The 110,820-nt window shown below is 66.8% G+C and carries 106 protein-coding genes, 2 tRNA genes and 6 pseudogenes (1 of these 114 only partly in view); 42 read left to right on the top strand and 72 right to left on the bottom strand.

What is annotated here, in order from left to right:
* The 5 genes from IMZ29_RS04585 to IMZ29_RS04565 all read left to right on the top strand — a co-directional run.
* A protein-coding gene (locus tag IMZ29_RS04585; protein ID WP_216181115.1) for a TRAP transporter small permease subunit crosses the window boundary here: on the top strand, positions 1–611 show its 3' portion. It extends 10 nt beyond the left edge of the window; 611 of the gene's 621 nt are visible here — the last part of the coding sequence; its start codon lies beyond the left edge, outside the window; it ends in the stop codon at positions 609–611.
* The gene (locus IMZ29_RS04580) at positions 608–1,891 is read left to right on the top strand and encodes a TRAP transporter large permease (protein ID WP_216181112.1); all 1,284 of its coding nucleotides are present in this window, start codon (positions 608–610) and stop codon (positions 1,889–1,891) included. The genes IMZ29_RS04585 and IMZ29_RS04580 overlap by 4 nt, the downstream gene beginning before the upstream one ends.
* A 55-nt stretch (positions 1,892–1,946) precedes the next feature.
* Positions 1,947–2,633: a DUF2848 domain-containing protein gene (locus IMZ29_RS04575; RefSeq protein ID WP_216181109.1), complete on the top strand. Its 687-nt coding sequence runs from the start codon at positions 1,947–1,949 to the stop codon at positions 2,631–2,633.
* 53 nt (positions 2,634–2,686) lie between these two features.
* A complete protein-coding gene (locus IMZ29_RS04570) occupies positions 2,687–4,033 on the top strand; it encodes an amidase (protein WP_216181106.1) in 1,347 nt (448 codons plus the stop codon).
* Positions 4,034–4,133: 100 nt separating this feature from the next.
* Positions 4,134–4,931, top strand: coding sequence for a putative hydro-lyase (locus IMZ29_RS04565; RefSeq protein WP_216181104.1), 798 nt, complete (start codon positions 4,134–4,136; stop codon positions 4,929–4,931).
* 19 nt (positions 4,932–4,950) lie between these two features.
* Here IMZ29_RS04565 and IMZ29_RS04560 read toward each other — a convergent pair whose 3' ends face one another.
* The 12 genes from IMZ29_RS04560 to IMZ29_RS04505 form a co-directional block, all read right to left on the bottom strand.
* Entirely contained in the window at positions 4,951–6,663 is a 1,713-nt protein-coding gene (locus IMZ29_RS04560) for a complex I subunit 5 family protein (RefSeq protein ID WP_216181102.1), read from the bottom strand.
* Positions 6,664–6,666: 3 nt separating this feature from the next.
* Positions 6,667–9,690, bottom strand: a complete 3,024-nt coding sequence (locus tag IMZ29_RS04555; protein WP_216181100.1) for a complex I subunit 5 family protein — start codon at positions 9,688–9,690, stop codon at positions 6,667–6,669.
* A 4-nt stretch (positions 9,691–9,694) separates the two neighbouring features.
* Positions 9,695–10,003: a sodium:proton antiporter gene (locus tag IMZ29_RS04550; RefSeq protein ID WP_216181098.1), complete on the bottom strand. Its 309-nt coding sequence runs from the start codon at positions 10,001–10,003 to the stop codon at positions 9,695–9,697.
* Positions 10,000–10,971 (bottom strand): hydrogenase subunit MbhD domain-containing protein, encoded by a 972-nt coding sequence (locus tag IMZ29_RS04545; protein WP_216181096.1) that lies wholly within the window; start codon positions 10,969–10,971, stop codon positions 10,000–10,002. The genes IMZ29_RS04550 and IMZ29_RS04545 overlap by 4 nt, the downstream gene beginning before the upstream one ends.
* A 2-nt stretch (positions 10,972–10,973) precedes the next feature.
* The gene (locus tag IMZ29_RS04540; RefSeq protein WP_216181094.1) at positions 10,974–11,270 is read right to left on the bottom strand and encodes a cation:proton antiporter; all 297 of its coding nucleotides are present in this window, start codon (positions 11,268–11,270) and stop codon (positions 10,974–10,976) included.
* Positions 11,267–11,560: an MrpF/PhaF family protein gene (locus IMZ29_RS04535; protein ID WP_216181092.1), complete on the bottom strand. Its 294-nt coding sequence runs from the start codon at positions 11,558–11,560 to the stop codon at positions 11,267–11,269. Before IMZ29_RS04535 ends, IMZ29_RS04540 begins: the two co-directional genes overlap by 4 nt.
* The gene (locus IMZ29_RS04530; RefSeq protein ID WP_216181089.1) at positions 11,557–12,084 is read right to left on the bottom strand and encodes a Na+/H+ antiporter subunit E; all 528 of its coding nucleotides are present in this window, start codon (positions 12,082–12,084) and stop codon (positions 11,557–11,559) included. The genes IMZ29_RS04535 and IMZ29_RS04530 overlap by 4 nt, the downstream gene beginning before the upstream one ends.
* A gap of 137 nt (positions 12,085–12,221) precedes the next feature.
* Positions 12,222–13,517: a TRAP transporter large permease gene (locus IMZ29_RS04525; RefSeq protein WP_216181086.1), complete on the bottom strand. Its 1,296-nt coding sequence runs from the start codon at positions 13,515–13,517 to the stop codon at positions 12,222–12,224.
* The gene (locus IMZ29_RS04520; protein WP_216181083.1) at positions 13,510–14,004 is read right to left on the bottom strand and encodes a TRAP transporter small permease; all 495 of its coding nucleotides are present in this window, start codon (positions 14,002–14,004) and stop codon (positions 13,510–13,512) included. Before IMZ29_RS04520 ends, IMZ29_RS04525 begins: the two co-directional genes overlap by 8 nt.
* Positions 14,005–14,024: 20 nt before the next feature.
* Positions 14,025–14,990 carry a TRAP transporter substrate-binding protein gene (locus IMZ29_RS04515; protein WP_216181080.1) on the bottom strand — a complete coding sequence of 322 codons (966 nt, stop codon included), beginning with the start codon at positions 14,988–14,990 and terminating at the stop codon, positions 14,025–14,027.
* A 31-nt stretch (positions 14,991–15,021) separates the two neighbouring features.
* Positions 15,022–15,702, bottom strand: a complete 681-nt coding sequence (locus IMZ29_RS04510; protein ID WP_216181077.1) for a DUF4286 family protein — start codon at positions 15,700–15,702, stop codon at positions 15,022–15,024.
* Between the two features lie 158 nt (positions 15,703–15,860).
* Complete coding sequence (locus IMZ29_RS04505; protein WP_253206821.1) at positions 15,861–16,835, bottom strand: LysR family transcriptional regulator; 975 nt, start codon at positions 16,833–16,835, stop codon at positions 15,861–15,863.
* 131 nt (positions 16,836–16,966) lie between these two features.
* Between IMZ29_RS04505 and IMZ29_RS04500 the strand changes: the two genes are divergently transcribed.
* The 3 genes from IMZ29_RS04500 to IMZ29_RS04490 all read left to right on the top strand — a co-directional run bounded on the left by IMZ29_RS04500 (position 16,967) and on the right by IMZ29_RS04490 (position 22,200).
* Positions 16,967–17,476: a winged helix DNA-binding protein gene (locus IMZ29_RS04500; RefSeq protein WP_216181074.1), complete on the top strand. Its 510-nt coding sequence runs from the start codon at positions 16,967–16,969 to the stop codon at positions 17,474–17,476.
* 118 nt (positions 17,477–17,594) lie between these two features.
* Positions 17,595–21,221 (top strand): hydantoinase B/oxoprolinase family protein, encoded by a 3,627-nt coding sequence (locus IMZ29_RS04495; RefSeq protein ID WP_216181071.1) that lies wholly within the window; start codon positions 17,595–17,597, stop codon positions 21,219–21,221.
* Between the two features lie 208 nt (positions 21,222–21,429).
* Positions 21,430–22,200 (top strand): SDR family NAD(P)-dependent oxidoreductase, encoded by a 771-nt coding sequence (locus IMZ29_RS04490; RefSeq protein WP_216181068.1) that lies wholly within the window; start codon positions 21,430–21,432, stop codon positions 22,198–22,200.
* A 70-nt stretch (positions 22,201–22,270) separates the two neighbouring features.
* Here the strand turns inward: IMZ29_RS04490 and IMZ29_RS04485 are convergent, their stop codons facing one another.
* The 8 genes from IMZ29_RS04485 to IMZ29_RS04450 all read right to left on the bottom strand — a co-directional run bounded on the left by IMZ29_RS04485 (position 22,271) and on the right by IMZ29_RS04450 (position 31,166).
* Complete coding sequence (locus tag IMZ29_RS04485; protein ID WP_253206819.1) at positions 22,271–23,719, bottom strand: alpha/beta hydrolase family protein; 1,449 nt, start codon at positions 23,717–23,719, stop codon at positions 22,271–22,273.
* Positions 23,720–23,916: 197 nt separating this feature from the next.
* Positions 23,917–24,456 carry an RNA 2',3'-cyclic phosphodiesterase gene (gene thpR / locus IMZ29_RS04480; RefSeq protein ID WP_216181065.1) on the bottom strand — a complete coding sequence of 180 codons (540 nt, stop codon included), beginning with the start codon at positions 24,454–24,456 and terminating at the stop codon, positions 23,917–23,919.
* Positions 24,457–24,528: 72 nt separating this feature from the next.
* Positions 24,529–24,603 (bottom strand) — tRNA-Val (locus IMZ29_RS04475).
* A gap of 65 nt (positions 24,604–24,668) precedes the next feature.
* Positions 24,669–25,376 carry a DNA polymerase III subunit epsilon gene (gene dnaQ / locus IMZ29_RS04470; RefSeq protein WP_216181062.1) on the bottom strand — a complete coding sequence of 236 codons (708 nt, stop codon included), beginning with the start codon at positions 25,374–25,376 and terminating at the stop codon, positions 24,669–24,671.
* A 149-nt stretch (positions 25,377–25,525) separates the two neighbouring features.
* The gene (locus IMZ29_RS04465; protein ID WP_216181059.1) at positions 25,526–28,645 is read right to left on the bottom strand and encodes an efflux RND transporter permease subunit; all 3,120 of its coding nucleotides are present in this window, start codon (positions 28,643–28,645) and stop codon (positions 25,526–25,528) included.
* Positions 28,646–28,658: 13 nt separating this feature from the next.
* Positions 28,659–29,756, bottom strand: coding sequence for an efflux RND transporter periplasmic adaptor subunit (locus tag IMZ29_RS04460; RefSeq protein WP_216181056.1), 1,098 nt, complete (start codon positions 29,754–29,756; stop codon positions 28,659–28,661).
* A 162-nt stretch (positions 29,757–29,918) separates the two neighbouring features.
* The gene (gene rnhA, locus IMZ29_RS04455) at positions 29,919–30,362 is read right to left on the bottom strand and encodes a ribonuclease HI (protein WP_216181053.1); all 444 of its coding nucleotides are present in this window, start codon (positions 30,360–30,362) and stop codon (positions 29,919–29,921) included.
* Between the two features lie 15 nt (positions 30,363–30,377).
* Positions 30,378–31,166, bottom strand: coding sequence for a class I SAM-dependent methyltransferase (locus IMZ29_RS04450; protein ID WP_216181050.1), 789 nt, complete (start codon positions 31,164–31,166; stop codon positions 30,378–30,380).
* A 3-nt stretch (positions 31,167–31,169) separates the two neighbouring features.
* On the opposite strand from IMZ29_RS04450, the gene gloB reads away from it, so the two are divergent.
* From gloB to fabI, 3 genes are read left to right on the top strand one after another with little or no spacing between them, the layout of a single operon-like run.
* Positions 31,170–32,003 (top strand): hydroxyacylglutathione hydrolase, encoded by an 834-nt coding sequence (gene gloB, locus IMZ29_RS04445; protein WP_216181047.1) that lies wholly within the window; start codon positions 31,170–31,172, stop codon positions 32,001–32,003.
* Positions 32,000–33,259, top strand: coding sequence for a transglycosylase SLT domain-containing protein (locus IMZ29_RS04440; RefSeq protein ID WP_253206817.1), 1,260 nt, complete (start codon positions 32,000–32,002; stop codon positions 33,257–33,259). Before gloB ends, IMZ29_RS04440 begins: the two co-directional genes overlap by 4 nt.
* A 45-nt stretch (positions 33,260–33,304) precedes the next feature.
* Complete coding sequence (gene fabI, locus IMZ29_RS04435; RefSeq protein WP_216181044.1) at positions 33,305–34,090, top strand: enoyl-ACP reductase FabI; 786 nt, start codon at positions 33,305–33,307, stop codon at positions 34,088–34,090.
* A gap of 107 nt (positions 34,091–34,197) precedes the next feature.
* Here the strand turns inward: fabI and IMZ29_RS04430 are convergent, their stop codons facing one another.
* Together IMZ29_RS04430 and IMZ29_RS23050 are read right to left on the bottom strand one after the other, a co-directional pair.
* Positions 34,198–35,379, bottom strand: a complete 1,182-nt coding sequence (locus tag IMZ29_RS04430; RefSeq protein WP_216181041.1) for a glycosyltransferase family 9 protein — start codon at positions 35,377–35,379, stop codon at positions 34,198–34,200.
* A 221-nt stretch (positions 35,380–35,600) separates the two neighbouring features.
* Positions 35,601–35,729 (bottom strand): hypothetical protein, encoded by a 129-nt coding sequence (locus tag IMZ29_RS23050; protein WP_256445151.1) that lies wholly within the window; start codon positions 35,727–35,729, stop codon positions 35,601–35,603.
* 74 nt (positions 35,730–35,803) lie between these two features.
* Between IMZ29_RS23050 and IMZ29_RS04425 the strand changes: the two genes are divergently transcribed.
* The 6 genes from IMZ29_RS04425 (at position 35,804) to IMZ29_RS04400 (ending at position 40,546) form a co-directional block, all read left to right on the top strand.
* The gene (locus tag IMZ29_RS04425; protein ID WP_216181038.1) at positions 35,804–36,715 is read left to right on the top strand and encodes an alpha/beta fold hydrolase; all 912 of its coding nucleotides are present in this window, start codon (positions 35,804–35,806) and stop codon (positions 36,713–36,715) included.
* 114 nt (positions 36,716–36,829) lie between these two features.
* Entirely contained in the window at positions 36,830–37,465 is a 636-nt protein-coding gene (locus IMZ29_RS04420) for a DUF2889 domain-containing protein (RefSeq protein WP_216181036.1), read from the top strand.
* Positions 37,466–37,473: 8 nt separating this feature from the next.
* The gene (gene sucC / locus IMZ29_RS04415; RefSeq protein WP_216181033.1) at positions 37,474–38,634 is read left to right on the top strand and encodes an ADP-forming succinate--CoA ligase subunit beta; all 1,161 of its coding nucleotides are present in this window, start codon (positions 37,474–37,476) and stop codon (positions 38,632–38,634) included.
* Between the two features lie 24 nt (positions 38,635–38,658).
* Positions 38,659–39,543: a succinate--CoA ligase subunit alpha gene (sucD, locus tag IMZ29_RS04410; RefSeq protein ID WP_216181030.1), complete on the top strand. Its 885-nt coding sequence runs from the start codon at positions 38,659–38,661 to the stop codon at positions 39,541–39,543.
* 149 nt (positions 39,544–39,692) lie between these two features.
* On the top strand, positions 39,693–40,400 hold the full coding sequence (locus tag IMZ29_RS04405; protein ID WP_216181027.1) for a TerC family protein: 708 nt from the start codon (positions 39,693–39,695) through the stop codon (positions 40,398–40,400).
* Positions 40,397–40,546, top strand: a complete 150-nt coding sequence (locus IMZ29_RS04400; protein WP_216181024.1) for a hypothetical protein — start codon at positions 40,397–40,399, stop codon at positions 40,544–40,546. The genes IMZ29_RS04405 and IMZ29_RS04400 overlap by 4 nt, the downstream gene beginning before the upstream one ends.
* Before the next feature lie 188 nt (positions 40,547–40,734).
* Here IMZ29_RS04400 and rpsT read toward each other — a convergent pair whose 3' ends face one another.
* From rpsT to IMZ29_RS04370, 6 genes are all read right to left on the bottom strand, one after another.
* Positions 40,735–41,007, bottom strand: a complete 273-nt coding sequence (gene rpsT, locus IMZ29_RS04395) for a 30S ribosomal protein S20 (protein ID WP_216181021.1) — start codon at positions 41,005–41,007, stop codon at positions 40,735–40,737.
* A 145-nt stretch (positions 41,008–41,152) separates the two neighbouring features.
* Positions 41,153–41,935 carry an ABC transporter ATP-binding protein gene (locus IMZ29_RS04390; protein WP_216181018.1) on the bottom strand — a complete coding sequence of 261 codons (783 nt, stop codon included), beginning with the start codon at positions 41,933–41,935 and terminating at the stop codon, positions 41,153–41,155.
* 6 nt (positions 41,936–41,941) lie between these two features.
* Positions 41,942–42,682, bottom strand: coding sequence for a molybdate ABC transporter substrate-binding protein (modA, locus tag IMZ29_RS04385; RefSeq protein ID WP_216181015.1), 741 nt, complete (start codon positions 42,680–42,682; stop codon positions 41,942–41,944).
* Positions 42,683–42,701: 19 nt separating this feature from the next.
* Positions 42,702–43,379 (bottom strand): molybdate ABC transporter permease subunit, encoded by a 678-nt coding sequence (gene modB / locus IMZ29_RS04380; protein WP_216181012.1) that lies wholly within the window; start codon positions 43,377–43,379, stop codon positions 42,702–42,704.
* Positions 43,380–43,436: 57 nt separating this feature from the next.
* Positions 43,437–45,332 carry an ABC transporter ATP-binding protein gene (locus tag IMZ29_RS04375; RefSeq protein ID WP_216181009.1) on the bottom strand — a complete coding sequence of 632 codons (1,896 nt, stop codon included), beginning with the start codon at positions 45,330–45,332 and terminating at the stop codon, positions 43,437–43,439.
* Between the two features lie 60 nt (positions 45,333–45,392).
* A complete protein-coding gene (locus tag IMZ29_RS04370; protein ID WP_253206814.1) occupies positions 45,393–48,074 on the bottom strand; it encodes an ATP-binding protein in 2,682 nt (893 codons plus the stop codon).
* Positions 48,075–48,242: 168 nt separating this feature from the next.
* Between IMZ29_RS04370 and IMZ29_RS04365 the strand changes: the two genes are divergently transcribed.
* A complete protein-coding gene (locus IMZ29_RS04365; RefSeq protein WP_371820111.1) occupies positions 48,243–49,865 on the top strand; it encodes a histidine kinase famiy protein in 1,623 nt (540 codons plus the stop codon).
* A 21-nt stretch (positions 49,866–49,886) separates the two neighbouring features.
* On the opposite strand, the gene IMZ29_RS04360 is transcribed toward IMZ29_RS04365, so the two are convergent.
* Positions 49,887–51,053 carry an HPP family protein gene (locus IMZ29_RS04360; RefSeq protein ID WP_216181005.1) on the bottom strand — a complete coding sequence of 389 codons (1,167 nt, stop codon included), beginning with the start codon at positions 51,051–51,053 and terminating at the stop codon, positions 49,887–49,889.
* A gap of 151 nt (positions 51,054–51,204) precedes the next feature.
* On the opposite strand from IMZ29_RS04360, the gene IMZ29_RS04355 reads away from it, so the two are divergent.
* Entirely contained in the window at positions 51,205–51,759 is a 555-nt protein-coding gene (locus IMZ29_RS04355) for a hypothetical protein (RefSeq protein ID WP_216181002.1), read from the top strand.
* A gap of 91 nt (positions 51,760–51,850) precedes the next feature.
* Here IMZ29_RS04355 and ggt read toward each other — a convergent pair whose 3' ends face one another.
* The 7 genes and pseudogenes from ggt to IMZ29_RS04320 form a co-directional block, all read right to left on the bottom strand.
* Positions 51,851–53,458 (bottom strand): gamma-glutamyltransferase, encoded by a 1,608-nt coding sequence (gene ggt / locus IMZ29_RS04350; protein ID WP_253206812.1) that lies wholly within the window; start codon positions 53,456–53,458, stop codon positions 51,851–51,853.
* 76 nt (positions 53,459–53,534) lie between these two features.
* Complete coding sequence (locus IMZ29_RS04345) at positions 53,535–54,671, bottom strand: C45 family autoproteolytic acyltransferase/hydrolase (protein WP_253206809.1); 1,137 nt, start codon at positions 54,669–54,671, stop codon at positions 53,535–53,537.
* A gap of 63 nt (positions 54,672–54,734) precedes the next feature.
* Positions 54,735–55,766 carry a CapA family protein gene (locus tag IMZ29_RS04340; protein WP_216180999.1) on the bottom strand — a complete coding sequence of 344 codons (1,032 nt, stop codon included), beginning with the start codon at positions 55,764–55,766 and terminating at the stop codon, positions 54,735–54,737.
* A complete protein-coding gene (locus tag IMZ29_RS04335) occupies positions 55,763–57,325 on the bottom strand; it encodes an ABC transporter substrate-binding protein (RefSeq protein ID WP_216180996.1) in 1,563 nt (520 codons plus the stop codon). The genes IMZ29_RS04340 and IMZ29_RS04335 overlap by 4 nt, the downstream gene beginning before the upstream one ends.
* Positions 57,322–59,045: pseudogene (locus tag IMZ29_RS04330) on the bottom strand (ABC transporter ATP-binding protein). Before IMZ29_RS04330 ends, IMZ29_RS04335 begins: the two are co-directional and overlap by 4 nt.
* Position 59,046: 1 nt before the next feature.
* On the bottom strand, positions 59,047–59,790 hold the full coding sequence (locus tag IMZ29_RS04325) for an ABC transporter permease (protein WP_371820114.1): 744 nt from the start codon (positions 59,788–59,790) through the stop codon (positions 59,047–59,049).
* A 119-nt stretch (positions 59,791–59,909) separates the two neighbouring features.
* On the bottom strand, positions 59,910–60,854 hold the full coding sequence (locus IMZ29_RS04320; RefSeq protein ID WP_216180990.1) for an ABC transporter permease: 945 nt from the start codon (positions 60,852–60,854) through the stop codon (positions 59,910–59,912).
* Positions 60,855–61,061: 207 nt separating this feature from the next.
* Between IMZ29_RS04320 and IMZ29_RS04315 the strand changes: the two genes are divergently transcribed.
* The gene (locus tag IMZ29_RS04315; RefSeq protein WP_216180988.1) at positions 61,062–61,943 is read left to right on the top strand and encodes a LysR substrate-binding domain-containing protein; all 882 of its coding nucleotides are present in this window, start codon (positions 61,062–61,064) and stop codon (positions 61,941–61,943) included.
* Positions 61,944–62,018: 75 nt separating this feature from the next.
* A complete protein-coding gene (locus tag IMZ29_RS04310; RefSeq protein WP_253206806.1) occupies positions 62,019–62,387 on the top strand; it encodes a NirD/YgiW/YdeI family stress tolerance protein in 369 nt (122 codons plus the stop codon).
* Between the two features lie 76 nt (positions 62,388–62,463).
* On the opposite strand, the gene IMZ29_RS04305 is transcribed toward IMZ29_RS04310, so the two are convergent.
* The 5 genes from IMZ29_RS04305 to IMZ29_RS04285 form a co-directional block, all read right to left on the bottom strand.
* Positions 62,464–63,537, bottom strand: coding sequence for a serine hydrolase (locus IMZ29_RS04305; protein WP_216180985.1), 1,074 nt, complete (start codon positions 63,535–63,537; stop codon positions 62,464–62,466).
* Entirely contained in the window at positions 63,534–64,937 is a 1,404-nt protein-coding gene (locus IMZ29_RS04300; RefSeq protein ID WP_216180983.1) for a serine hydrolase, read from the bottom strand. Before IMZ29_RS04300 ends, IMZ29_RS04305 begins: the two co-directional genes overlap by 4 nt.
* A gap of 182 nt (positions 64,938–65,119) precedes the next feature.
* Complete coding sequence (locus IMZ29_RS04295) at positions 65,120–66,337, bottom strand: multidrug effflux MFS transporter (protein ID WP_216180981.1); 1,218 nt, start codon at positions 66,335–66,337, stop codon at positions 65,120–65,122.
* A gap of 81 nt (positions 66,338–66,418) precedes the next feature.
* On the bottom strand, positions 66,419–66,865 hold the full coding sequence (locus IMZ29_RS04290; protein WP_216180979.1) for a hypothetical protein: 447 nt from the start codon (positions 66,863–66,865) through the stop codon (positions 66,419–66,421).
* A gap of 61 nt (positions 66,866–66,926) precedes the next feature.
* Positions 66,927–67,157 carry a hypothetical protein gene (locus tag IMZ29_RS04285; protein WP_216180977.1) on the bottom strand — a complete coding sequence of 77 codons (231 nt, stop codon included), beginning with the start codon at positions 67,155–67,157 and terminating at the stop codon, positions 66,927–66,929.
* Between the two features lie 131 nt (positions 67,158–67,288).
* On the opposite strand from IMZ29_RS04285, the pseudogene IMZ29_RS23205 reads away from it, so the two are divergent.
* The 4 genes and pseudogenes from IMZ29_RS23205 to IMZ29_RS04270 all read left to right on the top strand — a co-directional run.
* Positions 67,289–67,429 (top strand): annotated as a pseudogene (locus IMZ29_RS23205) (helix-turn-helix domain-containing protein); the annotation flags it as partial.
* A 242-nt stretch (positions 67,430–67,671) separates the two neighbouring features.
* On the top strand, positions 67,672–68,202 hold the full coding sequence (locus IMZ29_RS23200) for a LysR substrate-binding domain-containing protein (protein ID WP_371820110.1): 531 nt from the start codon (positions 67,672–67,674) through the stop codon (positions 68,200–68,202).
* Positions 68,203–68,334: 132 nt separating this feature from the next.
* Positions 68,335–69,314 (top strand): annotated as a pseudogene (locus IMZ29_RS04275) (Bug family tripartite tricarboxylate transporter substrate binding protein).
* Positions 69,315–69,321: 7 nt separating this feature from the next.
* On the top strand, positions 69,322–70,923 hold the full coding sequence (locus IMZ29_RS04270; RefSeq protein WP_216180975.1) for a gamma-glutamyltransferase family protein: 1,602 nt from the start codon (positions 69,322–69,324) through the stop codon (positions 70,921–70,923).
* 92 nt (positions 70,924–71,015) lie between these two features.
* Here the strand turns inward: IMZ29_RS04270 and IMZ29_RS04265 are convergent, their stop codons facing one another.
* From IMZ29_RS04265 to IMZ29_RS04255, 3 genes are all read right to left on the bottom strand, one after another.
* Positions 71,016–71,348 (bottom strand): hypothetical protein, encoded by a 333-nt coding sequence (locus tag IMZ29_RS04265; protein ID WP_216180973.1) that lies wholly within the window; start codon positions 71,346–71,348, stop codon positions 71,016–71,018.
* 150 nt (positions 71,349–71,498) lie between these two features.
* A complete protein-coding gene (locus tag IMZ29_RS22575; RefSeq protein ID WP_253206803.1) occupies positions 71,499–71,855 on the bottom strand; it encodes a DUF2589 domain-containing protein in 357 nt (118 codons plus the stop codon).
* Positions 71,856–71,906: 51 nt separating this feature from the next.
* On the bottom strand, positions 71,907–72,248 hold the full coding sequence (locus tag IMZ29_RS04255) for a hypothetical protein (protein ID WP_216180971.1): 342 nt from the start codon (positions 72,246–72,248) through the stop codon (positions 71,907–71,909).
* Between the two features lie 184 nt (positions 72,249–72,432).
* On the opposite strand from IMZ29_RS04255, the gene IMZ29_RS04250 reads away from it, so the two are divergent.
* The gene (locus IMZ29_RS04250) at positions 72,433–72,660 is read left to right on the top strand and encodes a hypothetical protein (RefSeq protein WP_216180969.1); all 228 of its coding nucleotides are present in this window, start codon (positions 72,433–72,435) and stop codon (positions 72,658–72,660) included.
* An 85-nt stretch (positions 72,661–72,745) separates the two neighbouring features.
* On the opposite strand, the gene IMZ29_RS04245 is transcribed toward IMZ29_RS04250, so the two are convergent.
* The 4 genes from IMZ29_RS04245 to IMZ29_RS04230 form a co-directional block, all read right to left on the bottom strand.
* Entirely contained in the window at positions 72,746–72,919 is a 174-nt protein-coding gene (locus IMZ29_RS04245; RefSeq protein ID WP_216180967.1) for a hypothetical protein, read from the bottom strand.
* A 34-nt stretch (positions 72,920–72,953) separates the two neighbouring features.
* Positions 72,954–73,130 carry a hypothetical protein gene (locus IMZ29_RS04240; RefSeq protein WP_216180965.1) on the bottom strand — a complete coding sequence of 59 codons (177 nt, stop codon included), beginning with the start codon at positions 73,128–73,130 and terminating at the stop codon, positions 72,954–72,956.
* 232 nt (positions 73,131–73,362) lie between these two features.
* The gene (locus IMZ29_RS04235) at positions 73,363–74,043 is read right to left on the bottom strand and encodes an SOS response-associated peptidase (RefSeq protein WP_216180963.1); all 681 of its coding nucleotides are present in this window, start codon (positions 74,041–74,043) and stop codon (positions 73,363–73,365) included.
* 155 nt (positions 74,044–74,198) lie between these two features.
* A tRNA-Leu gene (locus IMZ29_RS04230) sits at positions 74,199–74,283 on the bottom strand.
* A 269-nt stretch (positions 74,284–74,552) separates the two neighbouring features.
* Here IMZ29_RS04230 and IMZ29_RS04225 point away from each other — a divergent pair.
* Positions 74,553–75,233, top strand: coding sequence for a DJ-1/PfpI family protein (locus IMZ29_RS04225; protein WP_216180960.1), 681 nt, complete (start codon positions 74,553–74,555; stop codon positions 75,231–75,233).
* Positions 75,234–75,246: 13 nt separating this feature from the next.
* Positions 75,247–75,660 carry an SRPBCC family protein gene (locus IMZ29_RS04220; RefSeq protein WP_216180955.1) on the top strand — a complete coding sequence of 138 codons (414 nt, stop codon included), beginning with the start codon at positions 75,247–75,249 and terminating at the stop codon, positions 75,658–75,660.
* A gap of 21 nt (positions 75,661–75,681) precedes the next feature.
* Here IMZ29_RS04220 and IMZ29_RS04215 read toward each other — a convergent pair whose 3' ends face one another.
* From IMZ29_RS04215 to IMZ29_RS04200, 4 genes are all read right to left on the bottom strand, one after another.
* Positions 75,682–75,834, bottom strand: coding sequence for a hypothetical protein (locus IMZ29_RS04215; protein ID WP_216180950.1), 153 nt, complete (start codon positions 75,832–75,834; stop codon positions 75,682–75,684).
* Positions 75,835–75,960: 126 nt separating this feature from the next.
* The gene (locus IMZ29_RS23195; protein WP_216180945.1) at positions 75,961–77,016 is read right to left on the bottom strand and encodes a DUF3592 domain-containing protein; all 1,056 of its coding nucleotides are present in this window, start codon (positions 77,014–77,016) and stop codon (positions 75,961–75,963) included.
* A gap of 126 nt (positions 77,017–77,142) precedes the next feature.
* The gene (locus tag IMZ29_RS04205; RefSeq protein WP_216180940.1) at positions 77,143–77,436 is read right to left on the bottom strand and encodes a YciI family protein; all 294 of its coding nucleotides are present in this window, start codon (positions 77,434–77,436) and stop codon (positions 77,143–77,145) included.
* Between the two features lie 141 nt (positions 77,437–77,577).
* Positions 77,578–77,730 (bottom strand): hypothetical protein, encoded by a 153-nt coding sequence (locus tag IMZ29_RS04200; protein WP_216180938.1) that lies wholly within the window; start codon positions 77,728–77,730, stop codon positions 77,578–77,580.
* A gap of 162 nt (positions 77,731–77,892) precedes the next feature.
* Here IMZ29_RS04200 and IMZ29_RS04195 point away from each other — a divergent pair, with 162 nt between their 5' ends.
* From IMZ29_RS04195 to IMZ29_RS04180, 6 genes are all read left to right on the top strand, one after another.
* A complete protein-coding gene (locus IMZ29_RS04195; RefSeq protein WP_216180935.1) occupies positions 77,893–78,234 on the top strand; it encodes a hypothetical protein in 342 nt (113 codons plus the stop codon).
* Positions 78,235–78,331: 97 nt separating this feature from the next.
* The gene (locus tag IMZ29_RS04190) at positions 78,332–78,568 is read left to right on the top strand and encodes a hypothetical protein (RefSeq protein WP_216180932.1); all 237 of its coding nucleotides are present in this window, start codon (positions 78,332–78,334) and stop codon (positions 78,566–78,568) included.
* Complete coding sequence (locus tag IMZ29_RS23045; RefSeq protein ID WP_256445150.1) at positions 78,565–78,690, top strand: hypothetical protein; 126 nt, start codon at positions 78,565–78,567, stop codon at positions 78,688–78,690. Before IMZ29_RS04190 ends, IMZ29_RS23045 begins: the two co-directional genes overlap by 4 nt.
* 29 nt (positions 78,691–78,719) lie before the next feature.
* The gene (locus tag IMZ29_RS04185) at positions 78,720–79,061 is read left to right on the top strand and encodes a DHCW motif cupin fold protein (RefSeq protein ID WP_216180928.1); all 342 of its coding nucleotides are present in this window, start codon (positions 78,720–78,722) and stop codon (positions 79,059–79,061) included.
* An 85-nt stretch (positions 79,062–79,146) separates the two neighbouring features.
* The gene (locus tag IMZ29_RS23190) at positions 79,147–79,479 is read left to right on the top strand and encodes a hypothetical protein (protein ID WP_371820108.1); all 333 of its coding nucleotides are present in this window, start codon (positions 79,147–79,149) and stop codon (positions 79,477–79,479) included.
* On the top strand, positions 79,454–80,065 hold the full coding sequence (locus IMZ29_RS04180; protein WP_371820107.1) for a DNA/RNA non-specific endonuclease: 612 nt from the start codon (positions 79,454–79,456) through the stop codon (positions 80,063–80,065). Before IMZ29_RS23190 ends, IMZ29_RS04180 begins: the two co-directional genes overlap by 26 nt.
* Positions 80,066–80,080: 15 nt before the next feature.
* On the opposite strand, the gene IMZ29_RS04175 is transcribed toward IMZ29_RS04180, so the two are convergent.
* The 4 genes from IMZ29_RS04175 to IMZ29_RS04160 all read right to left on the bottom strand — a co-directional run bounded on the left by IMZ29_RS04175 (position 80,081) and on the right by IMZ29_RS04160 (position 83,075).
* Entirely contained in the window at positions 80,081–81,091 is a 1,011-nt protein-coding gene (locus IMZ29_RS04175; RefSeq protein ID WP_216180926.1) for a hypothetical protein, read from the bottom strand.
* Between the two features lie 80 nt (positions 81,092–81,171).
* A complete protein-coding gene (locus IMZ29_RS04170; protein ID WP_216180923.1) occupies positions 81,172–81,393 on the bottom strand; it encodes a hypothetical protein in 222 nt (73 codons plus the stop codon).
* A 102-nt stretch (positions 81,394–81,495) separates the two neighbouring features.
* The gene (locus tag IMZ29_RS04165; RefSeq protein ID WP_216180919.1) at positions 81,496–82,458 is read right to left on the bottom strand and encodes a GGDEF domain-containing protein; all 963 of its coding nucleotides are present in this window, start codon (positions 82,456–82,458) and stop codon (positions 81,496–81,498) included.
* A gap of 149 nt (positions 82,459–82,607) precedes the next feature.
* Positions 82,608–83,075, bottom strand: coding sequence for a hypothetical protein (locus IMZ29_RS04160; protein ID WP_216180918.1), 468 nt, complete (start codon positions 83,073–83,075; stop codon positions 82,608–82,610).
* Positions 83,076–83,383: 308 nt separating this feature from the next.
* Here IMZ29_RS04160 and IMZ29_RS04155 point away from each other — a divergent pair, with 308 nt between their 5' ends.
* Positions 83,384–83,935, top strand: a complete 552-nt coding sequence (locus IMZ29_RS04155; RefSeq protein WP_216180915.1) for a DUF6891 domain-containing protein — start codon at positions 83,384–83,386, stop codon at positions 83,933–83,935.
* 106 nt (positions 83,936–84,041) lie between these two features.
* Here the strand turns inward: IMZ29_RS04155 and IMZ29_RS04150 are convergent, their stop codons facing one another.
* The gene (locus IMZ29_RS04150) at positions 84,042–84,665 is read right to left on the bottom strand and encodes a hypothetical protein (protein ID WP_216180911.1); all 624 of its coding nucleotides are present in this window, start codon (positions 84,663–84,665) and stop codon (positions 84,042–84,044) included.
* A gap of 139 nt (positions 84,666–84,804) precedes the next feature.
* On the opposite strand from IMZ29_RS04150, the gene IMZ29_RS04145 reads away from it, so the two are divergent.
* The gene (locus tag IMZ29_RS04145; RefSeq protein ID WP_216180909.1) at positions 84,805–85,740 is read left to right on the top strand and encodes a DMT family transporter; all 936 of its coding nucleotides are present in this window, start codon (positions 84,805–84,807) and stop codon (positions 85,738–85,740) included.
* Between the two features lie 12 nt (positions 85,741–85,752).
* On the opposite strand, the gene IMZ29_RS04140 is transcribed toward IMZ29_RS04145, so the two are convergent.
* Together IMZ29_RS04140 and IMZ29_RS04135 are read right to left on the bottom strand one after the other, a co-directional pair.
* A complete protein-coding gene (locus IMZ29_RS04140) occupies positions 85,753–87,039 on the bottom strand; it encodes a saccharopine dehydrogenase family protein (RefSeq protein ID WP_216180906.1) in 1,287 nt (428 codons plus the stop codon).
* A gap of 41 nt (positions 87,040–87,080) precedes the next feature.
* Positions 87,081–88,177, bottom strand: a pseudogene (locus IMZ29_RS04135) (carboxynorspermidine decarboxylase).
* 114 nt (positions 88,178–88,291) lie between these two features.
* Between IMZ29_RS04135 and IMZ29_RS04130 the strand changes: the two are divergent.
* Positions 88,292–88,453 carry a hypothetical protein gene (locus IMZ29_RS04130; RefSeq protein WP_216180903.1) on the top strand — a complete coding sequence of 54 codons (162 nt, stop codon included), beginning with the start codon at positions 88,292–88,294 and terminating at the stop codon, positions 88,451–88,453.
* Positions 88,454–88,800: 347 nt separating this feature from the next.
* Positions 88,801–89,685: a DMT family transporter gene (locus tag IMZ29_RS04125; protein ID WP_216180900.1), complete on the top strand. Its 885-nt coding sequence runs from the start codon at positions 88,801–88,803 to the stop codon at positions 89,683–89,685.
* Here the strand turns inward: IMZ29_RS04125 and IMZ29_RS04120 are convergent.
* Entirely contained in the window at positions 89,682–90,470 is a 789-nt protein-coding gene (locus IMZ29_RS04120) for a phytanoyl-CoA dioxygenase family protein (RefSeq protein ID WP_253206847.1), read from the bottom strand. The two genes, IMZ29_RS04125 and IMZ29_RS04120, sit on opposite strands and share 4 nt — an antisense overlap.
* Before the next feature lie 101 nt (positions 90,471–90,571).
* Here IMZ29_RS04120 and IMZ29_RS04115 point away from each other — a divergent pair, with 101 nt between their 5' ends.
* Positions 90,572–90,829, top strand: a complete 258-nt coding sequence (locus tag IMZ29_RS04115) for a FitA-like ribbon-helix-helix domain-containing protein (RefSeq protein ID WP_216180896.1) — start codon at positions 90,572–90,574, stop codon at positions 90,827–90,829.
* Entirely contained in the window at positions 90,826–91,248 is a 423-nt protein-coding gene (locus tag IMZ29_RS04110; RefSeq protein WP_216180894.1) for a type II toxin-antitoxin system VapC family toxin, read from the top strand. Before IMZ29_RS04115 ends, IMZ29_RS04110 begins: the two co-directional genes overlap by 4 nt.
* 124 nt (positions 91,249–91,372) lie before the next feature.
* Here IMZ29_RS04110 and IMZ29_RS04105 read toward each other — a convergent pair whose 3' ends face one another.
* A complete protein-coding gene (locus tag IMZ29_RS04105) occupies positions 91,373–92,731 on the bottom strand; it encodes a mechanosensitive ion channel (RefSeq protein ID WP_216180891.1) in 1,359 nt (452 codons plus the stop codon).
* 207 nt (positions 92,732–92,938) lie between these two features.
* Between IMZ29_RS04105 and htpG the strand changes: the two genes are divergently transcribed.
* A complete protein-coding gene (htpG, locus tag IMZ29_RS04100; protein ID WP_216180888.1) occupies positions 92,939–94,849 on the top strand; it encodes a molecular chaperone HtpG in 1,911 nt (636 codons plus the stop codon).
* A pseudogene (locus IMZ29_RS04095) lies at positions 94,849–95,630 on the top strand (class I SAM-dependent methyltransferase). The gene htpG and the pseudogene IMZ29_RS04095 overlap by 1 nt, the downstream one beginning before the upstream one ends.
* Positions 95,631–95,747: 117 nt before the next feature.
* Here the strand turns inward: IMZ29_RS04095 and IMZ29_RS04090 are convergent.
* The 11 genes and pseudogenes from IMZ29_RS04090 to IMZ29_RS04045 form a co-directional block, all read right to left on the bottom strand.
* The gene (locus tag IMZ29_RS04090) at positions 95,748–96,911 is read right to left on the bottom strand and encodes an alginate O-acetyltransferase AlgX-related protein (RefSeq protein WP_216180885.1); all 1,164 of its coding nucleotides are present in this window, start codon (positions 96,909–96,911) and stop codon (positions 95,748–95,750) included.
* Between the two features lie 12 nt (positions 96,912–96,923).
* Positions 96,924–98,336 (bottom strand): MBOAT family O-acyltransferase, encoded by a 1,413-nt coding sequence (locus IMZ29_RS04085; RefSeq protein ID WP_216180884.1) that lies wholly within the window; start codon positions 98,334–98,336, stop codon positions 96,924–96,926.
* A gap of 30 nt (positions 98,337–98,366) precedes the next feature.
* Entirely contained in the window at positions 98,367–99,047 is a 681-nt protein-coding gene (locus IMZ29_RS04080) for an alginate O-acetyltransferase AlgF (RefSeq protein ID WP_216180879.1), read from the bottom strand.
* Entirely contained in the window at positions 99,044–99,700 is a 657-nt protein-coding gene (locus tag IMZ29_RS04075; protein ID WP_216180877.1) for an SGNH/GDSL hydrolase family protein, read from the bottom strand. The genes IMZ29_RS04080 and IMZ29_RS04075 overlap by 4 nt, the downstream gene beginning before the upstream one ends.
* A gap of 148 nt (positions 99,701–99,848) precedes the next feature.
* Entirely contained in the window at positions 99,849–103,409 is a 3,561-nt protein-coding gene (locus IMZ29_RS04070) for a cellulose biosynthesis protein BcsC (protein ID WP_253206845.1), read from the bottom strand.
* A complete protein-coding gene (locus IMZ29_RS22565) occupies positions 103,409–104,086 on the bottom strand; it encodes a tetratricopeptide repeat protein (protein WP_253206800.1) in 678 nt (225 codons plus the stop codon). Before IMZ29_RS22565 ends, IMZ29_RS04070 begins: the two co-directional genes overlap by 1 nt.
* Entirely contained in the window at positions 104,062–105,201 is a 1,140-nt protein-coding gene (gene bcsZ / locus IMZ29_RS04065) for a cellulose synthase complex periplasmic endoglucanase BcsZ (protein ID WP_253206797.1), read from the bottom strand. Before bcsZ ends, IMZ29_RS22565 begins: the two co-directional genes overlap by 25 nt.
* A 73-nt stretch (positions 105,202–105,274) precedes the next feature.
* Positions 105,275–107,611, bottom strand: coding sequence for a cellulose biosynthesis cyclic di-GMP-binding regulatory protein BcsB (bcsB, locus tag IMZ29_RS04060; protein ID WP_216180871.1), 2,337 nt, complete (start codon positions 107,609–107,611; stop codon positions 105,275–105,277).
* Positions 107,612–107,614: 3 nt separating this feature from the next.
* Entirely contained in the window at positions 107,615–109,834 is a 2,220-nt protein-coding gene (bcsA, locus tag IMZ29_RS04055) for a UDP-forming cellulose synthase catalytic subunit (RefSeq protein WP_216180868.1), read from the bottom strand.
* Complete coding sequence (gene bcsQ, locus IMZ29_RS04050) at positions 109,831–110,604, bottom strand: cellulose biosynthesis protein BcsQ (RefSeq protein ID WP_216180865.1); 774 nt, start codon at positions 110,602–110,604, stop codon at positions 109,831–109,833. The genes bcsA and bcsQ overlap by 4 nt, the downstream gene beginning before the upstream one ends.
* Positions 110,601–110,820: pseudogene (locus IMZ29_RS04045) on the bottom strand (dihydrolipoamide acetyltransferase); the annotation flags it as partial. The gene bcsQ and the pseudogene IMZ29_RS04045, both read right to left, overlap by 4 nt.

Below are 110,820 nucleotides of genomic sequence, written 5' to 3'. Positions count from 1 at the left end.
CTCCCCCGAGCGCTCGGCTGGGTGGCCTATGGCGTTGCGCCGAGACGCTCTCGCGCGTGGCCGTCTGGGCCGGCGGTGCGCTTACGCTCGCGAGCGTGCTCCTCATCTCATTCGATGTCCTCGCCCGGCGCTTCTTCGGTTTCAACACGGGCGGTGCTGACGAACTGTCGAGCTACGCCTTTGCCATCAGTACGTCCTGGGCGCTCGCCTTCGCGGTTCTGCAACGGGCGAATGTTCGTGTCGACGTGGTTTACCAGTACTTGCCCGTGCGCGTGTCGGCCATTTTCGATTGGCTTGCCATCGTGTCGCTGGGCGTGTTCCTGGGCTTCATGACTTTCTACGCGTTCGATGTGGTGCACACGTCCTGGACGAGCCAGGCCGCCGCCAACACGCCGCTCGGCACGCCGCTCTGGATCCCGCAGGGCCTGTGGTTTCTCGGTCTGGTCTGGATGTGCGTCGTTCTCGCCCTGATGCTCGTGCGTTCAAGCACGGCGCTCATCACGGGCGACATCGCGCTCGTGAAGGCGATCTGCGGCGTGCGCTCTGCCCAGGAAGAGGCCGAGGAGGAGGCCGCCTCGGGTGAACGGCTTGTCGCGGAGGCCCGCCGATGATCTCCACTGCTCTCATTTTGCTGCTCGTGCTCATCGGCGCCAGCATTCCCGTTGCCGCCGCACTCGGCGTGTTGGGCCTGATCCTCGATCCGCTCTTCAGCTTCCTCCCGCTGTCGCGGGCCATGGGCGAACTCTCCTGGGGCACCAACAACGAATTCCTCCTGGTCGCGATTCCGCTCTTCATCCTGCTAGGTGAGATCCTGCTGCGCTCCGGGATCGCCGAGCGTATGTATGCGGCGATGAGCCTTTGGCTCTCGTGGTTGCCGGGCGGCCTCATGCACGCCAACATCGGCGCCTCCACGCTGTTCTCGGCCACTTCTGGCTCCAGCGTGGCCACGGCCGCGACGGTGGGCACGGTGGCACTGCCGCAATTGAAGCGTTACGGATACAACGAGCCGCTGTTTCTCGGCAGCCTCGCGGCGGGTGGCACGCTCGGCATCTTGATCCCGCCTTCGATCAATTTGGTGCTCTACGGCGTGCTCACGAATTCGTCGGTCCCGCAACTGTATCTGGCCGGCTTGCTGCCGGGATTGCTGCTGGCCGTGCTTTTCATGGTGACGGTGATCGTGGCGTGCGTGGCGCGGCCACGCTGGGGTGGTCAACGCGTACGGGCAACGTGGGGCGAGCGCCTGCGCGCCCTCTGGCATCTGGTGCCCCCCGCCTTGATCTTCCTGCTCGTCGTGGGCTCGATCTACGCCGGTATCGCGACACCTACCGAAGCTGCCGCCCTCGGCGTGCTGGGTGCATTGATACTCGCGGCATTCATGCGTCGGCTTACGGTCTCGATGCTGCGCGATGCGGTCGAGGGCACCATGCGCTCGACGGCCATGATCATGCTGATCGTAATCGCCGCAGCGTTCCTGAACTTCGTGCTTGCCGCCACGGGGGTCACCGACGCCATCGTGAGTTCGATCCAGGGCCTGGGGCTGTCACCCGGCTGGATGCTGCTCATCATCGTGATCTTCTACCTGATCCTGGGCTGCTTCATGGAGACGCTGTCCATGATGATCACGACGATCCCCATCGTCGCGCCCATCATGATCGCGCTGGGTTTCGACCCGATCTGGCTCGGCATCGTCATCATCATCCTCGTGGAGGCCGCGCTCATCACGCCGCCGGTCGGGCTGAACCTCTTCGTCGTGCAAAGCCTTCGCAAGAGCGGTTCGATGACGCCGGTGATCATCGGCAGCATCCCGTTCGTGCTGGCGATGTTCGTCATGATCGGCCTGCTGGTGCTGTTCCCCGGCCTGGCCCTGTGGCTGCCTGAAGTCTTCCGCTGATCTTTCTCATCGCGGTCACAGCAATCCGTCTGTGACCGCTCATCGCATATCCATCATGACAGTTGAATTCGACATCATCGGCGCAAGCGCCAGCCAGGCCCTTCGGGTGGACTTTACCGACCTCGTGATCGCTGGCTGGGCCGGTCGTGACCAGGCCGCCATCGAGCATCACATCGAAGAGCTCGCCGCCATCGGCGTGCCGCGTCCGAGCGCGACGCCGCTCTTCTATCGCGTGGCGGCGAATCAGCTCACGCAGGCCGACCGGGTGCAGATGGTCGGTGAGCAGACGTCTGGCGAAGTGGAAGCCTTCGTCTTCAGCGCTGGCGGCGTGGCCTATGTCAGCATCGCCTCAGACCATACCGACCGCGAGCTCGAGGCCCACAGCGTGGCGCTCTCCAAGCAGGTGTGTGCCAAGCCCGTGGCCCGTCAGGCCTGGCGCCTGGACGAGGTCGTCGGCCACTGGGATGACCTCGTCATCCGATCCTGGATCGAAGAGGACGGCAAGACCGTGTCGTACCAGGAAGGTCCGCTCGCCAGCCTGCGCACGCCGGCCGATCTCATCGCGGGTTACGCCAATGGCGCATCGCAATTGCCCGATGGCGTCGGCATGACCTGCGGCACCGTGCCTGTCATCGGCGGCATCCGTCCGGCGTCGACCTTCACGATGGAGCTCTATGATCCCAAGCGCGACCGCGCGCTGCGCCATACCTATGCCATCGACGTGCTGCCTGTGGTCGCCTGACCGAAACGCTTGTCTGCCGGCCCCGTGAGGGCCGGTTTCTCCTTGGAGTTTGCATGTACCCCACACTGCGTCAACTGCGGGCCGACCTGGACGCCGGCCGCACCACGTCTGTCGCGCTGACCGAGGCCGCACTGGCGCGCGCGAGCGATGCCGCAGGCGAGGGCGCACGCGTGTTCACGCGGCGCTTCGACGAACGCGCCCTGGCGCAGGCGAAGGCTGCCGACATCCTGCGGGCAGCCGGCCAAGTGCGCTCGGTGCTCGATGGCATTCCCGTGTCGGTGAAGGATCTGTTCGATACGGCGGGAGAGCCGACCACGGCAGGCTCCGTCGTACTGAACGATGCCGCGCCGGCCGATCAGGACGCCCTCGTGGTGCAACGCCTCATCGCCGCGGGCGCGGTGATCGTCGGCAAGACGAACATGACCGAGTTCGCCTATTCGGGCCTGGGCATCAACCCCCACTACGGCACGCCGCGCAACGCCTGGGATCGTGAGACGGGTCGCATTCCCGGGGGCTCGTCCTCGGGTGCCGCCGTCTCCGTGACGGACGGCATGGCCGCCCTGGCCATCGGCTCGGATACTGGCGGTTCGGTGCGCATCCCTTCCGCGCTGTGCGGCCTGACGGGCTTCAAGCCCACGGCAAGCCGCGTCAGCATGGACGGCGTGCTGCCGCTGTCTGCCCACCTGGATTCGATCGGCCCGCTGGGTGCGAGCGTGGCCTGCGTGGCAGCAGCCGATGCCATCCTGGCGGGTGAGGCGCCCCAGCCGCTCGTGCCGGCCCGCCTGCAAGGCCTGCGCGTGGCCGTGCCCACGACGCTGGTCTTCGATGGCATGGATGACACCGTGGCCAAGGCGTTCGACGCCGCGATCGCCAAGCTCGAGGCCGCCGGTGCGCGCGTCGAGCGTATCGAGGTGCCGGAGTTCACGCAGCTCGCGGGCATCAACGCCAAGGGGGGCTTCACGGCGGCCGAAGCCTGGGCCTGGCATCGCGCGCTGATCGAGCGGGCGGGCAACGGCTATGATCCGCGCGTCGTCTCGCGCATCCGCCGGGGTGCTGACATCTCTGCGGCCGATTTCATCGATCTCTTGGCGGCCCGCCAGTCGTGGATCGCTGCGGTCGAGGCGCGCATCGCCGGCTATGACGTGCTCGCGCTGCCGACCGTACCGGTCATCGCGCCGACGATCGAAGCCCTGACCGCTTCGGACGAGGCGTACTACGCGGCCAACGGCCTGATCCTGCGCAACGCCACCTTCATCAATTTCCTCGACGGCTGCGGCCTGTCGCTGCCGTGCCACGCGCCAGGGACGGCGCCCGTGGGCCTGATGTTGGCGGCACCCGCCGGCCATGACGCCCGCGTGCTGGCCATCGGCGCCGCCGTCGAAGCCCGGCTGCAAGCGTGATGCGCCCGGGCGGTCTGGCCTCTGCCGTGTCGGGTCGTGACCAGACCGAGTGCCTTTCGACGGGACGGCCGTGTCGTCCGTCATCTCAAGGATCTTCGTAATGTCGACTTCTTCCTTCGTGCCGGGCAATCCCGGCCATGAGGCGCGTCTGCGCATTCGCGCGGGCGGCCATCTTGGTCAGACCGCGGGCATGGCCCCCGGCCACGTGCAAGGCAATCTGGCCATCCTGCCGGCAGACCTCGCCTCCGACTTCCTGCGCTTTTGCCAGCGCAACCCCAAGCCGTGCCCCTTGATCGGGGTGTCCGAGCCGGGTGACCCCTTCCTGCCCACGTTGGGGGTGGACGTGGACATCCGTACGGATCTGCCGCGCTATCGCGTCTGGCGCGATGGCGTGATGACGGACGAGCCGACGGACATCCGCGCGCTCTGGCGCGACGATCTGGTGTCCTTTCTCATCGGCTGCTCGTTCTCGTTCGAGGAGGCCATGCTGCTCAATGGCCTGCCGGTACGGCACATCGAACAGGGCTCGAACCCGCCGATGTACCGGACCAACCTCATGACGCAGCCCGCGGGCCCGTTCCATGGCCCGGTGGTGGTGTCCATGCGGCCGATGAAGACGGCCGAGGCCATCCGTGCGATCGAGGTCACCTCGCGCTTTCCGTCGGTGCATGGATCCCCCGTGCACTTTGGCAACCCGGCCGAGATCGGGATCGCCGATCTGTACTCGCCCGATTACGGCGACATGGTCGAGATCCGCGACGGCGAGATTCCCGTGTTCTGGGCCTGTGGCGTCACGCCCCAGGCGGTGGTCGCTGCGGCCAAGCCAGTGTTCTGCATCACGCACTCCCCGGGCCACATGCTGATCACGGACCTCATCAACGCCCGTCTGGCGGTGTGAGTGTCGTGCGTGCAGGCCGTCAGGCCCGCACGAGCAGCCAGGCGGCAGCCAGCGTGGCGAGCAATGTCGCCGTGAGCAGCGGCCAGCGGGTGAGCGCGGTTTCTCCATGGTCGCCCATGCGCGTGAGCCAGTGCGCCACCCATTGCCGCGTGGCGTCGAGGGTAAGGTCCAAGGCATCGATGGCGCGGCGCAAGGCCTGACCGGGCCAGCGCCACACGGGGGTACGCCCGATGGCGACGAGGAGCCAGAGCACGTCGCCCTCAGGCAACCACGTCGGCGTCCGGCGCCGTGTGAGGACTGCGATCGCGCCCAGGGTCAGCCCGGCCAGCACGGGCCATGTTGCTGCCCACCACGTTGACGGCGCCACGGCGGCTAGGATGTCGTCCGTGGACAGCGCCACTGGCACGAACCCGACGACGGCCACCGCGGCACACAATGCTGCCCAGGGCGCGAACAGGCCCGGCTTGGCGTCTTGCGCCTGCAGTCGTGCCGCCAGCCACAGAAACCGCGCCATGAGCAGCGTCGTGCCGATGGCGGCCAGCGGGAGTGCGATCTCCAGCCCCGCATACAGGCCTTCTGGCAGGCTCGGCAAGGTTTCCTTCATGGCCCCCTTGGCAATGGCGCCGCTGGTGAGCGGCGCGCCCGCCAGCGCCAGCGCGGGCAAGAAGAGCACGCCCAGCACCGCCCGACGCGCGCGCGGCGAGCCGGCGCCTTCCACGCAGCCCACGCCCAGGAAGAGCGCACCCTTGGCAAATCCGTGATGCACGGCATAGACGACCAGTGCAGCCAGGGCCGGCACGGCGGCCTCGGGCGAGTACCAGGCCATGCCGAACACCGCGATCATGAGCCCCATCTGGCTGACAGTGGAGTAGGCGAGCACCGCCTTGGGCCGCGACTGCACACAGCCGTACAGCGCAGCGCCGAGGGCGCCCGCCAGGCCCAGGACGATGAGTGCGATGCCCACGTCAGGTCGGGTGACGTCGCCGGCGGGCAGCAGCGTGAGCCAACCCAGCAGACCCGCCTTGACCATGGCGCCCGACAGCACCGCGCTGGCCGGCGTGGGTGCCTCCGGGTGGGCCAGGGGCAACCACACGTGCAGCGGAATGAGGGCGGCCTTCACGCCCAGGCCCGCCAGCAGCAGGGCGATGGCGAGATCGCTATCCTGGATGGCAGCGCGCAGGTCTGCCGGGGCGAGGGACTCGGCGCCGGCCACGGCCAGCCACAGCGCGGGCAGGATCAGCGCCTCGCCCAGTACCACGAGCACCAGATACACCGCGCCGGCCCGCCGGGCCGCGTCCGTGCTGGTGTGCACGATCAGGCCATAGGCCGCCAGGCTCATCGTGAGAAAGCCGAGGTAGAACGTGACGGCATCCGCGGCCACCACCAGCAGCAGATTGCCGGCCTGGGTGACGAGGAAGGCCGCGAGGTGCCGCAGGCGATGTGGGTCCTTCACGTGATAGGCCGACGCGTAGTGGCCGGCAGCCAGCCACAGGCCGGCCGTCAGCACGAGGAACACGCGGCTCGTTTCATCCAGGCCGAGCCGCGTGCCGACGAGCAGCCAGGGCAGCGACACGGTGTCGGCAGGCCAGCCTGCGAGTGCCACCACGAGCGCGGGTAGCGCGGCCCAGGGCGCGCACCGCCAGACGGTGTCGCGCCACGCCGGTACGGCGAGCGCCACGGCCAGGAGCAATGGCACCAGGGGCACGCCGAGTAGGACGAGAGTATTCATCATGGCTCAGGGCTCCGGGGCGACGCCGTAGTAGGTCCGTTCGGCGATGACTTGTGCCCAATCCAGCGGGCTCAGCGGCAGACCGGCGAAGAGCCCGGCGCCGATCGAGGCGGCCGCCGTGAGGACGGGCGGCACCGTCATCCACCAGCCCAGGGGCTGGGTGGGCTTGGCGTCCTGCGCCTGCGCCGGCGCGAGGAACCATCCGGCCACCAGCATGGGCAGGAAATACGCGGCGTTGAGCACGGTGGAGCCCACCAGCACCGCGAGCACCCAGGGCTGCCCGGCATCAAGCGCACCGCCGGCCAGATACCACTTGCTCACGAATCCGGCCACGGGCGGCAGCCCAATCATGCCCAGCGCGCCGACGGTAAAGGCCGCCATGGTCCAGGGCATGCGCCGCCCGAGCCCGCGCATCTCGTCGACAGTGTGCACGCCACGCGCCGTCATCATGTTGCCGGCGCAGAAGAAGAGGGTGATCTTCATGAGCCCCTGATGCACGATGTGCACAAGCGCACCGATGGTGGCGATCGGGCTGGCGAGGCAGGCGCCCAGGATGATGTAGGAGAGCTGGCTGACCGTGGAGTAGGCAAGCCGTTTCTTGATCTCGCGCTGGAAGATCGCCCGGATCGAGCCATATAGAATCGTGAACGCCGCGACGACGGCCAGCACGGCCGTGCCGGCATAGACCTGCGAGAAGCTCAACCCCACGATGTCGTAGAGCACCCGCACGATGCCGAACGCACCTGCCTTGACGACGGCGACCGCATGCAGCAAGGCACTGACCGGGGCTGGCGCGACCATGGCGCTGGGCAACCAGCCATGGAAGGGTGCGAGCGCGGCTTTCACGCCCATGCCCGCGATAAGCAGCGCGAAAATCACCGCGAGCATCACCGGCGCTTCGGTGTTCAGCGCCGCCCAGGAGTTGCCGGCGTGAAAGGCGAGATCGCCGCCCAGCACATGCAGGCCCAGCGTGCCGAGCAGCACCGCCACCCCGCCCGTCAGCGTATAGGCGAGATAGCGTCTACCTGCGGCCAGGGCTTGGGGCGTGCCTGTGTGCACCACCAGCGGGTAGGTGGCAATGGTCAGGAATTCGTAGAAGTAGAGAAAGGTGATGAGGTTGCCCGACAGCGCGATCCCGGTGGATGCCGTCACGGACAGGCTGAAGAAACCGAAGAAGCGCGAGCGATCCTGGTGGCGTTTCAGGTAGCCGATCGCATAGATCGTCGTGACGAGCCATAGCCCGGCCGACAGAGTGACGAACTGCAGGGTGAGGGGATCCGCCCGCAACACCAGGTCGAGCCCGGGAAGAAAGGCGATCCGGGCTTCGAACGTCTGTCCCGCCAGTACGCCATCGAGCAAGAGCAGTACGAGGACGACCTTGGCGAGGGCACCCGCCAGGTTGAGCGAAATGCGCCAGCGGGTCTGGGTCTCGCCCAGGAAGAAGATCACGAGACCCGGGAAGAAGGACGTGAGGAGAATGGCCACGAGCAGCCAGCCGCCGCTCGTCTCGGCACGTGGGGAGGCGGCCTCGGCCAACGCCACCCCGACGTCGAGCAGATTCAGGGGCAGGGCAGCCGCCACACCCAGTACCACCGCCAGCACAGCCAGCGCCATGGCAAGCCACTCCAGGGGGCGTGGCACGGGCTTGGGCATGATCGGCTCGGCGCCCTCGGGCGGCTTGGCCAGCGCCGCCTGCAGGACTTTGACGATGTAGGCTCCCGTGAGCAGCCCGCCCACGGCGAGCACGGCCACCCAGCCCCAGGCCGCCTGCTGCCAGGCCGCCTCGAGCAGCAGCCATTTGCCGACGAAGCCGCCGGCCGGGGGCAAGCCCATCAGGCTCACGCCGGCCAGCCCCATGGCCAGCAGGCTCATGCGGCATGCGGCGGGGCGTGGGGCCGATCGCGAGCCCGCGGGCAGCGGCGGCCCGCCAGCGAGCCAGGGCAGGCGAGCGAGCGCATCCGTGCCAATGGCGATCATCACGTTGCCCGCGGCCAGGAACAACGCAGCCTTCGCCAGGCCGTGCGCGATGGCCTGGAAGAAGCCGCCGCTCCAGGCGAGCGACGGTGTCTCGGGAAAGAGCGGGAAGAGCAGAAAGAGATAGCCGATCTGCGCGACCGTGGAATACGCGATGAGCGGCTTGAGCCGATCCTGACGCAAGGCCTGCAGCGAGCCCCAGAGGATGGCACCCGCGCCCGCCAGGCCCATCAACGTCGCCACGCCATCGAGCTCGAGCGCGTCGAACGGCCCCAGCCAGAGCCGCACCAGGAGATAGAACCAGGCCTTGATGACGAGCGCTGAGAGCACGGCGCTCACCGGCGCCGCCGCAGAGCCGTGGGCGGCGGGCAGCCAGGTATGGAAGGGAAAGAGGGCGGTCTTGGCGACGAGCCCGGCCACGATGAGCGCGAAGGCCGTCCACGCCGTGGGGCCTGCCGGCAGACGCTCCGTGACGAGCCCCAGGTCCAGCGTGCCCGTCGCGCCGTAGATCAGGCCGACGCCGGCCAGATACAGCAGCGAGCCGAAAAGCGCGACGAGCAGGTAGCGCATGGCAGCCGACAACGCCTCGCGCTTGCCGGAATCGGCCACGAGCATGACGGCGGCGAGCGTGATGAGCTCCATCGCCACGTACAGATTGAAGAGATCGACCGAAACGAAAAGTGCGTTCAGACCGGCCCAGAGAAAGTAATAGAGCGGCCAGAAGCGGCGCGCCACGGCGCGTTCCTGGGCGTTGGCGGCGACCCAACCGTGCCAGGCCGCGGCGCTGGCCACCACCGCGGTGAGCAGCACGAGCGCGGCTGACACGCCATCGGCGGCCAGGCCGATCCCCACCGGGGCGGCCCAGCCTCCCAGCGCGTGACGCACCGGCTCGCCTGCCATCACGGCATGCGCGAGCATGCCCGCGACCACCAGGACAAGCACGGGCCCCGCAACGTGAAGGATGCGGGCCGCCGCACCTCGGGCGAACAGGGCAAGGAGGGCGAGACACAGCGGGACGAGCGGGACGGCGAGCAGCAGCGCGGCGTCATGGGTCATGACGTCATTCACCGGGCGAGTCCTCCTCGCGGCGAAGGTCGTGCTGGCGCTTGAGCAGCACCAGCGCGAAGGCGCTCGCACTCACGGCCACCACGATGCCGGTGAGCACCATGGCGTGAGGGATCGGGTCCGGCGGCCCGCCCGGCACGCGCCGGGCGATGGCGACGAACATCAGGAAGACGGCAGAACTCATCACGTTCAACGCCAGGATGCGCCGCAGGACGTTGCCGCTGCGCGCGAGCGCGTGGAATGCAAGGGCCAGCAGCATCGCCGCGGCGCCGCCATAGACGAGGAGCTCGGGCGAATGGGTCATGGCGTCAGGTGTTGAGAAGGTTCGCGGGGCGGCTGTGCGTCGGCGGTGTAGAGCGCGAGCAGCATGCCGCCGATGGCCAGCGTGAGAGCGCCTTCCAGGATCAGGATGCCGACGTAGGTCCAGCCTGCGGGCCAGCCCAGAAAGCCCGCGCCGCCGAGGGCGCCTGCGCCACCGGCGATCAGGAATGCGGCGAGACCCAGACTGAGCACGGCACGCCAGCGCCCGTCGTCGCGCGCGGCGAGCCGGTCGCTGCCGGCGAGAAAGAGCAGCACCCCGGCGGCGGCGAGTATGGCGCCCGCGGGGAAGGCCCCGCCCGAGCGGCCCGTGCCGGCCCAGTACAGGTAGACAGCCACCAGCATCATGAACGGGACGAGCACGCCGGCCACCCCCGGCAGCAGGCGGCTCGTGCGGGCGGGCGGCAACGTCTGGCGCGGTGCGGGGCCGGTCGCCCGCAGCATCAGGGCGCCCAGCGCGGCAAGGGCGAGCACGCCCATCTCCAGGAAGGTGTCGTAGGCCCGCAGATCCAGCAGGACTGCCGTGACTGCATTGCTCACCGGGTGCGCGTCGAGCGCCGCCGCATACGGTGCCTGGATGGCCGGCGAGGGCGTCGGCAGGAACCAGAGGCCGGCCGCGACCGCGGCGCCACCGCCCACGCTCAGGATGGCGATCAGCGTGCGTTGCCCCGGACCGGCAGCCGGTGGGTCGTCGTCCTGAGGAGCGTCGTTGAGGCGGCCGCCCGTCGTGTGTCCCAGGGCATCGAGCAGCAATGCGCCGGTCAGGCCCGCGCCGATAGCGGCCTCGGCCAGTGCGATGTCCGGCGCATCCAGACGCACCCAGCACAAGGCCATGAGCAGCCCGAAAGCGATGAAGAGCACGACCGCCGTGAATGCGTCGCGCACGCCCAGGGCCCGCCAGGCCACGTAGACCAGGCCCGCGGCGAGCAGGACGTCGAAGGCAAGCGCGGCCATGGTCACTCCTTGTCGGTCGGCGCGTTCGCCACGCCGCGGGCATGGCGGGCAATGAGGTAGGCGCCCGCCGAGCCCACACCCATGGCGAGCAGCCAGATGAGCCCGAGCTTCACGGCGACGGCCACGCTCTCGCTTTGCAGGATCAAGGCGCTGACCAGGAACCCGAGCCCGAGGTTGTCGGCCTTGGTGAGCGCATGCAGCCGGGTCAGGGTGTCGCCAAACCGCAGCAGGCCCAGGGTCCCGCCAGTGAAGAACACGGCCGAGGCCAGAAGCAGGACGATGGTGACGGCATCGATCATGCTTCGTCCTCCGAAGGGGGGGCGCTGGCTTGTCCCGGCCTGGGCCAGACGCGCGCGACGAAGGCCACGGCGGCCAGCGCGCCCAGCAGAGCGAAGACCAGGGCGGTGTCGCGCAGGGCGGCAACGCCCGTGGCCTGCGCGAGCAGCAGCAGCACCGCCACACCCATCGTGCCAAAGAGCTGGGCGCAGGCCATGCGGTCTGGCGGCGTGGGGCCACGCAACACCCGCGCGAGCCCCACCAGCAGCTGAATCAGCAGCAGGCCAGCCATCGCGTAATAGAGCGTCGTCATGTGGCCTCCCGGGACGTACGACCAAAGAGGGCGCCCACGCGGGCGTCCAGCGTGGCCAGCGATGCCGCCACGGGTAGCGCACGATCGATGGCGTGCAGCGTGAGGTGTTCGTCTTCCAGCCGCGTGGACAGTGTGCCGGGGATGAGGTTGACGATGAGGGTGAAGACGATGCGTTCGGCCTTGCCCATGTGCCCCACCGCGTGCGTCACCAGGACCGGATCGGCCGGAACGGCGGGTGAGAAGGCGCGCCGCACGACGTCCAGGCCACCGGCCACGGACTGCACGAGGAAATAGGGCACGAACGCGATCAGGGCCGTCAGGCGGACCCGCGGCCAGGGCGGTGGCAGCAGGGCAACGCTCGCGAGTGCCGCCGCCACGCTGGCGATCACGCCGAACACGAGCGAGCCGATTGCGCCTTCCGTCACTGCCCACCATGCAACCCCGAAGGCCAGGCTGCGCAACAGGAGCGCGCTGGCAAGTTCGAGCGTCGTGGCGGCGTGGCGACTCAAGGGGGTCGATGGCATGGCTCCTCCGGCTACGGTGTCTGGGCGGGCACCCTACAGAGGGAGCGTCGGTACACGCCATTGGTTCCAGAAGAAAAAAACGTGCCGGACCCTGGCGGGACCGGCACGTTCGGCGCGCGATCGGCGGCAGCGCGAGGCTACATGGCGCTAGGCAGCCAAGTGACGATCTTCGGGAACACTGTGATGATGGCCACAGCCAGCACCAGCAGCAGGAAGAACGGAAACGCCATGCGCACCACTTTCCAGAGATCCAGGCCGGTGATGCCCTGGATCACGAAGAGGTTGAAGCCCACCGGCGGGGTGATCTGGGCCATTTCGACGACGAGGATCAGGTAGATGCCGAACCAGATCGGGTCGATGCCGGCGGCCAGCACCGCGGGCATCAGCACGGCCGTCGTCAGCACGACGATCGAGATGCCGTCCAGGAACGCCCCGAGCAGGATGAAGAAAATTGTCAGCACGAAGATCAGGCCGTAGGTCGACAGACCCATGGCCGAAATCCACGCAGCGACGTTCGCCGGCAGGCCGGTGAAGCTCATCGCGCTCGTGAGATAGGCCGCCCCCATCAGAATGAAGCTGATCATGCAGGATGTGCGCGTGGCCCCCATCAGGCTGGCGAAGAACGACGACCAGGTGAGCGATCGGCCGACGGCGGCGATCACCAGGGCGCCGATCACGCCGATCGTGGCCGCCTCGGTGGCGGTGGCGATGCCGGCATAGATCGAGCCGATCACGCCGGCCACCAGCAAGACCACTGGCAGCAGCAGCCGCAGACGCGCGATGCGCTCGCGCAGCGGGATGGTGGGCTCGGGCGGCGGCACTTTATCCGGATTGTGCAGCGACCAGAGGATGATGAAGCCCGAGAAGAGCACCAGCATCATGAGGCCGGGAATCACGCCCGCGATGAACATCTTGATGATCGACGTTTGTGCCGCGACCCCGTAGACGATCATGACGATCGACGGGGGGATGAGCAGGCCCAGCGTGCCGGCGCCCGCGAGCGAGCCGATGGCCAGGCCGTCCGGATAGCCGCGCTGCTTGAGCGTGGGCAGCGAGATCTTGCCGATCGTGGCGGTGGTGGCCGCCGAGGAGCCCGATACGGCCGCAAAGATGCCGCAGCCGATCACGTTCACGTGCGTGAGACGACCCGGCAGGCGGTTGACCCAAGGCGCAAGCCCGCTGAACATGTCTTCGGCCAGGCGGGTGCGATACAGGATTTCCCCCATCCAGATGAAGAGGGGCAAGGCCGTCAGTGCCCAGCTGGCCGAGGCATCCCAGCTCTTGGTGGCGAAGATGATGCCGGCCGGCGAGCCGGTGAAGAACACGAGGCCGATGAGCCCGCAGCCGATGAGGGCGAACGCCACCCAGACGCCAGCGCCCAGCAGAAGCAGCAGGGCGCCGATCAGGACGATGGCTTGTGTGATGTCACTCATGTTGACCCTCCATGGCCGGCAGCGTGCCGCGCAGGGCCAGCACCAGGTGGCGGACCAGCATGAGTGTGAGCAGGATCAGACCGATCGGCATGGTGATCTGCGGCATCCACAGCGGGATGCGCAGCATGCCTTGAGCGATCTCGTTGTAGGCATACGATTCATACACGAAGTACGTCGCATGCCAGGCGCACCAGGCCGACAGGCCCAGGGCGATCAGCGTGGCGCACACTTCGTACGGGCGCTTGGCGCGTTCCGGCAGGAACTGCAGCAGCAGGGTGACGCGGATGTGATCGCCGCGGACCATGGCATACGGCAGTGCAAGAAAAATGGAACCCGCGAGCGTCCACGCGGCAAAATCATCGGCTGACGGAATTTGGTAACCGAAGAGTCGCGCGACGATCTGCGCGGCAATGAGGGCTCCGATGCCTGCTAAGCAGGCGGCGGCAAGCGCCCCGCTTGCCACGGCAATTCGTTCGAGTGTGGCCATCGCTATCCTTACCTTGTGACTTAGTTGGCGCGGTAGGCGTCGAGCAGCTTCTGACCTTCGTCGCCGCTGCGCTTGAGCCACTCGGCCGTCATCGTTTCGCCGATCTTCTTCAGATCGGCCGTGATCTCAGCCGGCAGCGGGCGCACCGTGATGCCGTTCTTGGTGAGGGTGTCGGTCAGCGACGCGGTGCGCTCGCGAGCCATCTGCCAGCCGCGGGCCTCGGCCTTGGCGGCAGCGTCGAGCACGGCCTGCTTCTGGTCGTCGGGCAGACGGTTGAACGCGCGCTTGTTGACGATCACGTAGCTTTGCGGGATGAAGACCTGGGCGTCGTAGTAGTTCTTCACGTAATCCCAGGCTTGCGTGTCCACGCCCGTGGCGGGCGACGTCAGCATCGAGTCGATCACGCCCGTCGAGAAGGCTTGCGGCACTTCCGGCGTCTGCACGGTGGTGGGCACGGCGCCCATCAGGGTGCCCAGGCGGCTCGTGGAGGCGCTGTAGGCGCGGAAACGCGAGCCGTTCATGTCGGAGAGCTTGCTGATCGGCTGCTTGGTGTAGATGCCTTGCGGGGGCCAGGGCGAGCCGTACAGCAGTACGATGCCTTGGGCGTCGAGCTTTTGTGCGAGTACGGGACGGGTGGCCTTCCAGAGCTTCTCGGACTCGTCGAACGACGGCGCGAGGAACGGGACGCTGTCGACTTCGAAGATCGGATCTTCGTTGCCGCTCGCGGACACGAGCGCTTCGCCGATCTGCACGACGCCTTGCTGCACGCCGCGTTTGACTTCCGGGCGCTTCAACAGCGTGCTATTGGACTGTACGTTGATGTCCAGTTCACCCTTGGTGGCTTCCTTGACATCGGCGGCGAACTGGCGCGCGTTCTGCGTCAGATAGTTCGCATCGGGTTGCTCGGCCGTCATGGTCCAGGTCGTGGCGGCCTGGGCGGCGCCGGTCAGCGCCAGGGCGGCGGCCAGGCTCAGCAGTGCTTTCATGGCAATACCTCTTCTTCAGGGGGAAAAAGGATCACGGCTGGGTCTGCAGGTCTTGCGAGCGCAGGTCCCAGAGCAGTTCGAAGGTGTGAACATTCGCCAAGGCGACGTCCAGTTCGCTCGCCACGAGTCGGCCAGCGGCAGCTGCCGCGGGCTCGGTCGTGGCGTCGATCACCAACACGGGTTCCAGCACGCGGCCTTCCGGGTTTTCCGAGGGCAGCGGGGTGGACAGTTCAGGGTCGGGGGTGAGCACGCGAATCGTGAGCACGCCATCGATCTGCATGGCGGCTTGGACGGCGGCGCCCACACGCTGGGCGACGTCCAGGCTGCCCAGACGGACCATGGCGAGCGCGCCGCCCGTGCCCACACCGGCCAGCGGCGAGACAATCATCACGCGGCGGTTCGTGTTGCGCATGCGCGTGAAGTTCAGGTTCGACCAGGCCGTCTGTTGCTCGAAGGCCTTGCGGTACGGCGCGCTCTGGAAGACGTGCATCGTCTCCGTGCGATACAGCGCGAGGTAGCGGCGCTCGCCTTGCGACGTGCGATAGCGCCGGGCCCAGCGAAAGCCGGCGATGCCGGCGCGCTCGGCCATGTGTTCGCGGTCATACCACTGGTTGAAATCGTCCTCGTGGGCGGGATCGATGTCCGTCCAGATGAAAAGCTCGCCCATGGCGTCGCGGTCTTGGCGGATGTGGGGTTCCACGTATTTCTCCATCGTCGACGTGCCGGTGTGACGTCGTAACAAAAATTATGCGTAGTCGGCAATCGTCGAAGCAAACGGGATATTCAGATACGTCCCGATAAGAAAAACCGATCACAGAGCTCGCGCTCAGGGAGAACCGGCGTTTCGTGCTGGTTCCGTAGAGCAGCGTACTAGGGTAATTCCGGGGGTTCCGGTGCCGGTTCGGCAACGGGGTCCGCGGGCGGCGGTGCCGTTGCATCCTCGGTGCCGGCCGCATACCGACGCACTTCCTCCAGCGCCAGCCCGACGACGGCTTCGGCAAGATTGGCGGTCGGGTCCGGTCGCCAGCTGGCGACCAGCCGCAGGTCAGGCAACGCGCGTTCGCCATGGATCTGGCGGTAGCGTCCGCTGGCAAGCCCTTCGCGCACTGCCGCGACGGGCAGGGCAGCTACTCCCAACCCCGCTTCCACGAATTGCGTACAGGCGGCGATCGAGGAGACGAAGTGTAAGCGAAGATCACGAATGCCCACGCCGTCGAAGAGATCAAGCAGTTGCAGGTGCGGCTGCGAGTAGCGCGGAAAGGTGACAAGCGGGAGCTCGGCCAGCTTGGCCAGGGGCAGTGTCTCAGGCAGCGGGGCGTCGCCGCTGGCGATCCAGCCCATGCGCAGCGTCCCCAGGTCCCGATTGCGCACGCCTTGTCCCACCATCGGGTCCGTCTGCAGGGCGACGTCCACGCCACCTTGCTTGAGCAAATCCTGCAGGCGACGCGTGGATTCGGCCGTGAGCTCGATTTCGAGCTCGGGGTGGCGCTGGTGCAGGCGCCGCACGAACGGGGTGAACCACGTGTGCACGATCGACTCGACGATGCCCAGGCGCACCGTACCGCGCAGGGCGTAGGGACCGACCAACGCACGCCGCATCGCCGCATCGGTATCGAGCATGCGCCGGGCATAGACCATCAACGTGCGCCCCGCGGGCGTGAGCCGTGTATCCCGGCTCCCGCGCTCGAAGAGCTGCTGGTTCAGGTCGTTCTCCAGCGCGGCGATACGCCCGGAAATTGCCGCCTGCGTCAGGTTGAGCTTGCCGGCGGCTGCCTTGAAGCTGCGCAGACGGGCAACCCAGACGAACGTTTCGAGGAAGCGGAGGTTCACGGTGAGGGGCGGCATGCTTGGGCACAGACGCCTCGCCCTCGGCATCAGGCGGGGCGTCTGCGTGGGCAAACCGCACTTTTAAAAAACGTTGACGAATTATCAACAAATTATTATCTTTGCGCCATCGATTCTTTTACGACGTCGTCATGAGCACTGCGTTGATCGCTTCGTCGGAGCATTTGGCCAAGGGCCGTGCGCCCGATCTGTCGGAAGTGGAGTTCGGTCTGATGATCGCCGGGCATGCCTTCGATCGGTGGATCGTGCGGTGCATGGCAGCCGCCGGTCTGCCGGATCTCACGTCCAACGACGTGATGGTGCTGCACCACGTCTACCATCGTCGCCGCGCGAAGAAGCTCGCAGACATCTGCTTCACGCTGAACGTGGAGGACACGCACATCGTGAACTACTCCCTGAAGAAGCTGGAGCGCCTGGGCATGGTCACGGGCGAACGTCAGGGCAAGGAAGTCTTCTACGCCGCCACGGACGAAGCCGAGCGCATCATCCAGCGCTACGTGCAGATCCGCGAGGAATGCCTCATCGAAGGCCTGCAGGCGGCGGCAGGCACCGGGCTGGAAGTCACGCGCCAGCTCGCCAATACCCTGCGGGCGCTGTCCGGCCTGTACGACCAGGCCGCGCGCGCGGCCACGTCGCTGTAATCGGGGCCTGTCGGGTGGCACGCCGTGCTGCCGCCCAAGGCCGTCTGTCCTTTTCTCTTGTCGTCGTGACGCGCCTGCCGGGCTCGCGCGGCGGTTTTCCTGATCAAGGAATCTCATCATGAAGTGGCAATTCTGGGTGGATCGTGGGGGTACGTTCACGGACATCGTGGGCCGACGGCCCGACGGCTCGTTCACCACGGCCAAGATGCTCTCGGAGAACCCAGAGCAGTATCGCGATGCCGCCGTGGCAGGCATCCGCAAGATCCTGGGCCTCGCCCCGGGCGAGCCGGTGCCGGCCGATCAAGTCGAGTGCGTGAAGATGGGCACCACCGTGGCCACCAATGCGCTGCTCGAGCGCAAGGGCGAACGCACGGCGCTGGTCACCACGCGCGGCTTTGCCGATGGCCTGCGCATTGCCTATCAGAACCGTCCGCGTCTCTTTGATCGCCACGTCGTGCTGCCGGATCTGCTGTACGAGACCGTGCTCGAAGCCGACGAGCGTCTGGACGCCGATGGCCAGGTCATCCAGGCCCTGGACGAAGCCGCCTTGCGCCAAAGCCTGCAAGCCTGCTTCGACAGCGGCGTGAAGGCTGTCGCCATCGTCTTCATGCACGCGTGGCGCGAGCCGCGCCACGAAGTCGCTGCCGCTGCCATCGCGCGCGACATCGGTTTCGACCAGGTGTCGGTCTCGCATGAAGTGAGCCCCCTCATCAAGTACGTGGCGCGTGGCGACACCACGGTGGTCGACGCCTACCTGTCGCCCATCCTGAAGCGCTACGTGGACCAGGTCGCCGGCGAGCTGCCCGGCATACGCTTGATGTTCATGCAATCCAGCGGCGGCCTGACCGACGCACACCGCTTCCGCGGCAAGGACGCCATCCTGTCCGGCCCGGCCGGCGGCATCGTTGGCATGGTGCGCACCAGCGAACTCGCCGGGTTCGACCACATCATCGGCTTCGACATGGGTGGCACGTCCACCGACGTGTCGCACTACGCCGGTGAGTTCGAGCGCGAATTCGAGACCCAGGTGGCTGGCGTGCGCATGCGCGCGCCCATGATGAGCATCCATACGGTGGCAGCCGGCGGCGGCTCGATCCTGCACTTCGACGGCGCGCGCCTGCGCGTGGGCCCGGATTCGGCCGGTGCCAACCCCGGTCCGGCGTGCTATCGCCGTGGCGGCCCGCTGGCCGTGACGGACTGCAACGTCCTCCTGGGCAAGATCCAGCCGGAGTTCTTCCCCGCGGTGTTCGGCCCCAACGCCGACCAGCCGCTGGACGTGGCCGTGGTGCGCGAGCGCTTCACCGCCATGGCCGCCGAGGTGCGCGAGGCCCTCGGCCGCGAGATGACGCCGGAGCAGCTGGCCGAAGGCTTCCTCGAGATCGCCGTGGGCAACATGGCCGAAGCCATCAAGCGCATCTCGGTGCAACGTGGCCACGACGTGACCAACTACGTGCTCACCACGTTCGGTGGCGCCGGTGGCCAGCACGCCTGCCTGGTGGCCGATGCCCTGGGCATGTCCAAGGTCTACGCCCACCCGCTGGGTGGCGTGCTCTCGGCCTATGGCATGGGCCTCGCCGACCAGACCGACATGCGTCAACGCACGGTCGAGAAGGTGCTCAACGATGAGCTGATGGCCGAACTCGCCACGGGCCTGGACGAGCTTGCCGCCGAAGCCGGTGGCGAACTGCGCCGCCAGCACGTGCCGGATGCCGACATCAGCCTGCGTCGCAGCGTGCACCTGAAGTACCGCGGCTCGGACACCTCGCTGGACGTCGAATTCGGCGACCAGGCGACGATGCGCGCCGCGTTCGAGGCCGCGTATCGCCAGCGCTTCTCCTTCCTGATGCCCGGTCGTGACCTGATCGTCGAGACGCTGGTCGTGGAAGCGAGCGGGGGCGGCCAGGTTGCGAGCGAGAACGCGGCGACGCGCGAACGCACGAGCGCCTTCGGTGCCCGCGAGCAGGTGCGCATGGTCAGCGGCGGCGAGTGGCGTGACACGCCGCTCTACGTGCGCGAAGACCTCGTGCCCGGCGACGCCGTCGACGGCCCGGCCATCATCTCCGAGCCCAACGGCACCACCGTGGTCGAAGATGGCTGGCGTGCCACTATCACGGATCTCGATCACATCGTGATCGAGCGTGTGGTGCCGCGTGCCGAGCGCCGTGCCATCGGCACCGATGCCGACCCGATCATGCTGGAGGTGTTCAACAACCTCTTCATGTCGATCGCCGAGCAGATGGGCTATCGCCTGCAGAACACCGCGCACTCCGTGAACATCAAGGAGCGCCTGGACTTCTCGTGCGCGATCTTCGACGGCGAGGGCAACCTCATCGCCAACGCCCCGCACATGCCGGTCCACCTGGGCTCCATGGGCGAGACGATCAAGACGGTGATGAACGAGAACGCCGGCAAGATGCAGCCGGGCGACGTGTTCGTGGTGAACGACCCGTACCACGGTGGCACCCACCTGCCGGACGTGACGATCGTGACGCCCGTGTTCGATCGTGCCGGCAAGGACATCCTCTTCTATGTCGGCTCGCGCGGCCACCACGCGGACATCGGCGGCAAGACGCCGGGCTCCATGCCGCCGGATTCGCGCACCATCGACGACGAAGGCGTGCTCTTCACCAACTTCCAGCTGGTGACGCAGGGTCGCCTCAACGACGAGGGCGTGCGCGCGATCCTGGCATCGGGCAAGTACCCCGCGCGCAATGCCGAGCAGAACATCGCCGACATGCAGGCCCAGATTGCCGCCAACGAAAAGGGCGTGCAGGAACTGCTGCGCATGTGCGATCACTTCGGTCTGGACGTGGTCAAGGCCTACATGGGCCACGTGCAGGACAACGCCGAAGAGGCCGTGCGCCGCGTGATCCTCGCGCTGCAGGACGGCAAGTTCAGCCTGCCGCTGGACAATGGCGCGAAGATCGAAGTGTCCATCCAGGTGGACAAGCAGAACCGCAGCGCCGTGGTGGATTTCACCGGCACCTCGCCGCAGCTCACGAACAACTTCAATGCGCCCAAGGCCATCACGGTGGCTGCCGTGCTGTACGTGTTCCGCACGCTCGTCGAAGACGAGATCCCGCTGAACGCCGGGTGCCTGAAGCCCATCGAGATCATCGTGCCCGAAGGCTCGATGCTGCGTCCGCTGCCGCCCGCGTCGGTGGTGGCCGGCAACGTCGAGACCTCGATGTGCGTGGTCAACGCGCTGTACGGCGCGCTGGGTGTCATGTCCTCCAGCCAGAGCACGATGAACAACCTCACGTTCGGCGATGCCCGCTACCAGTACTACGAGACCATCTCGGGCGGTACCGGTGCCGGCGTGGCCACGCTGGGGGTGCCGTGGCAGGAGGCCGAAGGCTTCGATGGCACGTCGGTGGTGCAGTCGCACATGACCAACTCGCGCATGACCGATCCGGAAGTGCTCGAGCTGCGCTACCCGGTGCGTCTGGAGTCCTATGAGATCCGTCGTGGCTCGGGGGGCGCCGGCCGCTGGCGTGGTGGCGATGGTGGCACGCGCCGCCTGCGCTTCCTCTCGCCGATGACGGTGTCCATCCTGTCGAACAGCCGCGTGCACGCGCCGTTCGGCCTGCACGGCGGCGAGCCGGGTGAGTGCGGCCTGAATCGGGTCATCCGCACGGATGGCACGCAGGAAGAGCTGGGTGCGCAGTCGGGTGTCACGGTCAATGCCGGTGACATTATCGAGATCCGCACGCCCGCGGGCGGGGGCTACGGCACGGCGGCGTAAGCCTCGCCGCCAGCCTGGTCTCTGAGAGCGCCGCCACCTTCACGGGTGGCGGCGTTTTTTTGGCTCGTCCGCGCGGCAGCCCGGATCGCGGATGCCGAAAGTCCTGATACAGCCTGAAGCGTTGGCAGGCGTGGCCGGCAGAGCGCATCGCGTAGACTGCCGCGATAGGTCGGCCACGTCGCTGCCGATCGCAGACAAGGAAATCGTGATGTCGTCTCTCCCGCCTGAGCAGAAGCCCGTCGGCAAATCCCGCATCTTCATCACCGGCTCGGCCGACGGGCTGGGCCTGGCCGCGGCCAAGGCCCTGCTGGACGAAGGCCACGGCGTGGTGGTGCACGTGCGCTCGCAGGCGCGCCTGTCGGCCGTGGCGCCTTTGTTGGCACAAGGTGCCGTGGCGGTCGTGGGCGATCTGGCCAACCTGGACGAGGTGCGGGACATCGCCCGCCAGGTGAACGCCATCGGCCCCATGGACGCGATCATCCATAACGCAGGCGTGCTGTCGGGCGACGCCGTGCTGGTCGTCAATGTCGTCGCGCCTTATCTGCTCACGGCTTTGCTGCCCAAGCCGAAGCGGCTGGTCTACCTCAGCAGCAGCATGCACCGCAGCGGCACGGCAGATCTGGCCACCATGGACTGGTCCGGCCAGACGTCCACCGGCAGCTACTCGGACAGCAAGCTCTTCGTGACGGCCCTGACGGTGGCGGTCGCGCGCCTGTGGCCCGGTGTCTGGGTCAATGCCGTCGACCCGGGCTGGGTGCCGACGAAGATGGGCGGCGCGAGTGCGCCGGACGACTTGCGGCTCGGGCACGTGACGCAGGCGTGGCTTGCCACCACCGACGAGCCCCGCGCGCTGACGAGCGGGGGCTACTGGCACCACCAGGAGCGCGAGGAACCGCACCCGGCGGTCTACGAGATCCCGTTCCAGAACGAACTCGTGACCACCTTGGCGCGCGTCACAGGCACAGTGCTGCCGGAATGACGGTGGGATGATTGCAGCTTCACGCGGGCCAACGAGCGGTGTCGCCTGATGACCCGCGCCGCTGACGCCGTCAGTTCGTCGGGCAGGCCGGCAGGCTCGCGCGCAGCACGCCCAGCGCCGGGCTGTCGTCCACCCCGATCTGGTTGTCGGTGAAGCGGCAGCCATAGTCCGGTGCGGCCACCACGGCGGGGTCGAGCACCTCGTCGCCCTCGGGCTTCACCCCGTTCTGCTCCCAGCGCAGCATGGCCTCCAGGGCAGAAGCCTGCTCGGCCACCGTGAAGTCGCAGTGGCCCGTGCTACGGATCGCGCGCTGCACCAGCCAGGCGTCGGTGCCCTTGTCGATGGCGCGCTGGCGATAGATCTGCTCCATGCTGAAGGGCACGTACATGTCGCCCAGGGTATGCAGGGTCACCACCGGAATGTCGATCTCGGCATTGGCCTGGGGCACCCAGCGCAGGCCGTCGCGGCGTAACCGGTTCGCATCGGCATCAGGCGTCACGCGAAAGACCTGGGCATTGAAGGCGCGCTCTTCTGCACTGATGGCCGGATCGTCATCGAGCTGGTAGACGATGTTCCGGGTGTCGACGACCTCCTCGGTCAGAATGCCCTGCACCGTGCCGTCACGCCCGAACGTGCCCCAGACCAGACTCTGCAGGTTCGTGCCGGCAAAGCCTTGATCGAACATGGGCCGTGCGCCACCGGTCAGGTTCTGCACGATCGTCTTCAGGGTCTCGCCCTGAGGCTGCGTCACCTGGCTCGGGAACTGGGTGAAGAGGGCGCTGCGCACGGTGGGCGCGATCTGCTCCCAGTTGGACACCGGCCACTGGCCCACGGGCTCGTTGGCGAGTTGCTGCGCGGCCACCTGGTAGGCGGCGAAGTAGTTGTAGAGCTCGGTGTCGCCCAGCACGCCGCACAGGGGGACGGCGCCGTCGTAGCTCACGCGATTCACGGCCGTGCGTGCGGCCTCGGCGTCGATGGCGGCCGCCGTCACGTGCCCGCCCAACGAGTTGCCCGTGATGTAGGTCTTGGAGGGCCGGGCGAGCGGGCGCCCATGCTTCTCGGCCAGTCGATTGAAGGCGAGCGCCAGGGCATTGGTGTCTTCGACGCCCGCGCGCACGTCGTAGTAGTTGGCCGAATAGCTCGATGCGGCCCAGGCGTAGCCTTGCTCGAGCAGGAAGCGGCGCGAGGGCGGGTTGCTCACGCGCAGCTCGGGGCCGGTGCCCGCGTATCCATGCGCGTAAAGGAACAACATGCCATTCCAGTTTTTCGGAACCTCGATCCGGTAGCCGGAATCGTCCAGCGTGCCCCACCAGCGATCCGCGTCAGGGGCGCCTGCGAGCGCGGTGAAGGGGAGAGACGGCTCGTCCACGAAGAAGGGCCGAGTGTCCTGGGGGCGTTCGGGCTCGGGCGCGACGACGACGGGGTCGTCGCCACCGCCGCCGCAGGCGGCCAGCAGCGCGCAGGCTGCGGCCAAGGCGGCCAGGTGGAGCGTCGGGATGCGAAGCGTGGACGAGGGCATGGCGTGTCTCCGATGCGCGCGGCGGCGCCATCCCCGCGCCGCGCGATGATCTGGATGGGGGCTGCCTTGACTTATAGGGCCTGCACCCAGAACGTGGAGCATGCCGTCATGGCCTTTTAATTTTTGAAACCAAAATCCGTTTCGCCTGGCAAATGGCTCATCGCGGTACGTTGCTCGCAGCGCGTGACTTCAGACTGCTAGGCAGCCGTCCATTCCGCGATGCTGTGGTAACGGGGTTCGCCGGGTGCTGAATCCGTGCCGTGGCAAAGCGCAAATCGAACGAACCGGGAGGACGGCGGAAGACCGTGAACAGCCAAAGTGGATGCACGGGTAAGGCGCGCCAGTGTCACATGCGGACGGTAGGGGCGTGACTCGACGGGCACGCCCACCGCGCGCAGCGCGGCGCTGACCGTGGCGTGCAAGCGTGTGAGCGCCTCGGCCTCGGCATAGCACAACACCTGTACGCGCGGCCGGTGTTCATCCGGCCAGCGCTCGGTATGCAGTGTGTCCAGAGTCATCGCGGGAGGTGCGGCGCCGCTGAGATGCGCGGTGAGCGCGCTTGCCGTGGCTGCGTCAAGGTCGCCCAGGAACGCCAGGGTGAGATGCAGATCTGCGGGGTGGAGCGGGCGCACGCCAGGGGCGGCTGGCGGGCGGCTGCAGGCAAGCGCATGGCGGCTGGGGGCGTCAGGCCATAGGGCGATGAATGCCCGTCGCCATTCGGGGGAGGCAGCGGTCATGGCCGAATCTCCTGGATTCGCAAGCCACAAAAAGCAATGGCGCCCGCGAAGGGGCGCCATTGGGAATCGGGTTGGTGGGCGGTACAAGGTTCGAACTTGTGACTTCCACCGTGTGAAGGTGGCACTCTACCACTGAGTTAACCGCCCGATCCGTCGTTGTCGCGTTGCTGTTTGCGCCACGCCAATCGAGAAAAGAACTATAGCACGTTTTTTTACGCTGTGTAAAGCTGGCGCCACAGACTTTGGCCCTTGACCTGTTTGTCGAGCCCGTCGAGATACGCCGCGTGCGCCGCGAGCTCGTCGGGCGAGGCCACGATCACCGGCAAGTCGATGGCCACGATCTCGGCCGGACCTGTGCCCACGTCGTGCTGCGTGGTCTCGGGCTCGTCGATCACCAGGCTGTTCTGGCCGCGCGTCATGGCCAGCCAGACTTCCGCGAGCAACTCCGAATCCAGCAAGGCGCCGTGCAGCTCGCGGTGCGCGTTGGAGATGCCATAGCGATCGCACAGCGCATCCAGCGAATTGCGTTTGCCCGGGTGCAGTTCGCGCGCCTGCATGAGCGTATCGATCACGCCAGCGCAGTAGGTGGTGAGCGGCGGACGCTGCAGGCGTTCGAGCTCGGCGTTGAGGAACTTCACGTCGAACGCGGCGTTGTGGATGATGAGCGTGCCGCCCGCGATGAAGTCGAGGAAGTCGTCCGCCATCTGTGCGAACACGGGATGTTCCGCGAGGAATTCGCGGGACAGGCCGTGGACGTTCTGCGCGCCCGGATCGATGTCGCGCTCCGGGTTGAGATAGGTGTGGAAGTGCCGGCCCGTCAGTTGGCGGTTGGCGATTTCCACGCAACCGATTTCCACGACGCGGTGGCCCAGTTCAGGTTCCAGGCCGGTGGTTTCGGTATCGAAGACGATGTAGCGCATGGGCGGGGCAGGGCAAGGCGGAGCGGCCGGAACGGATGCCGGCCAAGCAGGGATGATAACAAGCCCGGCTGGCCGCGCCCATGCCGTGGGCGCGGCTCAGCGCGAGGGCGACGGCGGGAGGTGTCCTCCGCCTCGCGCGTGGCAGGCCGTCAGGTGGTGGGCTCTTCGCGCAGAGTGCCGGTTGGGCCACCGTCCGGCGCAGGCGTGCCGTGCGTGCCATGTGCCTCGGCCTCGCGATGGCTGCGCAGGCGGCGCGGCGCGATGAGGCTGTACACCACCGGTACTACGAAGAGCGTGAGCACGGTGCCCACCGTGAGCCCGCCCACGATCACCCAGCCGATCTGCTGGCGGGATTCCGCACCCGCGCCATGCGCCAGCGCCAGCGGGATGGCCCCCAGCACCATGGCGCCAGTCGTCATGAGAATGGGGCGCAGCCGCAGGATGCTGGCCTCTACCACGGCCTCCAGCATCTCCTTGCCTTCCTCGCGCAACTGGTTGGCGAACTCCACGATCAGGATGCCGTGCTTGGTGATGAGCCCGAGCAGGGTGATCAGCCCGATCTGACTGTAGATCGACAAGGTGCCACCCGACAGCCACAGCGCCAGCATGCCCCCTGCCAGCGACAGCGGCACGGACATCAGGATCACGAAGGGATTGCGCCAGCTCTCGAACTGCGCGGCGAGCACCAGATAGATGAAGGCGAGCGCCATCCCGAAGACCAGGTAGATGCTGCCGGACGAGTCGCGGAACTCGCGCGATTGGCCGTTCAAGTCCGTCTGCACGGTGGCGGGCAGGGTGCGCCCGGCGATCTCCTGCATCGCGGCAAGCGCCTCGCCCAACGAATACCCTGGCGCGAGATCGGCCGAGATCTGCGCGGCACGCAGACGGTTGAAGTGGTTGAGCGACTGCGCCGATGCGCCTTCGCGCACGTCCACGAGGTTGGCCAGCGGCACCATGCTGCCGTCGCGCACCCTCACGTAGATACCCGCGATGTCAGCCGGATCGGCGCGCTCATCCGGGGCCACACGCACGCGCACGTCGTACTGCTCGCCATCGCTCGCAAAGCGCGTCACCTGGCGCCCGCCCAGCATCGTCTCGAGTGTGCGGCCCACCACGGCCACGTCGGCGCCCATGTCGGCCGTGCGTTCGCGATTGACGGTCACGCGCAGCTCGGGTGTGTTCAGGCGCAGGTCCGAATCGAGGTTGCGCAGGCCGGGATAGCTTTCGAGTTCGGCCATGAAGCCCTGCACCACCTTGGCCAGCTCCGCGTACGGCATCTGGCTCATGATGACGAATTCCACCGGCGAGGAACGCGAGGATTGCCCGAGCGAGGGCGGGTTGCTCACGATGGCGCGCACCCCGGGCAGCGTGGCGAACTGCGGACGCAGCTCGGCGGCGATCTCCTGCTGCGTGCGATCGCGTTCGCCCCAGGGCTTGAGCCGCAGGATGGCGGTGCCATCGGTCACCGTCGGAAAGCCGGCAGAGGCTTGATAAGACACGCGCTCCGGGATCTTCTCCATGAAGGCTTCGGCTCGCGCGAGGTAATCGATGGTGTAGTCCACCGTGGCGCCTTCGGGTGCGAAGACGCGCGAGAAAACGGCACCGCGGTCTTCCGTCGGGGCGAGTTCGCTCGGCAGCACCTTGAAGAGCGGCACCAGGCTCGCCGCCGTGAGAAGCCCCAGCACCACCACGATCGCCCGATGCCGCAAGGCCAGGCCGAGCACGCGGCGATAGCCGTTGGTCATGCCGACGAGCACGCGTTCGATGGCGTTGTAGAAGCGCCCATGGCCGGTGTCGTGCCGCAGGAGGATCGAACACATCATCGGCGTGAGCGTGAGCGCGACGAAGCCCGAGATCAGCACCGCCGAGGCGAGCGTCAATGCGAATTCGATGAACAGCCGTCCGGTGCGGCCCGTGGCAAAGGCCAGCGGCGCATACACGGTGATGAGCGTGAGCGTCATCGCGATGACCGCGAAGGCGATCTCGCGGGTACCGCGCATGGCGGCCTGCATGCGCGGCACGCCGTTCTCGATGTGCCGAAAGACGTTCTCCAGCACGACGATGGCGTCATCCACCACCAGGCCGATGGCCAGCACCATCGCGAGCAGCGTGAGCGTATTGATGGAGAACCCCATCGCATACATGATCGCGCACGCCCCGATCAGCGACACGGGAATCGTGACGATGGGAATCAGGCTCGCGCGCAGGTTACGCAGGAAGAAGAGGATCACCAGCACCACGAGCACCACGGCTTCGAGGATGGTGGCGTAGACCGACTTGATGGATTCCTCGATGAAGACAGACGAGTCGTAGGACAGGTTCAGCCGCATGCCCGCGGGCAGGTCAGTGTTGATGGCCTCGATCTCGGTGCGGGCGGCCTGCGAGAGCTCCAGCGGGTTGGCCGTGGACTGGCGCACCAGGCCGATGTTCACCGCGGGCTGGCCGTTAAATCGCGATTGCACGCGCTCGTCGACGGGGCCAAGTGCCACCGAGGCCACGTCGCCCAGACGCACGGGATAGCCGTTGACGTTGGCGAGCACGATGCCGCGGAACTGATCTGGCGTGCGCAGGCCGGTATCGGCCACCACCGAGAATTCGCGGGCGCGCGACTCGATGCGGCCCGCGGGGATCTCGACGTTCTGCGTGCGCAGCGCGGTCTCGACATCCTGCACCGTGAGCCGGTAGGCCGCGAGCTTGGCGCGATCCAGGTCGATCCGCATGGACGGCAGGCGCTCGCCGAAGATCCGGACCTCGGCCGCGCCGGGCAGCACCGACAGGCGCGGCCGCACATAGCGGTTCAGGTAATCCGAGGTCTCGATCTGGCTCATGCTGCCGGATTCGACCGCGATGTAGATGATGGGCTGCGAATCCGCCTCCACCTTCGCGATCACCGGCTCGTCCACCTCGTCGGGCAGGCTGCGGCGGGCACGCGAGACGCGGTCACGCACTTCTGCGGCGGCGGCGTCCGGATCGCGCGAGAGCCGGAAGCGCACGTTGATGTTGCTGCGCTCGGCGCGGCTCGTGGACGTCATGAGCTCGACGCCTTCGATGCCGGAGATCGAATCCTCGAGCGGCTTGGTCACCTGCGACTCGATCACGTCCGCGGCGGCGCCAGGGTAGGTGGTGCTCACCGAGACCACCGGCTCGTCGATCTGGGGGTACTCGCGCACTGTCAGGCGCTGGTAGGAAATCAGACCAATCAGCACGACGACGAGCGAGAGCACCGTCGCGAAGACGGGGCGCTTGATGCAGGTATCGGAGAGAATCACGGGCGGCGCCGCCTCAGGTGGAGGGCACGAGGGTCACGGCCACGCGCGCGCCGTTCTGGATCTTCTGCAGGCCGGCGGTCACGACCTGGTCGCCGTCGGCCAGGCCTTCAAGCACCTCGACCTGGCCGCCGCGGCGTTGGCCGATGCGCACGGCCACTTCCTCGACCGTCTCGCCGCGGACACGGTAGACGTAATGACGATTGTCCCGCGGCGCCAGCGCCGTCTCGGGCACGAGCAGGGCGGGCGTCTCGGCCAGCAGCAGATTGACGCGCGCGAACATGCCGGGGCGCAGCACGCCATCCGCATTGTCCACCACCGCGCGCATGACAAGTGCGCGGCCGCTCACATCCACGAGCGGGCTGATGGCAGTGACCTGCGCTGTCCACGTGCGGTCGGGCAGGGCATCGACGGCCACGTCCAGACGCTGGCCTGGGGTGATCTGCGAGAGATAGAGCTCGGGGATGCGGAAATCCACCTTGAGCTGTCGCAACGCCTGCAGGGTGACGAGATCCTGGCCTGCGGTCACGTAGTCGCCCACGGACACCGTGCGCAAGCCGATCTCGCCGTCGAAGGGCGCGCGGATCACCGTCTTGTCGAGACGGGCGCGGGCGAGCGCCACGTTGGCCCGCTCGACCTGCAAGGTGTTGTTCGCCTCGTCGCGGCCCTGGCGGCTGATGAAGCCCTCGCGCTGGAGCTCATCGGCCCGGCGGAACTTGCTGTTGGCCAGGCCGAAGTTGGCTTCGGCCTGCTGCAGTTCGGCGCGTGCAATGTTGTCGTCCAGTCGGAGCAGCACGTCGCCGCGCTTGACGCTCTGGCCTTCGACGAAGGGGATGTCGCGGATGCGCCCGGCGATCTCGGGGCGCAGCATGACGGACTCGTCAGAGACGAGGCTGCCCACGGCGTTGAGCCGCTGCTCCAGGGTGGACGTCGTCACGGCAACGGCTTCGACGGCCACCGCGGCTCGCGCCCGTGCGGGCTGTGCGGCAGGTGCGGCGGGCGTCGTCTGCGCGGCCGCAGGCGCCGGCGCGGTCTGACGCGACACGACATAACCCGCGGCCGCACCCGCGCCGACGGCCGCGAGAAGGAGGAGAACCAGGAGGCTCTTGCGCATGGAGAGTACTGCCCTGAACGGAACGGCGCCGAGCGGCGTGCGGAAAAACGAAACCCGGGCCCAGAGAGCGCCGGGGCGTTACGGAATGTACCACCGGCATGGCGCCGACGTCATATCCAACGGTACGACTCTCGCCAGGGCAGAAGGTTCGCGCGGTGGACGTCAGCTGCGGCGCAGCTCGGCGACGCCCTGGTTGGCGAGCTGGTCTGCACGCTCATTGCCTGGGTCGCCGTCGTGCCCGCGGACCCACCGCCATTCCACCTCGTGGCGGGCGCACTCGGCGTCGAGCTGCTGCCAGAGGTCAGCATTCTTCACCGGCTTCTTGTCGGCCGTGATCCAGCCGCGCCGCTTCCAGTTGATGATCCAGCCCGTGATGCCTTTCTGCACGTATTGCGAATCGGTGTGCAGCACGACCCGGCAGGTGCGCTTCAATGCGCGCAGGGCCTCGATCACCGCCAGCAACTCCATGCGGTTGTTGGTGGTGTGCGGCTCGCCGCCATGCAGGGTCTTCTCGTGGTCGCCGGCGCGCATCAGGGCGCCCCAGCCGCCAGGGCCGGGGTTACCCTTGCAGGCGCCATCGGTCCAGATTTCAACAAAGTCGGTCATGCGTTCAGAATCAGGCTAGGAATGGGGCGCGCTCGTGTCGCGCACCCGCTGGTTGACCGCGACGGCACCGGTCGCACGGGCCCGGCGGCGCTTCTTCCAGGACGGACCGATGAAACGCATGCCTTGCACCCGCTTGACCGCGGAGACCACGTACACGGCGCCGCACACGGGCCACCAGCGGTCTCCGGCCTTCTCCATGAACGCGTAGCGGCTCAACCATTTGGCGCTGGCGACGGGCGGGACATAGCAGCCGAAGTGGCCGCGGTCGAGCTCGAACGATAGCAGCTTCAGCCAATCCTTGAGCCGCGGGATGGAGAGCATGCGGTCGCACTCGGGCAGCCAGTCCTTGCTGGCCAGGCGATGGCGCAGGCTCCACAGGCTCCACGGGTTGAACCCCGTGATCACGAGCCGGCCCTCCGGGCGCAGCACACGCTCGGCCTCGCGCAATACCGCATGCGGATTGCGCGCGTACTCGAGCCCGTGGGGCAGGGTGAGCAGATCGAGCGACTGGGTCTCCAGGGGCAGGGCCTCGAGCGTGGCGAGCGCCTGTCCGCTCCAGTGGGCGGCGAAGGGCTCGCGCGGCTGGGTCGGCCCCACGTACGCATGGAACGGCATGCGGTTGGCCCGCAGCGTGTCGAAATCCGGCAAGCCGGCCTGCACCGCGTGAAAGCCGAAGGCGTCCTCCACGGCCGCGTCCACGCGTGCCTGTTCCCAGGCCTGGACGTACTGACCGGCCGGCGTCGTGAACCAGTCGGTCAGTTTTACAATGGCGGCGGTTTCTTCGCGGGACGTATGGGAGGACATGACATGCAAGGCAAGACGTTGAGCCGCGGTGCTCTGCAGCCCGAAGGGGCGGCGCCGGCTGGCGTATTCGGGCTGCGGGCGTTCGATGACAACTATATCTGGGTGGTGCGCCGTGGCGACGACGTGGCCGTGGTCGACCCGGGCGATGCCACGCCGGTCCTCGAGGCACTAGAGATGCACGGTCTCAGAATGGTCGCCATTCTACTCACCCATCACCACGGCGATCACGTCGGCGGCGTGATGCGCCTCCTGGAGCACGCGGCCGTTCCCGTCTATGGGCCCGCCACCGAGCGGCTGCCCCATTGCGATTTTCCCCTGCGCGAAGGCGACCGCGTCCAGTTCCGGGAGCTGGATCTGGACCTGGCCGTTCTCGACGTGCCTGGCCACACCGCCGGCCATATCGCTTATCATGGGCGCGCCGCGCTTGCCGAGCCGGTCCTCTTTTGCGGCGATACCTTGTTCGCCAGCGGATGTGGCCGGCTGTTCGAAGGCACCCCCGCCCAGATGTACGCTTCGCTCGCCAAGCTGATGGCGCTGCCGGGCGAGACGAGGGTATATTGCGCGCACGAATACACCGCCGCCAATGTGCGGTTCGCCTGTGCCGTGGAGCCTGCCAACGCCGATCTGGCCACCTGGCGCGACACGGTGGCGCTGCTGCGCGCCGAAGGCGAGCCCACCGTGCCAACGACGCTCACGCACGAGTTGGCGGTCAATCCGTTTCTGCGCACCGCGCAGGCCGCCGTCCAGGCGGCAGTGTCCAACCAAGCCGGCCGCCCGCTGCGAGGGGAGGTCGACGTTTTCGGCGCCCTGCGCGCCTGGAAGGATGAGTTCCGTTGAATCGTGACCCCGCTCAACCCCCGCAAGCCGCCCGCGCTGGGGCGCTTCGCACCACCCGCCTCGCGCTGGCCTGCGCCGGGCTTGCCGCCTTCCTGGCGGGCTGTGCCACACAGCAAGGCACAGACCTGAACGCCGCCTCGGTCAGCACCGCCCAGTCGCTGTCGCTGCGCTATCCGGCACCCAAGACCATCCCCACCATCGACGTGGCAGCACCCGCGGCCGACGTCTGGAAGCGCATCCGGCGCGGCTTTGCCATGCCGGATCTCGTCGCCCCGGAAGTCGCCGTCTGGACGGACTACTACGCGGCGCGCCCCGAGGCGGTGCAACGGATCATGACACGCTCGTCGCCGTATCTGTATTACGTGCTCGAGGAGATCAACCGCCGCGGCCTGCCCACGGAGCTCGCGTTGCTGCCGTTCGTCGAGAGCGCGTGGGATCCCACCGCGCTGTCGCGCTCGCAAGCCTCCGGGCTCTGGCAGTTCATCCCCAGTACCGGCCGGCACTTCAAGCTGCGCCAGGACGAATGGCTGGACGAGCGACGGGATCTCGTGGCCTCCACGCAGGCCGCTCTCGACTACCTCGAATACCTTTTCAACTTCCAGGGCGACTGGCACCTGGCGCTCGCCTCCTACAACTGGGGCGAGGGTGCCGTGATGCGCGCCATGCAGAAGAATGACGCCGACGGCATGCGCACGGACTACGTCTCGCTCAAAATGCCGGACGAGACGCGCAACTACGTCCCCAAGCTGCAGGCGATCAAGAACATCGTGGCCGATCCGGAGCGCTATGGCGTGCGGCTGCCCGTGGTCGAGAACCAGCCGTACTTCGTCACGGTGGCGCGCACGGACGACATCGACGTGCCGCTCGCGGCGCGTCTGGCCGGCATGTCGGTGGAGGAATTCACGGCGCTGAATCCGGCCTTCAAGCGCGGCGTGATCTCGGCCGCGGCCCAGCGCCCGATCCTGCTGCCCGTGGGCCAGGTCGACACCTTCCTCGCCAATCTGGATGCCCACCAAGGCCCACTCGTCACCCCGCAGGCCCCCGTGGCGGCCAGTGCGCCCACGCGCACGGCGCGGGCTCAGGCGCCGTCCCGCAGCGCCCGCGCTAGCCATCGCACGCACCGCGTGCGCTCGGGCGATACGCTGCACAAGCTGGCGGCCCAGTACCGCACCACCGTCCAGAATCTCCAGTCGCTCAACCGCCTGAATCACTCGCGTCTGCAGGTCGGCCAGACCTTGCGCGTGCCGGCCGGTTGAACGTCGTCTTTCCCTTCACTCTGAAGCCATCTACAGGAGTCATCCATGGGTTTTCTCGCCGATAAGCGCATCCTCGTCACGGGCGTGCTGTCCAACCGCTCGATCGCCTACGGCATTGCGCGCGCCTGCCATGCGCAGGGGGCGCAGCTCGCTTTCACCTACGTGGGCGAGCGCTTCAAGGAGCGCGTGGCCGAATACGCCGCCGAATTCGGCAGCGACATCGTGCTGCCTTGCGACGTGGCCGAGGACGACCAGATCGAAGGCGTCTTCACGTCGCTCGCCGAGCGTTGGGATGGGCTGGACGGCTTGGTGCACGCCATTAGTTTCGCCCCGCGCGAGGCGATTGCCGGCACCTTCCTCGATGGACTCTCGCGTGAGGCCTTTCGCATCGCTCACGACATCTCGGCCTACAGCTTTCCGGCACTGGCCAAGGCCGCGCTGCCGATGATGCAGGGCCGTGACGCGAGCGTGCTGACGCTGTCGTACCTCGGCGCCGAGCGCGTCGTGCCGAACTACAACACGATGGGTCTGGCCAAGGCCGCGCTGGAAGCCAGCGTGCGCTATCTCGCGAACGATCTCGGCCCCAAGGGCATCCGGGTCAACGGCATCTCCGCCGGCCCCATCAAGACGCTCGCGGCCAGCGGCATCAAGGATTTCTCCAAGATCCTGCGTTACGTGGAAGCCCACGCGCCGATGCGCCGCAACGTGAGCATCGATGACGTCGGCAACGCCGCCGCGTTTCTGCTCTCCAGCCTTGCCGGTGGCATCACGGGCGAGATCACGCACGTCGACTCGGGTTTCTCGACGGTCGTGCCGGGCATGGATGAGTAAGCGGCGCGCAGGGGCGCTGCCCCGGCCGTTGTGATGAACAGGGAGCCCAGGCTCCCTGTTTTCTTTGCGACGCGAGACTGGTGTCGGTCTCGGCGTTGATCGCATTGTCAGGCGCAATGTGACAGGACGTCCTCGCGAGGCCCAGCGTCGTGATTTGCTGTGGCTGCTTTATGACGGCCAGCGCGCGTCGTGAGCAATCCCATGGCCTCGTCCACCACGCGCTGCGTCGGCATCTGATCCATGCAGTCGCTGTGGCTGCCGCGATGCCGCTCGCAGCCTTCGAGCTGGCACGGCACGCAGGCGCGCAACGGCTGCTGCAGCATGATGACGTTGCCGCGACGCTGGGTGGGGGCGATCGCCGCCCAGCCCTGATCGAGTCCACTGGCGGGGCTCGGCCCCCACTGGCGGGGATCGGTCGGGCCGAACAAGGCCAGCGTGGGTGTGCCGCACGCCGCGGCCAGGTGGGTAGTGGCGGTGTCGGGGCCCACGTACAGGTGCGCGTGCTTCAGCAGGTCCGCCATCTCGGCCAGACTCAGCTTGCCCTGGATGCGGATGAGGGCCGCCCGGACGTCGGCGGGCAACGGCGCCAGAATGCGATCCAGGTATTGAGATTCAGCCTCGCCGGGCCCGCCGCTCACGAGCACCTGCACACCGGCTTCATGCAGTCGCGCCGTCAGGGCGCACCAACCGGCGTCATGCCATTGCTTGTAGCGCCACCGCGGTGAGGGGTGCAGCACCGCGAAGGGGCGTGCGACGTCGAACGCCAGGTCGAGGCGTACTGCCCAGTCTTCTCGCCTGAGCCCGGCCGTGGGCGGCACCACCGTGCGCGCGGGCAGAGCGTCCACGAGCGCCGCCACACGCTCGTTCTCATGGATGCGGTGCGTGTGCGCGAGCGTGGGCAGCGGCTGGCGCAGCGACATCCGTTTCCACCAGGCATGGCCGAGCTTCGGGGGGACCAGGCCCACGCGAACGCGGGCGGCGACCAGGCCGAAGAGGTGCGGCCGATCGCCGGGCTGGGGGATGAGTGCGAGATCGTACTGGCGGCGCAGTGTATTGAGCAGGGCGGGGAGCTCGCCTTTGGCGGGACGCTCGGCGATGGTGTGCACGTGCCGCACGTCCGGATTGTTCTCGAGCATGCCCTGCGTGCCTTGGAACACCAGCATGTCGACGGCGCAATCGGGGTAGCGCTCGCGCACGGCGCGGGCCAGCGGCGTGGTGAGCAACACGTCACCGAGGTAACGCAAGGCGACGATCAGGACGTGACGGGGGGCTCGGTTCAACACGGGCATGCCCAGCATTGAACCGCAAATCACGCGTCCGAATATGTCTCAATGGCAACCAGAGTGTGTGGAGATTTTGCAGAGATAGGGCGGCGACGCGCACAGCAAAAACCCCGCGTGGCTTGCGCCAGGCGGGGTCGGTGCAGCTAAGATCGAAGGGTATGGCCCTCGAGGATCGAAGGCCGTGGCCTCCGGGGATCGACGATGGCGTCCCTCGACGATCGAACGCGTCAGACGCGCTTGATCTTCTCGAGCATCTTGAAGACGCTCTTGGGCGAGTCCTTGAAAAGACGCTTGAAGGTCTTGCCAAGGCAGCGACGCTCCAGGGTGTTGCGACGCACGCGCTTGCGTTCGGCCATGTTGATTCTCCAGGTGGGCTTGCAAACCCGCCATTCTAGCGGGTTTTGACGATAACGACACAGGAGATGATTCCATGCAGCACACCGTCACGGAAGGCCACTTCGCCGATGTCGCACCCGGCATCCAATTGCACTATCTGGCCTGCGGCCATCCGCAGGCGCCGCTGCTGCTCTTCGTGCATGGCTTTCCGGAAGCGGGCTTCGCCTGGGCGCATCTCATGCCCGCCTTCGCCGACGACTGGTATGTGGTCGCGCCCGATCTGCGCGGCTACAACCGGTCGAGCAAGCCCGCCGGTGTGGAGCGCTACGCGCCGCGCGAGCTTGTGGGCGACGTGCTCGGACTGATCCGTGCGCTGGGGCGCGAGCGGGCCACGATCATCGCCCACGACTGGGGTGGCGCGGTGTGCTGGAACGTGGCGATTCGGGCCCCGCAGGTCGTGGACAAACTTGTCATCCTGAATTCGCCGCACCCCTATCTCTTTGCCCAGGCGCTCGCGTGCGACCCCGAGCAGCAGACGGCGAGTCAGTACATGAACTGGTTGCGCGCGCCCGGCTCCGAAGCGCGCCTGGCGGCCGATGCGCATGCCCGCATGGATGGGTTCTTCACTGCCTACGGGCAGTCGAGTGACTGGTACACCCCGGCGCTGCGCGAGCGTTATCACGCCATGTGGCGCACCCCCGGCTCGGCTGGCGAGCATCCGCTTTCAGGCGCCGTCAATTACTACCGGGCCTCGCCGCTGCATCCACCCGAACCGGGGGCGGCGTCGACCGTTCCCGACCTGGACCCTGCGCAGTGGCGCACCGCCGTGCCGGTGCGTGTCGTCTGGGCGGAGGAGGATCGGGCGCTGCCGCCCGCGTTGCTGGAAGGGTTGTCCGACCTGTGCAGCGATCTGTGCGTCGAGCGCATCGTGGGGGCAGGGCACTGGGTGGCGCACGAGAAGCCCGAGGCCGTGCGTGAGGCGTTGCAGCGTGCGCTGGCGGGATGATCGTGGCGGGGGCGTCAGACCGGCGGCCGGCGTCGAGGTTCCCGAAAGAGGCGCGCTGTCGTCACGCCCCTGCGCTATACTCCACAGGTTTATCCGACCGCAGCATTTCTGCGCATGTCATTGCCTTTTCCCACCGTGCCTCGCGAGCCCTTGCACACCCGGTCCATTCAGGTCCGGACGTTTGCCAGGGAAGACGGCTTGTACGACCTCGAGGCCGAGCTCATCGACCTCAAGGCGTATGACTTTCCCACGCGCACGGGCATCAAGCGGGCGGGGGATGCGGTGCATCACATGCATGTTCGCGTCACTATCAACGACGGGTTCGACATCGTCGATGCCATGGCTGCCTACGGTGCCGCGCCTTACGACGAGCATTGCTCGGCGATCGCGCCGGGCTATGGCGACCTGGTCGGAATGAACCTGCTGCGCGGTTTCCGTGGCAGCGTGAAGGCCCGCTTCGGCCGCACGGCGGGCTGCATCCACATGAGCGAGCTTGCCGCGGTCCTCCCGACCGTGGCAGTGCAGACTCTGGGTGGACGGCACCGCGATCTGCCGGTTGATGCGGAGTCGACCACGCGCCCCTTTCAGCTCGATGGCTGCCACGCCTTGCGCGTGGATGGCACTGTGGTCAAACGCGATTATCCGCGCTGGTACGCCGCGCCGGCCGAGGGCGCTGCGCGCTCCGACGCCGAGCCGGCATCGGCGCTGACCAGCGCGTCTTCTCCTTCTTCCTCTTCAAGCGACTCATAAGGTTACGCATGAAAATCCATGAATATCAGGGCAAGGAGCTCCTGAAGAAGTTTGGCGTCGCGGTCCCGCGCGGCATTCCGGCGTTCTCGGTGGACGAAGCCGTCAAGGCTGCCGAGACGCTGGGCGGCCCGGTCTGGGTCGTCAAGGCCCAGATCCACGCCGGTGGCCGTGGCAAGGGCGGTGGCGTCAAGCTCGCCCGCTCGCTCGAAGAGGTCCGTACGATCGCTGGCCAGATCCTGGGCATGCAGCTCGTCACGCACCAGACCAGCGCCGACGGCCAGAAGGTCAACCGTCTCTACATCGAAGACGGCGCGGACATCCAGAAGGAATACTACGTGTCGGTCGTGACCGATCGTGGCACCCAGAAGGTGGCCTTCATCGCCTCGAGCGAAGGCGGCATGGACATCGAGGAAGTCGCTCACTCGACGCCCGAGAAGATCATCACCGAGTACATCGACCCGATCGCCGGCCTGACCGACGAGCAGGCCAAGAAGATCAGCGATGCCATCGGCATGCCGGCTGATTCCACCGCCCAGGCCGTGGACATCTTCAAGAAGCTGTATCAGTGCTACATGGAAACGGATGCCTCGCTCGTCGAGATCAACCCGCTGAACCGTGACAGCAAGGGCAACGTCGTCGCCCTGGACGCCAAGTTCAACTTCGATCCGAACGCGCTGTTCCGTCACCCGGACATCGTCGCCTACCGCGACCTGGACGAAGAAGATCCGGCCGAAATCGAAGCCAGCAAGTTCGACCTCGCCTACATCCAGCTCGATGGCAACATCGGCTGCCTGGTGAATGGCGCCGGTCTGGCCATGGCCACGATGGACACCATCAAGCTCTTCGGCGGCGAGCCGGCGAACTTCCTGGACGTGGGCGGTGGCGCCACGGCCGAGAAGGTCACCGAAGCCTTCAAGATCATGCTGAAGAACCCGGACGTCAAGGCGATCCTGGTCAACATCTTCGGCGGCATCATGCGCTGCGACGTCATCGCCGAAGGCGTGATCACCGCGTGCAAGGCCGTCAACCTGTCCGTGCCGCTCGTCGTGCGCATGAAGGGTACCAACGAGGACCTCGGCAAGAAGATGCTCGCCGAATCGGGCCTGCCCATCATCAGCGCCGACACGATGGCTGAAGCCGCGACGAAGGTCGTCGCCGCTACCAAATAACCGACAGTCAAGGATTTCGCCAACATGTCGATTCTGATCAACAAAGATACCAAAGTCATCACGCAGGGCATCACCGGCAAGACGGGCCAGTTCCACACCCGCATGTGCCGTGAATACGCGAACGGCAAGGCCGCTTTCGTGGCCGGCGTCAACCCCAAGCGTGCCGGCGAAGATTTCGAAGGCGTGCCGATCTACGCCAACGTGACCGAAGCCAAGGCCGCCACCGGCGCCACCGTGTCGGTGATTTACGTGCCGCCCGCGGGCGCTGCTGCCGCCATCTGGGAAGCCGTCGAAGCTGACCTGGACTTGGCCATCTGCATCACCGAAGGCATCCCCGTTCGCGACATGCTCGAGCTGCGCAACCGCATGAAAGCGCGCAACAGCAAGACGCTGATCCTCGGCCCGAACTGCCCCGGTCTCATCACGCCCGATGAGATCAAGATCGGCATCATGCCCGGCCACATCCACCGCAAGGGCCGCATCGGCATCGTCAGCCGCTCCGGCACCCTGACGTACGAAGCCGTGGCGCAAGTCACCGAACTCGGCATGGGCCAATCCAGCGCCGTCGGTATCGGTGGTGACCCCATCAACGGCCTGAAGCACGTCGACGTCATGAAGCTCTTCAATGACGATCCCGACACCGACGCCGTCATCATGATCGGCGAAATCGGCGGCCCGGATGAAGTCGAAGCCGCGCGTTGGGTGAAGGACAACATGAAGAAGCCGGTGGTTGGCTTCATTGCGGGCGTGACCGCCCCTCCCGGAAAGCGCATGGGCCACGCCGGCGCGCTGATCTCCGGCGGTGCCGACACGGCCGACGCCAAGCTCGAAGTGATGGAAGCGTGCGGCATCAAGACCACGCGCAACCCGTCCGAGATGGGCAAGCTGCTCAAGTCCATTCTGGGCTGATCAGACAGGCGAGATGTCGGTAGACGGCCATGAGCGGACACCCAATAGAATCCGCCCGCGCCGTTTGCCGCACGATGCTTCCGGCATCGCGTCTCGCCGAGATGGCGCCGCGTGCTACGCGGCGCTTTTTACGTTGAGGGGATGCATTCATGCTTGAGTTTTTCCAGACACTGGCCTGGGGCGCTGTTCTTCAGATCATTCTGATCGACATTCTGTTGGGCGGCGACAATGCCGTGGTGATCGCACTCGCGTGCCGTAATCTGCCGAAGAATCTGCGTCTGCAGGGGATTTTGTGGGGCACGGCGGGCGCCATCATCCTGCGCGTGATCCTGATCTTCTTTGCCGTGACCCTGTTGGCGATTCCGTTCGTCAAGGTCGTGGGCGGCGTCCTGCTGTTCTGGATCGGCATCAAACTGCTGATCCCAGAGGACGAGGACCATGGCAATATCGACGGTGGCACCACGCTCATGTCGGCGATCAAGACCATCATCGTGGCGGACTTCGTCATGAGCTTGGACAACGTCATCGCCATCGCCGGGTCCGCGCAGAATGCCCATCCGGATCATCAGCTGGGCCTCGTCATCTTCGGCCTTCTGGTCAGTGTGCCCATCATCATCTGGGGCAGCACGCTGGTGCTCAAGCTCATCGATCGTTTCCCGCTCGTGGTCACCTTTGGTGCCGCGTTGCTAGGGTGGATCGCTGGCGGCATGTTGGTGACTGACGTTTTCGTCGTCAATCAGCTGGGTGGCGCTGTCGATCCGATGATCAAAATCGCGGCCGAAGTCGTCGGCGCGCTGTTCGTGGTGGCCATGGGCAAGTGGATTGCCAGCCGTCGCCTGAAAGGAGATCCTGCATGACATCGAAGCCGACACTCACCGAGACGAAGCTCAAGGGGGGCTACCCCGGCAGGCGCATGCTCGGTATCAGTCTGCTTCAGCTGCTCAGCCTGCTGGGCGGGCTGGGCATCGTCGCCTGGATCGTGCTGACCTTCCTGGTCGCCTGAATCCCGCTGCTGTGCAAAGGCGCCGCCTGCCTTCGGGGAGGCGGCGTTTTTGCGTGGATCGGCGAGGGGAGGGTGCGATGCGCAGCTTCGGTACGCGCGACATGCGCCTGCCCAAAACCGAAAGCCCGCACGAGGCGGGCTAGTCGGTCAAGGCAATGCTGTCACCCGGCCAGGGCCGGGGCGCGGTATCAAGCGGCGGCTTGCAGGCCCTTGATCGCGGCGGACAGACGGCTCTTGTGGCGAGCAGCCTTGTTCTTGTGGATGATGTTCTTGTCAGCCACGCGATCGATCACGCTGGTGGCCTTCTTGAACACGTCGTTCGCAGCGGCTTGGTCGCCGGCTTCGATGGCCTGGCGAACGCGCTTGATCGAGGTGCGCAGCATGGAGCGCAGGCTGGAGTTGTGCTTGTTGGTAGCAACGGCCTGGCGGGCACGCTTGCGGGCTTGGGCGGAATTGGCCATGAGTGTCCGAAGTTAGGTGCCCTAGAAGCAGTGCCCGCGAAATCGGGCGCCATAAAGGGCAATAATTAAAGCTGACGATGCAAAGCCCACGATTTTATCGGGAAGGCCAACATCTTGCAAGGGGTGACGGGAAAATTCGATCGTGTCAGCCGTCTGACGTATGCAACAAGGCGCGCACGCGACGCTGGGTGGGCGAATCGGCGGGGCGGTCCACCCCCAATGCTTCCCGGGTCCGTTCCCGACTCCGGGCATCGTGCACGTCGATCTCCCGCACAATACTGCCTTGCGCATACACGAAGGCCACGTCGGCCAGTGCCAGCACGTCGTCGGCGTCGTGGGTGATCATGAGCGCGGGAATTCCCCATTGTCGCCGAACGGTGGCGAGTTCGGCGCGCAATTCGTCGCGCAGCATGGGATTGAGCGCCGCGAACGGCTCGTCCAGCAGCAACACCTGCGGCTCGCAGGCCAGCGCACGGGCCAGCGCGACGCGCTGCTGCTGGCCGCCAGACAGCGTGCGAGGCCGGCTGTCGGCCAGCGCCGCGAGACCGAAGCCTTCCAGCAGGCTTTGCACGCGCGCGCGCTGAGCGGGCGCCGGCTGGCGCCGCGGCCAGGTGGTGAGCCCGAAGGCAACGTTTTCGCGCACGGTGAGGTGCGGAAAGAGCGCGTAGTCCTGAAAGAGGTAGCCCACGCCCCGGGCAGGCGGCGCGATGTCCACGCCCGCTGCCGCATCGAAGAGCGTGCGCCCGTTCAACCGGATGTGTCCCGCCTGCGGGCGCAGCAACCCGGCGATCGCCTGCAGCGTGAGCGATTTGCCCGATCCAGACGGCCCGTACAGCGCGGCGAACCCCGCCTCGGTGGCGAAGCTCGCCGCCAGCGCAAACTGGCGCTGGCCATCCTGGACCTGCAGGCGGATGTCGACGTCGATCATATCGGGTCAGGGCGCCCCGAAACCGTACTTGTCCAGGATCTGGCGGGCCTGCGGCGTGACGAGAAAATCGATGAAGGCCTGGGCGAGTGGCTGCTGTCGGCTTGCTGCCACCACGGCGACAGGGTAGCGAATCGGCTCGTGCCCCTGGGTCGTGAGCGCCACGCGCACCCTATCCTTCATGAGCGCGGCATCCGTGCGGTAGACGAAGCCCGCATCGGCCTCGCCACGGCTCACGTAATCCAGCACCTGGCGCACGTTGTCGGCCTGGACGAACTTCGGTTGCAGGGTGCTCCAGAGTCCGGCGTGTTCGAGCACGGCCTGCGTATAGCGACCGGCCGGCACCGTGGCCGTCTTGCCCACGGCGATGCGCTGCACGCCGGGCTGCTGCAGATCGGCGAGCGCGGCCAGGCCCTTGCCGCCCTGGGCGGGCTCGACCATCACGAGGCGGTTGGAGACGAAATCGCGGCGCGAGGCCGGATCGATCAGTGTCTGTTGCGCTGCGCGGTCCATCGTTGGCTGATCGGCGCTTGCAAACACGTCCGCGGGCGCGCCCTGGTCGATCTGTTGCAGCAGCGTGCCCGACGCCGCGAAGTTCAGCCGCACGGTATCGCCGGGATGCGCCGCTTCGAAGCGGGGGGCGATCTCCTTGAAGGCGTTGGTGAGGCTGGCGGCAGCCGACACGGTGAGTTCAGCCGCCGTCGCGGTCAATGGGAGAGCGGCGAGAATGGCAAGCCAAAGCGGGCGCATGCGGTTTTCCTGAGACATGTCAGCGAGGGGAGAAGAGCCGGTTGGACAGCACGAGGATGGCGATCGAGAGGACAGAGGTGACGACGACCAGCACGAGCGCGACGTCGTCTTCGCCTGCCTGGGCTGCGTCGTAGATGGCCATGGAGAGCGTCTGCGTGCGCTGGGGAATGGAGCCGGCCACCATCAACGAGGCGCCGAACTCGCCCATGGCCCGTGCGAAGGCGAGCAAGGTGCCCGCGAGGATGCCGGGCCAGGCGAGGGGCAGGGTGATGCGCAGGAACACCGACCAGCGTGGCTGGCGCAGCGTGCTGGCCGCGGCCTCGAGCGAGCGATCGACCTGATTGAAGGCCGCGCCCGCAGATTTGAGCACCAGAGGCAGGGCGACCACGGCCGATGCGATGACCGCGCCGTGCCAATGGAAGATGATGCTGTAGTCAAGGTGCTCGCGCAGCCAGTTGCCGAGCGGACTGCGGCGGCCCGCGGCGACCAGGATGGCATAGCCAATCACGGTGGGCGGCAAAACCAGGGGCAGCATGAAGGCCGCCTCGAGCACCGAACGGCCGGGGAACCGGAAGCGGCTGAACACCCAGCCGAGCGCGACGCCGGCCACCAGCGCGATGAGTGTAGCCACACCCGCGACCTTGAGCGAGAGACCCAGCGGAAACCAGTCGATGCCGCCCAGGAGACCGGGCGTCATGCAGCAACCGCTTGCGGGTGTGCGCGAGAGAGGGACACGGCAAGATGACCAGCTTCGTTATGTTCCCAGGAATATAACGGTCGGTCGTGGTGCTGCCAAGCCCGATGCGGAAGATGCCTCGGCATCCTGATCTGCCAACAAGGCGGCTTCATCCGCCTCGCCCAGCTGCATCCCCTCGGCCTGGTGCTGAAGCAGCCGGCGATAGACGCCGTCCGGGCGGGCGATGAGCTCGGCATGCGTGCCGCTTTCGATCACCTGCCCCTTCTCGAAGACGAGCAGACGATCGAGCTCGCGCACGGTGGACAGGCGGTGTGCGATCACGAGCGTGGTGCGTCCTTGCATGAGGCGCTGCATCGCCGCCTGGATGAGGGTCTCGCTCTCGCTGTCCAGGCTGGAGGTGGCCTCGTCCAGGATGAGGATGGGGGCGTCCGCCAGGAAGGCGCGGGCGATGGCCACGCGTTGACGCTCGCCACCGGAGAGCTTCACGCCGCGCTCGCCCACCAATGTCTCGTAGCCGCCTGGCAGGCGTGCGATGAAGTCATGGGCGCTCGCGAGGCGGGCAGCCGCTTCGACCTCTTCGCGGGTCGCACCCGGACGGCCATAGGCGATGTTCTCTGCCAGGCTGCGATGAAAGAGCACGGGCTCCTGCGGCACGATGGCGATCTGGCGCCGCATCGCGGCCTGCTGCAGTTCACGCACGTCTTCGCCATCGAGGGTGACGCTGCCGCCCGTCACGTCGTAGAGCCGCTGGATCAGCTTCACGAACGTGGTCTTGCCCGAGCCGGAGGGACCGACCAGCCCTACGCGTTCGCCGGGTGCGATGCGCACGTTCAACCGCGAGAAGAGCGCGACGGGATGCTGACCATAACGGAAGGTCACGTCGTTGAAGCGGATCTCGCCACGGGCTAGCTGGGGCGCGCGTGCCGTGACGGCATCGGCAATGCCTGGCGGCAGGTGCTCGAGCGCGACGAGTTCTTCCATGTCGTTGACCGAACGCTGCAGGTTGCGGATGTGCATGCCGATGTCGCGCAGGTAGCTCTGCAGGATGAAGAACATGCTGAGTGCCAGCGTGATGTCGCCGGCATTGGCCTGGCCCGTCTGCCAGAGGTACAGCGATACCCCGAGCAGGCCGGCCTGCATGCCGATCAGCATGGCCGCCTGCACGCCGCCGTTGATGGTGCCGCGCACCCAGGTGCGCCGGGTACGCGATTGCCACTTGTCGATCACGCGGGAGAGTCGGGCCTCTTCGCGCTTTTCCGCGCCAAAGGCCTTCACCACCGCATTGCAGCTGATCGCATCCGACAATGCCCCGCCCAGGCGCGTATCCCACGCGTTGGCGAGGCGAGCGGCGGGCGCCACGTAGGCGAGCGACATCACGACGGTAACGCCTAGGTAGAGAACGGCCCCCACGCCCACGACGACCCCCATGATGGGCCAAGACATGCCCAGCATCACGGTGGCGCCCACGAGCATGACGGCCGCAGGCAGCAGGGCAATGAGCAGGGTGTCGTTGAGCAGATCCAGCGCCCAGACGCCGCGCGTGATCTTGCGCACGGTCGAACCGGCGAAGCTGTTGGCGTGCCAGTCAGTTGACAGGCGCTGCACGCGGCCGAAGGCATCCTGGGCGATGCGTCCCATCATGCGCAGCGTGAGCGTGATGATGTTGTGAAAGACGAACTGACGCAGCACGGCGCGGGTGAGGCCCAGCGCGAGCACGATCGCAAAGGCCGTCCAGGCGGCCTCGCGGGCGATGGCGTCCCCAGGCGCGCTCGAAGCGACGGCCTCGACCAGGCGTCCCGCATAGAGCGGTACGAGCACATCGGCACCCGCCGAGAGCAACACGAGCAGGACGATGCCCGCGATGCGCCCGGGCTGTCCGCCCCAGTGGCGCAGGGTATAGCCCAGGACGTCGCGAAAGACCTGGCTGCGAAGCTCGATACGGTGACCGGACATGAAGAAGCGTCGGTAATAGGGCAAAGCCTGCGGCCCGGCGGGCGAGCGGCGCGCGCGGGCTCAGGGCTGGGAGGAGGGCTGGGGCACGGCGCTGCGCGTGAGATCACGCACGCGCTGCGTGAGGGACGCCAGTGTAAAGGGCTTGGTAAGAACGCGCATGCCCGGCTGTAGAAGCCCATGCTGACCGAGCACCGCGTTCTCGGCGTAGCCCGTGATGAAAAGCACTTTGAGATCCGGGCGCAATGCCAGCGCAGCATCGGCGAGTTGTCGGCCGTTCATGCCGCCTGGCAAACCTACGTCGGTGATCAGCAGATCGATCCGCTCTCTTGACTGCAGCCATGACAGGCCGGTGGCGCCGTCGTGGGCGAGCAGCACCTTGTAGCCCAGATCGGCCAGGGATTCGCTCGCGAGCGCCCGCACCGAGGATTCGTCATCCACGAGCAGTACCTGCAGATCGCCCTCTGCCCAGGCCGCCTCGTCGGCAGGGGCCACCTCGAGCTGGGGCGTGGGCGTGCCGTAATCCCGGGGCAGGTAGATGCTGAGCGTGCTGCCCATGCCCACCTCGGAATACACCCGGACTTGCCCACCGGATTGCTGTGCGAAGCCATACACCATGGACAGCCCGAGACCCGTGCCGGTGCCCAGGGGCTTGGTCGTGAAGAAGGGCTCGAAGATCCGGTTCATCACGGTCGAGGGCATGCCCGTGCCAGTGTCCGTCACGCTGAGCGAGATGTACTGGCCCGGCGCCAGCATGCGCTCGCGGGCCGTGCGCTCGTCCATCCAGCGGTTGGCGGTCTCGATCGTGAGCCGTCCGCCCTGGGGCATGGCGTCGCTCGCGTTGATGCACAGATTGAGCAGCGCGTTCTCGAGTTGGTTCGGATCGACCAGCGTGCTCCAGAGGCCGACGGCACCCACCACCTCCAGCGTGATGTGCGGGCCGATGCTGCGCCGGACCAGATCCTCCATGCCGCTCACCAGACGATTGACGTCAGTGGGGCGCGGCTCGAGCGTCTGCCGGCGCGAGAAAGCGAGCAGCCGATGGGTGAGCGCCGCGGCGCGCTTGGCGGCGGATTGGCTGATGCCGATGTAGTGGCCGATCTCGCTGTGGCGGCCCTGTTGCAGGCGGCGCTGCATCAGTTCCAGGCTGCCCGTGAGCGCGGCCAGCAGATTGTTGAAGTCGTGCGCGATGCCACCCGTGAGCTGGCCCACCGCTTCCATCTTCTGGGATTGGCGCAGCGTGGCCTCGATGGCTTCGCGTTCGGCGACTTCGGCACGCAGGCGTTCCAGCGCCGCTTCCAGATCCTGCGTGCGCTCCGCGATCCGGGTTTCGAGACCTTCGTTGGCCTGGCGCAAGGCCCGTTCGGCCAGCACCTTGTCCGTGACGTCGTAGCCATCGACGAAGACCCCGGTCACGGCGCCCGCGTCGTCATGGATCGGCTGGAAGATGAAATCGAGGTAGCGGCTCACCGGCTGGCTGCGCTCCGGGCGGCGCAGCATCACCTGCACGCTTTCGCCCACGAACGGTTCGCCGCTGCGATAGGCGTTCGCCAGTGAGGCGAGCAGCGCCTCGTTGCCATGCGACGGCACCACGTCGATCACGCTCAAGCCTTCGATCCCGCTACGGCCCACGAGTTCTTCGTAGGCGTTGTTCACGAGTTCATAGACGTGATTGGGCCCGCGCAACACGCACATGAAGCCCGGCGCCTGGTGAAACAGGTTGCGCAGCCGGTCGCGCTCTGCCCGGCTGGCTTCCAGCGCCTGGATGCGGTCCAAAGCGCCACCGACTTGGCCCGAGAGCAGGCGGATGAAGCCCAGGTAATCGTCGTCGGGCAGGCGGTGCGGGTTCATGCCCACCACCAGGAAACCGATCGGCCGGGCGGCCGATGGCGCAGACAAGGGGGCTACGGCGACGTGACGCACCACGTCTCGCCAAGGCCCGCGTGGCGCCGGCACGCTCGCATCCAGCAACTGGGGTTGCAGGAGCGTGGTGGCGGTGTCCGCCAGAGACCAGGGCGTGGCCTGCCCATAAACGACCCGGGGTGGGGCGAGCGGATGGCCGGCCTCGATCCCGCTTGCGAAGACGAGCTGAGCCACCCCCATCTCATCGTTCAGGTATAACAGGGAGAAGGGCAGGTCGCGGTCGGCTTCGTGCAGTGTCGTGCTCACGTGACCCAGCAGGGCTTCCCGGGTGTCGGCCGTTGCAATGCGCACGGCCAGCTCACGCACCGTGCGCAAGCGCCGCTCGCTGATGACGCGGTTGGTCTCCTCGGACACGGCGCAGAAGAGCCCGTTCACCCGGTCTTCATCGTCGACCAGCGGGCTGTACGAGAACGTGTGATACGTCTCTTCGGCGTAACCGTGGCGCTGGAGCATCAGGAGCAGTGCATCGTCCCACGTCGATTCGCCCAGGCGGTAGACGCGGTCGATGTGGCCCGAGACGTCGTCCCAGATCTCGGCCCAGAGTTCCTGCGTGGGCATGCCCAGCGCGCGCGGATGCTTGTTGCCCAGCGTTGGCCGATAGGCGTCGTTGTAGAAGAAGTGAACGCCATCGCCCCAGCCCAGCCACATCTGAAACCGTGAGGTGAGCAGCACGCGCAAGGCGGCCTTGAGCGAGCTCGGCCACGTGTCCGGCAGGCCAAGAGGGGTGGACGCCCAGTCGTGCGTGCGCATGAGCCGAGACATTTCGCCATCTCCCACGAAGATGTCGGCATAGCGTTCGGCAGGCACAACGGAGACGGGCATGGCGCAGGACAAGGCATGGGATGAACGGGCGGCTGAGCGCGCGACCGGCCATAGTAGCGAATTGCACGCAGGCGACGGCCTCCATAGCAATTGGCGTGCCGCCTGGGAACGCCGGTTGCTGTCGGGCTAGCGGGCCCTGTCGGCCCACTCTCCAGAGGCCCGTCACGCGTGACCGATTCTCCCAAATCCAGCTCCCATCCCATGCGGGTGGAAAACTCCGCCACCGGCGATCTGTCGCAGGCGGGCCGCAACATCTTCTTCGCGGCCGTCGAGACGACGCGCATGCCGATGATCGTGACCGACCCGAACCGGCCGGACAACCCGATCATCTTCGCCAATCACGCCTTCCTGGAGATGACCGGCTACACCTCGGAGGACGTCGTCGACCGCAACTGCCGCTTCCTGCAGGGGCCGGAGACCAACCGCGCCGTGGTGGCGGAGATCCGCGAAGCCATCGAGAAACGCAAGGAATATTCGACCGAGATCCTGAACTACAAGAAGGACGGATCTTCGTTCTGGAACGCGTTGTTCGTTGCGCCGATCTACAATGAAGAAGGCCGGCTGATCTACTTCTTCGCCTCGCAGCTGGACGTGAGCCGTCGGCGCGATGCGGAAGACGCGTTGCGTCAGGCCCAGAAGATGGAGGCGCTCGGGCAGCTCACCGGTGGCATCGCCCATGATTTCAACAACCTGCTCCAGGTGATGACGGGCTATATCGACGTGATCCGCCGCACGGCCGCCCGGCCCATGCCGGACCAGGATCGTCTGTTGCACAGCGCCGAGCAGGCGCGTCTGGCCTGCGAGCGTGCCGCCACGCTCACGCAGCAGCTGCTCGCCTTCTCGCGCAAGCAGAAGCTCGAGGGCCGCGTCGTCAATCTGAACAACCTCGTGCGTTCGAGTGCCCCTATGGCAGAACGCACCTTTGGCGCCGGTGTCGACGTGCACACGAGCCTGGAGCCGGACCTCTGGAATTGCCGGATCGACGTGACGCAGGCCGAAGTCGCCATGCTTAACGTCTTTCTGAACGCACGCGATGCCTTGCAAGGCAATGGCTCGCCGCGCGTCACGTTGGAGACCCGCAACATCGCGGTGGGTGATCTCGCCACCACGTCGTATGACGGCCTGATGCCAGGACGCTACGTGAGCTTGTCGATCACTGATAACGGCAGCGGCATGGCCGCGAGCGTGCGCGAGCGCGTACTGGAGCCGTTCTTCACGACCAAGGACGTCGGACGCGGCTCCGGGCTAGGCCTGTCCATGGTGTATGGGTTCACCAAGCAATCCGGCGGCACCACGCGCATCTATTCCGAAGAAGGCGTGGGTACCACCGTGCGCCTGTACTTCCCCGCCCACGATGGCGGCGCGGCCACGGATCGCGTCAGCGAACAACGCAAGGAAGAGGAGCAACGCGGCGCGGAGAGCATCCTCGTGGTGGAGGACCGCGAGGACGTGGCCGAACTGGCCAAGCTCATTCTCGAGGACTACGGCTATTGCGTGGACGTGACCTACAACGCCCGCGAAGCACTCGCCCGAATGGAGCGCATTGCCTACGATCTGCTCTTCACGGATCTCATCATGCCAGGCGGCATGAATGGCGTCATGCTGGCCCGCGAAGCCCGGCGCCGACGTCCGGGCACCCGCGTGCTGCTCACCACCGGTTATGCGGAGAGCTCGATCGAGCGCACCGATGCGGGCGGCGAAGAATTCGAGGTCATCTCCAAGCCGTACCTGCCACAGGATCTGGCCAAGAAAGTACGCCGCATCCTGGACGGCCCCAACGGCGTGGCGTGAGGCCCTCGCGTCTGGGCGGCGTCAGCCGCCCGGCTGCAGCGCCCGGTACAGGGCACGCATCAGATCCGATTCCGTCATCATCCCGACGATCCGCCGACGCGCGTCGATGATGGGGATATGGTGATGGCCGCCCTCCGAGAACACCTCCACCAGTTCCTGCAGCGGCCTGTCCTCGCTCGCCACGCGCACGTGCCGGGTCATGATCTCGCCCACGGTGTCGGGCGTGTGCAGGCTGCGGCCGCGGCGTGCGACGACGCCGCGCAGGCGGCGGGCGAGGCCCTCGTGTTCCTGCGGGCGGGCGTAGCGCATGAAATCCGCAGTGGTGATGATGCCCACGAGCGTGTGGTGGGCATCGGCCACGGGTAGGGCCTTGATGCGATGGCGCCGCATGAGCGACCAGGCGTCCGCCAGAGAATCGCGCGGCGCGATGGTGATCGGAGGCTGAGACATGATGTCGCGCGCCTGGAGGGCGCCGAAGCTGCGGCGAAAGGCGGCCGCTTCGGTCAGGTGCAACAGGCGCTTCAGATCCTGCCGGCTGACGTCGAGCACTTGGTTAAAGCTGTCCAGGGCCTGGTCCAGATCCGCGTCGGTGAACCGGGTGGGCGTGCGCGAGGGTGCGGTTGTCTGCGCATGGGGATAGCGCCGTCCGGTCAGCGGGTTGTAGGCCATGCCGGCGAGCACCAGCAGCACGGAGCCCGTCAGCATCGGAAAGAGCGCGAACTTGGCGCTTGCCAGACTGAGCGTGCTCAGCAAGGCCGTGGCCCCGCCCGGCGGATGCAGACAACGCAGGAGGAACATGACCGCGATCGCGAGCGCCACGGACAGGGCGCCCGCGCCAGCGGGATCTGCGATCAAATGGCCGCAGGCCACGCCGACCAAGGCGGACAGCGTGTTGCCGCCGATCACCGACCAGGGTTGCGCGAGCGGACTCGCTGGCGTGGCAAAGATCAGAACGGCGCTGGCACCTAGCGGGGCCGCGATCCAGATGTCGGCGCTATCGGCGCCCACCCACCATCGGCACAGCAGGGCAACGACGAAGAGCCCCAGGCCTGCGCCTGTGATCGCGCGTGCGCGCTCGCGGGCATCCACGGCAAGACGGGCCGGGATCAGGCGGGACCACCATCGAGGCGGCGCGGCGGCAGGTTCGCCTTGCGGCGGGGGAAGGGGCGGCGATGGCGGCTGGCTCATCGCGGCAACGAGCGGACAGCGTGGGGCATGAGGGTAGGGTAGGCAGGCCAGCATGCCTGCCGCAAATCAAATTGTACTGCCATGCCAAGATGACTCCCTGTCATGCTCGGTAACACGCTATGCTGACAAGTCACTTCTTTCAGGATTTGGCATGCCTCTGCTGCCCATTCGTCTGTCCCGGTGCCTGGCGTCGGTCACTCTTGGCATCGCGTTGCCCATCCAAGCGCATGCGGTGGCCGCGCCCGAGCCCGATCTGGCGCGCATGACGCCAGAGCAGATCAAGGCGCGCGCGACCGAACTGCACCCGGCCGCCCTGTACGTGCTGGCTTCGCGCCTCATGCGCCGCGAAGCGTACGACGAGGCGGTGCGTTGGTTCTATGTCGGGCAGTTGCGCTATCGCTTTCATCTGGCCGTGACGCCGGAGTCTGAGCGACAGAATGATGCCGTCCTCTTTTCGGCGCTGTCCGAGAACGTGGGCCGGCCGATCAACGAGTACGCCTTCGGCGACGTCGACGCGGCCGTGCGGCAGATCGATGCGGCGTTGGCCTGGGACGAGCGCGAACCCAACGACTTCACGGACAAGACGAAGCACGCGGATGCCTGGCGCGAGGTGCGGTCTGGTCTGGTCGGGCTGCGCGACAACATGGTGGCCAACAAGGCACAGATCCGCGAGCAGCGGGCCGCTAACGGGCTGCCCAATCGGTGATGACGCCTCCATGCCCGTGCAGGCCCGAAGTCTCGGCGTGCAGCGAGAACGCCAAGAGCCAAACACCTTGCCTCTGTGGCCTTCTGACTGCTCAGGGCACGAGAATCGCCGCGCCGTCGCGCTGCGGGTCAGCCGCGCCGGTGAGCCTGCCGTCATCGATGCGAATGCCGTGAAGGGCCGCGAAGGCGTAGCTCTGGTAGGAGCGGCGCACGGTGTATCCGTCCGCCTGCAATGCCTGGGTCACCGAGCGTCGGATGCGGTTGCTGACCTCGATGGTGTTGCTGACGGCCATCACACGCGGCGCGGCGATGGCGTCCATCACCGGCATGTCGTAATCGATGACGTTCATGATGCCCTGCGCCACCGAAGGGGCGATGTAGCTGCCCCCCGGGGCGCCGATCACCAGATGCGGACGTCCGTCCTTGAAGACGATGGTCGGCGCCTGCGAGCTGGCGCGGCGCTTGCCCGGCTCCAGCGAGCCGGGCCGGCCCGGGCGCGGATCGAACCGACTCATGCAGCCGTTGAACATGAACCCCAGTCCGGTCGGGATCACTCCGGACGGACTGCCGTTGGTGTGGGTGAGCGACACGCAGTTGCCCTGCTTGTCCACGACCACGACGTGCGTGGTGTCGCGCGACTCCGTGTCGCCGAAGCGCTGGATGGTGGCGCGCTCGCCCTGGCGGATGGCGGCGGCCTGTTCGGCGGCGTAGGCCGGCGAGAGCAGCATGTCCAACGGCATCGGTGCGAAATCCGGATCCGCGTGGTAGCGCTCCTTGTCGGTCGTCATGCGCTTCATGGCCTCGGCCAGCAGCGCGACATGTTCGGCGCTGCTGTGGGCGATGCCGCGCAGATCGAATTGTTCCATCAGCTTGAGCATCTGCAGCAGCGCGGCACCGCTCGCCGGGGGCGGGTTGGTGGCGATCTGGTAGCCGCGATAGTCGATCTGGATGGGGTCGGCCCATGTGGCGGCGTAGCTCGCCAGGTCCTCGTGGCGGATCAAGCCGCCGTGGGCCTGCATGTCCTGCACGATCGTGTCGGCGATCTGGCCGTGGTAGAAGTCCTCCGCACCGGCTTGGGCCAGGCGCGCCAGGGTGTCGGCAAGATCCGGGTTGTGCACGATGTCCCCGGGTCGCTTGACGCTGCCGTCCTTGCGAAAGTAGATGCGTTGCCCGGTCTCGCTGAAGGCAAGCTTGCGGGCGGTGGTGACCTGGCCTTCGCCGTTGTCCTCCTGCGACCAGTACCAGTGCACGTGCGGGCGCACCATGAAGCCCTCGCGCGCCTGGGCGATGGCGGGCGCCATCACCTCGGCCCAAGGCATTGAGCCACACTGCTCCAGCGCGGCGGCATACCCCTTGACGTTGCCGGGCACGCCCACGGCCAGATGGCCGATTTCGTTGGCGTGATCATCCAGCAGGAAGGCAAACCCGTCGCTGGACTGGCGCCGGGCACCCGAGAACCACATCTCGGGCGTCACGCCCAGGGGCGCCCGGGCGTAGAACTCCAGCGTCTTGTGCAGCCCGCGCTCGGGCATGTAGATCTGCATCGAGCCGAATCCGCCGATGCCGGCCATCTGGGGGTCGACCACCCCCTGCATGAACGCGGCGGCGATAGCCGCATCGATGGCGTTGCCACCGGCTTCAAGGATCTGCGCGCCGGCTTCGGCCGCCTCGGGTTGGGCGGCGACGATCATTCCCGTCATGGGGGGCTCCTGGTGAAAGCGAGGATGGGGCCGGGGCACGGAGGCGGCGTGCACGCCACCACCCGCGCGTGAAGGCTCAGGCGGCGGTGGGCTCGCCCTGGGCGGCATACCGTGTGAAGTGCGCCCCGAACGTGGGCATGGCGGCAATGTCCATGAGGCAATGCGCCGTATCCAGGACAATGGTGGCCACCGTGGCGGTGCGCCCGCCGGTCAGCGAGCCGCGCGGCGGCCGGTTGATCGAGTAGGGGGTCTGCCAGTCGTCCGCCAACACCTGCTTGACCTGATCCACCGAGATCGACGTGCCGAAGCCTTCGAGCAACTGGCGCGCGCGGCGGTCGCGGTAGTAGGTGTCCAGCGCGTTCTTCAGATTCTTCTCCTTGACCTTGGCAAGCGCCACCGGGCCGACGAAGTGATTCGCATGCGTGAGCAGATCCCCCTGCGGAAAGTGCGGGAATGTTTCGTCGGGCGTGCATTCCAGGTCGATGATGAAATCGTCCTGCGTGACGATCATGTTGCTGGAGCACGCCTTGGGCGTGGCGGCGATGCGCTGCATGGCAACGGCGATGTGCTGTTCTTCCAGCGCTGCCCGGCGAATGCTGCTCAGCGGCACGCCTGTCTGCGTGTAGTCACGATCGCAGGTCATGTAGTTGCCCGTCAGGCCAATGCCCGCGCTGTTCACGCCGTGACGGGCCAGCCCGCCCGCTTCGACCAGCGTGAGCAGCGTGTGCCCGGAGTCAAGGGTCACGCGCAGCACGATCGTGCTGTCGCGCGCATCCGGGTCCCAGTCCCAGTTGTGCGCCTGGATCACCCGGCCGGTGGCGCTGCGCGCGGCGCCCACCACGGCCGCCGTGCATTCCCCTTCGGCCGGATCGATCGGCGCCAATGCCTTCAACTTGCGCGCCTTGGCGATGATCTCCGTGCGCGCGTTGATGAGCACGATGTCGTCGAAGGACACCTGCGAGCCTTGCGCGATGCCCTGCATCTCGGCGGTGTGATCCGCCCGGAACTGCGCGATCTGCTCGGCGAACTCGTCGATCAGCGCCTTCTGCTGCACCTCGGGCAGGCCGATCTTCTTGAGTTCGTTGCGGTAGTAGCCGGCGCTGTGGGCAATGCGTTCAGGCACCGCCTCGCCATACTGGATGCCCCGCGTCATCGGGTCTCCCGCGATGGACACCAGCGGGAAGGGCTTGCACATATCGGTATCAGTACTCATGCTCGAAGATTGGTCAGAATGGGTCGTCCAGGGGACGGATGCGGGCGCGGGCGCGCCCGTCGCTCAGGCGAAGGCGAGGTCGCAGGCCATGCCGTCACTGTGAGGGCGCAGCGTGGCGCCCATGCGTTCGGCCTGCACCTGCAGCCGCGCGTACTCCTCGGGGTGGCGATCCATGCGCACCACCCCGGTGCGGTTCTCGGCGTCGCGCTCGACGTAGCGCAGCGTCCAGGCCGCGAGCCGCCCAGCCTCGACGCGGGCCTGTACGATCATGCCCACCCACTCGTGGTGCACGTCGGCGGTGTGCGCCATGTGGAACGAGAAGTTGCCCAGGCCATAGAAGATCGGCCGGCCCAAGTAGGTCTCGATGGGCAGCATCGTGTGAGGGCCATGGCCGAACACCACGTCTGCGCCCGCATCGATGGCGGCGTGCGCGAACTCGCGCTGGTAGTCCAGCACGTCGCGCCGATAGCCCCAGTGCACGGAGGCGACCACGATGTCGGCCTGCGCGCGCAGCGCTGACACGTCGCGCGCGAATTGCGTCAGGGAATCGCGGTCGGCCCAGGTCACCACCTCGGGCGGCACGCCCGGACGCGTGCGCGCGGCCTGTTGCTGCAGCGCGGGCCGATAGGCCGTATGGCCCTTGATGACCGCCACGCCCGGCAGGCCGGGGCCTGCCTCGTGGTTGTCTGGCCAGTACACCGCCGTGCGCTGCAAAAAGCCGTAGCGCACGCCGTCGCGGTGGATGACCACGGGTGCATGCGCACGCTCGGCATCGGCGCCTGCGCCCACGTGCGCGATGCCCAGCGCGTCCAGCACCCGGTTGGTCTCCAGGATCGCCGCGCGTCCGATGTTCACGTTGTTGGCATTGCCCACCACGTGCAGATGCGCGTCGCGCAGCGCCCCGGCCAGGGCCGGGTCGACGTAGAAGCCACGCCGCTCCTCGGCCTGGGGCGGTGGCGTATGAAAGCAGCACTCCAGGTTGGCGAACACCACGTCCGCCGACGCGAGCAGGGGCTCGACGCTGACGAAGTTGCGCGAGGTGTCGGCCATCCCCTTGAAGTTGATGTCGCCCAGAAGAAACAGATGCTGGCTCATTTCGCGGCAGCGTCCTTCTCGACTTCCCAGTAGATCGCGTTGCTGAACAGCGTCGAGCTGTAGCCCTTGACGCTGGTGCGGTAGGCACCCGCGCTCAGGGTGTTGAACAGCGCCAGCACGGGCACGTCCTTGAGCATCATCACGTGCAGCTCGTCAAAGAGCTTCTGGCGCTCGGCCACGTCGTCGGTGGACATGGACTTCTCCAGGAGTGCCTGCGCCTCGGGGTTGTCCCACAGCTTGCGCGGCTGGGTGTCCTTGGGGCCCATGATCGCCTCGTAGCTCAACGAGGCGTCCGTGCGAGCCGAGTACGAGAATGACATCAGCTGGTAGTTGCCCTTTTGCCAGCGATCCTGTTGGGTGCCCCATTCCACCACTTCGATGTCGGTGTTGATGCCGGCCTGCTGAAGCATGGCCTGGGCGATCAGCGCGCCGTCGAAGTGCACCGGATTGCGCTTGTTGGTCGTGATGACGATGCGCTCACCCTTGTAGCCGGCCTCGGCCAGGAGCTTCTTGGCCAGCGCGAGGTCATGGGTGTAACCCTGCTTGTGGACGTCGGAATAGAAGGGCGAGGACACCGGCACGATGGACGGGTTCGGCTTGGCCTGGCCGTAGGTCACGCCTTCGACGAGTTGGTCGTAATCCAGCGCGGCGGCAATCGCCTGGCGCATCTTGACGTTGCTGAGCAGCTTGTCCTGGGTCTGGATCGGGAATGTCGTGGGCGCGAGCTGCGGGGCGACCGTCACGGCGATCTGCTTGTTGTCCTTGAATTCGGAGATTTCCGAGTACGGGAACTTGGAGATCACGTCGATGGCGCCGCTGGCCAGCGCGGCCTTGGCGGTGGACGGATCGGTGATGACGATGTAGCGCAGTTCGTCAACGAGCGGGCGCTTGGAGCCCACGTAGCCATCCGGCGTGTCGCTGCGGCTCACGTAGTCCGCGTTCTTCTCCAGGCTCACGAATTCGCGATGGCGCCATTCCTTGAACTTGAAAGGGCCGGTGCCGATAGGCCGGTTCCAGCTGCCGTCGGCATTGAGCGAATCGCGGTGCACGATGCCCGTGCCGCCGCAGTCGCCGCGCGCGAGCGAATCCAGGAACAGCGGGTCTGCCTGCTCCAGCGTGTAGACGACTGTGCGCTCGTCCGTGGCCTTGACCTCCAGCACCTTCGTGCGGATGCGGCCATCGAAGTCCGACAGGCAGCGCCAGCCCGTCTTTGGGTCGGTGAATCGACGCCAGCTCCAGAGCACGTCATCGGCCGTGAGCGTCTGACCATTGTGGAACTTGATGCCGTCGCGCAGCGTGAAGGTGTATTCGCGGCCATCCTCGGACACGGCGATCGACTCGGCCAGCAGAGGCTTGGCGCGGCCCTTGGCATCGTTGCCCACCAGCCCCTCGACGATGTGCAACATCACCGCATCGGTGCCGCCGTCGCGGTTCACGCCGGGATCCGTGCTGCGGATGTCGGCGTCGATATGGGCGCGCAGGACCGTGGGCTGGGCGGCCCACGCGCTGGCCGTGGCCAGGCTCAACAGCGAATAACTCAGCAAGGATGCAATTTTCACGGGGACACCTCGGCGTGGGGTTGGGTGGAGAGGGAAGAAGAGGGGGCGGGCGCGTCGTCAAAGCGCCAGCGCAGCGTCACGCCGCCTTCTGGGTTGGCGTCGAGCACAGGGATGGCAGAGAGCAGCTTGCGCGTGTAGGCGTGCTGGGGATGGTCGAACACGGTGTCGCGGGTGCCTTGCTCGACGATGGCGCCGTCCTGCATGACGACCACCCGGTCGGCGATCTGCTCGACCACGCTCAGGTCGTGCTGATGAACAGGCACGAGAACCCGTGGCGCTGCTGCAGCTCGGCAAAAAGCTCCAGCACCTGGGCGCGCACCGTCACGTCCAGGGCCGACACGGGCTCGTCGGCGATGACAAAGCGTGGCCTGCGCACGACTGCGCGAGCGATGGCCACGCGCTGGCGCTGCCCGCCCGACAACTGATGCGGATAGCGCTCGCCGAAACTGTCGTCCAGCCCGACTTCGGTCAGGATCTCGCGGGTGCGGGCGGCCTTCTGTGTGGCGGACATGCCGGGCACGAGGCGCAGGCCTTCGCCCACCAGTTCGCGCACCGTCAAGCGTGGGTTCAGCGACGAGTACGGGTCCTGGAACACCATCTGGCAGTTGAGCCGGTAATCGCGCCAGCTGGCCTCGCTGCGGTCGATCGGTTTGCCCTGGAACGTGATCTGTCCCGCCGTGGCGCCGAGCAGCCCCGCAATCGTGCGCCCGAGCGTGGTCTTGCCCGAACCCGAGCCGCCCACGACGGCCACGACCTCGCCGGGGTGTACCCGCAGATCGATGCCGTTCAACGCGCGCTTGCCAGCGGTCTTGCGAAACAGGCGGCGCCGACCGGGGTACTCCACCACCAGTTGGCGCACGTCCACCAGCGGCTCGGCCTGCACGACCGGGCGCGCCGGGCCGCGCCGAGGCATGGCCGCCAGGAGCTTGCGGGTATACGGCTCGCGCGGGTGCGTGAGGATGGTCTGGGTGGCGCCGGTCTCGACGACCTCGCCGTGACGCATCACGATCACGCGTTCGGTATAGCGCGCCACCATCGCCAGATCGTGGCTGATCAGCAGCACGGCGGTGTTGTGCTCGCGGGTGAGCGCCACCATGAGTTCCAGCACGTCGCGCTGCACGACGGCGTCCAGTGCCGTGGTGGGCTCGTCGGCCAGCAGCAGGGCAGGTTCGAGCAGCATCACGGCGGCGAGCATGATGCGCTGGCGCATGCCGCCCGAGAACTCGTGCGGCCACGCGTCCAGGGCGCCTTGCGGATCACGCAGGCCCACGCGTTCGAGCATGGCGAGGATCGCCTGACGACGCTCTGGCACGCGCAGGTTGGGCCGATGCAGCGCCAGGCCTTCGTCGAGCTGGCGTCCGATCTTCATCGACGGGTTCAGCGAGGTCATCGGCTCCTGAAAGACCATGCCGATGCGCGCGCCACGCAGCTTGCGCAATTCGGCGGGCGTGGCCTGGACAATGGACTTGCCTTCGAAACGGATGTCGCCTTGGCTGCGGACCAGCCCGGGGGGCGTCAGGCCCAGCAGGGCGCGCGCGGCCTGGGTCTTGCCGCTGCCGGATTCGCCCACGATGCCGACGATCTCGCCGGGGGCGACCGAGAACGACACGGACTTGACGATTTCACGGCCGCCGTCGCCCACGGTGAGGGTCAGGCCGTCGACCTCGACCAGGGCGTCGCCGCGCGGCACGCGCGGGAGAGTGCTAGAGGATGCGGTCATGTCAGTGGCTGCCTCGCATGCGGGGGTCGAGTCGATCACGGATCGCATCGCCAAAGAGGTTGATGCCCAAGAGCGTCAGCGAGATGCAGACACCCGGGAAGATGCTGAGATAGGCGGCCTGTTCCAGGAACGGACGCGAGGCGGCCAGCATGTTGCCCCAGGTGGGCGCCGGGGGCGGCACGCCCAGGCCTAGAAAGGACAGCGCGCTCTCGGACAGGATCACCCAGCCGAACATCGAGGTGGCGAGCACCGTCAGGGGCGCGATGCAGTTGGGCAGCACGTGACGCCACATGGTGTACAGCTCGGTGTTGCCGAGCACCCGGGACGATTCGATGAACTCGCGCTCGCGCAGGGACAGCACGGTGCCGCGCACGATGCGCGTGACCGACGGCGTGTAGGCCAGGCCCAGCGCGAGGATGATCCCGTACTTGTTGGCGCCCACGACTGCGAGCAGGCCCAGGGCGAGCAACAGCCCGGGAAACGCCAGCAAGGCATTGTTGAACGCCATGATGATGCGGTCCGTCCAGCCGCGCAGAAAGCCGGTGAGCACGCCCAGCACGGTGCCCGCCACCACGGCCAGGAACACCGTGAGCGTGCTGATCCACACGCTGCTGAGCGTGCCCGCCATGAGACGGCTCAGGACGTCGCGGCCGAATTCATCCGTGCCTAGGAGATAGGTGGCGCTGGGTGGCTTCAGGCGCGCGGCGAAGTTGATGCGCAGCGGATCGTGCGGGGTCCAGAACATGGCCGTCACGGCCACGATCAGGATGAACGCAATGATCAACCCGCCGATGATGGCGTTCAGAGGCAGACGCTGGCGTCTGCGCACGGGAGGGGCCGCTGGTGCGGGAACAGTCGTGGTGCTCATTCTGCAGTCACCCGAGGATCGAAGATGGGATAGAGAAGGTCGACGACGAGGTTGACCAGGACATAGATGACCGCCACGAAGAGCAGGCAGCCCTGGATGACCGGGTAGTCGCGTGCAAAGATGGAATCCACTAGCAGGCGTCCCAGGCCGGGGATGGTGAACACGGTTTCCACCACGGCGATGCCGCCGAGCAAGTTGCCCAGCACCAGTCCTATCAGCGTCCAGGTCGGGCCAAAGGAATTCTTGAAGACGTGGTGCATCAGCACGGCACGCTCGGTCAGACCCTTGGCACGGGCATGCGTCACGTAGTCCAGGCGCAGCACTTCCAGGGCACTGGCGCGCGCCATGCGCATCAGCACACCGATCTCGTGCAGGAACAGCGTCAGGATCGGCATGACCAGGTACAGCAGACCAAGCGTGGCGTCCTGCGAGATCGGCACGTAGCCCACCACGGGCAGCCACGCGAGCTTCACGCCAAAGAGCAGCAGCAGGAGCAGGCCGAGCCAGAACGTGGGGATGGACACGAGGAGCGTGGCAGTACCTACCAGCACCAGGTCCGTGGCGCGGTTCTGGCGCCAGGCCGCGATGATGCCGGCCGGAATGGCGACGAGACTGGCGAAGATCACCGCCGCGATCACCACCTGGCCGCTGACCAGGAAGCGTTCCCAGACCAGCGCCAGCACGCTTTGCCCGGTCGTGATCGAGCGGCCCATGTCGCCCTGGAGCAGGTTGCCGCCCCACAGCAGGAACTGCTCAAGCCACCCGCGATCCAGGCCCATGGTGCGACGCAGGTCTTCCAGCGCGGCGGGATCGGCCAGGTCGCCAAGCAACAGCTGCGCCGGATCGCCCGGGATCATGCGGATGAGCACGAACACGGTGATCGCGACGATGAGCAGCGTCGGTATGGCCATACCGATTCTTGTCAGTGCAAACCGAAACATGGAAAGAACAGCTCCTGCGGTGGACGCGGTGAGAGGTTGAGGCACGACAGCGCTTGCACTGTCAGCCAGATCCCACGGAAAGTAAAATTAAAAGAATTTGCGATAGCATCAAGGAAAACTTAATCTCCCCGCGTTTTGGGTGAATTGCCGTTGCTTGGATATAGGGAAAATACTGATGCGTCACACGGTCTATCGGGATGTCCAGCCATGAGCTCCATTCGCGTCTTTCGCACGTTCCTGGAGGTGGCTCGCACCGGCTCGTTTGCCGCCGCATCCGAGCGCGCCGCGCTCACGCCCGCTGCCGTCAGCCTGCAGATGAAGACCCTGGAGCAAGACCTGGGATACACGGTGTTCGACCGCGCCGGCAATGTCATCGCGCTGAATGCCCGGGGCCACGACCTGCTCGACAAGGCTCGCCAACTGGTGGCTTGCTACGAGAGCATGGTCAACAACCCTGCCAATGAAGGCGAGCCGGTGGGCTCCATCACTGTGGGCGCGATCGCCTCGTGCATGCCATTCTTGGCGGGCGCAGTGCTGGAGTTGCGCAAGGTGCACCCATGCCTGAAGATCAACCCGTCGATCAGCTACGCGGGCGATCTGTCCGAGCGGGTGCGGCAAGGCGAACTCGACGCGGCGGTGTCCGTGAAAAACGCGCACAAGTGTCCCGCCGGCGTGCAGTGGACGCCTTTGTTTCGCGAGCCACTTGTCTTGATCACGAGTGTGAGCGCGCGCAGTAATGACCTGCACAAGCTGATCCGCGAGAACCTGTTCTTTCGCATCACCCGGAGCACCCACACCGGGTCACTCGTTGAACGCTGCATGAAGCGCAATGGGCTGCAGATTGCGGAGTACCTCGAGCTCAACACGTTGCGAACCATCGTCGATATGGTCCAGCAGGACATTGGCGTGTCCGTCCTGCCGCTGTCGCGCAATGCCACGTGGCAGACCGATCGACGCGTACGTGTGATTCCACTGGAGGATTCGGAGGCTTTTCGCAGCATCGGGCTTTTTGAACGGGAGGACCGCAGCCATCTGACAAGTCACGTCAGGCGCAATCTGCTGCGACGGGTGAAACTTGGCGAAGGCTAGAAGACAAAGCTCCTCTGCTGAGCACGATACTTGCTCCGGTGGGATTCCCTCATCGATCCCCCGAAGGAGATCTCTATGCTGCTGTCTTCCAAAGTCAAGTCCCTGACCATCGCTGCCGCCCTCGTGGGCGTGTTCTCCGGTGCGGCGCATGCGCAATACGCCGGCCCCTCGAGCGGCGCCATGGCGCAGAGCGTGAAAGCCATCCTGGACAATCCGGTCGATGATCAGGCCGTGCGTCTGGAAGGCCATATCCTGCGCATGATCGGCAACGAGAAGTACACGTTCTCCGACGGCACGGGCGAGATCACGGCCGAGATCGACGACAGCGACATGCCCAAGGAGAAGATCGACGAGAAGACTCGCGTGGAAATCGTGGGCGAGGTCGACACGGGCCGCAATCGCGCCCCCGAGATCGATGTGGATACCGTGCGCATCGTGCGCTGATCGCGACGCGCGCTTCGACGCGCTGGCGAATGAATACGGCGGCCCGTGGGCCGCCGTATTCATGGCGCGGCGGGTTTCAGCTAGCCGACGGCAGCAGGGTTTCCGCTACCTGCTTGCCGACGCTCTCCAGGAGCGTGCCGGCTTCCTTGGCTTCGTCCAATCCCTCGGCGCAGGCCGCCACGATGATGGCCTGTGCGCCGCCGTCTTCGGGGCGGATCACCCCGGCATGACAGGCTTGTTCGTACTGCGTGCCGGTCTTGTGAATGAAGGGCGTGCCTTTGGGCAGGCCGGCCTGGACGCGGTAGTTGGTTTCCACACCCAGCTTCATGTACTCGAAGAGCTTGGCCTGGCTCTCGTCCGAGAGCAGATCGCCTTCGACGAGCTTCTCGAGCATGTCGCCGTAGGCCTGCAACTTGGCCATGTTCAAACCCTTCGCGTAATAGCGGGCGTAGGCTTCGTCCATCGTCTTCGCCTGCAAGGCGTCGCTGTCGATCTCGGCAATGCGGGAGAATGCCTGCACGCGGGCCGGACCGATGTTGGCACCGGCCACTTCCACGAGCTGCTCGTTCGTGAGGCGTGCGGCGTCGGGGTGCAGCTCACCGTAGATGTCGCGCCGGATTTGAGTGAAGGTGGTGAGCTCGTTCACGCCACGGCGGCCCATGTAATCGCGCGCGCGCCGATTGAGCGTGTCCTCGCCCAGCGTGCGGATCAGCACGTTGGCCGCGGTGTTGTCGCTCTGCATGAGCATGGCTTCGAGCATGTCGTCGATCGTGTGGGTCGAGCCGACTTCCTGCCAGACGACGTCGCCCGCGCCGTCGATCTTGTCGTTCGCTTCGAGCGTGATCTCCTGGTCCAGCGTAAGCTTGCCGTCGTCCACGGCCTCGAGCACGGCAATGGCGATCGGCACCTTTACGGTGGAGGAGAGATACCAGGGACGATCCGCGGCGTAGAGCATTTCCCTGCCATCGGCCAGATGCTTCACATAGACGCCAAGCGTGCCAGGTGACTTGGCGTCGAGCGCTTCGAGGCGCTCGACGAGCGTCTGTGGCCAGTCCGCCGCCGGGGCGTCGGAGGCATCGGCCGCGAGTGCCGCCGTGGGCGCGGCAAGACCCAGGCAGAGTGTGTAGAGCAGCGGGGAGAGTACTTTCATGATCGGCCTTGTTCCGTGAAATAACCCGATTCGCGCAGGGCTTCGCCCACGCCGCGCAGCGTGCGCTCGGCGCGGCCGAGCGACGCATCGCCGCGTGTGCAGGCCACGACCACGAGCGGTTGGCCCTGCGCCTGTTGCGAGAAGACGATGCCGCCGTCGCAGAAGCGGGCGCGTTGTGTGCCGGTCTTGTGCGCGAAGCGGGCGTTGGTCGGCAGCCCGGCCTTGATGCGGCGATCGCCCGTTCGCACGGTCTGCATGATGTCCAGGAGCACGGCGGTGCGTGTCGCATCCAGCACCTCGCCCTGAGCCACGTGAGCGAGGAGAGTGCCGAAGGCGTCGAGCCGCCCGGCGTTGGCGAGCGTGGCGTAGTAGCGGTCGTAGGCGTCATTGAGCGTCGTTGCCGCCTCTGGCGCCGGTTGCGCCCCGGTGATGCGCAGCAATTCGCGCACGCGATCGCCATCGGCGGGCTGCCGGCGGATGCGCAGAAAGTCGCTCCCTGCGAGCTCGCTGGCCGCGGGCGTGATCTCGCCATAGAGGCGGCGACGCACGTCCGCCAGCGTGGTGATCGGCTCAAGGCCGGAAGGCGCGTGCGCCTGGGCAAGCGCGTTGATCGTATCGAGCCCCACGCGCCGGATCAGCATGTCCGTTGCCGTGTTGTCGCTGTAGACGATCATTTGTTCCAACAAAAACCGCACGGTCACAGTCTGCCCCGGGCCACGCCGGTTTGTCTGGCCGGCGCCATCGACATAGTCGGTCGCGCGCACCGTCATCGGGTCGTCCAGCGTGAGTTCGCCGCGCTGCACGGCCTGAAGCACAGCCAGCGCGACCGGCACCTTCACCATCGAGGCGAGATACCAGTGCTCGTTGGCGCGGTGCGAGACCTGTTGACCGGTGGCAAGGTCCAGCACATAGACGCCGACCTCGCCCTGGGTGCGAGCATCCAGGGCTTCGAGCTCGGCCTGCAGGCGGGCGGGCCAGGCAGGCACGCTCGCCGCCGCGGGTGCCATCGATTCAGCAGGCGCGACCGTGGACGGCGGGGCCGAGCGCGGCGCGGGGGCGACGGTGCCGCGCAAGGTGGAGGTAGGCGCCTCGGCGGGAGCCGAGGGTACGGGGATAGGGGGAATGCTGTCGGCGGTGGGGGTGCTGGCTGCCACGCGGGGCGCCGTGCCGCTGGTAAGGGCAGTTTGCGCGGCCGTGACGGCCGGGAAGGCATCGGCACGCTGCTGGAGGGCGACGAGTGCTGGGTCTGTCGCGTCCATGCCGTCGGGCACGGCCCAGATCTCGATCGTGCCCAATTGAGGATGCGACACGCGCATCGGCACAGGCGCGGCGTCTGTCAGGGCGGGCTCATGGGCCTCCCAGCTCGACACCGGCACCGCCAGTGCCATCGACGTGCTCAAGGCACAGGCCAGGACAAGCGCACCCCGGCAAAACAAGGGAGGCGGCGCGAGCCGGCGTGGACGGTGGATGGGGGGCGGGGCGGCGTACGGCACAGAGAGGCCTCCAGCGGTTGAGCAACGGGCTGGCTAAAGCAAGTGCCGTTCCCTGGATGCCTCGCCGGCCCCGTGCGGGCCGCTGGCCGTCAGCGCACGAGCAGGCGCAAGGTCAAAAAGGAGAACACCGTGCAGGCCACCAGCGCGGTAATCAGTGGCCAGGCCGAGCCCTGCAGTTGCAGGCCCACGAGGGTGGCCACGACCGCCCCCACGCCCATCTGCAGACTGCCGGAAAGCCCGGCGGCGGCGCCTGCGATATCGGGCCGCACGCTCACGGCACCCGCGATGCAGCTGGGTAGCGTGAGCCCGTTGCCGATCGCCAGCAGGAGCATGGGCAGGAAGATGGCGAGCGGATGCAGGACGCCGGCCGCATACAGACCGGCCATCACGCAGGCCGCCGAGACCGCCACGATCAGGCCCAGGTGCATCATGCGCCTCGGCCCCAGGCGGGTGGCCAGGCGCCCGGAACCGTAATTGCCGAGCATGTACCCCAGCGTGACGAGCGCGAAGTACATGCCGTATTCGACCGGCGTCTTGCCCATGAGGTCGATCACCACGTAGGCGCCACCGCCCACGAACGCGAAGAAGGCCGCTGCCGTGCCGCTTGCGGTCAGCGCATAGCCCCAGAAGAGGCGGCTGCGCAACAGCGTGCCGTAGTCCTTCATGAGCGCCGTGGCGCTGGTCGTCTCGCCGATGCGAGGCGCGGTCTCGTGCAGATGGCGGTAGGTGGCCCACCAGGCGCCCACGCCAAAGAGCGTCAGGAAGACGAAGCCTGCACGCCAGTCGAAGGCCGCCTCCAGGACGCCGCCGATTGTGGGCGCCATCATGGGCGCCACGGCCGTGCCCATCGTGACGTAGCCGATCATGCTCGCGGCGCGGTCCCGATCATAGAGATCCCGGACGATGGCGCGACTCAACGCGATGCCCGCACAGCCGCCCAGGGCCTGGACGATGCGCCCGGCCACGAGCACGTCGATGTTCGAGGCAAGCATGCACAACAGCGAGCCCAGCACGAAGAGCGTGAGTCCGCCCAGCAGCACCGGCCGGCGACCGTAACGATCCGAGAGCGGCCCGATCACGAGCTGGCCCACAGCCACGGCGGCGATGTAGACCGACAGCGTGAACTGGATGGCGGCGTAGTCCACCTCGAAAGCGCGGGCCATGCCCGGCATCGATGGCAGGTACAGGTTGATGCCCAGCGGGCTCACCGCCGCCACAGTGATCAGCAGCAGTATGAAACTGCGCCGAGGGGACGTGGTGCCCGAGCCAGACGGCGGGGGAAAGGGCTCGGACGGACGGCGCGGCATGGAATGACCCGGCAAAGGGTCGATTCTAGGCCATGTGCGCCGGGCAGGTCAGTGGATGCATGGAGGCCGTCCAGGCCACGCTCATCGTGACGGCGCCCGCAGCTCCTTGCCGTCGGTGCGCCACTTCAGCCGCCGTACTTCCGGTTCCTTGCGCAGCAGCACCAGCAAACGTTGCAGACGCCGATGCCGGTCATCGCGCTCCGCGGCGAGCATCAACTCCATGGCATTGCATGTCCAGAACAGCAGATGGTGCAAGCGGCTGATCTCCATGACCAGCGCGCGCACCTCAGGGTGGCGATGACGCTCGTACGCCTGCCGAATGGCAGTTGCGAGCAGCGGCGCCGGCCAGGCATCGGTGCGCTGGTCCGTGAAGCCGGGCACCGGCGTGCCATGCAGCGCCACATACTGCTCCGACGTGGTCACGGCGAGATCCGCGCCGGGAGCCTGACGCCATTGCGTGCAGCCCCGCCACGGCCGGGGCTGCAGCCGTGGCGCCATGGTGGTCTGATAGCAGATTGCATGCGTCATGTCATACAGCCCCTGGAAGTGTGCGCAGGAGAAGCAGGGGGGCGTGGGCCGCCGGCCGGCATCATGGGACATCGCGATCCACCCGTGATGCACTGACGGCCCGCCAGACCATGCTGACTGGGGACCCGAGCGGCGTGCGCGCAAAGCGCAGACAGACGCGACCGGACTCGCCCGCGTCGACCTCAACCACATACTCGTCGTGCTGTGCCGTGGCGGCTTCTGGCAAGAGGCTTTCGGCCTCGCGCAGTGTCCCGGAAGGAATGCGAGGCAGCAGGTGGGCGTCTGACGTCATCACGCTAAATACTGTATAAACATACAGTATGATAACGCAGCTGGCGCGCGTTGCCTGTCAGGTTGGTAACGACAGGCCTGAACGGTGCGATACGATCACCCCGACAGGCTGCCCCGCCACATCCACACGCCATGAAAGCCACGTATTTCCAGGACACTGCCCTTCGTTACTTCTACGAGGTTGCGCGCACCGGCTCGCTCGCCAGCGCCTCGGCACGGCTGCACGTGGCGCCTTCGGCGATCAGCCGGCAGATCTCCGCGCTGGAGAAGGTGCTGGGCGTGCCGCTCTTCGAGCGCAGCGTCAAGGGCATGACGCTCAACGCCGCTGGCGAGGTGCTGGCCACGCACGCCAAGCGCGTGCAGATGGATGCCGAGCGGGCGGTGCAGGAAATCCAGTCTCTCCTGGGGGTGCGCACCGGGCGGGTCGCGATCGCGGCATCCGCGGGTGTGGCAAACGAATTCCTGCCGCCCTTGATTGTCGAATTCCGGCGCAGCTTCCCGGGGTCAGCTTTCGCGTGGACGTGCAGGACCCGGCCCAGATCTCCGAGAGCCTGCGCGGCGTGGACGTCGACATCGGCATTCAGTTTGCCCGCCTGCCCGAACGCGACATCAAGATCCAGTACCGCCGGCCCTCCACGGTGCTCGCGCTCATGAACCCCACGCACCCGCTCGCGCAGGCCAGGACGCTCACGCTGGCACAGCTGCAGGCCTTTCCTCTGGCGCTGCCCACCGAATCCACCACCATCCGCCAGGCCATCGATGTGGCCTGCGCTCGGCAGGAGCTGCTGCTCGACCCGGTGCTAGTGAGCAACAACATGCCCACGCTGCACAGCTTTGTGGTGCATGAGGGCGGCATTTCCGTGTCGAGCGAAATCTCGGTGCGTCATCTGGTCGATGCGGGCCTCATCGTCGCCATTCCGGTCCGGGATCACGGCCTGAATCTGCGCGATGTGGAAGTGCAGACGCTGGTGGGGCGATCGCTGCCGCCGGCCGTGCAGCGGTTTCTCGATCATCTGATCCGGGCGCTGACCGAACAGCTGCCTTGATCCGCCGCGCCAGGCATCGCGGCTAGCCTGCGCGTTCTCCTTGCCGTTTCGGCAAGGCTTTCTTGACGAATTTCCAATGGCGACGCGGTGGCGAGCGTCATACCATCTTGCCGTCCAATCCAGGGGAAGGTCATGCCCGTTCACACATCCCGGCTTCGTGCCATCGCATTTGGTGTCGCGCTGGCGGCCACGAGCCTCGGTGCCAGCGCGCAGACCTGGCCCGCCAAGCCCGTCACGCTCGTCCTGCCGTTCCCGGCGGGCGGCGCCACCGACGCCGTCGCTCGCACGCTCGCGTCCACCCTCTCGCAGAAGATCGGGCAGTCCGTCCTGGTTGACAACAAGCCCGGCGCCGGCGGCGCCATCGGTTCGCGCGACGTGCAACGCGCCGCGCCCGACGGTCACACGCTGCTGCTTGCCACCAGCAGCACGCACGCGGTGTCGCCCAATCTGATCGATCTGCCCTACAACGTCGCCACGGATTTCACGCCGATTGCGCAGATCGCGACGGCAGCGAGCGTGGTGCTCGTGACGCCCTCGCTGCCCGTGCAGAACATCGAGGAGCTGATCGACTATGCCAAGGCGCATCCACGCGAGCTCAATTTCGCCAGCAGTGGGCTGGGTACCGTGGTGCACCTGTCCACCGAGGCGTTCAACGCCCAGGCGGGCGTGCAGATGACTCACTGCCCTACAAGGGCACGGGTCAGGCGATCGCCGATCTCGTCTCGGGCAGCGTCCAGGTGTTGTTCGACGCGATCCCCACCGGCATGCCGCAGGTGCAGGGCGGCCGACTGCGCGCCTTGGCCGTGACCGGCACCGAGCGCTCGCCGCTCGCGCCCGAGGTTCCCACGGTGGCGGAATCCGGCCTGCCGGGCTATTCGTCCGTGACCTGGTTCGGCATCTATGGTCCCAAGGACATGCCCGAATCGCTCGTGAGCCAGATCCACGACGCCTTCGACGAGGTGCTGCGCGCGCCTGCGGTCATCTCCAGCTTCGACAAGCTCGGCGTGGATCCCACGCCGGGCGTCACCACGACCGAATTCGCCGACATGGCCGCCAAGGACCGCGATCGCTGGGGCCAGCTGATCCGCGAGCGCAACATCACTGTGAACTGAGGCCGCCATGCAACGATCTGACGTGAACTGGACGCAACCGTACGCGTCCCAACGCTCGCCCGTGCTGGGCCAGAATGTGGTGAGCACCTCCCAGCCGCTGGCCGCCCAGGCCGGGCTGCGCATGCTGCTGGCCGGCGGCAATGCCGTGGATGCCGCCATTGCTGCTGCCATGACGCTCACCGTTGTCGAGCCCACGGGCTGCGGCATCGGCAGCGATGCCTTTGCCATCGTGTGGGATGGCGCCGAGCTGCACGGGCTGAACGCCTCCGGCCGGTCGCCAGCGGCTTGGTCCGCAGACCGCTTCCAGGGCCGCGAGGCCATGCCCGACAAGGGATGGGAGGCCGTTACCGTGCCAGGTGCGGTGTCTGCCTGGGCGGAGCTCTCGCGCAAGTTTGGGAAGCTGCCGTTCGAGACGGTGGCGGCCCCGGCGATCCACTATGCGCGTCACGGCTTTGCCGTGTCGCCCGTGATCGCGACGCTGTGGCACCTGGGCGGCCAGCGCCTGGGCGATCAGCCGGGCTTTGCCGAGTGTTTCCTGCGCGAGGGCAGGGCGCCTGCGGCGGGCGAGATCTTCCGCAGCGAAGCGCATGCGCGCACGCTCGAGGACATCGCTGCCACGCATGGCGAATCCTTCTACCGCGGCGCGCTGGCCGAGAAGATCGTGGCCTTCGCCAGGCAGCATGACGCGGCGCTGTCCCTGTCGGACATGGGCGAGCATCGGGCCGACTGGTGCAAAACGCTATCCCAGCCATTTGCAGACGCCGTCGTTCACGAACTCCCGCCCAACGGACAGGGCATCGCCTGCCTGATGGCGCTAGGCATACTCAAGGCCCTGGGCGTGGGCAAGGCGCCCATCGACCATCCCGACACGGTGCATTTGTCCATCGAAGCCATGAAGCTCGCGTTGGCGGATCTGGAGCGCTACAACGCCGATCCGCAGTGCATGACGCTGGCCCCCGAAGCCTTGCTCGACCCGGCCTACCTGGCCGAGCGCGCGGCCTTGATCGACCTTGAGCGTGCCGGCGACCCCGGCGCGGGCAAACCCAAGGCTGGTGGCACCGTCTATGTATCCGCCGCTGATGCCTCCGGCATGATGGTGTCCTTCATCCAGTCCAACTACATGGGCTTCGGCTCAGGCGTGGTCGTGCCGGACACCGGTATCAGCCTGCAGAACCGGGGCCACGGGTTCACGCTGGATGCCGCGCACCCCAACGGCGTCGCCGGCGGCAAGCGGCCCTCGCACACCATCATCCCGGCGTTCGCGATGAATGCCGACGGCACGCCGCGCATGTCCTTCGGTGTCATGGGCGGGCCCATGCAATCTCAGGGCCATACCCAGATGGCGTTGCGGGTGTTGCTGTATGGCCAGAACCCGCAGGCGGCCGCCGATGCGCCGCGCTGGCGGGTGACGGGTGGGCGCGGCGTGGCGGTGGAGCCGAGCTTCGACAGCGCGGTCGTCGAGGCGCTGCGCACTCGGGGGCACGAGGTGGTCGTCGAACCCGGCGCAGGGGTATTCGCTTTCGGGGGCGCCCAACTGATTCTGCGCAATGGCGACACGTATGTCGCTGGTTCCGATCCGCGCAAGGATGGACAGGCAGTGGGCTACTGAGTGAAGACCCCCGCCAGGTGGCGGGCGTCTCGAGCGTCAACGTGGCTTGCGTGCGCCGTGGGCGCTAGCGGCTGACGCAAAGGTCTTTCGCATCACATCCAAGGTTTGTTCGGGTTCGGATCATGGCACATGAACGACATCATGGTGAAGGTTTGCCGGCACGTTTCGAGACGCTCGTAATAGGCCCGGCGCTCCCACTCCATGATGTCGGCGTCGCTCATGCCCCCACTCACCTCGTCGAGGTGATCGTCCGGCAGGGCGCGATAGAGCGGCTCTTCCCGCCATACCACGCCGCGCTCGGCAGCAAGCCGACGCATCCGCTCGCGCGCCTCGTCCTCATCCTGAATCGCAGCGATCTGTTTGGCCAGGTCGGGTTCTGCCGAAAGAATGTCGGCCAGGGCGTTCATCGTGTCATTGGAGAGCATGGCATGTTCTCGGTGGGGGCGTTTGTCGGGTAGGTGTCCCGAGGTCGAGACACATGTCATGGGCGGAGCCCGGCGCAACCTTTTTTCTGTTGCTTGCCTAGACGATCTCTGCGCTAGGAAGCGCTGACAGCACCTCGTGCCGGTGACATGTCAGAAGTTGAAGTTGAAGTTGCACTGATCGATGAAGGCCTTGGTTGCCGCGGCCAACCGCGTTTGCGCGTCAATGGCGCTGTTCAGCGGGCCGCCGATCAGATCACCCATGGGCAGCCCGCGAAATTGGTCCGGCATCGAGATGAAGCCGCCCGAGATCGCATCCAGCTGTGATTCGTCCAAGGGCGAGGTGCCATCAGAGGCTGCGGCCTGCCACTCTGCGCTCGTGCGGATAGCATCTGCGAGTCGCGCCGCGGCCTGCTCCGGTGAGCTGGCGCTGGCAAGGTGGGCACGAAGGGCCGGGTTGCTGTCGATCACGGCTTGCAGGGCGGTGACGGTGTCGGAAGAAAGCTGCATGGTTCGTCGATCTCAGTGAGGAAGGTCAAGGGAGCATTCAGCGACGAATCGTCAGCCGCGCCAGCCCAGCCTGTTGATCGCCTCCTCCCCCACGGTGCAAATGCCCGGGAAAAGGTAGAACACCTTCTGGCACTCGGCGATCTGCGTCGCCCTCATCTGACGCTTGGCTTCCCTTTCCGCCTCGCTCGAGGCGCCGCTCACACCCTGCAGCTGCTCATCCGACAACGCGTGGCGCAGTGGCTCCTCCGCCCACGTGATGCCTAGTACGGCGGCCATGCGCATCAGCAGCTCGCGCGCTTCATATTGATCCTTGATGGCCGCGACCTGTTTGGCCAGGTCCGGTTCTGCCGCGACCATATCGGCCAAGGCGTTCATCGTGTCATTGGAGAGCATGCGGTGTCTCGGTGGGGTGAGGGCAGATCGCAATGTATCCGTAAGCGATGGGGTTGGCTATAGCTCGGATGTGCCGTCGACGCCTATCCTGCGCCCGCCTTGCCTCGTGATGCCGGGGGCGGCAGTGCCGCGCACTCAGCGTACACGGCGTGGGTAGAATGGCCCCTCTTCGAGGAGATCCGTGTTGACCAAGAATCTCAACAAAGCCCCGCCGAAAGTGCCGCCGATCTGGGCGATGCTTGCCTTCCTGGCCGGCGCCCTTTGCTCGTTCGTCGCCGCAGTCCTGGTATTCGCGTTCAATGGTGACGTGGCCGTCGTGTTTGCAGTGATCGCATTCGTTTTGTATGTTGCGGGCGCGATTGGGTATGCACGTGCGCCGCGCCGCGCGCCTGCCGCTCGAGAGCAAGAGTGAGGTCGCTCGTTGATCGCATGACGGTCGGGTGGAATGACACAGACACGACCGGATGCCGACTCAGGCCTTGCGCTCAGCCCGTCGATCAACGCAGAGCATGGCGCTGCTGGATCAACGCGTTGAGCTCACTCGTCAATATCGAGATCCGCTCCTCGAGATTCGCAAATCGCTGGGCGTTTGCTTCCTGAGTGCCCGACATCCCGCCAGCGACATCAAGCTGGTCATCATCGAGCATTCCGTTGATGGCATCGGCTGGCATGATGGGCTCCTGGACGAATGGCTCTTGCCGCAACTCAGATGATGGACTGCAGCGCCGGGAGGGCGTTCTTTGCGATGTTGGCCGAGATCTCGACCGTGTTGTGCAAAAAATCGCTGAACGAGCCGCCGGCCATTGAGTCCAGTTGCGCATCGGACAGCGTTTCGGCAGCGGTGGTGACGACTTGCTTGGCATCGTTGATCATGGCGGTCATTTGTTGCTCCTTCGTTGTGTGGCTCGTTGTCTGAGCCGATGGGTGCACTGGATGCCTGCTCGTTGGAGCTGCCTATGGCTCTGGTGTGCCACGCCAAATCACCGCAAACGTCGCAGCGACCATGACCGCTCGATTGTCTGCATCTGAGCGTTTCTTCGCGCCTTGTCCTCGACCCAGCACGGTTCGGCGCGCATCCCGCGGACGCCGCCCACGGGGTTGGTAACGCTCGCCGTCAGTCCGGCGCGTCTTCCTTGGGAGCAGACTCCGCCACCAGCCGATCGGCCGGGTAGGGCAGCAGGAACTCCCGAGTCCGCTCCACCGGCGCCGTCAGCCAGTCCTCGTAGGCGCCATCCGGCAGGATCACGACCATGCGCTTTTCCTTGTCGGCTTGGTGGTAGTGCTTGAACAGCGGATGCTCGTCGGCGTTGATCGTGAGCATGGTGTAGCTCTCGACGATCTCGCCGGCGGCGTTGCGGTACCGATCCCAGAGCCCAGCCACGCCCAGGGGCGCGCCATCCTCGCGAGTGAACCGCGTTGGAATGGCCGTCCCGGTGCGCCAGTCCGGCTCGTAGATCGCCTCGGCGGGGATGATGCACCGCTGGCCGCGCGACCACGCGCCGCGGTAGGTGTAGGAGCTGGCGGCCGTCTCGCTGCGTGCGTTGAATGTGCTCAGCTTCTCCGCCTTGGCGATACCGTCGCCTTTGGCCGTCCATGGCACCAGGCCCCAGCGGCCCGCTACTGCCTCGCGCTCTGGCACCGCCTCATCGCCCGACTCGTGCTCGGGCGGGCGACGCACGAACAGCCCCACACGTCGCGGCCATAGATCGGACGGGCCGTAGCTCGGCATCCCGAGCGCGCCGAAGTACTTGGCGACCCGGGCGGCTTCTTTTGCGGCTTGGTAGTGGCTGCACATGGCTTTCTCGGGCTCAAGGTGAGACCGATAGATTCTCACGCATACCGCTCGAAAAGTCCTGTGCGAACAGTTGCCGGAAATGCCAATGGGGAACGCCGTGGGGAGTGCCTGGAGATCACGATATGTCAATCGTGATTAAGCCATTGATTTCATGATGGTGCCCGGGGCCGGAATCGAACCGGCACGCCTTGCGGCGGGGGATTTTGAGTCCCCTGCGTCTACCAATTTCACCACCCGGGCATGGGCGCGGCACTGTGAGGTGCGCAGTGGGCTGCGAGAGGTGCAGCCCTGGAAAGGTCAATGAGTATACCCGGTTTCTGGCAGCCTGGGGCTAATCCCGCTTATGCAACACCGGCGGGATCGGGAACCAGGAGAAGCCGCCTGCCACGTTCTTGAGTTCGTTCTCGTCAACGGCGGGTGCCGGCTGGGGCGCCTTGGGCGTATTGCATTACCATGCGTCAGAAGGTGCCCTCGGCGGCACCGTCACACTCTCTCCTGACGGAGCGTCCATGCGCATCGGCCTTGTGCTGTTCCCTCAACTCACGCAGCTGGACTTGACCGGCCCGGCGGAGGTCTTTGCCCGGACGCCGGGTGCGCAGGTGGATTTTCTCTGGAAGGACCTGGATCCGGTCGCGTCCGATCGTGGGCTCAAGCTCGTGCCGACGATGACGTTCGATCAGTGTCCGCAGCTCGACCTGGTGTGCGTGCCGGGTGGGCCGGGGCAGGTGGCCTTGATGGATGACGACGAGGTCTTGCGGTTCCTGGTGGACCAGGCGCCGGGCTGTCAGCTCGTCACCTCGGTGTGCACGGGCTCGCTCGTGCTGGGCGCGGCAGGTCTTCTGACGGGCTATCGCGCCACGAGTCACTGGGCGTCCGTCGATCAGCTGGCATTGCTCGGTGCCATCCCGGTCAACGAACGTGTGGTGCAGGATCGGAATCGGATCACGGGCGCGGGCATCACCTCCGGCATCGACTTTGCCCTGACGGTGGTGGCCGAGCTGGCGGGCGCTGCCACCGCGCAGGCGATCCAATTGCAGATGGAGTACGACCCCGCGCCGCCGTATGACGCGGGCTCGCCCAAGTCCGCACCGGCCGACGTGGTCGATGCGGTGCGCGGCAGCATGCAGGCATTCATTGATCGGCGGCGTGAAGCCACGTTGCGCGCCGCGGCCCGGCTGTCTTCTCTCTGAAGGGGTTCCCGTCATGACGCAAGATCGCATCACCGTAGAGACGCGTGTGCACGCGCCCATCGCCACAGTATGGCGGGCCTACACGTCCCCGGACGACATTCGCCAGTGGAACTTCGCCTCGCCGGACTGGCATTGTCCGGCGGCCCAGGTGGATCTGCGCGAGGGCGGTGCATTTTCCTCGCGCATGGAAGCCAAGGACGGCAGCATGGGGTTCGACTTCGCGGGCACGTATACGAAGGTGGTGCAGAACGAGCGGCTGGAGTATGCCTTCGGAGATCGTCAGGCCGTCGTCGAGTTTCACGAGGACGGCGATGCCGTGCGGGTCCGGGTCACGTTCGATCCGGACGGCGAGTATCCGCGCGACATGCAGGCGTCGGGTTGGCAAGCCATCCTCGAGAACTTCGCGCGGCACGCCGAAGACCAGTAGGCGAGGGCAAGGCGCGCTGGCTCAGTAGGGGTGGTATTTGATGCGCAGCCCCTTGGGCTTGATGGCGTCGACGAAGTCATCGAGCCAGCCTGCGCCACACACCGCGTCGAGCTGGGCGTCGGTCAACGCCTCGTCCTGGGCTGGGGCTTCGAGGGTGAGGGTAGATCCAGTCATGGTGGACTCCGGAGGTAGTGGCTCGGGCTTGTCTGAGCCGGTGACTGCACTGTAGGCCTCTGGCAGACACGGCGCCATGGCTCTGACGTGCCATGTCGTCTGCCAGACGTCGCGCTGGCGTGCGGCTCATTCGGGTGCAGCGTCTCGTCGAAGGTGTTGCACGCCACACACCACCATCCACGGAAAGGCCACCAGCAGGCATAGCCACTGCATCAGCGTGAAAAGGCCCCAGGTCCACGGCACGAGCCAGTCCTGGCTGGCGAAGGCGCGTGCATAGCTCGGGTGCATGGGATGCACGTAGGCGGTGACCGCCGTGCCCTCGAGCGTGGCGAGCAGAGTCTCGCGGCGTTCCCGGGTGGGAAACCAGCGAAAGTCCATCGCGTCGGTGTGGCCGCGATACGGCACGCCGTCCACCGTGTACCGGACTACGCACTCGATCTGGTGCGTGCCTTTGCGCTGGCCGACGTAGCGTGACTGACAGTCTGTCAGCGTGGCGGGCGTCGGTTGCATGCCGCCCATGCCGATCATGATGGCGGCATTGCCGACGCGGTTGGAAATGCCGTAGGCACAAGCGTACAGCGTGACGCCGGCAAAGACGCAGAGCAGGATGCCCCTGGCGTGTGGGCGTGGCCGTCGCCGACCAGGGATCGGCACCAGCCTGTCCGTGGCGGGGTCCAGTACGTAGTCGCTGCGCCGGTGCATGGGCCGGTCAGCGCTGGACCAGACAACCACCGCGAGCAGGGCAAGCCAGGCGAGGCTCAGGCTTAGCCACAACGGTGGCACGCTCACCCATCGGGTGTCCGGCCATGTGGGGCGATCCGCAAAGCGCGGGTTGACGCGCAGCGTGTGTGTGCCGATGACCGACTCGCGTGCGAGGGTGCGCTCGAGCCCTGCGAGCGTCGCCCACGGGTTGTCGCTGTACCAGACGACGACGTCGGCCTCACGCGCCTTCCCTTCCCACGCATAGGCAAACCGGCAAGACACGGCATCGCGCCGACGCTGGCCTTCGCGCACCAGCGAGCATCCCAGGCTTTGCGCAGCGACCGCGTGGGTTTCTCCATCCAGTTTGGCAACGACCTGCAGGAACCGTGGAGACACGAAGATCGCAATGAGCAGCGCGACCCCAAGAATCGGGATGACCACGGCAAAGAGCACGCCGAAGAACCGCCTGATGAGACGCACGTTGTGCTCTATGTCGCTGCCACTAGCCCATTGGCGAGCACAGCTCGACCAAGGTGCCATCCGGGCATCGCACGTAGACGATGGTGTAGCCGAATCGCATGGCGGATCTTCCTGCAGGCAGGCCGCTCAGGCGGCCGGGTTGAAGAGGCGGGCCTCGTGGATCGTCACGGTCTCCCAGACGCGGTTGACGATGTACGGGTCGTCCTTGAGCCAGGCGTCGAAGCTTTCCCGCGTGGGAAAGTCGAAATGCGCGTTCGAGCCGATCATCTTGCCCTTGGCATCCAGGATGGCGCCGCCGCCCAGAAAGCCACCGGTGGCAGCGAGATCACGCACGCGGGCAAGATGGGCCTCGCGGCTGGCGAGGCGTCGCTCCAGGGCGCCGTCGTCGGTGAAATCGGTGGCCGAAAGGACGAACTGCATGGGTTTCTCCTTAAAGAGATCGCCCGCGCGCGGGGCGGGCCTGGCGCAAGCATAGCAGCGGGCCCTGCAGGGCAGGTGTGTCCAATGCCGCTCAGGCCACGACTATCCCCTGCGAATTCCTGGTGTCACGCGAGCGGCAGCTCACTGGGTGTGGGTCTCGTGCGGGATGCCGCGCGTGGGGTGCAGGAGCTTGTCGAGGAAGTCGTCGAGGCAGCTGCCGCCCGCGACGGCGTCCAGTTGCTCGTCGTCGAGCGTGTCGAGGGATTCGACGGTCGGGGTCTGAGGGTTGTTCATGCTGCGCTCCTGGGTGGGTGATTCGCCGTTGGCGAATTCATGGGTGCACTGTAGGCCTGGCCGTGACGCGCGACTATGGCTCACACGAGCTAGGCGGCCTGCCTGGGCGGCGGCGGCCTTCGCCCAAACCGCGTACTATCCCAAGCTCACGGGGAGAAAGTGATGCGGTTGCGGGTGTCGTTGGTGGCGGCCTGTCTGTTGAGCCCACAGTTGGCGTGGGCACAGGCGTGGATGCTGGTGACCGAGTGCGATCTGTTGTCGCGCATGGCGCCAGTCACGATGCAGATGCGTCAGGAAGGCTATCCGATGCAGAGCATGCTCGACGAGCTGTATGCGCGGGCCAACGACATGGGGGCGGACGCCGTCATCGCCCTGGACGGCCTGGTGCGCGAGGCCTATCGGGTGCCGCGGCACACGGATCCCGAGCAGATGATGCACGCGATCAGCCACTTTTCGGCCACGATCGCAGTTCAATGCGAACGCCTGCGCGCCGAACGGTCCTGATCTTGCTGCGTCGCCACCTCCTCTGGCTGCCTCAAGGCGGCCTGCCGATGCCGACGCCATCCTGGCGGCATCATCAACTCCGCAGGGCTTTCGTAGTATGAATGTCAGATCATTTCGGGTTGGCAGCGTGCTGCTCATGGCTGTCCTGGCGGCCGCGTGTTCTTCGTCCAAGCCCGACCCTGCCGAATCTCCTGTTGCTGCGACGCCCGATTGCCGCACGGTCTCGCGCTGCATGTACGAAGGCGCCTACGAGCCGGGCGAGCGCGAGTTTGCCGAGCGCGAGGCCGAGCGGCTGAACCAGGACGCCACGCGCAAACTGCGCCGCTGGCGGTGAGCGGGGACGATCTCGCGCTGCCCTACGATCAGCGCAAGGTGAACGTGTCGCAGATGCTGCAGGACGAAGCGCAAAAGGTCTGGCAGGAGTATCGTGCGTTGCCTCAGCGCACGCGATACTGATCCACGCGCCTTCGATCCAGGAGTTGTCCATGAAGATGTCCCCGTTCGCCTTCGGTACCACCGATTGGCAGGCGATCGAGCCCACCGAGCATGCCGGCGAGACCGGCGTCGCCTATTGGCGCACCCGCACCTTTGGCGACGCACAGAACCCGATCCGCGTGCGGATGGTGGAGTACAGCGCGGGCTATCTCGCAGACCACTGGTGCCACAAGGGTCACATCCTCTTCTGCCTCGAAGGCGAGCTTCACACCACGCTCGAAGACGGCCGCAGCTTCACGCTCACGCCGGGCATGAGCTACCAGGTGGGGGACGATGCCGAGGCGCATCAATCCCACACCACCACGGGCGCGCGGCTCTTCGTGGTGGATTGAGCGGGCAGGGCGCGACTCGCCTACAATCGGGCGGCCCGTCGCGCCTGCATCACGCGGCGGGCCTGTGTGTCTCGATGTCCCGCGCATGACCCGTCCGAAGAAACCCGCCAGCCGTCCCGCTCGTTCCTCCTCCAAGCGCAAGTCCCGCAAGGCGCCAGCCGGCGGCAAGGTGCGCACGTTCAAGGCCTTCCTCGCTGCCGCCGTCACTGCGTTCGGTGCGGCCAGCTGCGCGCTCAATCCGCAGTGGCGTGACGAGTTCTCGCTCGAGCCGTTGCTCGCGCAGTTGGGCCTGTCAGGCGAAGCCGCACCGCCCACGGCGGTGGTCTCGCAGGGCTATGCGCATACGCAGTTCTCCGAGTGCCGCAGTTCTTCCCGCGCGGCGGCTGCCGGCGGTGCCTGCCTCGCCCACACTGCGTGAGCTGTGCTTCAGCGCATTTGCGATCCTGCACAACGGGCAGACGCGCACGCCTGTGTTCGTGGCTGAGCGCCTGAACCGGCAGTGGCTGGAACGGGCCAAGGGCGTGCAGCGCACGGATCGCTTCTACGCAGAAGCGCGGCTGCCCAGCGCGGAGCGTGCTGATCTGGATGACTACCGCGGCTCGGGCTACTCGCGGGGCCACATGGCGCCGGCGGGGAACATGGGCTCGGTCGACGCCATGGCGCAAAGCTTCTCGCTGGCGAACATGGTGCCGCAGGACCAGCGTCAGAACGCGGGCCCATGGAGCCGAATCGAGGAAGACACGCGCCGGTACGTCATGCGCGCTGCGGGTGACGTCTTTGTCTTCACCGGCCCGGTGTACCAGGGCGGCGCGCCCGCGGTCATCGGCAAGAGCCGTGTGGCTGTACCCACGCACCTCTACAAGGTGGTCTACGATCCCAACGCCGGTCGCGCGTGGGTGCACTGGCAGGCCAACGATCCGAAGGCCCAGGTGGGCGCGCCCATCGCCTACGAAGAATTCGTGCGGCGCACCGGTCTTCACCTGTTGCCGCCCAACGTCTCCTAGCCCCGACCTCGTCGTCTACAGCAGACCGAGATCGTCCGGGGCGGGGCAGGGATTCTTGCCCTTTGCCTCGTACGTGATCTGCACGATGCCCAGGTTAATGGCCTGGGTCCAGCGGGCGTGCGTGGTATCGTCAATGGCCCAGGCCGCTTGGTCATGGCGAGCGCAAGCGGGCGCGGGGTCGCCATGGCGCGTCACAAACAGCTTGCGCAGCGCAGGGGCGGCGAACATGTCGGCACTGCCCACCACGAGGTGCAGAACCGGGGACGCATTCGCATCTGCATCACTGCACGACGGTATTTCCAGCGCCAGATGATCGACCCCGGGCAAGCCCTTCGGGCGCTCCACTTCCAGGGCCTCGGGGCAGGACGCGTCGCCGTGGCGGTGCACCTCGCCAAACCGGGCTAACCACGCGGTGAGGGCCGGCGTGTCCGACCATGGCAGCGGATGGCTCTGCAGCGTATCCAGCAAGGCCACTACGGGCGCAGGGTCGAAGGGCTCGCCCAGGCCTTCGACATGCACCGCGCAGTTCACGTCGGGGGCATCGGCGTCCAGCAGGGTCAGCGACACGGGGCTGTCTGCCACGACCGATTCGTGCCAGATGAGGGTCTGGCCGGGCGCCAAGGCCCAGTGGGCTTGTAGCGCATCGCTGCACGCGGGATCGGGCGCGCCTACCGCAGCTTGCAGGTGCGCGCGAAACTGCACTGCCGCATCGGCATTGGCGAACTGCACGGCGATCTGGGCGTTGGCGACATTTCCGGCGGCATTGTTACGAGGCTGCACTTGCAGGTCGACGATACCTGGCAAGCTGCCATCTCTCACGGGCCGCCAATGACGTGAGCGGGCTTGCGGGTTGGTGTCGAGAGCGGCATCCACGTTGCGCACGAGATCGATGAGTCGTGACGATTCGCTGAGCTCGAAGGCCGGGAACTGAGACAGTGACAGGGTCTGCGCGGTGGCGCTGGTGGCAAATGCCAGGCCGAGGGCAAAAATGCCGCGCCGAGCATAACGACGTAACGGGGTACTCATACGGACAGACCTCGTGAAACGGGGCCGCATTGTCCGTGGAATGCGGCGGGACGGCAAGTGAGCCGTCCCGCCGTCCGACATCACTCAGAGACGGGAACGGTGCTGACCGACTCCGGCTGCACGCCGCCTGCGCGCAGGCGCGCATCCACTTCTGTGACGTTTCCGGTGTTGTTCACGTCTTCCGGCAGGTTCAACGCGGCCGCCAGCTCGCGCTTGGCTTCGAGCGGATCGTCGACCGCGCCGTCGACGAGGGCGACGCCCGTGCCGCCATCGGTCTTGGTGTAGCTGATCTGGGTCTTCATGGCAGTCTCCGATAAAGGTGTCAGGCATGTGCCTGTCGTACCCCTAGCAGGATCGATGCCGTCGAGTCGCAGATGACGGGATGCCGACGTCATAAGCCCGCGTCAGCGCACGGCGCGCGGCTTGGCGGCCAGCATGGCGTGATCCGCCTCGGCGAGCACCGCAGCGAAGTCTGCGTGGCGGGCGGGGTCGTACGCGGCAAACCCTGCACTGGCCACGAGCGGGTAGGGCAGGTGCTCTCGCTGCACGGCATCGGCCAGGGCACCGGCAAGACGCTCGCGGATGTGATCACCCTGGCTGGCATCGGCCAATGGCAGCACGGCCACGAACTCGTCGCCTGCGAGACGGGCGACGATGTCGTCCTCTCGAAACGACCGGCGCAGTGCCGTCGCAAAGAGGCGCAGCGCGCGATCACCCTCGGCGTGGCCATGCTCATCGTTGATGCGCTTGAAGCGATCGAGATCGAAGTACATGAGCCCCACGGGCTGGCCGCCGCGCTGGCATGCCTGGAGCACGCGAGGCGCAAGCTGCTCGAATCCGCGCCGGTTCATGAGGCCCGTCAGCGGATCCTCGGCGGCGATCTGTGCCGACACCAGATCCTGCGACACCATCTGGGCGAGGTCGCGCAGCAACGCGCGTTCGTCCTGGTCCAGTCGCCGTGCCTGCCTGTCGAGAATGCACAAGGTGCCAAGCTTCACATGGTCGGGCGTCTGCAGGGGGCAGCCTGCATAGAAGCGGATGTGCGGCTCGCCCGTGACGAGCGGATTGTCATGAAAGCGCCGATCCTGGCTCGCATCGGGCACCACCATGACTTCATCCTGCAGGATGGCGTGCGCGCAGAAGGAAACGTCGCGCGGTGTCTGCGTCACCGGCAGGCCAACCCGGGACTTGAACCATTGCCGTTCGCGGTCCACCAGCGTGATGAGCGCGATCGGGACATCGAAGACCCGGCGTGCAAGTCGCGTCACATGGTCGAAGCGGGCTTGGGGCGGGGTGTCGAGCACGTCGAGCGCGTGCAGGACGGCGAGGCGTTCCGGGTCGTTCTGAGGAATCGGGGCAGCGATCACAGGCGAGAGGCGGCGTGGCGGATGTTGTCCTGCGGCAGGAACGCCGGCAGGAACCGTGGGCACGATCAAGCGAATGGTGTTCCTTGATCGTAACGACATTCACCCGGCGGCGGGTGTCGATTTGCTTCTGGACTGCCCGCCGCATGCGCTTACGGACGCGTCAGGGTGTAGCTGAAGGTGAGGCGTGTGCCCGCAGGCGCGCCGCCCTGTTCCGTGACGAGCAAGATCTCCTTGTTAAGCTGCAGTCGGGTGGCCGATCCCGTCCCTGAAAACAGGAACTGCTTGTCATCGTCATCCCCCGTGCCCCGGATCTGTCCGTTTGGCTGCACCTGCACGTCGATCACGTCGTCGAGCGTGTGCCAGCCGCCGTCCTCATACGTGCCGAAGAGGATGAGCTCGCTGCTCGCCCCGGCATCGCTCTCGTCGGCCCGCATCACCATCTGGACGACGTCGGTCTGGTTCGGCTCCGGGGTGAATGCAATGCTGCCGTGAGTGGTCTTGGTGTGGGTGCGTCCATCGGGCAGCACGACGCCCAGGGTCACATCGCCTTGATAAGGCGCGCCGGCCATGAATGGCTGGGTCGCGGCCAGCGTGTTCAGGGGCAGGCAGAGGGCCACGGCGGCGAGGTGAGAAGCGACGGCAACGCGACGTGAGCGAAGAGACGGGAGGAGCAGGCGCATCGGGGCGTAGGCAAGAGTCGGGAGGCGGCCAGCGTAGCGGAGCAGGCTTCGCGAGCCCGCAGCACTGTGTAACGGCCGTTGACGGGCGTTCTCGATACACGGGGCTGAACGCCATGGCGTCTCGCCTGCAGGCACCGTGGCGCAGCGCGTCGTTGTTTCAATGGCTTACCTCTCGCCGTTGCAGAGCGCGCGAGGTCCGCGGAATCATGGATCCCTGTCCCCACCCAATCCACCGAGGTAGCACCATGCTCGACAGCGAAGAGCGCGACGTCATCTGGCACGCCGTCTGGTCCGGGTTCCATGACGATGAGGACATCGCCGATCTGATCGATGACCTGCTGATCGATGAGCCCACGCTGGACGCTGAGGCCCTGTGGGCCTTCGCCCGATCTGAGCAGCAGCGCAAGATCGCGGCCGCCGCTTCCTGGCCGGCGCATACCGACTGCGACCGGCTGGACGCCGCGTTCGATGCGCTGAGAGGTGCGCGCGTGCTCGGGCTGCACAATGCGGGCTACACGCGTTCTGATGGCCATGTGGAGGCCGCCGAGGCGCTGGCCGCATTGCCCGAGGGCGCCGTCGATGGCTACTGCTTCTATCATGGCCAGGATGTGGAGCGTGTCCTGGCCGACAGGGTGCTGCTGATCGCGTTCGACCATGTCGAGGGTGATGATGCAGATCGCACGGGCGTCGCCCAGCGCGTCATCACAGCACTGCAGGACGCGGGTCTGAAGCCTGAATGGACGGGCGACGTGAACCGCTGCATCGAGATTCCCGACTTCGACTGGAAGCGGCGCTGACCGTGCAGGGCGGCCCGGTGTGCCAATCGCGGGCCCTGCCTGGCGCAGCGCCTGCCGGCACTGCGGCGGCCGTGCACGGTCGCCAGATTGGTCGTTGCGAACAGCGTCAGGGACAGGTGCCACGCGGCGGCAGGCCGGTGCTTCGGCTCGGCACCACGTTCATGCCTTGTCGACGGCAATCCTCGCCGGCAGACGACAGCGACGACGCCGGGCGTGTCAACGCGTACTCGGCGGTGATCTCAGTACCCACCGGCAGGCCACCCTCGGCTCGGGCCAGTGCGGTGTGAGTCTGCAGATGCAGCGTCGTCTCATGCACCACACCGGCGAACGCCAGCGTGCGCTGCAACGCCGGATCCGTTCCGCCGCCTGTGATCCGTCCGTCAGGGTTGACGGCCAGCGTGACGGGGCCCGCGGCACTGCGCCAGCCCGATCCGGTGATGTTGCCCTCGAAGACCAGGTGCACACGGGTGTTGGTGCGGGGCTCGTCTGCCTGCAGCACGAAGCGGGCGCTGCCCGCATCGGCGAGCCAGCGCGCGGAGCCCGTGCCATGCACCGTGCGTGCTGTCCTGCCCGGCGCGGTGAAGTGCAGCGTCACCGGGCCTTCGAAGGAGCGCCCATCTGCCCAGGCAGGCGCCTGTGCGTGAGCGGCAACTGCCGACAGCATCAGGCACAGCACGGCCGCACCTCGGATGGCGGCATGGCTTGGAAGAGACGTTCGCGGGCTGGGCATGGCGCGACGATCGGGAAAGGAACGATAGCTTACAATTTTCCGACCTCCGTGTTGTCGTCACCTGTCCGGATCCGGCGGCACGCGCCCGGAGCATTGCTCCCTTTACCGTCGCAGCACGCTGCGAATCTTGCTGCCGTCGATGTCCTCCCCCCGCTCCCAGCCCTCATACACCTCAACCCCAGCCGGGGCGATCCGCCGCGAGCCGCTCTGGCTCTACATGATGCTTGCGCCGCTCTTCTGGGCGGGCAATTCCGTGCTCGGGCGCGCCGTGGTGGGCGACGGGGCGGTGCCACCCATCGGGCTGGCGTTCTGGCGCTGGGTGCTGGGGGCGCTGGTGCTGTTGCCGCTCGCGTGGCCGCATCTGCGCCGCGATTGGCGCGCACTGGCGGCGCGGCCCTGGGACATGCTGGTGCTCTCCGGGCTAGGCATCGCGGCCTTCAACACCTTGCTGTACTTGGGCTTGCAGACCACGACGGCGCTCAATGGCGTGATGATCCAGTCTGCCATCCCGGTGATGGTGGCGGGGCTGGGCGTGGCGGTGTTCGGCGACCGCATCCGTGCGGCGCAGTGGGTGGGCATCGGGATCTCGCTTGCGGGCGCTGCGGTGCTCATCGGGCGCGGAGATGTCCAGACATTTTCCCGGCTCGCGTTCAATGCCGGCGATCTGTACGTGCTGGCTGCAGCGGTGGCCTATGCAGGCTACACATTGATGCTGCGGCGCCGGCCCGACGCGCATCCCCTGAGCTTCGTCTTCGCCACCTTCGTGATCGGGGCCACGATGCTGTTGCCGTTCTATCTGGCCGAGACGTTCGGCGGGCGGCCGATGCCGTTGTCCGGGGCGGCGCTGGGCGCGGTGGGCTACGCCGCGGTCTGCGCCTCGGTGCTGGCGTATCTGTGCTTCAACCGGGCCGTGGCGCTGGCGGGATCGAGTGTGGCGGGTCTGTGCATCCACCTGGTGCCGGTGTTCGGCAGCCTGCTCGCGATCGGATTGCTGGGCGAACGCGCCCAGCTCTATCACGCGGTGGGCATCGGCCTCATCGCGGTGGGCATCGTGCTGGCCTCGCGGCGCGCCTGATGCCCGCGGCGATCATTCCAGCACTTCCTCCACGGAATCGGTCCCTTCGGCCGCATCTGCCGGGACGCTGATGCGTTCGTCCCAGCCGTTCTCGCGCACGTGCGTGGACAGACCCATGCCGTCCATCAGGTCCAGCCAGGGCCGCGGGGGCAGTTGCTCCACGTTGGCCATGCGCTGCACATCCCAGGTGCCCTCGGCGATCAGGATCGCCGCTGCGGCCGCCGGCACGCCAGCCGTATACGAGATCGCCTGGCTGCCGATCTCGCGGTAGCTCTCTTCGTGATCGGCCACGTTGTAGACGAAGATCTCGCGTGGCTGGCCATCCTTCTCGCCGCGCACCAGATTGCCGATGCAGGTCTTGCCGGTGTACGTGGGCGCGAGTGAGGCGGGGTCCGGCAGCAGGGCCTTGACCACCTTCAGCGGCACCACCTCCTGGCCTTCGGCCGTGCGCACCGGCTGCTCCGAGAGCAGGCCCAGGTTCTTCAGCACGGTGAAGACGTTGATGTAGTGCTCGCCAAAGCCCATCCAGAAGCGGATGTTCGGCACGTCCAGGTGCTGCGACAGCGAGTGCAGTTCGTCGTGGCCCGTGAGATAGGCCGTCTGGCGGCCTACGACGGGCAGATCCCATTCCTTGCGGTACTCGAACATCTGCGAGGACGTCCACTGACCGCCTTGCCAGGACCAGACCTGGCCGGTGAACTCGCGAAAGTTCACTTCCGGATCGAAGTTCGTGGCGAACCAGCGGCCGTGGCTGCCTGCATTGATGTCGACGATGTCGATGGAATCCACGCGGTCGAAGTAGTCGTCGCAGGCCAGGCGTGCATAGGCGTTGACCACGCCCGGATCGAAGCCAGCGCCCAGTACCGCCGTCACCCCTGCCGCGGCGCACACCTCGCGGCGCTTCCACTCGTGGTTCGCATACCAGGGCGGCGCTTCGCAGATCTTGTCAGCGTCTTCGTGGATGGCCGTGTCGATGTAGGCCGCGCCCGTGCGCAGGCAGGCTTCAAGCACCGACATGTTGACGAAGGCAGAGCCCACGTTGATCACGATCTGGCTGCCCGTGCGCCGGATCAGCGCCTCCGTGGCGTCGATGTCCATGGCGTCCAGCGTGTGTGCCTTCAGCACGCCGGGCGCCTGCAAGCTCGCCCGCGTATGGATGGACTCGATGATGGCGTGACACTTGCCGAGGGTGCGCGAGGCGATGTGGATGTCGCCCAGGCGCGCATTGTTCTGCGCGCACTTGTGCGCGACGACATGCGCCACGCCGCCCGCACCGATGATGAGAACATTCCGCTTCATGGCTGTGAGGCCTCCATGCACAGGTTTCGTCGGGGATGCGATCAGGACAGGCTGTCGCGGTAATCCTGGTAGGAGAACTGGCGCACCAGGCGTTCGGTGCCGTCCAGCTCGCGGATCACGATGGACGGCATGTTCACGCCGTTGAACCAGTTCTTCTTGACCATCGTGTAGCCCGCAGCGTCTCGTATGGACAGACGGCTGCCGATCGTCAAAGGTTCCGGAAAGTCGAACTCGCCGAAGATGTCGCCTGCCAGGCAGACTTGCCATAGACCAGATAGCGGTGGGGGCCGGTGTTCGGCTCCACGCGGGCGGACAGGCGATAGATCAGCAGATCCAGCATGTGCGCCTCGATGGAACTGTCCACCACCGCCAGATCCTTGCCGTTGTGCAGGGTGTCCAGCACCGTCACCTCCAGGCTCGCGCTGTTCGTGATGGCCGCTTCGCCCGGCTCCAGGTAGACCTGCACGCCATGGCGCTCGGCAAAGGCACGCAGCCGTGCAGCGAAGGCCTGGCGCGGGTAGTCCTCGCCCGTGAAGTGGATGCCGCCGCCCAGGCTCACCCAGTTCACCTGGCCGAGCAGCGCGCCGAAGCGGGCTTCGATGCCGGTCAGCAACTCGTCGAACCGCGCGAAGTCGTGGTTCTCGCAGTTGTTGTGGATCATGAAGCCATCGATGCGGTCGATGACCGCAGCCACCTTGGCCGGATCCGATTCGCCCAGACGGCTGAAGGGGCGGGTCGGGTCTGCCAGATCGAAGCCCGAGGCGCTGGCGCCCGGGTTCAGCCTCAGGCCGATGGGCTTGCCGTGAGCTCGGTCGGCGAAGCGCCCGAATTGGCCGAGGCTATTGAAGATGATCTTGTCGGCATGCGAGATCACCTCGTCCATCTCGTGATCGGCATAGGCCACGCTGTAGGCGTGCGTCTCGCCACCAAAGGTCTCGCGGCCAAGCCGCACTTCGTACAGGGACGAGGAGGTGGTGCCGTCCATGTGCTCGCGCATCAGGTCGAACACAGACCAGGTGGCAAAGCATTTCAGGGCAAGCAGGACTTTCGCACCCGAGGCCTGGCGGACCTCATCGATGCGTTCGAGATTGACGAGCAGGCGGCGTTTGTCGATGCAGTAGTAGGGCGTGGCGATCAACGGCAGGACTCCAGGGGTCCGCAGGGCGCCGAGACGGCGCGCGGACAGGCTACGTGGCGCGCATGGCGTGTTACCCAAGACGGGGCATGACGCCAAGCGCGAGACGGATTGGGTATGGAGTTGTCAGCCCGGCATTCGGCCGGATTGCTGATCAGCGCGCGGATACGGCAGGCCGGCGCACGCGTGCAGCGTGGCGGCAGGGCACATGCGCGTGCGAACGGCACGGGCATGCGGGAATCGGTGTTCTTCCGTTTGGGTGGTGTTCAGGAAAACTGAGACGATCCCCAATTGGAAGAGGGCGTCTAACGACATGGCGTCCTCCCCAACCAGCAGATGATGCCCGGCGAAGTGCCAAGGCAACCTCGCATTCTAGAGGAGGCAGGGGAGGGATTCAAGCCTTGGCGGGGGACGCCAGGGCCACGGGCCGCAGCTCGCGGTCTGACTCGCGGCATGACCGCCATGGCCGACGCGCTCTGTCAGCGCGTGGGACGCCGCGCGCGATGCGGCAGCGGGCTCTCGCTGCCGGTGCGCTGCGCGGTTCGTCGGATCTGCTAGGCTCTCGGCCATCGTCTCCGGTCCTGATGGACGGAGTGTCTGTTCTTCGTTGTCGGTGTGCCTCGTCCATGTCCCCACCTTTCGCTGCCCCTGGCAGCTCTCACTTGCCCGGGATCGCCTGCGTCACCGGCGGCATCGTCTGTCTCACGCTGAGTGACAGCCTGGCGAAGTGGCTGGGTGAGTTCTATGCACCGGTGCAGCTGCTCTTCGTGCGGGGGGTGTTGGCCGCGATGGTGATTGCGGTCATCCTGCTGGCGGTGGGCGGGCGGCGCGCGCTGCGCACGCAGCATCTCGGGGTCCACGCGGTGCGAGGTGTGGTGAACGTGGCTTCGGCGTCGTGCTTCTACCTCAGCCTGACGCTATTGCCGTTGGCCGAGACGACGGCGATTGCCTTTGCTGCGCCCCTCATCGTGACGGCCTTGTCCGTGGCCTTTCTGGGCGAACGCGTCGATGCGCGCGGCTGGCTGCTGGTGGGGCTGGGCTTCGCGGGCGTCTTGCTGGTGGCCAGACCCGGGGCCAGCGGATTCAGTTGGGCGGCGGTCCTGCCGCTCCTGACTGCCATCGGCTACGCCGTGATGATGGTGAGCGCCCGACGCATCGGGGCACAGGAGAGCATGCTCACCACGATGTTCTACATCGGCCTGGGCCAGGCGGTGGTGAGCGCGGGCCTGCAGCCCTGGTTCTGGCAGCCGTTGCACAGTGAGCACGCCTTGGGCTTGGCCGGCATCGCGCTCTTCAGTACGCTCGGCCTGGGCTTCATCACGCAAGGCTTCCGGATTGCCCCGGCGTCGGTCGTGGCGCCTTTCGACTACACCGGGCTCATCTGGGCCACCGCCATCGGATGGGTCATCTGGGGCGAGCAGCCAGATGCCTGGACGGTGTCGGGGGCGTTGCTGATTGCCGGCAGCGGGGTGGCGATCATGCGGCGGCCGCGGGCAGGGGCGGTGGGCTAGGGTAACGGCCTTCGCAGACGCAGGCCCGATACGGAATCGCGTTCAGTGCCCGTCATCGGCGCCGAAGCCTTGCCAATCTGGATCACGATGTTTCGACGGGGCCGGCTGCTGGTGTTCATGGGCCCGCCGTGCAGCACTTTCGGATGAATCGCCACGATGTGCCCGGTCCCGCAAGTCAGTGCGCATCCCGTGCTCGGCGAAGGCTTGGGCCAGTTCCGTTGCGTTTTTTCCTCCACGGCCTGCGCGTCGGACAGCATGTGAGAACCCGGGATGAAGCGCGTGGCGCCCGACGTTTCGTCCATGCCGTCAAGGCAAAGCATCAGGCGCAGGAAATCCGCATGTTCGGTGCAATAGGAGGGGTTGGGATAGTCCCGATGCCAGCCGATGCCACGGCCAAAGCGCGGGTGCTTGATGGTGACGTTGATGAAATGAAGGGCCAGGTCTTCGCAGCCGAGCAGGGCAGAGGCTGCTTGCCGGATGATGGGGGTCTGCACCAGCTCCAGAAACACCGGATCGAAGCGGCTCGGATCGCCGATGATGAAGATCGCATCGCCCACGTCCTTCGCGTCAATGCCGCCGCGCCCCGTTGTCGATAGATCCCTTTCGAACGCGAGCAGAGCCTGCATTTCCTGGGGTAGCGCTGCGACCTGGGATTGGATGGCGTGCGTCGCACTGCCCAATCGATGCAGCAGATCCTGCGATAGCGACGCTGGCCAGGCGGTGTACCCATCTTGGTGATACGCCAGAACGGCTTGATCGCGAGCGTCGTTTGCCTGTCGGACCATGCTGTGCACGCAGCCTCCTGCTTCGTCGTCACCGCGACCGATGTTTTATTGATCTCATTATTGTATATTGATATCAGCGATAGCAAACTAGGATTTGAATCATGGCCTCCATCACCGTCAGAAATATTCCTGAAGAAGTGCATCGTGCCATCCGAGTGCGTGCCGCCATGCACGGTCACAGTACCGAGGCAGAGGTTCGCCGCATCCTGGAACAAGCCGCGCGACCAGAAGGGCGCATCAAGCTGGGTTCGATGCTGGCATCCATCGCCCGAGACATTGGCGGCTTGACGGATGCCGAAGCCGACGTCATCAACCAGCAGCGCGACAAGACACCCGCCGAACCGATGAGCTTCAAGTGATTGTTATCGACACCAACGTCATATCCGAACTCTGGAAGGCAGAGCCTGCGCCCCAGGTGCTGGCCTGGATGGACGCGCAGATGATCGAAACCCTGTATCTGTCCGCCATCACGGTGGCCGAGTTGCGTTTCGGCCTGGCGGCAATGCCCGCCGGCAAGCGCCGGACAACCTATCTGGATCGACTGGAACGCGAGGTGATCCCGGCCTTTTCAGGACGGATCTTGCCCTTCGACCTGGACGCATCGCGGGCCTATGCGGAATTGATGGGAGTCGCCAGGGCGGCGGGTGACGCCATCGGCAAGGCTGACGGCTATATCGCGGCCTCAGCCGCTGCGCGTGGCTACGCGGTCGCCACACGCGATACCAGCCCCTTTGCAGCGGCCAGGCTGGCCGTCATCAACCCGTGGGAAGTCAGCTAAGCGTCGTTGCCGGCAAACGCAGAACATCTCCACCAATGACTTCGGCCCTGGTCCGCGATCAACGCGAGCCAGGGCCGAAGTCATGATCCGTGTCACGTGACCCGAAGGTCACTGCGTCGGGAGGTCAGTCCTTGCGCGGCGGCACGATCGGGTCGATCGGGGGCTGCGGCGCGGGCGGGGCGGGCGGCGAGGGCGGGGTGCCCACGTCGCGGCGCTTGATCCAGCGTTGCAGCAGCTGGTGCGCGGTCTCACGGCCACCCAGGCCGAAGGCCAGAGCGCATGCCACGGCGGCCGAGCCGAGGATCAGGCCGAAGGCGAGGTTGACGATCTCGTTGGCCAGGCCCATGAAGCGCAGGCCGATGGCCACCGACAGGGCGATGATGGCGTATTTGAGGATGGACGGCAGACCACTCTCGCCGACGGTGTCACCCACCAGGCGGGCCACGAAGCGCGCCATGATGACGCCCACGACCACGATCAGGCTGCCGAACACCACCTGGCCGCCCAGCTGGATCACTTGAGCCAGCAGGAGCGCGACGATGTCAAAGCGCAAGAGGCTCGCGGATTCCACGGCGGCAAAGAGCATGATGGCCACGAGGGCCAGCCAGCCGGCGATGCGCGAGGGCGGTGTGGCGCTGCGCAGGCCGCTGCCGGCAACCGCGCGATCAAAACCTACCGTCACGAGGATCTGCTGCACCAGGCCGCGCACCCACTGGGCGATGAAGAAGGCAATGGTGAGCAGCAGGCCGGCGGCGAATACGCGCGGCACGGCATCCAGCACAGCGCGCAGTACGTCGACGATCGGGTCGACCACGGACGAGATGCCCAGGGCCTGGAGGGCCGAGATGGCGACCGGGATGATGATGAGCGTGAAGACCACGGCGCCGATCACGCGGCTCAGCGTGAAGCTGTTCGCGGGCGGCACGGGATCGACGGGCGGCACGGTACCCGGCTGGTGGGCGCCGGGGGCGGTGGGCACGTTCACCGGCGGCATCACCGGCGCGACACCCGCGGGCGGCACGGGATCCGGGCCCAGACCCAGGCGGCGAGCGCCCTGATCGACGCCGGTTGCGGCCAGCAGGGTTTCGACGATGTTGCGCACGATGCCGGCCACCAGCACGCCGACGAAGAGGATCAGCGCGGCGCCGAGGATGCGCGGCAGGAAGATGAACACTTCATGCGTGAGCGCATGGACCGGGCCGAGCGATTGGGCCAGGCCGAGCGGTTGCAGGGCCAGCAGCAGGCCAAGCAGCCACACCAGCCAGTAGGCTAGCGTACCCAAGGAGGAGGACAGCGTTTCGCCGGGGCGGGCCGTCGGACGCGAGAAGAACGCCATGCGTCCGGTGAGGTTGGTGATGCCCCAGCGAGCGGCTCGGGCGGCGAAGAAGGTCACGATCAGGATGATCAGTGCCCCCAGGATGCGGGGGGCCCAGTAGGCAAATTGCCCCGTCGCGTGGACGGTATCGGGCGTGTACTCCGTCATGGGTAGTTGCTCCTTGGTAGCCGGAAGCCTGCCGGACGGCAGGGCCGGCTGGCGTGTAGCAAGAACACGTCCCGGTACCGCCCACGGGATGAAAAATATCGCGGCGGGCCCCTTGATGTGTACCGATCCGCCCCCATGTGCGCCGCTGGATTCCCGCCGCGCTTTGCTGCTGGCCGGGTGACTCAACCGCTTTAGGCTATTGACGAGATGAACCAGGCATCCTCCTCCACTCCCGAGACCATGGGCTTTCAGGCCGAGGTCAAGCAGTTGCTGCAGTTGATGATCCACTCGCTCTACAGCAACAAGGAGATCTTCCTGCGCGAGCTGGTGTCCAACGCGTCGGACGCCTGCGACAAGCTGCGATTCGAGGCCATCGACAAGCCGGCATTGCTGGAAGGCGGTGGCGAACTGGCCATTCACGTGTCCTACGACAAGGCCACACGGCAGTTGACGGTGTCGGACAACGGCATCGGACTGACCCGCGACGAGGCGATCGCCAATCTGGGCACCATCGCCCGTTCGGGCACGCGCGAATTCTTCTCGCGCCTCACCGGCGACCAGAAGCAGGACGCCCAGCTCATCGGGCAATTCGGCGTGGGCTTCTACGCGTCCTTCATCGTGGCTGAGAAGGTCACGGTGCTGAGCCGCCGTGCCGGTGAGCCGGCCGACGCCGCGATCCGCTGGGAATCCGCGGGCGATGGCGAATTCACCATTGCTGCTGCCGAGAAGGCCACGCGCGGCACCGACGTGATCCTGACGCTGCGCGAGGGCGAGGACGATTTCCTGTCCGGCTGGCGTCTGCGCGAGATCCTGCGCCGCTACTCCGACCACATCTCGCTGCCCATCCGCATGAAGAAGGAAGAGTGGGACAGCGAGAAGAGCGAGCAGGTGGTGCGCGACGAGGAAGAAACCGTCAACCAGGCGAGCGCGCTCTGGACCCGCGCCAAGAACGACGTCACGGATGAGCAGTACCGCGAGTTCTACAAGCACGTGTCGCACGATTTCGACGACCCGCTGGCCTGGACGCACAACCGGGTCGAAGGCCGCAGCGAGTACACGCAGCTGCTGTACGTGCCCAAGCGCGCGCCCTTCGACATGTACGACCGCAACGCCAAGCACGGCGTGAAGCTCTACGTGAAGCGCGTCTTCATCATGGACGACGCCGAACAATTGCTGCCGGGCTATCTGCGCTTTGTGCGTGGGGTGATCGATTCGGCGGATCTGCCGCTCAACGTGTCGCGCGAGATCCTGCAGGAAAGCCGCGACGTGCGGGCGATCCGTGAAGGCTCGACCAAGCGCATCCTGTCATTGCTGGAAGACGTGGCCGAGAACCGTCAGGAAGACTACGCCGCCTTCTGGGAAGCCTTCGGCCAGGTGTTCAAGGAAGGCACGGGCGAGGACGCCGCCAACGCCGAGCGCGTGGCCAAGCTGCTGCGCTTTGCCTCCACGCACACCGGCACGCCGGTGCAGGACGTGGCGCTGGCCGACTACGTGGCGCGCATGAAGGAAGGTCAGGACAAGATCTACTGCGTCACGGCAGAGACTTTTGCCACGGCGAGCAACAGCCCGCACCTGGAAGTCTTCCGCAAGAAGGGCATCGAAGTGCTGCTGCTGACGGACCGCGTGGACGAGTGGATGCTCAGCCATCTGCACGCCTTCGAGGGCAAGTCGCTGGTCTCCATCGCCAAGGGTGGCCTGGATCTGGGTGCGCTGGCTGACGAGGAAGAAAAGCAGCAGCAGGCCGAGGCGAGCGAAGCCGTCAAGCCGCTGGTGGACCGCCTGAAAGCGTCGCTGGGCGAGCGCGTGAAGGACGTGCGCGTGACGTTCCGTCTGGTGGATTCCCCGGCCTGCGTCGTGGCTGACGAGCATGACCTCAGCCAGAACCTGCAGCGTCTGCTGCGCTCGGCGGGCCAGAACGCGCCGGACAGCAAGCCGATCCTCGAGATCAATCCTGAGCACGATCTCGTCAAGCGTATCCAGGCCGCGGGCGACGACCAGTTCGCGGACTGGAGCCAGCTGCTGCTCGAGCAGGCCATGCTGGCCGAGGGCGCTGCGCTGGAAGATCCGGCGGCCTTCGTGCGGCGCATGAACGGCTTGCTGCTGGGGACGCGGGCTTGATGCCCGCGGGCCCGTCGGAGCTGGACGAACCGACCCTCTCGGAAGCCGGCGGGATCCGGTATCTGCACTTCGGCACCGAGTGGGTGCAGGGGGCGATGGATACCAAGGAGCCTGCCCGGCTGGTGCTGGAGTACACCCGGCAGATGCTGGCGTGGCTCTTGTTCCTGGATCCGCCGGCGGCGCCGCGCGCCGTGGGCACGCTGGGCCTGGGCGCGGGTTCGCTGACGCGCTTCTGCCTGAAGCACATGGCGAGTCGTGTCCACGTGGTGGAGTGGAATCCGCAGGTGGTGGCCGTGTGCCACCAGTTCTTCCGTCTGCCGGAGCCAGGCCGGCGTCTGCGTCTGGATGTGGCGGACGCTGGCACCTGGGTGCTCGATCCCGCCCACCATGGGCAGTGTTCGGTGCTGATGGTCGATCTCTTCGATGCGCTCGCGCAGGGCCCGGTGCGGGATTCGGTGGAGTTCTATGCCGGGTGTCGTGCGGTGCTGGGCGAGGTGGGTGTGCTCGCCGTCAATCTCTTTGGTGAACACGACAGCTTTCCGCGCAATATCGCCAATCTCGACCAGGCATTTGACGGGCGGGTGGTGGTGTTGCCGGAGATCGATGCGGGCAATCGCATCGCCCTGGCCTTCACCGGACCGGCGCTGACGGTGGAGCCGGCTGACCTGCTCGCGCGGGCGGAGGTGGTCGAGGCCAAGTACGGCCTGCCGGCGCGCGCTGGGCGCGGGCCCTCATGCGGCCGGCGGGGGGCAAGCGCAAGCAGACAGCGTTGCAGTTCTGAGGGTCCGACAGTGGTTGGGTCGCCGCTCGATCCGGGTGGCGACCCGGCCTTGTTGGCACCGCAAGGACGCGGGCAGTGCGGGCCCGCGTAGCAGGCAAGCGAGCCGCGCCGGCTCGCTCAGTGTGCTGATGCCCCTGCTGTCCTGCCCAGCCAATCCGACAACGCCTGTTCGCTCGCACCCGGCGGCGCCTGCAGATCGCGCTCGGGAATCTCCCAAACCAGCACCCGGGGCGGCGTGTCCCGGTAGGCCGCGCCATTCAGGTAGGTGGTGATCGCGCCTGCGAACCCACCGCCATCCTTCGCGAAGTTCGCGATCGGCGTGTGCAGGTGATGCGCGAGCCAGGGTACGAAGTTCGACGCGCCAGAGTACGACGAGCCTACCAGCGCCACGCTCGGCAATTGTGCATCCCCGAAGAGATCATCGGCTGAGCCGGCCTGTGCCTGCTCGGCCTGCGTGAAGATGCTCGCGGCGACGCGATCCGGTTCGGGCAGCCAGCGAGCCGGCAGGGCATCGATGCCGGCCAGGCGCACCAGATCGCCGGTGTAGGGGCAGGGTGAACGCAGGTGTTGCTCGGTGCGCTGCGCCGGGGTGAAGCCGGCTCGCCCGTTGGGCTGGGCGCCCAGCGCGCGCGTCACGGCTTCGGCAGCCAGGTTCGCGCCAAGCTCGGACCAGTGCGTGTCCGTGCGCAGGTACGTGTCGCGTCCCGCCTGTGTCAGCACCGGCGTCAGGTCCAGCGCGGGCACGCCTGAGGCGCGCAGGCGCTCGGTCCAGTCCCGGACGCGAGGCTCCAGGCTGGCTGGCCGCGGCACGCCGCACAGGACGTGGCTCTGAATGCGCGTCTTGTCCGGAACGACGACGACTTGCAGCGCGATGCCGCGTGCTTTCAGGCGGGCAGCGATCTCGCGCACCTGGCGCGCACGCATGTCCGCGTGGATCTGACCATGGGGATGCGGTGTGATCTCATCGGCCAGAAAGAGCCAGTCGCCACAGCCGCGGCGCACACGGGGACCGAGGTCGCCCAGCGCGAGCCAGGTTGCGCTGCGTTCGGCTGTGGCGGCCCAGCTGGGCAGCGGCGCCTTGGCGAGGGACTGGCCGATCTCGGCCGTCACGTCGCCGTCCAGCACGCGCGTGAGAGTGGGGGGCGCCTGCACCAGGGTGCCGTCCTGAACGCCGAAGGCCCACAGGTTTGCGAGGGCACCGGCTGCGAGGAGTACGGCGAAGACCGCGCCCGCGACCCAGGAGGATCGAGCCGGTGCTGGCGAATGTTCGGAGGACGTCATGGCAGCCTCGCCTCAGAACTGGAAGTACAGGAAAGGCACGGCATCGCGGCTGCTGATGAGAGCGAAGGCGAGCATGAAAGCGGCAACGGGCCAGATGGCACGCCACGCCGCCGCCGCGCGACTCGTGCCGCCCAGTGCCAGCCAGCGGGGCTGCAGGACGGGATGCACGATGGCGTAGACGCCCAGCGCCGCGGCGAGGCCGTGAACCGGGCGCAGCACGCTTGCCAGGCTCTCGCCGAGGGCAAATCCGTGCAACCCGAACTGCGCCGAGAGCATCGTCCAGGCGCCATCGAAGCTCGTGGCGCGGAACAGTGTCCAGGCGAGTGCGACGAAAAGCAGCGTCAGCGCGCGGGCTAGCCACGTCGGCAGCACCGGGCCGCCGCCCGCCGTCCAGAGCCGTGCCGCACAGAGCCCCAGCCCGTGAGCACATCCCCAGATCAGGAAGTTCCAGCTGTCGCCGCCGTGCCAGAGGCCGGCGATGGCCATGGTGAGAAAGAGATTGCGGTACGTGCGCCACCGCGCACCACGGTTGCCACCCAGCGGGATGTAGAGATAATCGCGCAGCCAGCTCGAGAGCGAGATGTGCCAGCGTCGCCAGAAATCCTGGATGCTGGTGGCGAGGTACGGGTTGAGAAAGTTCTCGGGGAAGTGAAAGCCCAGCATCATGCCCAGGCCGATCGCCATGGCGCTGTAGCCCGCGAAATCGAAGAAGAGCTGCAGGCTGTAGGCGAGACACCCGAGCCAGGCATCCGCGAAGGACGGCGCCGGCAGGGCGAATGCGGTGTCTGCGATGGGCGCGAGCGTGTCGGCCACGAGCACCTTCATGGCCAGACCGATCATGAAGCGACGAGCGCCGAGCGAGAAGCTATCCCACGCGAGCGCACGATGCGCGAGTTCGCTCGCCACCCACACGTAGCGGATGATGGGGCCGGCGATGAGCTGGCCGAACATCGCATGATAGGCCGCGAAAACGATGAAGCTCGATTGCGCTCTCACCAGGCCGCGCCGCACGTCGACGAGATAGGAAATCGACTGCAGGACGAAGAAGGACAACCCGATCGGCAGGGCAATGCGTTCCCAGCCCCAGCCTGCATGGCCCAGCGCCTGAGCAGCATCGCTAGCCGTGGTGACGACGATGTTGGCGTATTTGTACCAACCCAGCGCCGCCAGGTTGACGACGATCAGCAAGGTGAGCAAGGCCGAGCGCGCGCGCTCATGGAGTGTCCGCTCGATGGCAAGGGCGCCCGCCCAGACGACCACGGTGTTGGCGACGAGCAGCCACAGGTACCAGGGACTCCACCAGCCGTAGAAGAGCCAGCTGCCCAGCATCAGCACCGCATTGCGCCCGCCCGACGGTGTGAGCAGATACGCCAGGAGGAACGCTGGCAGGAACAGCGTCAGGAACTCGAGCGAGGCGAAGACCATGGAGGGTGCCCGCGCGGGGCCGCGGAGGACTTAGTCAGCCTGGTCGTTGGCAAAGAGCGCCAGCGTGCCCTGTGCCGATGGCGCAAGGATCACGGTATAGCGTCCGCCGGGCGCGAGTTCGCCCAGGTCCAGCGCGGCACCCACGGGCTGGCCCGCACAACGCGCCTGCACCGTGAGGCGCACCGGGTTGATGGCGCGGCGCGCCACGCTGCCCGAGGCCACGTCCTGAAAGATGCTGACCTCGCGTCCCGCCACCCCCAGGCTCGCAGCCTCGCAGTCTGGGTCCGCCACGGCCAGCGCGAGCGAAGCGCGCATGGCGTTGAAATCGTCGGGCTGTTCGCGCACCACGTGCAGGGCAGGAGCACCGCCCGCGTCCGCCGAGGCTGCCACGACGGTGGCGAATTCGCCAGGCGCGACTGTCAGGGACAGCGGCGTCTTGCCGGATGCGGTCACGAGCGTGCCCTGCACGGCTCGATTCGCCGGCACAGCCTGAAAGCCAGTGGCAGCGGAGGGCGCGGCGAGGTCGATGCTGTTCTGGGCGTCATCGGCCGTCACGGTCAGCGCCGTACCGGTAGTGTTGACGAAGCGCAGGAAGGCGGAATCTTCGGCCGGCCCGGTGGGATACAGCGCCACCTGGGCCGCGCCTGCCGAAGCGACGAGCGCGGCCACGCCGGCCAGCGCACTGACAATCCGACGCAGCATGAGGGTCATGGCTTTGCCGCTTTCACGGCATCGGTGGTGGGCAGCGTCTTGACGATGGCGTCGCTCCAGGCGCGGTAACCGCTCTGGATGAAGTGCTGGCCGTCGATCGTGCCCCATTCGCCGGGCTTGGAGAAGCTCAACGAATCGATGTAGCTGCACGGCGCGACGTTCGCGGCGAGGAACGCCGACATGAACTTCACGCGATTGAACGTCTTGCCGTACTTGCCGCCTTCGCTGCCCCAACCTGGGCCCACCCAGACGCACTGGGTGCCGGTAGCACCAATGGCCTTGGCCAGGCCGCTCACTTGCTGCCAGGCCCAGGCCTTGGGAAACGCGGGCTTGTCGTAGGCGGCCAGCGTGTCGCCCATGACGATCACCACGAGATCGGCCTTGTCCTGCGCGATGAGTTGTTGCACCGGGCGCGTGGCCGCGGCTTGGCCCTGCAGCGTCACCGCGCCGTTGCCGATACGCTCGGCGCCACCGCAGGTGCCCGGCTTGGCCTCGAGCCAGTCGGTGGGATGGCTCCCACACACGCCCAGGGTATGGACCTGGGCGCCTTGTTGCACGAGGGCTTCATGCAGGGGGGTGATGAGATGGGAAGGAGACGTCAGATGGCTATCCCCGATGATGAGGATAGACAGGCCAGCCAGGGCGGTGAGCATGATATTCCGAAGGACGCTGCGGCAGTACAGGTCACGTTACGTAACGTAATAGATACTGTACAGCACCCAGCCTAGTTGCGCGATACGCAAACGGACTTTATTTGTGATCATCCAGCCAGCGCGACGACGGCCACGCTGGCTGGACGGATCACTCGCCGTAAGGCGAGGCGAAGGGCGACACCGGCATCGCCAATGGCCGGGTCGACGGCTCGAAGAGGTAGCGCAGGTAGACCCCGCCGGCCCACTGACGGTAGTCGGACGCGTTGTCCAGCCCCAGCGTGCCGCCCATGAAGAGCTGCGGCGCCAGCTGGTATTCCGCTGCGGCGGCCAGGTTGTAGCCCAGCCCGGTCTTGCTCTGACCGGCGTAGATCGCCTGCGTGTTGCTGGTGAGCCCCGCACTGTTGGCGGCCGCCGTGGCGGTGACGGCTGCGGCTTGCAAGCCGGCATCGCCCGGAAAGTACAGCGCCGAATCTTCCTTGAAGTTCTGGATGCCGAGCGAGCCGCGCACGTAGTAGCTCAGGCGGCCATCGCGCTGCGACCAGTTCACCGGCACGCTCACCGAGAAGAAGCGCTGCGGGCTGAAGTAGCCGCCGTGCCCGTAGGTGAAGTAGCGCAGGTTCTTGTCGTAGGCGAGACCGGTGAAGTTCAGCCCGGCCGTGAGTTCGCGGTTCGTCTCGTTGACGAGCTTGGCGTAGACACCGAAGCCACCTTCGACCCGCGAGTTGGAGACGACGTTGCGCCCTTGCAGGCTGTGGTAGCCGCCGTAGCCATAGACGCCGTAGGCATCGCCGTCGTAGCCCAGCTGCAGACGGCCGCCCGTGGCCGTTACGCCACCCCAGTGCTGGCCCGTGCGGGCATCGCGCGTGCCGGCGAAGGAGAGAAGGCTGTCGGTGACTGCGCGCCGCGAGAGGTTGATGGCGTAGTTGGCGTTCGAGTCGCCAAGCGCACCGTTCAGGCGGACCCCGCCCACGACGTTGTTTTCTTCGAAGCCGAGCGGCGTCGTGCCGACGTCGGCCTGGAGATTCCTGCCGAGGTAGGCCAGGGCCACGCCGACACCGGCAGCGTCCTGCGCGCCCGGGCCACCCGCGGCGCCGCTGGATTGCTGCAGGGCCGCGGCAGGGCCGCCACCGAAGCGGCTGGTGGTGTTGTAGTCCGTGCTCATGCTGTCGCTGCTGAGCGAGACTGGGGTGACACGCAGCGCGACCTTGCCGTCGCCGAGCGGGAGGCGTGCCTCCAGCGGCACCTGCACGTCGGTGAGCTGACTCGAGCCGCCTTCGCCGCTGCGCGTGCGCACGTTGGCGCCCATGGTGATCTCGGGGCTGCGCTCCTGGCGGATCTCCGCGAGCTCCTGGGACAGCGTGCGGGGCGCGGCGGGTGCAGCGGCCTGGGGGGCCATCCAGGGGTTGGCGCCAGCGGCCGGTGCTGCTGCGCTGCGCGAGGGCGGGAAATAGGGCACCGACGGCGCTTCCGGGCCTGCTGGCGGCGCGAAATAGGGTGCGGCCGGCTGCGCTGGCGCGCCATAGCCTGGCGCAGCGGGGTAACCCGCCGGGGCCGGATAGCCACCCTGGGCCGGATAGCCGCCCTGCGCGGGATAACCGCCTTGCGCAGGGTAACCACCCGGGGCCGCCTGCACCCAGCTGCCGGGGGGCGGCGTCTGGCCATACGGTGGCAGCGCCTGGCCGCCCTGGGGCATGGCCTGACCCGTGACCGGGGGCGGAATATAGGGCTGTGCGACGTAGCCACCCATCGGCGGCTGGGCCGAGGCGTAGGCCACGGGCACCGGTATCGGCACGGCGGCAGCGGCACCGCCACTGCCATCCCGATTGCGGAACGGATTGCCGCCGCGGCCTGCGCCGGGCGAGGACGGTATGCCAGCTGGCGCGGCGGCCATGGGCTGCGGCGTCTGCAGCGCGATGGCGCGCTTCAGGTAATCCGCCGCCTTGCTGTTCTTGCCCTGCGCGCGATAGATGCGTGCAGCGGTGGCAAGCAGATCCGGGTTGTTCGGCTCTTTGGCAAGCGCGGTATCCACGGAGGATTCGGCAAAGCGGTATTCGCCCGCCTGCGCCGCCATGTTCGCCGCACCCAGGAGGGTATCGGTGTCGTCGGGCTTGTACTGCAGCAGGCGCTTGTAGATGCCGAGCGCCTGCGCGGCGTCGCCGGAATCCGCATAGAGTCGGGCCAATGCGCCGACGGCCTGGGCATCGTCCGGACGCTCGGCCAGGGCAGGGGCCAGCATGTCGTAAGCATCGGCCAGCTGCCCGCGGGTGCGCAGGGCATCCGCCTGACGCACGATGTAGACGTAGCGGATGTCCTGGTAGGTCTCGTTCTGTGCGCGGCTGAGCGAGGCGTTCTGCAACTGGCGCAGCACGCCCGCGAGCTCGACGTCCTGCTGCGTGTTCAGGAGAATGCCGGCGTATTGCAATTGCAGGCCGGGATCGGGCTGCGTGGTGCGGGCGAGGAGCTGACGCATCATGCCCAGCGCGCGATTCGGGTCGCCCGCAGCCACGTAGGCCGAGGCCAGCGCGCCGAGGAGGTCAACCTCGTTCTGGGCATAGGGCGTGGCCTGCGCGAGCAGGCTGAGCGCCTGCTGTTGCTGGCCTTGACTCGCCAGACGGCCCGCAAGATCCGCCTGGGAATGCACCCAGGCGCGACGCTGCAGTTCGGCCATCTCTGGCGTTCGAGCCTGCGTGGGAATGCGATCCAGGGCGGCGATGGCCGCAGGCCAGTCCTGCATCTCGCCCGAGAGCAGGGCGCTCGCATAGAGCGCGTCGGGCATGTCCGGGTTCGAGGCCAAGAGGCCGTCCACCACACCCCGGGCTTCCTGACGCGCTCCGGTCTTCAGATACAGACGCGCCAGGTCCAGGCGCACCCAGGCGTTGTTGGGATCGTTCAGTAGCGCATCCTGCAGGGCGGCCGCCGCACCGGCGTCGTCCCCGCGTTGCTGCGCCGCACGCGCCAGGCCAATGGCCTGCTCGGCGCGCAGACGGCCGACCTCGCCGATCTGGCTCTGTTGCTGCGGCGTGAGCCGCGCGATGAGTTGCAAGGCCTCGTCGGATTTGCCGTTCTGCGACAGCACGCCCACCAGGCCGCGGATCGCATCCGCGTTGTTCGGTTGCTGGGCGAGTACCTGGCGATAGGTCTTCTCGGCAGCGTCGAGCTGACCGCTTTCGGCGTGCACCGCAGCCAGCGCGTTCAGACCGGTGGGCTCCTTCGGATCGAGCTTGACGGCCTCGGTGAGCAGACGGCGCGCCTGAGCGGTGTTGTTGGCGCTGCGCGCGGCACCGGCCTCGTTGACGAGGGCCCAGTAGCTCGCGCTGTTCAACGCCTGGCGCCAGCGGCTGGCCGAGCCCTGGCGAGAGGCGCGTTGAAGCAGGTCGCGTGCGTCGGAGAAGCGCTGCTGACGCAGCCGCACCAAACCCAGCCCGCCAAGGGCGTCGGCGTTGTTGGCCTGGGTGCGCAGCACGTCCGAGAACTCGCGTTCGGCCACGTCCACCTGGCCGCCTTCCAGGGCCTGGAAGGCCGCATTCGTGCGACGCAGCGTGGGGTTCTCCGCAGGCGCCGCTGCGGCGGTGCGCGTGGCGCCACCCGCGCGCGGCTCGGGGCCGATGTTGGCCAGCCGGGTGCGCACTTCCGTGTCGTTCGGATGAAGGCGCAGGTATTCCTCGAAGAGCGGGGCGTCCTTGCGCGGTGGCGGATCGCCCAGCCACATCAAGGCCTGACGCCAGCTTTCGCTGGCGGCGCTGCCGATGTCCTGGCGTCGCGAGAGTTCGGACAGCTGCGCGACGGCGTCAGCGCGCGTGGCTTCGCGATACGACAGCATCTGTGCGAGCGCGAGTCGCATCTGTGCGTTGTCTGGCGACTGGCGCACCAGCCGTTCCAGGCCGCGCCGGCCTTCCTGCCAGCCCGCGTCCGTGTACCCCATCGTCTGGTAGTACTCAATGGCGATCTGGCCTTCGGGCGCGCGCCGCCCAGGGCCTCCTGGTACTTGGCGATGGCCTTCTCGGGCTCGCCGAGCTGCGCGAACTGGCGGGCTTCGTCCAGCGCCCGATTCGAACCAGGGCGCTGCAGGTTGATCTCCTGCTCGAGCTGCGAGATCAGCGGGCTGTCGGGGGCGGCCCGGCGCAGATCGGCCAGATAGCGCTGAACGGCAGCCGTGCGTTGCGCGGCGAGTTCGACGCGGGCCATCCCGTAGAGTGCGGCGGCGTTCTGCGGATCGGCGCGCAGCAACTTTTCCCAGGCTTCGGCGGCGCGCTTCTGGTCGCCCCGGCTCTGCCAGTAATTGCCTTGCTCGACGAGCAGCTTGAGTGTGTCGTCCTGTGCGATTGCGGCATGCTGGATTCCCAGCGCCAACAATCCGGCCATCAGCGTCGATAGGCGCGGCGGCATGTCTTCTCCCAACTCGTCTGCAAGGCTCCCGATGGCAGGAAGCGGTACTGTTGTTCGGTCTGGCCCAGCGCAAAAAGGCTGAGCATGTAGTCGTAATACGGCGGCTGCGGGCCGCCGGCCGGTGCGGCCGTGTCCTGAGCGATGCGGGTCAGGACCTGCTCGCGCAGCGTGGCGGCGAGCGTGTCCTGTCCGAGGGCGCGCAGGTAGGGCAGCAGGGCGGCGGCAAAGCCGAACGTCTGGGTGCCGCGCGCACCGCCACTGATCGTGGAGACGTATTCGGGCGGCGCGTTCAGCGTCTGGGTGATCCGTGCCATACCCGAGAGCGAGGCAAGAATCGGTTTGGCCAGGGGATCGGTCGATGGCGTGAGACCCGCCCAGAGATACGTCCGGATCGCGTCATAGCTGCCGACGTCACCCTTGTCCGGATCCACGGCATAGTGACCGGACGACGGACCCGTGCCCTGGTAAGCCACCCAGTCGGCCACGACGCCGCGCGGGGCGGTGTCGGCCAGCATGCGTGCGGTGCCGGTGGCAATCTCCGCCCAGGGGCCTTTGGCATCCAGGCGCGCCAGCAAACGCAACACCGGAATCGGCTGGTAGCTTGGGTTCAGACGCCAGATCTGATTGTCGCGGGCAAACCCCATCGGGCCGGGCAACAGCATGCGGCCAGCGCCGGGCAGGGTGACGACTTCTTCGGCCACCACGCGGGCGAGCAGGGTGCGCGCCTGCTCGGCGTAGGCAGGCGCGTCCCAGAGGCGTGCGCCTTCGAGCAGCGAGTAGGCGAACCAGAGATCCGCGTCGGCGGCGGCGTTGCCATCGAGCTCACCCCAGGTGCCATCGGGCCGCCGGCCCCAGCGCCAGGCGGGCAGACGGCTCGCGACATCCCCGCCCATGAGATTGTCGATGCTCCACTGCCACATGCGATCGAAAGCCGCCCGATCGTTGGCCACCAGCGCGAAGAACATCCCGTAGGACTGGCTTTCCGAGGTGCTGTGCATCTCGGGCACGCTGGCATCGACCACACGGCCGTCTTCGGCCAGGAAGAATCGCTTGAACAGATCCCAGAGTGGCCAGGCCGGCGCCACGCAGTCCGCCGCCAGCGCGCGGGCCGGCATTAGCGCGGACCGGTACCGGCGACCGCAGTGGCGGCGAGCGTGGCGAGGAAATGGCGCCGATGCATGGGCAATGTCAGTGATCCTGGGGTCGGTTGACGGCGAGGCGACGACGCGCACGGGAACGCAGCGCGAGATAGAGGATAGTCGCCAATAGTACGGCGGCGAGCAGACCGACGCCGACGAGCATCAGCGGACGTGTGGCAAAGTACCAACGCAGATAGGTGACGGGATCCAGGCGACCGACGTGATAGCTCTGATCGGCGGCGAGGCTGTCGACCTGCTGCCCGCGGATCACGACGAGGCTGCCCTGCACGCGGCTGAGCGTGCTGGTCTCGGCATCCACCAAGAGGCCTGTCGCGGCCTGCAGGCCTTCGACGCGCGGGCTGGAGAAGGCCACCACGCTGCGTCGGCTCGTGAGTGGCGACTCGAAGCCATAGAGCAGCGCATCGTTGGCGGTACTCTGCACCGACATCTGGATGCGCGTGGGCGCCGCGCTGCTGCGCTGGTCCGGCGCAAGCCAGGGCACCGTACGGTAGACCAGATCCGACAGGCTGAAGCGCTGTGCGTCGCCGTCGATGGTGGCCGGCAGCCGGTCTGCCCACTGCGTGAGCAGGGGCTGATTGCCACCGGAGCCCAGGACGAGCAGGTCACGGTCCGCGACGTCGCCCACGCTGCCCGCCTGCACGACGCGCACATGGGTGGCGGGGTAGCCCGTGATCGCACCGAAGCGACCCAGCATGGCGAGATACACGCCGATGTCGGCGTCGCCGGCGTTGTCCGGCAGCACGACGGCGGTCTCGGACAGATCCGCCAGGCGCGTGAACGGGAAGCCCGCGGTGCCGAAGGCGGCCAGGTCCGGCATGGCGATGAAGTGCTGCAGGCCGGAGATGTCGATGGTCGAATCCGGCTGGATCGCGCTGCGCACGTTGTTCGGCGGCGTCACCTGGCAGTCGCTGCCCGGGGTGGCATACACGAAGTGGAACTGCAGTTGCGACTGCGAGGGCAGCATGTACAGCGGCAGGTGCATGCGGCGCTCGACCTCCGCCGTGCCATCGGGCAGGAGACGCGCGATGATGTCGCGGGCCTGCGTGCTCTGCTTGGTCGCACTCACTGGCCGCAGGAGCTCGGAGCGGATGAACTGCTGACCCACGTCGATGCTCATCGCCGAACGATCCTCGGTGGGCGGCGGCGAATAGCGGTACTTGATGTTCATCGGGATGCCCTTCTCGCGCCAGCCGAAGAGATCCGGCGGCAGGCGCAGCGGCACGCGCACGAGATCCGGGGTGTAGCCGGTCACGCTCAGGGCGTCGGCAGGCACCAGCTCGCCGAACTGCACGGGGCGGTCGTTGCGCAGCCAGTTGGGGGCATCGTACGGACGGCGCGGGGCCAGATCGTCCAGGCGAGTGATCGTGGCGGTCTCGCCCGAGAGCGCCGGGTTGCCGAGGGTCACGGCCCGGGCGGCGATCTTCATCTCTTCTGCGTCGCGGCCGGCGATGATGAGCAGCTTGCCGTAGGGGTCGTTCGGGTTGGTCGCGACGGACACCGAAGGGCCTTGCGCCCGCGGAGCAGGCACGCCCGGCAGAGAGGCGCCCTGCGCGAGGAACACGACCGCGTTGCCGCGCGCGGGCAGCGCACCGGCGCTCACCGGAAACACGGCGCCACGGTAATCCGCCAGCGCGCCGAACCAGGACGACATCGTGCCTGCGGCCTCCAGCACGTCGTTGCCCGGCGCGCTCGGGAAGACGAAGGGCAGCGACAGCCGGCGTACGTCCCGACGATCGAAGAACGGCAGCGGCAGCAGCGACAAGTCGTTCTGCAGCGCGATGGGCTGGGTGTTGATCGTGAGTTCGGTCTGGTTGCTCACATTCGCCCAGAGGCTCGTGTGGACCGGATCCTCGCACTCCATCGTGTAATGCCCCACCAGCTGGATGTTCAGCCGGTTGAAGTCCGAGATGAGGCGGGCGGGGATGTCGACCGTGGCCTCCAGCGGCTTGCCGGCGCTCTCTTTGGGCGTGGGCAGGCTCGCGGCCACTTCCTCGTTGACGAGGACGTTGACCTGCGAGATCTCCGAGAGCAGCGCCGGCGAGTAGGAGTAGATGAGCTTCAGCTGCCCGCCGGTGGCGACGCGGTCGGCACGCACGCTGAACGCGACGCCACTGCGACCATCCACGCCCCGCAACTGCAGCGGGTAGAGCGCACCGAGGTCGCGGAAGCTGACGGTGTAGCTGTCCAGGCTGGCCTCCGTGCCCTGCAGGCGCACCGGCTTGGCGGTGGCCGTGGTGGGCGCGACCGTGAGCGCAGGCTGCGCCGCAACAGCCACGGCACCGTTGGCCAGGAGGCAGGCCGCAGCCAGGGACGTAAGGGCACGGCGAGTGAATGGCGCGCGGCGGGAACGGGCGAGCAGGTCCATGGGCTACTTGGATCGGTTCGGGGTGAGGGCCCCCGCGCCGCGGCGCACGCGGGCGCGCAGCTGGGCAAGGGTCTGCTGAAAGAGGAAGGCGAAGCCACGAACGCCGATGCGGCTCACGTCACGCAGCGCTCGCAGCGGGGTATCGCGCACGCCCTGGCCCCAGGAATTGGCCCAGGTGTCGGCACGCGCAAAGGTCATCTGGGCGAGTTCCATCTGCTGCTCGATGGTGAGCTCCTGGAAGTGCAGGCCCAGACGGTTGCCGGCGGCGAAGGCCACGGTGGCCGGCAGGACCGTCTCGTCGCGATCCCGAAAGATCGAGACTTCGACCGCTTCACCCAGCGGCACCTGGACGCCGGGGGGCAGGGCCAGGCCCACGCCGTTCTGCGAGAAGTCGGTGGTGCGACACACCAGCGTACGGCCGCTCTCGAGCGTGATGGAGGCCTGCAGCTGCGAGGCCACCCGCGGGTCGGCGCGCACCTGGCGCGTTTCACTCGCCACCGCCACGCTCGCGCTGGTGATGAGGATGTTGTAGACCGTCCAGGCCAGGTTGATGACGATCGTCATCGCGATGCCCTCGGCCCCCGACAGATCGCCGAAAGCCAGGTGCCAGAGCCCCACGGCAAAGCCGAAGAGGTTCAGGCACAGCAGCACGATGTAAGGCCGCGCGAGTCGCCAGTCGAAGTAGGCGCTGTCGATCACCCCGCCCTTGGCCGTCACGTTGAACTTGCCGAGCTTCGGGTTGATGAAAGCCAGCATCACGGGCCGCATGATGTACCAGGCGAGCACGGATTCGTAGACCTCGTTCCAGAACGAATGTCGGAATCGGCCCTGCATGCGCGAGTTGGTGATGCTGGCATGCAGGATGTGCGGCAACGCGTACGCGGTGATCATCAGCGCCGTCGCCTGAAAGACGTGCGCACCGAAGAGCAGATAGGCCAGGGGCGCGGTGAGGAACACCAGGCGCGGCAAGCCATAGAAGAAGTGCAGCATCGCGTTCAGATAGCATAGACGCTGCGAGAGCTTGAGACCCGGACCGAAGAGGGGATTGTCCACCCGGCAGATCTGGGCCATGCCGCGCGCCCAGCGGATGCGCTGGCCGATGTGGCCGGAGAGGCTTTCCGTGGCGAGGCCGGCGGCCTGGGGCAGGGCGAGATACGCGGTGTTGTAGCCGCGGCGGTTCATCTTGAGCGCAGTGTGCGCATCTTCCGTCACGGTTTCCACCGCGATGCCGCCCACTTCCACGAGCGGATCGCGACGCAGCACGGCGCACGAACCGCAGAAGAACGTGGCGTTCCAGAGATCGTTGCCGTCCTGCACGAGGCCGTAGAAGAGCTCGCCTTCGTTGGGCACGGCGCGGAAGGTATTCAGGTTCTTCTCGAACGGATCCGGCGAGAAGAACACGTGCGGCGTCTGCAGCATCGCGAGCTTGGGATCGCGCAGGAACCAGCCGACGCAGATCTGCAGGAACGAGCGCGTCGGGATGTGATCGCAGTCGAAGATCGCGACGAACTCGCCGTCGGTGACTTTCAAGGCCTCGTTCAGGTTGCCCGCCTTGGCGTGGCGGTTGTTGTCGCGGGTGATGTAGCCCGCGCCGACCTGCTCGCAGAAGGCCCGGAATTCCGGGCGGCGTCCGTCGTCCAGTACGTAGACGTTGAGCTTCTCGCGGGGCCAGTCCATGGCCATGGCGGTGAAGACGGTCTGCTTCACCACGTTCAGGGGCTCGTTGTACGTCGGGATGAAGATGTCGACCGTCGGCCACTGCTCGATCTTGTCCGGCATCGGCACCGGATGCCGGCGCAGCGGCCAGACTGTCTGCATGTAGCCCAGCAGGAGCACGATGAGGGCGTAGATCTCCGCCATCAGGAGCCCGTAGCCAAAGAGCGTGTCGACCCAGTTCTCGAAGCCGAGCGTGCTCGTGACCCGCCAGAACATGTAGCGCAGCGAGGCCGTGATCGACAGCAGGATCATGATGATCGTCGCGAGCCGGCCCGCCGTGCGGCGCAGCAGCATCGATACGCCGAAGGTCAGGCTCGCGAAGACCAGTTGTTCGGTGAGCTCGAGCGGCACCGCAATGGCGATCGCAAAGAACGCCGCGGCCAGCAGCATGATCAAGGTGCGCATGATCGGGTGCCGCCACACGGGCAGATCGATCAGCCAGTTGCCCACCCGGGTGAGCGCAAGGCTGAAGCCACCATGCGCGGTCTGCTGGCGCGGTTCCGTCATCTCGTGCGCTCCGAACGGGCGAGCCGGTCAGTCACCCAGCGGGCCAGTTGCGTGAAGTCCAGGGTGCCCTGGGCGTTGACGTCGTACTCCAGAACGCTCTGGCTGCAGGCGAGCGCTTCGCTCACTGCCTGATCCTGATGCACCAGCCCCACCACCCGATCCCCCATGTGCGCAAGCATCACCTGGGTCACGTCCTTGGAAAGCTGGCGTGCGCGGTTGACCTGATTGATGACGTAGGCCGATTCGAGAAAGCCAGGGCGCCCTTCGCAGTACGTGTCGATCAGGCCTTCCATGATCGGGAGCGTTGCGTACGAGGCGGCGTCGGGCAGCGTGACCACCAGCACCAGATCGGCCGCGCGCAAAGCCTGCTTCATGTAGACCGACGGCCCCGGCGGGGTGTCGAGCACCACGAGCGTGCCGTCGGCCAGACCGAGGGCTTCGAGATGGCGGCGCAGCCAGTCCGGATCCGGTTCGAGCGTGGCTTCGAAATCGCGGCGATCCGTCTCGTTGACGGCCCCGTACGGCAGGACGACCACGCCCTGGTTGCCGGCGACGCATGCCTCGCGCGGGTCGCCGCCTTCGAGCGTCACGCGCGAGAGGCCTTCGATGGCTTGCAGATCCAGGCCGAGGTGAAAGCGCAGGGCGTTCTGCGGATCCAGGTCGACCCCCAGCACCGCATGCCCTTGCAGGCGCAGCGCGATGCACAGGTTGGCACACAGCGTGGTCTTGCCCACACCCCCCTTGGCGGAAACTACGGCAATGACTTTCACCGGCGACCCAGACGAGCAAACAAGGAAAGCGCCGGCGCCGCGGGCTCGGGCGCGGGCGTGGCAGGACGCGCCAGCCGGTCGAAGACAGCAGAGAGCGACGCGCTCGGCGCCGCCGCGGCTGGCGCGGGGGCCGGCTCGGCTGCGGTCGATGCACTCACACGGGCGAAGACGGACAACGGCGCACTCGGGGCCGCGGGGCCCGACGAACCGCCCAGG

It is taken from the genome of Verticiella alkaliphila (assembly GCF_018904615.1).
In the GTDB taxonomy this organism is placed as follows: domain Bacteria; phylum Pseudomonadota; class Gammaproteobacteria; order Burkholderiales; family Burkholderiaceae_B; genus Verticiella; species Verticiella alkaliphila.
This window is presented reverse-complemented; position numbering and strand designations above follow the sequence as displayed.

Excerpts from the sequence above, each read along its gene's own strand:
- IMZ29_RS04140 (WP_216180906.1), bottom strand. The coding sequence starts at position 87,039 with ATGAAGCGGAATGTTCTCATCATCGGTGCGGGCGGCGTGGCGCATGTC.
- IMZ29_RS04325 (WP_371820114.1), bottom strand. The coding sequence starts at position 59,790 with ATGTTCTGGACCCCGCACGATCCGCTGCGCATCAACTTCGCCGCGCGC.
- IMZ29_RS04085 (WP_216180884.1), bottom strand. The coding sequence starts at position 98,336 with ATGGTCTTCGCCTCGCTCGAGTTCCTGACGCTGTTCCTGCCAGCGTTC.
- IMZ29_RS04220 (WP_216180955.1), top strand. The coding sequence starts at position 75,247 with ATGACGCAAGATCGCATCACCGTAGAGACGCGTGTGCACGCGCCCATC.
- IMZ29_RS04565 (WP_216181104.1), top strand. The coding sequence starts at position 4,134 with ATGTCGACTTCTTCCTTCGTGCCGGGCAATCCCGGCCATGAGGCGCGT.
- IMZ29_RS04375 (WP_216181009.1), bottom strand. The coding sequence starts at position 45,332 with ATGTCCGGTCACCGTATCGAGCTTCGCAGCCAGGTCTTTCGCGACGTC.
- IMZ29_RS04520 (WP_216181083.1), bottom strand. The coding sequence starts at position 14,004 with ATGGCCACACTCGAACGAATTGCCGTGGCAAGCGGGGCGCTTGCCGCC.
- IMZ29_RS04505 (WP_253206821.1), bottom strand. The coding sequence starts at position 16,835 with ATGCCGCCCCTCACCGTGAACCTCCGCTTCCTCGAAACGTTCGTCTGG.
- IMZ29_RS04430 (WP_216181041.1), bottom strand. The coding sequence starts at position 35,379 with ATGCCCGTGTTGAACCGAGCCCCCCGTCACGTCCTGATCGTCGCCTTG.
- htpG (WP_216180888.1), top strand. The coding sequence starts at position 92,939 with ATGAACCAGGCATCCTCCTCCACTCCCGAGACCATGGGCTTTCAGGCC.
- IMZ29_RS04080 (WP_216180879.1), bottom strand. The coding sequence starts at position 99,047 with ATGACCCTCATGCTGCGTCGGATTGTCAGTGCGCTGGCCGGCGTGGCC.
- IMZ29_RS04240 (WP_216180965.1), bottom strand. The coding sequence starts at position 73,130 with ATGACCGCCATGATCAACGATGCCAAGCAAGTCGTCACCACCGCTGCC.
- IMZ29_RS04370 (WP_253206814.1), bottom strand. The coding sequence starts at position 48,074 with ATGCCCGTCTCCGTTGTGCCTGCCGAACGCTATGCCGACATCTTCGTG.
- bcsZ (WP_253206797.1), bottom strand. The coding sequence starts at position 105,201 with ATGCCGGCCCGCGCGCTGGCGGCGGACTGCGTGGCGCCGGCCTGGCCA.
- IMZ29_RS04130 (WP_216180903.1), top strand. The coding sequence starts at position 88,292 with ATGGAGTTGTCAGCCCGGCATTCGGCCGGATTGCTGATCAGCGCGCGG.
- IMZ29_RS04420 (WP_216181036.1), top strand. The coding sequence starts at position 36,830 with ATGTCATTGCCTTTTCCCACCGTGCCTCGCGAGCCCTTGCACACCCGG.
- IMZ29_RS04075 (WP_216180877.1), bottom strand. The coding sequence starts at position 99,700 with ATGCTCACCGCCCTGGCTGGCCTGTCTATCCTCATCATCGGGGATAGC.
- IMZ29_RS04170 (WP_216180923.1), bottom strand. The coding sequence starts at position 81,393 with ATGAAGACCCAGATCAGCTACACCAAGACCGATGGCGGCACGGGCGTC.
- IMZ29_RS22565 (WP_253206800.1), bottom strand. The coding sequence starts at position 104,086 with ATGCCGCCGCGCCTATCGACGCTGATGGCCGGATTGTTGGCGCTGGGA.
- IMZ29_RS04460 (WP_216181056.1), bottom strand. The coding sequence starts at position 29,756 with ATGCGCAAGAGCCTCCTGGTTCTCCTCCTTCTCGCGGCCGTCGGCGCG.
- IMZ29_RS04560 (WP_216181102.1), bottom strand. The coding sequence starts at position 6,663 with ATGATGAATACTCTCGTCCTACTCGGCGTGCCCCTGGTGCCATTGCTC.
- IMZ29_RS04390 (WP_216181018.1), bottom strand. The coding sequence starts at position 41,935 with ATGATCGACGTCGACATCCGCCTGCAGGTCCAGGATGGCCAGCGCCAG.
- IMZ29_RS04490 (WP_216181068.1), top strand. The coding sequence starts at position 21,430 with ATGTCGTCTCTCCCGCCTGAGCAGAAGCCCGTCGGCAAATCCCGCATC.
- IMZ29_RS04225 (WP_216180960.1), top strand. The coding sequence starts at position 74,553 with ATGCGCATCGGCCTTGTGCTGTTCCCTCAACTCACGCAGCTGGACTTG.
- IMZ29_RS04190 (WP_216180932.1), top strand. The coding sequence starts at position 78,332 with ATGAATGTCAGATCATTTCGGGTTGGCAGCGTGCTGCTCATGGCTGTC.
- IMZ29_RS04340 (WP_216180999.1), bottom strand. The coding sequence starts at position 55,766 with ATGAGCCAGCATCTGTTTCTTCTGGGCGACATCAACTTCAAGGGGATG.
- IMZ29_RS04495 (WP_216181071.1), top strand. The coding sequence starts at position 17,595 with ATGAAGTGGCAATTCTGGGTGGATCGTGGGGGTACGTTCACGGACATC.
- IMZ29_RS04450 (WP_216181050.1), bottom strand. The coding sequence starts at position 31,166 with ATGTCCTCCCATACGTCCCGCGAAGAAACCGCCGCCATTGTAAAACTG.
- IMZ29_RS04315 (WP_216180988.1), top strand. The coding sequence starts at position 61,062 with ATGAGCTCCATTCGCGTCTTTCGCACGTTCCTGGAGGTGGCTCGCACC.
- IMZ29_RS04185 (WP_216180928.1), top strand. The coding sequence starts at position 78,720 with ATGAAGATGTCCCCGTTCGCCTTCGGTACCACCGATTGGCAGGCGATC.
- IMZ29_RS04535 (WP_216181092.1), bottom strand. The coding sequence starts at position 11,560 with ATGACGACGCTCTATTACGCGATGGCTGGCCTGCTGCTGATTCAGCTG.
- thpR (WP_216181065.1), bottom strand. The coding sequence starts at position 24,456 with ATGACCGCTGCCTCCCCCGAATGGCGACGGGCATTCATCGCCCTATGG.
- IMZ29_RS04320 (WP_216180990.1), bottom strand. The coding sequence starts at position 60,854 with ATGTTTCGGTTTGCACTGACAAGAATCGGTATGGCCATACCGACGCTG.
- IMZ29_RS04310 (WP_253206806.1), top strand. The coding sequence starts at position 62,019 with ATGCTGCTGTCTTCCAAAGTCAAGTCCCTGACCATCGCTGCCGCCCTC.
- IMZ29_RS04270 (WP_216180975.1), top strand. The coding sequence starts at position 69,322 with ATGCAACGATCTGACGTGAACTGGACGCAACCGTACGCGTCCCAACGC.
- IMZ29_RS04155 (WP_216180915.1), top strand. The coding sequence starts at position 83,384 with ATGCTCGACAGCGAAGAGCGCGACGTCATCTGGCACGCCGTCTGGTCC.
- IMZ29_RS04425 (WP_216181038.1), top strand. The coding sequence starts at position 35,804 with ATGCAGCACACCGTCACGGAAGGCCACTTCGCCGATGTCGCACCCGGC.
- IMZ29_RS04545 (WP_216181096.1), bottom strand. The coding sequence starts at position 10,971 with ATGGCCGCGCTTGCCTTCGACGTCCTGCTCGCCGCGGGCCTGGTCTAC.
- IMZ29_RS04205 (WP_216180940.1), bottom strand. The coding sequence starts at position 77,436 with ATGCAGTTCGTCCTTTCGGCCACCGATTTCACCGACGACGGCGCCCTG.
- IMZ29_RS04360 (WP_216181005.1), bottom strand. The coding sequence starts at position 51,053 with ATGAGCCAGCCGCCATCGCCGCCCCTTCCCCCGCCGCAAGGCGAACCT.
- IMZ29_RS04290 (WP_216180979.1), bottom strand. The coding sequence starts at position 66,865 with ATGACGCATGCAATCTGCTATCAGACCACCATGGCGCCACGGCTGCAG.
- dnaQ (WP_216181062.1), bottom strand. The coding sequence starts at position 25,376 with ATGCGCTACATCGTCTTCGATACCGAAACCACCGGCCTGGAACCTGAA.
- IMZ29_RS04070 (WP_253206845.1), bottom strand. The coding sequence starts at position 103,409 with ATGTGGCTGGGCGATCCGCCACCGCGCAAGGACGCCCCGCTCTTCGAG.
- IMZ29_RS04200 (WP_216180938.1), bottom strand. The coding sequence starts at position 77,730 with ATGAACAACCCTCAGACCCCGACCGTCGAATCCCTCGACACGCTCGAC.
- rnhA (WP_216181053.1), bottom strand. The coding sequence starts at position 30,362 with ATGACCGACTTTGTTGAAATCTGGACCGATGGCGCCTGCAAGGGTAAC.
- IMZ29_RS23190 (WP_371820108.1), top strand. The coding sequence starts at position 79,147 with ATGACCCGTCCGAAGAAACCCGCCAGCCGTCCCGCTCGTTCCTCCTCC.
- IMZ29_RS04090 (WP_216180885.1), bottom strand. The coding sequence starts at position 96,911 with ATGACGTCCTCCGAACATTCGCCAGCACCGGCTCGATCCTCCTGGGTC.
- IMZ29_RS04575 (WP_216181109.1), top strand. The coding sequence starts at position 1,947 with ATGACAGTTGAATTCGACATCATCGGCGCAAGCGCCAGCCAGGCCCTT.
- IMZ29_RS04115 (WP_216180896.1), top strand. The coding sequence starts at position 90,572 with ATGGCCTCCATCACCGTCAGAAATATTCCTGAAGAAGTGCATCGTGCC.
- IMZ29_RS04125 (WP_216180900.1), top strand. The coding sequence starts at position 88,801 with ATGTCCCCACCTTTCGCTGCCCCTGGCAGCTCTCACTTGCCCGGGATC.
- IMZ29_RS04305 (WP_216180985.1), bottom strand. The coding sequence starts at position 63,537 with ATGAAAGTACTCTCCCCGCTGCTCTACACACTCTGCCTGGGTCTTGCC.
- IMZ29_RS04550 (WP_216181098.1), bottom strand. The coding sequence starts at position 10,003 with ATGACCCATTCGCCCGAGCTCCTCGTCTATGGCGGCGCCGCGGCGATG.
- IMZ29_RS04295 (WP_216180981.1), bottom strand. The coding sequence starts at position 66,337 with ATGCCGCGCCGTCCGTCCGAGCCCTTTCCCCCGCCGTCTGGCTCGGGC.
- IMZ29_RS04530 (WP_216181089.1), bottom strand. The coding sequence starts at position 12,084 with ATGCCATCGACCCCCTTGAGTCGCCACGCCGCCACGACGCTCGAACTT.
- sucD (WP_216181030.1), top strand. The coding sequence starts at position 38,659 with ATGTCGATTCTGATCAACAAAGATACCAAAGTCATCACGCAGGGCATC.
- IMZ29_RS04570 (WP_216181106.1), top strand. The coding sequence starts at position 2,687 with ATGTACCCCACACTGCGTCAACTGCGGGCCGACCTGGACGCCGGCCGC.
- IMZ29_RS04580 (WP_216181112.1), top strand. The coding sequence starts at position 608 with ATGATCTCCACTGCTCTCATTTTGCTGCTCGTGCTCATCGGCGCCAGC.
- ggt (WP_253206812.1), bottom strand. The coding sequence starts at position 53,458 with ATGACGGGAATGATCGTCGCCGCCCAACCCGAGGCGGCCGAAGCCGGC.
- IMZ29_RS04120 (WP_253206847.1), bottom strand. The coding sequence starts at position 90,470 with ATGGTCCGACAGGCAAACGACGCTCGCGATCAAGCCGTTCTGGCGTAT.
- IMZ29_RS04175 (WP_216180926.1), bottom strand. The coding sequence starts at position 81,091 with ATGAGTACCCCGTTACGTCGTTATGCTCGGCGCGGCATTTTTGCCCTC.
- IMZ29_RS04150 (WP_216180911.1), bottom strand. The coding sequence starts at position 84,665 with ATGCCCAGCCCGCGAACGTCTCTTCCAAGCCATGCCGCCATCCGAGGT.
- IMZ29_RS04145 (WP_216180909.1), top strand. The coding sequence starts at position 84,805 with ATGTCCTCCCCCCGCTCCCAGCCCTCATACACCTCAACCCCAGCCGGG.
- fabI (WP_216181044.1), top strand. The coding sequence starts at position 33,305 with ATGGGTTTTCTCGCCGATAAGCGCATCCTCGTCACGGGCGTGCTGTCC.
- IMZ29_RS04510 (WP_216181077.1), bottom strand. The coding sequence starts at position 15,702 with ATGGAGAAATACGTGGAACCCCACATCCGCCAAGACCGCGACGCCATG.
- IMZ29_RS04345 (WP_253206809.1), bottom strand. The coding sequence starts at position 54,671 with ATGAGTACTGATACCGATATGTGCAAGCCCTTCCCGCTGGTGTCCATC.
- bcsB (WP_216180871.1), bottom strand. The coding sequence starts at position 107,611 with ATGGACCTGCTCGCCCGTTCCCGCCGCGCGCCATTCACTCGCCGTGCC.
- IMZ29_RS04265 (WP_216180973.1), bottom strand. The coding sequence starts at position 71,348 with ATGCTCTCCAATGACACGATGAACGCCCTGGCCGACATTCTTTCGGCA.
- IMZ29_RS04195 (WP_216180935.1), top strand. The coding sequence starts at position 77,893 with ATGCGGTTGCGGGTGTCGTTGGTGGCGGCCTGTCTGTTGAGCCCACAG.
- IMZ29_RS04525 (WP_216181086.1), bottom strand. The coding sequence starts at position 13,517 with ATGAGTGACATCACACAAGCCATCGTCCTGATCGGCGCCCTGCTGCTT.
- sucC (WP_216181033.1), top strand. The coding sequence starts at position 37,474 with ATGAAAATCCATGAATATCAGGGCAAGGAGCTCCTGAAGAAGTTTGGC.
- IMZ29_RS04355 (WP_216181002.1), top strand. The coding sequence starts at position 51,205 with ATGCCTCTGCTGCCCATTCGTCTGTCCCGGTGCCTGGCGTCGGTCACT.
- IMZ29_RS04105 (WP_216180891.1), bottom strand. The coding sequence starts at position 92,731 with ATGACGGAGTACACGCCCGATACCGTCCACGCGACGGGGCAATTTGCC.
- IMZ29_RS04400 (WP_216181024.1), top strand. The coding sequence starts at position 40,397 with ATGACATCGAAGCCGACACTCACCGAGACGAAGCTCAAGGGGGGCTAC.
- IMZ29_RS04500 (WP_216181074.1), top strand. The coding sequence starts at position 16,967 with ATGAGCACTGCGTTGATCGCTTCGTCGGAGCATTTGGCCAAGGGCCGT.
- gloB (WP_216181047.1), top strand. The coding sequence starts at position 31,170 with ATGCAAGGCAAGACGTTGAGCCGCGGTGCTCTGCAGCCCGAAGGGGCG.
- bcsA (WP_216180868.1), bottom strand. The coding sequence starts at position 109,834 with ATGACGGAACCGCGCCAGCAGACCGCGCATGGTGGCTTCAGCCTTGCG.
- rpsT (WP_216181021.1), bottom strand. The coding sequence starts at position 41,007 with ATGGCCAATTCCGCCCAAGCCCGCAAGCGTGCCCGCCAGGCCGTTGCT.
- IMZ29_RS04215 (WP_216180950.1), bottom strand. The coding sequence starts at position 75,834 with ATGACTGGATCTACCCTCACCCTCGAAGCCCCAGCCCAGGACGAGGCG.
- IMZ29_RS04555 (WP_216181100.1), bottom strand. The coding sequence starts at position 9,690 with ATGACCCATGACGCCGCGCTGCTGCTCGCCGTCCCGCTCGTCCCGCTG.
- IMZ29_RS04245 (WP_216180967.1), bottom strand. The coding sequence starts at position 72,919 with ATGCCAGCCGATGCCATCAACGGAATGCTCGATGATGACCAGCTTGAT.
- IMZ29_RS04285 (WP_216180977.1), bottom strand. The coding sequence starts at position 67,157 with ATGACGTCAGACGCCCACCTGCTGCCTCGCATTCCTTCCGGGACACTG.
- IMZ29_RS04515 (WP_216181080.1), bottom strand. The coding sequence starts at position 14,990 with ATGAAAGCACTGCTGAGCCTGGCCGCCGCCCTGGCGCTGACCGGCGCC.
- IMZ29_RS04235 (WP_216180963.1), bottom strand. The coding sequence starts at position 74,043 with ATGTGCAGCCACTACCAAGCCGCAAAAGAAGCCGCCCGGGTCGCCAAG.
- IMZ29_RS04540 (WP_216181094.1), bottom strand. The coding sequence starts at position 11,270 with ATGATCGATGCCGTCACCATCGTCCTGCTTCTGGCCTCGGCCGTGTTC.
- IMZ29_RS04255 (WP_216180971.1), bottom strand. The coding sequence starts at position 72,248 with ATGCTCTCCAATGACACGATGAACGCCTTGGCCGATATGGTCGCGGCA.
- modA (WP_216181015.1), bottom strand. The coding sequence starts at position 42,682 with ATGCGCCCGCTTTGGCTTGCCATTCTCGCCGCTCTCCCATTGACCGCG.
- IMZ29_RS23050 (WP_256445151.1), bottom strand. The coding sequence starts at position 35,729 with ATGGCCGAACGCAAGCGCGTGCGTCGCAACACCCTGGAGCGTCGCTGC.
- modB (WP_216181012.1), bottom strand. The coding sequence starts at position 43,379 with ATGACGCCCGGTCTCCTGGGCGGCATCGACTGGTTTCCGCTGGGTCTC.
- IMZ29_RS22575 (WP_253206803.1), bottom strand. The coding sequence starts at position 71,855 with ATGCAGCTTTCTTCCGACACCGTCACCGCCCTGCAAGCCGTGATCGAC.
- IMZ29_RS04485 (WP_253206819.1), bottom strand. The coding sequence starts at position 23,719 with ATGCCCTCGTCCACGCTTCGCATCCCGACGCTCCACCTGGCCGCCTTG.
- IMZ29_RS04405 (WP_216181027.1), top strand. The coding sequence starts at position 39,693 with ATGCTTGAGTTTTTCCAGACACTGGCCTGGGGCGCTGTTCTTCAGATC.